The sequence below is a fragment of the Pseudomonas sp. NFACC41-3 genome (assembly GCF_900109505.1).
GTDB classification, from domain to species: Bacteria; Pseudomonadota; Gammaproteobacteria; order Pseudomonadales; family Pseudomonadaceae; genus Aquipseudomonas; species Aquipseudomonas chlororaphis.
This window is the reverse complement of the sequence record NZ_FOAE01000004.1, coordinates 619,922-735,264: the sequence shown is the minus strand read 5'-3', so window position 1 is coordinate 735,264 and position 115,343 is coordinate 619,922. Positions and strand designations below refer to the sequence as shown.

The following is a 115,343-nucleotide window of genomic DNA, read 5'->3' as shown; positions in this document are numbered from 1 at the left end:
TCTGCAGCTTCTGTTGCTGGGCCGAGAAGTCGTCCAGGGAGGCCTGCACATTCTGCGCGGCGGTTTCGTCGCCGTTGGTCAGCATGTATTGCAGGCGGGTCACGCGCAGCTTGGTCAGCCCGGCGTTCAGTTGGGTGATGTCGCTCATCCAGTTGCTGCGGTCGATCAGACCGCCCAGGCTGGTCCAGCCCGTGATGGCGAGGATGGTAGTCAGGGCCAGGACCAGGCCGAAGCCCAGGCCTAACTTGAGATTGACGCTGATGTTGCCGAACCAGCTATTCATGCAATTCCTCCAGGAACGTTGTGCTGCTTGATCGTGTATCGCTGGAAGATTGTTGTTATTGGTGGCCAGCAAGGATTTGTTCGCAGGTGTGTATCGGCGGCAAGGGCAATAGCTGAAACGATTTCGTCGCATTAGTTTTTTGCACCATTTTGGGGCTTTTCAAGGGCCTGATTTCGCTCCAGAAACCGCCTGGCCAATTGAGCTTTTTTTCACATCCGTTTCACTGGGCGGCCACGCCTTGCTGCCTAAAGTCCGACCATCGATCGGGTGCCTCGTACCCGATTTGTCATGAGCGGCGGTTAGCGTCTGCTGCGCTGCTCAACTCAATGTCTGGTGGTCATATAGGGGCGGCTCGCACGTGGCGTCAGGACTCAGTCTTCCGGTGGCAAAGCCCGCGCTCGTCGCGAGCCGTTTTGCCCGTTATCGCAATACCCTGGTGATTGCCCTGGTGGCCTTGCTGGTGCTGCCGCTGGTGTTCTTTGTGCTCAAGCCCGCGGCGGTGCCGGACCTGGCCCACGGCAACCTGGCCGGCGCCAGGGCCTTGAGCGCCGGCTGGGCCAAGGGCCAGATGATTGTGCTGATTCGTCACGTCGAGCGTTGCGACCATTCCAGGGCCGCCTGCCTGAACGTGCCCGACGGCATCACCGACCGTGCCCGTGACGTGGCGGTGGGTGTGGGCGCGCAGTTCGAACACCTGGGGCTGGACCAGGCCGACATCTACCACAGCCCGCTGACCCGCGCGGTACAGACCTCGGGTTATATGTTCAGCAAGGCCGGCAGTGGCGAAGACTGGCTGTTCGACTGCAAACGCAGCCTGTTGCGTGATGCCCTGGCGCACAAGGTGGCCGGGCGCAACCTGGTGCTGGTGACCCACAGCGAATGCATGGCCGCGCTGGAGAAGGCGCTGAAGCTGCCGTCTTCGACCCTGGGCTACGGCGCCTCGTTGTTCGTCTCCACCGATACCCTCGACGGGCGTCCGCAGATGCTCGGCTTCATCGAAGCCAGCGACTGGCGTTCCGTCGCCTTCAATCGTCCCTGATCCCCCTTGCCCGAGACCCTGAAGATGCCGGCGTTTTCCCGTTCCCGCTTTACGGCCTGGAGCTTTTATAAATGGAACCTTGGCCTGCCGCTGCTGTGCGCGGCGCTGGTGTTCCTGATGTTCGACATGACCCGGATCGACATCGCCTTCAGCGACCTGTTCTTCGATCCGCTGAGCCAGACCTTCCCGCTGGATCACTCCCATCTGTTCGAGAAGATCACCCACAAATGGGCGCGGATCATCCCCAACTGGACCGGCGAGCTGGCGCTGATCGGGCTGCTGCTGTCGTTTGTCTGGCCGTGGTTCAAGGGCGCAAGGTTCGGCCGCGGCAAGGCCTTGCTGGAGAGGCTCCGCGTGGCGCCGGTATTGCGTTTTACCGCGCGCCATCGCCGGGACTTTCTGTTCGTGGTGGTGGCCTTCGCCCTGTGCACCGGGGCGATTCACTATCTCAAGGGCCACACCAGCGTGTACTGCCCGGTGGAAACCACCCAGTACGCCGGCAAGATCGAGCACAAGGAGTGGTACCAGAACTTCGAGCTGCTGAAGACCGCCGGTGACGGCCGCTGCTGGCCGGGCGGCCATGCCTCGGGCGGTTTCACCCTGCTGGCGCTGTACTTCGTGGCCCGGCGTTATCGCTGGCGCCACGCCAAGGCGCTGCTGTACGGCTCGCTGCTGCTGGGTTTCGTCTATGGCACCACCCGGGTGCTGCAGGGCTGGCACTACATGTCCCATACCTTCTGGGCGGGGATCGTGGTGTGGCTCACCTGCTTGCTGACGGCGCTGCTGTTTTATGGCCGCGCCCGTCTGGAACAACCGGTGCTGGCGCACAGCGAACCGGGGGCCGAGCAGTCCGCGGCGCTGATTGATAACGGTGCTTCAGTAGCTGACTGAATCGTCAGTGCGAGGCGCCTGGCGGGAGAGGGCCCCGGCGCAATTTTTGGCGCTTGCCGATGTTTTTTGGGTGACCAGAACTGTTAGGGTGCGCGCCCCCGGAGAAAAGAGTTCCCGGGTTCCTGGTTTATGGAGTCATGCATGAAACACTTGAGCAAAGTTGCCGCCTCGGCGCTGGTTGTCCTGGCCCTGGCTGGCTGCACCGGCACTGCGATGAAAACTCAGCAACTGGATAGTAGCCAGTACACCGTGGTCGGTCACAGCGAAGCAACGGCTACCGGCATCATGCTGTTCGGGGTCATTCCAATCCGGCAGAACAACCGCTTCGTCCGCGCCCAGACCGCGGCCATCCAGGCCAAGGGCGGTGACGCGATGATCAACACCCAGATCCAGGAAAACTGGTTCTGGGCCTGGGTCCTGAGCGGTTACACCACCAAGGTCTCCGGCGATGTGGTCAAGCTGAAAACCGTTCAGTGAGCCATGTCGGCGCCGGTGCGAAAGCCTGGCGACGAGATAAAAAAAGGCACCCATGAGGGTGCCTTTTTTATGGGCGCTCACTGTGCCGGTCAGTGGCTGACAAAGTAGTAGGCCTGGCGACTGACCGTGACCTTCTTCAGTACCTTGAGCGGTGGCTTGGGGTCTTCCTGCAGGGCCATGACCGCAACGTTGTTCGGTGAGGCGCTGAGGTATTCCTGCAACTGGGCTTCGGTCTGCACATCCTTGAGCAGGCTCTGGGTATAGAACACGCTGGCGCCGGCCGCGCGTTCGTTGGCCTGATACAGCGCCACCTGTTTCCCGGCGGCCTGCAGTGTCTGGATCTCGCTGATCAGCGGCACGAAGGACAGCTGGCGATCGGCGCGTGGCGCGGCCCACTGCGCGGCCACCAGGTAACTGCACACCACCAGCGTCAGCACGCCAATGGCCAGGCCGCGGCGCTGACGCCCCACGACGCTCCAGAACCCATCGCCCGCGGCGCGCTGGCGCAGGCGTTCGTACAGCACTGTCGCGTATTCGGCCGCCAGCACCGCCGCGGCCGGGGTCAGCGACATCAGGTACACGGTGCGCTTGCTCGACGCCAGGCACAGCAGGGTGAATTGGGCTACGAGCCACAGGCTGAAAAACAGCAGGTAGCGGTTTTTCACCAGGCTTTTGCGAAAGTGCCACAGGCCCAGGTAGACCAGGATGTTCCACGGCAGGAAGGCTTGCGGCAGCTTGGCCAGGTAGTAATAGAAGGGCTCGTAATGCCCGGCCTCGACAAAGGAGCCATCGAAACGTCCGACGCTGTTGGTCCACAGCACTTCGCCCAGGGCTTGCAGGCCCCCGCGCTGGTACAGGAAGCACAGCCAGATCAGCAGCGGCACCAGGCCGAGCAGGGTCAGCAGGGCGGGCCTGAGCCAGTGGCCGAGGGCGAAGCGCTTTTCGATCAGGCTGTCGGCCAGCAGCCAGGCGAAGATCACCACCCCCGGTATCGCCAGGCCCAGTACGCCCTTGCTCAGGGTGGCGATGGCGATGCCGAGGGCGAACAGCAGCCAGCCCAGGGTGGCCGGCTGGCCTTCGGCCTGGCGCCGTTGGGTGTGGAAAAACGCCAGCAGCGCCAGGGTCACGCCGAGGCTGAGCAGGGCGTCTTCACCGACCCCGCGCACATTGCCCCAGTAACTGGCCATGGTCGCCAGCATGGCGCCGGCCACCCAGGCCACCGCTGGCGGGCGGCCGAAGCGGCGCAGCATGGCGTACAGCAGCATCACGCTGAACAGTCCGGCGAAGGCCGAGGCCAGGCGCACCGCCCACGGTGTGCCACCGAATACGCGGATGGCGCTGGCGTCGAGCCACAGGCTCAGCGGCGGTTTTTCCAGGAAGGGCTGGCCGAACAGGCGCGGCGTCACCCAGTCATCGTCCAGGTGCATCTGCATGGCGATCCCGGCGACCCGGGCTTCGGTGGAACCCTGCAACTGGTGGTTGCCCAGGGCGAAGAAGAACAGCAGGGCGGCAAGCAGAAGCAACAGCGGTGCGGGTCGCGACATGAGGGGACTGCCGAAGAGGTTGCGCCGGGGAGGATCAGGCGGTCCGAGTATACGGAGGCGATTCTTAACAAATCGTGAACGAGGGATGATTGGGGAGCAGCAGGCTCCTGCCTGTTTTCCCTGCTGAACGGGGTGCCCGCATGGGGGGAACGACCGCAAGCAGGTTGCGGCAATCGTCACTACGCTGGGAGGTGCGCCCGGCGGGTGATTGATCTTTGAAAACGCCCTGGGCGCCTTTCTTTCCTACGGCTGAACAGGTGCCTTGAACATGCGCAAACTGTGGCGAAAGTATCTGGACCTGCTGGACGGCGACCTGAACACGCGGGTCTTCGACAACGTCAAGAACCTGCTGGTCTGCGCCTTGCTGTTCGCCGCCGGGACCAATGCGCTGCACAGCGACCACCACCTGTTCCTGGGCCTGTTCGGCTCCAGCCTGACCGGCTGGGGGTTGATCGGGGTGTCGGCGCTGCTGATGCTGCTCAATGTCAGCGACGGCCTGCGCCGGCTGGCCAGGCTGCCTTATCACCGGCTGCTGCAGGTCGCGCTGTTCCTGGTGTACCTGGTATTGGCCGTGCGGGTGGTGGAGATCGTCTGGAACTTCCGGGCCGAGTAGCGCCAGTCACATCAGGGCGTCGTTGACCCGCGCGGTGAGCACATGATCCTGCCAGCGCCCGGCGATTTGCAGGTAGGCCCTGGCATAACCTTCACGCTCGAACCCCAGGCGTTCCAGCAATGCGGCACTGCGCTGGTTGTCGGGGATGTAGTTGGCCATGATCCGGTGCAGCTTCAGCTCCTCGAACATATGGCCGATGGCGGTCTGCAGCGCCTCGTGCATCAATCCTCGGCCCTGATGGGCCGCGGCAAGGGAATAACCCAGGTAACAGGCTTGGAACGCCCCGCGCATGATCCCGGTGAAATTGCACGTGCCGATCATCTGGCCGCTGGCCTTTTCCAGTAGGGCGAAATGCACGGCATTGCCAAAACCATAGGCGACCGCCTGCTGTTCCAGGCGCAGGCGTACCTGTTCGGCGCTGTAGTAGTCGGCGGGACGCAACGGCGACCAGGGCGCCAGGTGTTGCTGGTTGTCCAGGTGATAGGCGCTTTCGAGTTCGGCCTGGGCCGGGCTCAGCACGACCAGGTCGAGGCGGGCGCTGTGGAGTTCAAGGAGGGCCATGAAAGTATCTCGACATAAGGAGGACAAAGGCTTGCTGTCATCGCGACAACACACAAAAACTCTACAAAAAAACGCGTGTCGGCCGCCTCGGAAATACCCTATACAGCTAGCACCCCGCAATCGCCCATGGCGTTCGCGGGCGCCCGTACCACCCACCACGCAGGAGATGGACATGTTCAGGTTCCTTACGGTCACTGAATTAGAGCAAACCCCTCGGCATCGTCATGGCGGCTCCGTCAGCGGAGCCATTGCTGCCTGGGAGCTGAAAAATCTGGCTCTCAATACCAAGGGGTTTGTCATATGTCCAAAGAATTACTCGGAGTTTCTGCTGTAGGGCTGATGGTGCTGGGCGAGTTCTGCGCGATCTACAGCGAAGTGGTCGCCGCCCGCCTGGCGCATACGGGCAACACGTCATGGCCGGACCTGGCGTTGCCCGTACTGATCATGTGTTTCGCCGGTATCTGCCTGATTGGCGCCTATTGGCTGGGCTATTTGGCGGTCGGCGATATCTGGATGATCACGGTGGTGTCGGTGACCTCGCTGTTGCTGCTCGAACCGCTGGTGATCTGGTCGGTGTTCCGTGAGGTGCCGGGGCGCGGCACGCTGATCGGCTGTTGCCTGGGCGCGCTGGGCATGCTCTCGGCGGTCTTTCTGTAAATCGCGCAATGACTCGAATACGGCCTGGCGGTGATCCCGCCGGGCCGTTTTTTGTCCGCTGTCGAGGGTTCGATGAATCCTGATAAACGTTCAGCGATCGTTCAGCACTTGTTCCCGCAACATGCTTGCCGTCACGCCCACTGAGTGGCGATCAACCTGGCGGGTAGATGATGAGTCAGCAGCAACGTTTTGGCGTGGAGTCTTCGGCAATTTTCCTGCTGGCCCTGCTGCTGTTCACGTTCGGCATCTGGGACCAGCCGGCGCAAGGCTTCGATGGGCGCTGGATGTTGTTCTTGCAGGAGATGTTCCGCCACGGTGCGAGCCTGTTTCCCACCACCTATAGCGAGCCTTATCCGGACTATCCGGGCACCGCCACCTTGTTCAGCTATGGCTTTGCCCAGCTGTTCGGCGCACCTAACGAATTGGCCAATATCCTGCCCACGGCACTGGCCTCGGCCGGGGTGCTGGCGCTGCTGTACCGCCTGCTGGCGCCGTTCGACCGCACCTGGGCGCTGCTGGCGGTGCTGCTCACGGCGCTGACCACCCAGTGGCTGGAGAAGTCGCGCTCGGTATGCCTGGACCAGATGGTCTCGTTGCTGTGCCTGGGCTGTTTTTACCTGCTGCACAGCGGCGAGCAGCTGGGTTCCAAATGGCGCCAGTACGCGATTTTTCCGCTGTTCGTCATCGCCTTCGCCATCCGCGGTCCCCTGGGGTTGATCGAGGTCTGCGGCGTGGCCTGTACCTACTGGGCATTGAGTACTTGCCGGGCACCGGGCGACGGCTGGCGGCTGCTGAGCAAGGTGCTCGTCCATGGGTTGATCGGCCTGATCCTGCTGGCCGCCTGCTGGTGGGCGTTGATGCAACTGGCGCACTTCAGTGGTGGCGAAGCCTTCGCCCGGCAGGTCTACCAGATGCAGGTGGGCGGGCGCCTCGATGAAAGCGGCGAGCCGCTGTATTTCTACTTCCAGCTCAGCCTCTACCGGTACTTCCCGGTGGTGCCGCTGGCGCTGGCGACGCTGTTTGTCCTGCGTCGGCAATGGTCCACGCGGCACTCCGACGACAAGCTGCAGCTGCTGGCGCGCCTGGGCGCCTGTGGATTGATGATCCTGCTCGGCTTGTCGGTGCCGCACTTCAAGCGTGCCTATTACATCCTGCCCATGGTGCCGATGTTCGCGGCGGTCGCGGCTTACGGCCTGCTCCACCCGCAGCGTTGGCTGCTCAGGGTGCGCTGGTTTTATCTCGGCCTGGTCGGGTTACTGCCGGGCTTGTGCGCGGTGGTGTTGCTGGTCTGCCGGCACAGTTGGCAGAAGCATGGTTACTGGCCGGCGCTGTCATTGCCGCTGATGATGGCGGTGTTTTTCGGCCTGCAGGTGCTGGCGCTGCATGTCTGGCAAATCACTCGCAATATGCCCGGGCGGCGCCTGGTGCTGCTCAGCCTGTTGGCCCTGGCGGCGCAGTGGTGGCTGCTGGTGAAGGTGATCGAGCCGGCCAAGGACCTGCAATTCGCCACTCGGGGTTTTGTCGACCAGGTCGAGCAACTGCGTGGGGAGGACCGCGGCACCTTGGTCTTTCTCAACCTGGGCAAAGACACCTGGGCGGTGCGCTACATGATGAACCTGGACCACGACGAGCAGCCGCGGTTTATCGGCAAGGACGATCTGTCGCCGCTGGCGTCGCTGCCACGTCCGGCCTGGGTGATTCTGGCGCGCAAGGATCGGGCGTTGCTGGCGGGAACGGCCCTGGAGCAGGCGACCCCGGTGTTCGAGGGGCGCTTGAATGACAATCCCTGCCTGGTGTTCGAGCTGAAGTGAAGGTCAGGCAGCCCCAGGGCGGGGCTGCCGGAGGGCGGATTATTTATCCGACTTGATGCTGGTCCAGACCCGGGTCCGCACGCGTTCCAGCTTTTGCGGCAGCGGCTGCACCACATAGAGTTTTTTCAGGGCTTCGGGGGTTGGCGTCAGGTCGGTATTGCCGGTGATCTCCTTGTTGATCAACGCAATCGAATCCTTGTTGGCGTTGGGGTAACCGAGGAAATCACTGATGGGCGCGATGACTTTCGGGTCCAGCAGGGTATTGAGGAACTCATGGGCCTCGGCGACATTCTTCGCGCTCTTGGGAATGGCGAAGGTGTCGAACCAGATCGGCGCGCCTTCCTTGGGCAGGCGCCAGTCCACCACCACGCCGTTGCCGGCCTCTTTGGCGCGATTGCCGAACTGGTAGAAGCTGCCGGAGTAGCCGATGGCCACGCAGATGTCGCCGTTGGCGATATCGGTCATGTATTTGGCCGAGTTGAAGTAGGTGACGTAGGGGCGGATTTTCAGCATCAGCTCTTTGGCTTTTTCATAGTCCTGCGGGTTCTGGCTGTTGGGGTCCAGGCCCAGGTAGTGCAGGGCCAGCGGCAGGATTTCCGACGGCGAGTCGAGCATGGCCACGCCGCAGGATTTGAGCTTCTCCATGTTTTCTGGCTTGAACACCAGGTCCCAGCTGTCCACCGGCGCATTGTCGCCCAGCGCCGCCTTGACCTTGGCCGGGTTGAAGCCGATCAGCACCGTACCGTACATGTAGGGCACGCCGTACTGGTTGCCCGGGTCGTTGCGGTCCAGCAGCTTGAGCAGCTCGGGGTCTTGGTGCTTCCAGTTGGGCAGCTTGGACTTGTCGAGCTTCTGGAACACCCCGGCCTTGATCTGGGTGTCGAGGAACTGGTTCGACGGCACCACCAGGTCGTAGCCCGAGTTGCCGGTCAGCAGCTTGGCTTCGAGGGATTCGTTGGTGTCGAAGGTGTCCCAGGTCACCTTGATGCCGCTGTTCTTGGCGAAGTCCTTGGGCACCGACGGCAGGATGTAGTCGGCCCAGTTGTACACCCGCAGCTCGCGCTGCTCGGCCTGCGCCGCGACGGCCAGCAGCGACAGCCCACAAACGGTGGCACTCAGTATGGTTTTCATAGTGGCCATGAATTTTTTCCCCAGCGTGGCGATGGTTTTTATGTTCTGTACGCGGCAGGCGGTCCTTGAAAGGCAAAGGACAAAGAGGGTCAAGGTTCACAAGGGCGGTTCTGGTGACAGCCTGGGCCACCGAATCAGTAGTCCGGGTTCGATTCTTGCCGACGGCCCCTGGGATTCACAGCACGGGGTTGGCCAAAAGGGGATCGTAATGGCCATTGATCGTGGCCAGGGCAGGCAACGCGCTTGCCTTGGGTTCAGGGAGTGAAGCCCGGCAACCGCGCCACCCGCTCGGCCAGGTACTCCATGAGCAAACGCACGCGCAGGGGCCGGTAGCGGCGCTCGGGGTAGATCAGGAATGCCTCGTTGGCTGGCCCGCTCCAGTCGGGCAGGACCCGCATCAGCTGGCCGCTGTCCAGCAGGTCGCTGACCAGCCAGGCCGGGGTGACGCAGAGCCCCGCGCCCTGCAGCACGCCGTCGCGAATGGCCAATGAGCTGTTGCTCCGGTAGCGCCCTTGGGGGGTGACGCTGACCTTCTCGCCGCTCGGGCCGCTCAGCTCCAGGCGGTCGCCCGCCGCCAGCCAGGCGAAGCGCAGGAAGTTGTGCTCGCCCAGGTCGGCCGGGCTGTTCAAGGGCGCATGCTGGCGCAGGTACTCGGGTGCCGCCACCAGGTAGCGCGGCGACGTGGCGATGCGCCGGGCGATGGCGTTGGGCGGCAAGTCACCGCCCAGGCGCAGGGCCAGGTCGACGTTTTCCTCGGTGAGGTCGACGAAGCGATCGTTGAAGATCAGCTCCACCTCGATGTCCGGGTATTGCGCCATGAACGCCAGCAGCAAGGCATTGAGGTGCAGCACGCCCAGGCTCACTGGCACGTTAACCCGCAGCACGCCTTCGGGGCGCTCGGTCAGGCCGCGCACCTCGGCCACCGCTTCGCTGTATTCCTCCAGCACGGCTTTCGCCCGCTCGTAGAAACGCTTGCCCTGTTCGGTGGGCGTCAGCCCACTGGTGCCGCGGGTGAGCAGGCGGGTGCCCAACTGCTGTTCCAGGGCCGCCACCAGCTTGCTGACGGTGGGCTGCGTGCTGCCCAGCTCCCGGGCGGCCGACGACAGGCTGCCCAGCTCGACGGCGCGGACGAAGCAATGCATCGCTTTGAGACTGTCCATGGGTATTCGATATCGGAATGGGCTGTATGAAGTTATGCCTTCTATCACGGTTATTTCGAATGGAGCAATCTGGCTCGCCTCAGCCTTACGGCTTCAAGGAGCTACCCGGATGAAAGCCCTGTACTCAAGATTTTCCCTGCCGCTGATAGTCACGGCCCTGCTTACCGCAGGTCCTGCCCTGGCCCAGGACAACTGGCTCACCACCTGGATGGCCAGCCCGCAACCGACCTGGGGCAACGAGCTGCCGCTACCCACGCGGATTCCCGAAACCCTGGCCGACAGCACCGTCCAGCAGAAGCTGCGCGTCAGCGTCGGCGGCAGCCGGGTACGGGTAGTGGTTTCCAACGAATACGGCCAGCAGCCGCTGCTGATCGGCGCGGCACGGGTCGCGGCCGTGGAGAAGGGCGAGTCCGTTCGCGCCGGCTCCGGACAAGTCCTGAAGTTTGGCGGCGAGGAGCAGGTCAGCATCGCGCCGGGCGAAACCCGCACCAGCGACCCGGTCGCGCTGGCGGTGCAGGCCCTTGGTGAGCTGGTTGTCTCGCTGTACCTGCCGCAGCTCACGCCGCTGACCACCTTCCACTGGGACGGCAAGCAAACTGCGTTTATCGCTGCGGGCAACCACGTCGACACTCAGCAGTTAGCGGGTGAGCGGCAAGTGGAAGCGCGGCTGTTCCTCAGCGACATCCTGGTGGACGCCGCGCCCGACAGCCGGGCGCTGGTGGTGCTCGGCGACTCCATTACCGACGGCAATGGCTCGACCCTGGACAGCAACCGCCGCTGGCCCGACTTCCTCGCCCAGCGCCTGGCCGCCGAAAACATCGCCGTGCTCAACGGCGGCATATCCGGCGCGCGCCTGCTCGAAAATGGCAGGGGCGCCAGCGCACGGGCACGTTTTCAGCGCGACGTGCTGAGCAAACCCGGCGTGAAAAGCGTGGTGCTGATGCTGGGGATCAATGACATCAGCTGGCCCGGCACCGCCTTCGCACCGAACGCACCCTTGCCTGCACTGGACAAGCTAATCACCGGTTATCGACAACTGATCGACCAGGCGCACCGCCACAACCTGCGCATCATCGGCACCACACTGCTGCCCTTCGAAGGCGCGCTGGAAGGCAGCATCATCGAGCACTACCACAGCCCACAAAAGGAACAACTGCGCCAGGCGCTCAACCAGTGGATTCGCAGCAGTCGGGCATTTGATGCGGTGATTGATTTTGATCGGATGACTCGCGATCCGCGGCATCCGACTCGGCTGTTGCCGCGGGTGGATTCGGGCGATCACCTGCATCCGGGGGATGAGGGGAATAGGGCGATGGCGGAGGGGGTGGAGTTGGGGGTGCTGTTTTGAGTGTTTGGCAGGTGCGTTGAATTCGAATGCGCCCAGCATTCCAGGCCGGTTCAGGCCGTGTCTGTTTTCCACATGCGCAGGTGATGTCATTAAGGAACAGCGCGGCAGGTCATGCTGCCGCGCTGTGCGTTCTACTTCAGCGATGGCGTGTGGCGACTGCCATCGAGCAAGGCGTCTACCACGGCCCGCGCCATCTCCACCGAGTGCACCATAGACCAGATCAAACCGCGCTCGATGCCACTGCCGCGCTCAGTGATTTCATCGGAAACCTCCTCGGCGCTTTTCAGCAGCAGGGAGACATGGAGCAGGGCTTCTTCGGCGTTGATGCCTTCCCGGACCGAGAACAAGGAATCGCGGCTCACCGGGATACTGACGGTTTTTTTGAGCGACTGAATCAGAGACACATCAGCAGGCTGAACTGACAGCTTCTGCCGGATGTGCTGATTGGCCAGATCGTGTTCGAGGTTTCTGACGCGATGGGTAGCAGTGCGGGGCGGATCGGGGACGAGCTTTTTCATGGTGTAACTCCTAGTACAGAGATAGGAGCCATCACCGTCGCTGCTAAACGATAGGGTGGCGGCCGTTCGCAGGTTAGCAGACCGGTGACTAGGACCCCGGCGCACCCGAAGGTGCCCTGCGCACGGCCGCCATAAAGCGGAGCCAAAAAAAGCGCCACGTAATGGGGACGCCATGCGCCTAGTTACACGTCGAGCTGCTAAACCCGGTCACTGAATTTGCAGTGACGAATCGAGGCTAGCCAGTGTCGGGCGGTAGGCGCAAGCGGCTGGGAGTTTCTAGGAAAATTCGCACAATAGAAAGAGACTTAACGCTGCTTCGGGGGAAGGAAGGCTTGGTCTGCGATTGATCTGCTATTACGGGGAGGGAGCGTAGTAATGGCGATGGTGGAGTACTGGGGGTTAGAAACAACAAAGCCCGCATAAGACGGACCTTGTTGGTGCTTTGTTTAGTGGGGCAGGGGCATTTTAACTCGTTTCAGAATACCCAGCTTTTATTGGTTTAAATTAGGGGCGATTTTCTTGGGGATACAACAGGGGATACATGTTGCTTTGGGTTAGAGGTTATTTCGCTAACCGGGGCTCAGGAACTACTCATAAAAACATGGTTTCGATGATACTGAAGATAGGGAAGGGCTTTGGGGTTGAAAGGAACCTTACGAGGCTGTTCTAAACCGAAAACTGCTCGATCGTGTGCATTGATATTTTCTGACACCAGCAGAGTCCCATCATCAGTGAAGGAAATTAAGCCTGCGTCAAGTAACGCGTGCAGCGCTACGTTCAAAATTATGCTGTTGAACGGGTCTATCGCTTCGGCGATGAGGTCTGATTTACACGCGGCAACCCCTTTTATGTGAGCTGCCTCCAGCACGCATGTTGCGCCCGATAGAGCACACTTGGCTTCCCATACGTCTAGGGCTCGTGTTCTAAATTCGAGTTGAAATGTCCGGGCCTCTCGAACCGTCTGACGGAACATCGGGCCCTCAGGATCTTTCTGGATTCGTTTAGAAGAGACTAACCATTCTCTCGAGCTCTCGAGCTCTCGAGCTCAAATGCCAACTCCTCCTGGGATATATCCATCAGTTGCTTGACGGGAACTTCTACCCATCCAAGCGTAGGGCTTAGCAGGGGAGAGCTTGATTGACCATGTCGCCAAGCGTCCCGTCGCTGAGTCTCTATACCCACCTTTACTCTAAAGGTCTTTTTCTTCCTCCTGAGGTAGGCGTTCTGTATCGATGCGAGCGCCTTGAAGTACGGAGACGATTCAGAAGCAGCTTTAAAGCCGTGCTTGTAGAGGCCTTTCAATCCTGCAAACGGCAGAAGAGCTCTGGCTACCTTCTCAGGGGATCGACTACTGACCGGTATCCAGATAGTCGAGTCTCCTTCCTCGTAGACCTTTATTTTAAGCGGGCTCAAGTTTTTGCTCCTCGTCTACGCGGTATAGACTGATGCTGTATGGAAAAATGATAGCTGTGTCGAAACGGGCGGACGAAATCGTGCCGGGGGACCCTGAGGATATCTTGCGGACATGGGGCGGAAACCCGCGGGATCTTGTTAGCGGTAGTCGCCCCAGTTTACTGAAATTTCAACCTTGAAATTGAAAGGATCTTGTAGAAAAAAGGCCATCGTTACCGCATTGGTAACGGTGGCCTGGGATCACCTATTTGATAGGGCAGCAGTTCACTGGATTCGCCTGTTCACTAAGCTGGGAATCCTTTCTTTAACAAGCCCCTGCGGGTTTTACCCCGTACCCAACGGAAAAATCAGGGGCCCTTTGAGTCGCAGAGCAGCCTGAAGCCAGAAAGTCCCGTCACCGCTGGAGGCTAATCAGTAAAGGGGGGCTGATATCGATCAGCGCTTAAAAACGTGTAACAGGTGTAATGCGTGTAACGATCACTACCAAGCATTTGATTTTATTGAGAAAAGTTGTTGCGCGCTACGTCATCCCATTCCAGAGAAATGTAACACGCCAATACGGGTGTAACCCTCATATGACCCAAAAGCCCCGCGATTGGGTGAAATCATTACTAAGGTCTATTGTTTCATCATCCCGTTTAACTCGCCTGGATGGCACTGAGCAGAGTTCATTAGCTTAGATTTGCAGAGATGGCATTAAGCCACTCGTCTCGTTATGCTGAGGAGAGTGCTACAGCAGCTCGCTAAATGCGTGTACCGAGAAGGTGGAAATATGTCTCAACACCTTGAAAGTTTTTAGATTTCAGAGAGCAAGCAAGAAGGTGGCCGATCAAGGTTTTGTTGAACATGCAAAACAGGAAGAAGTTGAAGAGCTAAGATTGCGTAAATTTGAATTCGAGGCCGTATTAGGACAGGTCGATAAGGATTTGATGTATGTTGAAAGTTGTGTTGAGAATCGATATGTATTCCCCCGAGACGAAGGAGATTTAGGTTGAGGGTAGATGAGACTTATCAATGCAGTGTTTCCGCAAGTCTGTCCTTTGATGATGATTCATTAGAACTATCTGGCTTTTGCATGCTAGAAATGACAATTTAACGTGGTTTCATATATCTGGTGGTTTTTATGACTGTTGAATGGAGTCAAATTAAGTCTTTCAATAACTCTCAGAACTCTGCATTCGAAGAGTTGGTATGCCAGCTGGCGAGAGAGGAAGAGATCCCTGGGCGTGTGAGCTTTTATAGAGTGGCAGCTCCTGACGCAGGCGTAGAGGCTTATTGCGTACTAGATAGTGGTGATGAGTATGGTTGGCAAGCAAAGTATTTCGATAGTATGGGGGCATCCCAATGGTCACAAATAAAGAAATCATTTGAAACAGCATTAAAAACACATCCAAACTTAACTAAATATTATGTTTGTCTTCCAATGGATAGAGCCGATCCACGAAGAGATCAGCAAAAATGGTTTATGGATCAATGGAATAATAAAACTGATGAGTGGAAAGAAATAGCTCAACAGGTGGGGAGAACGATAGATATAGTTTATTGGGGAAGTTCTGAACTAATCCATAGGCTATCTATGGATGTGAATGCCGGCAGGAAGTTTTTTTGGTTTTCAAAAAATGAGTTTTCTGAAAAGTGGTTTTATCAGAAGGTAACATCAAGTATAAAAGATCTTGGGCGTCGATACTCTCCTGAGGTAAACGTTGAGCTTGGTGTGAATTTTCGTTTTGAAGCGATGGCGCGCTCCAATTTTTTTAAAGAGTATGCGCGCAACGTCTTCGATGAGCTTTACATTCAGGTTGATTGTTTGTTGAAGTCTTCTATAGTTCAACCAAAAATTCCGCTGGCGGCTCCTGCTGTGGAATGTATTAATAGCATAAAGGTAAAATGCGCCAGAGTTTTTGAACCTGGTATAGAGAATATTTTTTGGGACGATATTTTATATTCTAGTCAGAAACTGAAGGAACTCATAATTGTCGCAAAGAATGATGTCGAAAACTCTTTAAAGGATAAACAAAAGGAGCGTGAATTTGTTAGGAGGCTGTTTGGGAGTGCGGAGGATTCTATTCGAAATCTTTTAATTTTTATTGAGGAGAATCGGAAGCTAACAAACTCGCCTTACATGCTTTTGACCGGTGAAGCAGGAATAGGCAAGTCTCATCTGTTGGGGGATTTATCTGCTAGGAAGCTGAAGGAGGAGTGCCCAGGCTTGCTCGTTCTAGGCCAGCATCTAACTTCTGAAGATGCTCCATGGACACAGATTCTCAGGAATATACTTAGGCTTCAATGCTCCGAGGAGGAGTTACTGGGGGCATTAAATGCCCAAGCAGAGTCGAGAGGCGAACGGCTGCTTTTTATAGTTGATGCTATAAACGAAGGTCGTGGTAAGTTTTTCTGGGAAGCCCATATTCATAGTTTTGTGCAGAGTTTTAAAGCTTATCCATGGATAGGTTTGGTGCTCAGCGTTAGAACTTCATATGTGAGAATGCTAAGGCTTGACGATTCCGAAATAGAAGGATTGAGCAGGATTAGGCATTATGGTTTTGCCGGTTACGAAGATGAAGCATCAAATTTATTTTTTGCACAATATGGAATAGCTAAGCCATCAATTCCTCTGCTTAATCCAGAGTTCTCCAATCCTCTATTTCTAAAGTTGTTTTGTGAGGGGGTGAAAGGGCGGGGCAAGAACGCAATGTCCAAAGACATTGGTGGTATTAGTGATGTGGTTGATCATTATTTTGAAAGTATTAATGAGCGACTGTCCTCTCCGTCAAAATTTGATTATCCAGTAGAAAAAAATTTAGTGAAAATTGTCGCCACGAACGTTGTAAAAAATAAGCTAGAGTCTGGGGCTGCTTATATTACATACGATGTTGCACATGATCTGTCGGAAGGAATAGTAAATAGGTACAGCAACAAGCGCAGATTTCTCGATGCACTCATTTCAGAAGGTGTTTTATCAAAAAATGCATTTTGGAAGCAAGGAGGAGCGCAAGAGGGAGTCTATTTATCTTATGAAAAGTTTGAGGATTATTTGCTTGCGGATTATCTTGTTTCCGACGAGATAAATCCTAGTGAGGTTTCATCAGCATTTGGAGGTGACGGGCCATTGGCGAAATATGTCAACAACCCTCACTTGCACCAAGGTGTGCTTGAGTCGTTATCGATACAGTTGCCTAATAGATTTGGTTTGGAGTTGTATGAGGTTCTGGCTGATGACTATCCATATACGAAAAATATTGTAGAGGCGTTTATTAATAGCCTTGTATGGCGTACTCCACAGACTATCAAGAAAGAGAGTTGGGACTATATACGCCCTCTAGTGTTGTCGGATGATGATATATTTGATCAGTTTGTCCAAGCTTTATACTCTGTTGTTGGCGATCCAGCACATTATTATAACGCGGATAGTCTTCATTGTTATCTTTATAGTCTGTCTATGGCAGATCGGGATGTGGTATGGAGTTATTATATAAACGCACAGGAAGATGATTCTTCGAGTATTTGGAGGCTGATCAAATGGTCTCTAAATATTGAGGATAAAAACGTTTTTTCTTACGAATCTAAGCGTTTGTGTGCGATAGCATTGTCTTGGCTGTTCGTGACTACAAATATTAAGGTCAGGGATTCCGCTACCAGAGCGCTGACTAAACTTTTAATGAATGAGTTGGTGATTGCAAAAGAACTACTAAGCCTATTCAGAGAGGTAGATGACTTTTATATTCTTGAAAGGGTGTACGCTTCGGTATACGGGGCAGTGGTTAACTCCACAGTTTTGGACGGTTTAGGTAGTATTTGCGATTATATAAGTGCGCTAGTGAAAGGTATGATGGAGTTTTATCCTAATGTACTCGTCAGAGATTATGCTAGAGGCATAGTTGAATATGGTTTTTATAAGGGATTAGTTGGTAGGGATTTGCTGGATTCGGTTAGTCCGCCATATAAAAGTGAATTTCCGTATGACTTTCCTAGCAATGAAGAAGTGGATGCGTATGGCAAGAGTAACAAGTCTGAGGGCAGTTCGGGTGTTCAATCAATACTCAGTTCAATGGTGACTGAATATGGCAGAGGCGTGGGTGGGTATGGCGACTTTGGCAGGTATACATTCGAGAGTGCCCTCAGGAACTGGGAGTGTGACGCCAATTTATTAAGTAACTATGCCTGTAAACTAATCTTTGATAGGTATGGCTATTCTCCAGATAGGCATGGTGTGCTCGATAAATATGCTAGATCGACAGATCGTTATAGTAATGAAGTTGAGCGAATAGGTAAAAAGTATCAATGGCTTGCGTTATATGAAATCGTAGCTAGGCTAGCAGATAATAAAAAGATGATTGATGAAACTAGCGGCTGGAGTAGGGATAATGTTAGTTATGTGAAGTATGAGGGGCCGTGGAATCCAGCCTTGAGGAACATAGATCCTACTATGGTTTCTACAAAAGAGAGTCATGTTCCTGATGCTATTTTCTGGGATAAACCTGAATACGATGATTGGGGTATGAGTAACTCTGATTGGCTGAAGTCTACTCAAAATCTTCCAGAACCAAAAAAAATCATCTCCATGGTGGATGCTGAAGGGATCGAGTGGCTTGCTTTGGAACGTCATTTGAGTTGGAAGGAATCTGCATTTTCTAGTTCTTTTTATGATCCGGATAATCATAAAAATATATGGTATCAGTGTCGAAGCTATTTGGTGGCAAAGCGCGATTGCAATAAAGTTGTCACGGAACTAAAAAAAGAGAACTTCATGGGTAGATGGATGCCTGAGAGCAAAAGTCAGTATCAGATATTTAGTAGAGAGTATTATTGGTCGTCAGCTTATAGGTACTTTCAGAAGCCGTATTATGGCTGGAGTTCTTGGGAAGAAATATCTAGCGCTATCACGAAGGAGGTTATTGGGAAAGTTCAGGTGACCTCTGAGGGGCATCATTGGGAAACGGGGTCTGATGATGACAGCAAAAAAGACTACCTGTCTCCCACAATGGAGATATTTCATGGGCTTAATTTGAAATATTCTTCGCGAGTAGGTGAATGGGTGGACTCATCCGGTAAGTTGGCTGCATTTGACCCGGCTGCCAACGGAATAAGTCCTTCCTGTTTATTAATTAGGAAAGATTTGCTGGTTGAGTATTTGAGTGAAAATGATCTTGATATATTTTGGAGCGTATTAGGCGAGAAAACCCTGTATGGAGGAGTTGTCTCTAGGAGTAAGGATTTGAAGTGGCTGGAGTTTTCTGGTGTTTATACTCTAAGTGAGAGCGTTGAGGGAGATTTGCGGGTCCACCTAGAAACTAAATAGCACGATTGACTTTAAATCTAGTGCGCAATAAAAAGCCGACTACTGTCGGCTTTTTTGGGGTTATAAGTATTATTGCCAGTACTGATCGTGCGTTAAAATCGCGCGGACTGTAAGCTTTTCTCCTTCTATTGATTACATCGCCAGTTTTTTCAGATTCATGCCGAGAGCAGATCGGCTAAAGATATATCGCGGGCGGCTGCCAAGATCGCATCGCCCTCGAAGTTACCGGCGCCGCCGCGCTCGTTCAGCCAAGCGTTCAAACACAAGCGGGCGGGGGTGGTGGCGATCCCGTCCGGCCAGACAGTGATGCCCATGGCGGTGGCAAGCTCGCCAGCAGCAGGCGCGAGGTTGAAACGAGCGGCAGCACGGTGCGCCTGTCCGCTGGTGGATGCCGGGAGCGACCGGGCGATAAAACCTTCCAGCGTGCGGCGGAGAATGGCTGACCAGCAGTGGCGCTTGCCGGGCTCGCATAGCGCTTTCAGGAACGCGGTGAGCGGTTCGCCACCCGTGCCTTGAGCGTGTTGGAGAGTGTTGCCGCCGTGAGCGTGTCGAACATGCCAAGATCGGCCGGGACGGCGAGCATACGCTTCCATACCCGCTTTCGGCTCCTTGTTGGCTGCGGCCATGTGTTGCGTCAACGTTTTCTCGCCGGTTGAGAGAAACAGCACGCGCCACTCTTGTACCTGTCGGCCTGCTTGGCCTCGATCATTGGCGCACGCTTTGCCGACGCCGAGCATTTACACCGGCTCGCGGATGAGGCACGAATCACACATGCTGATTTCGTGTGGTACGAGGAGGTCGTCCGAAAACGTGTCGATGGACGTCAATGGGTTGAACGCTACGAGCGTATTAGATGTGACTGTAGGTAGCGATCTTGCCCCCCTTGAACTCGGGAGGGATATAGCGCACTTGAGATAGGGACAGCCAGAAACGACAAAGCCCGCACAAGGCGAGCTTTGTTTTTGCTTCGTTTGGTGGAGCCGGGGGGATTTGAACCCCCGTCCGCCAGTACTCCGCTGTCGGTACTACATGCGTAGCCGTGTCTATTGAGTTAACCCTCAGCGACCCGACGGGCAGGGTGCTTTGGGCGAGTTGTGTAAGTTTTAGCCGCTTCGTCCACAACGTACTGCACGGCGATTCTGTTCTGTATGACAATCATTTCGGGTTTACAGACATCCCCTGATGATTGCTGGACCCGAAGGTACCAGAAGGAAGGCTAGCGCCGCTTACGCAGCGAGAGCGTATTCCCCGTAGGTTTCGTCATTGGCAACTATAGGAAGTTGCAACAGTGGATTTACGAGTTCTGTTACCAACTCGGCATGCACCTAAAGTTTCGCAACCGGCGTCGAATCCTAAACGGCCCCGAACCTGCTGTGCATTACCAGCAGGTTTGTACAGTCTACGCCAAAATGGCCCGCAAGGCCATCCCGAAGGCGGGGCCTGTTAGCCGCCGCCTTCACCCTTGGTGCTGTTCTGGATGGTCTGGATCGCGCGGGTGGTCAGGGCGATGCATTCCTTGGTGCCTTCCTCGGTGTTTTTCGCCTGGGCCGCCTGGGCTTGTTGCACAGTGGCGTCGATGTTGGCCTGCAGGTCCGCGGCTTGGATGGTGGTCCGCGCATCACGGATGGTTTGCAGGTTCACCTGGCACAGGTCTTCCTGGTTCCCGGCGAAGCTGGGGGAAGCCAGGATCGAAGCGGTGACGAACAGGCCTAACAGTACAGAGCGTTTCATGGGCGTCTCCTTGAACTGAAGGGCCAGGCACTGCTGGCCATCAGTACGAACTGCCGGGTTTCAGGAAACTCCCGTTTTCGGGAGCTTGATCTGTGGACTGTACTGGTTCGCCAGGGTTCTATTTTTCTGCCCAGGGGCGCGACCACTGAACCTGCGGACGTAAAAAAGGGGCGAAACGCCCCTTTTTATCTTGTGCCGATCAGGCTTGCCGGGCCTGGGTCACCCGGTCCACCAGGTACACCAGCCCGTGATAATCGATCCCGCCATGCTGGCTCAGGCCGATTTCACAGGTGCGGCTGGTGGAGATGCCTTCGCTGCAGTGCTGTACCGCGTCCTTGAGGCTACGCAGGGAGTGAGCGTTGAGCTCTGGTGTGGTGAAACCTTTATCGCCGGCGAAGCCGCAGCAATGGATGCCTTCCGGGATCACCACATTGTTGCTGCAACGCCGCGCCAGGTCGATCAGCGCCTGGCTTTCGCCCAGGTGCTGGGTGCTGCAGGTGACATGCACGGCGACCGGCGCTTCCTGAGGGGTGAACTCGAGCTTGTCCATCAGGTGGGTGCGGATGAAGCGCACCGGGTCGTACAGGTCCAGGCGCACGTCACCCAGGTCTTGCACCAGACGCAGGGTGCAGGGGCTGGTGTCGCAGTAGATCGGGTCGAGGCCACCGCGGCTGGCGTGGAGCAGGGCGCCGATCAGTTCCTGGCGCTTGTGCTCGGCCTGTTCCGCGTAGCCCTTGGAGGCGAATGGCTGGCCGCAGCACAGGTTTTCGACGTTGTCCGGGATCACCACCTGGTAACCGGCTTTTTCCAGCAGGCCGCGGGTCTTGTCGTAGAGCGAGCTTTGCTCTTTGTCCCCGGCCGCCGGGCCCATGACCCGCGATACACAGGCCGCCAGGTAGATCACCCGTGGCCGCTGATCGCTGATGGCCGGGCTGAAGCGAATGGCCCGTTCCGGCTGCGGCATGGCGCTGGTCCATTGCGGCACCTGGCTCTTGGACAGCCTGGTCAGCGCCGCGGAAACCCTGGCCAGGCGTGGTGCCCCCAGCAGCATCCGCGCGCCGTTGGCCACGTGCAGGGTGAACCGCGCGCCCTGCAGGGTGGTGGCGAAGTGCGAGCCAAGCCAATCGGCCGCCTTGGTGTGCGTGGCGTGCTGGCTGCGCAGCTTTTTCACCAGCTCGCCGGTATTGATGCCCACCGGGCAACGCTGGGCACACAGGCCGGTGGCGGCGCAGGTGTCGATGCCCTGGTATTGATAGGCCGCTTCCAGTTCCGTGGTGTCGATGCCGGCGCGCTTGCGGGCCTGGATATCGCGCCAGATCACAATGCGCTGGCGCGGGCTCAGGGTCAGCCCCTTGGACGGGCACACCGGTTCGCAGAAGCCGCATTCGATGCACTTATCCACAATCTCGTCGGCCGCCGGCAGCGGCTTGAGGTGCTTGAGGTGGATCTGCGGGTCTTCGCTGAGCACCACGTCCGGGTTGAGGATGCCGTTGGGGTCAAGCAGGCGCTTGAGTTGCCACATCAACTGGTAGGCATCGCTGCCCCATTCCAATTCGACGAAGGGCGCCATGTTGCGCCCGGTGCCGTGTTCGGCCTTGAGCGAGCCGCCGAATTCCACCGCCACTAGCTGCGCCACGTCATCCATGAAGGCCTGGTAGCGCGCCACTTCCTCGGCGCTGTTGAAGCCCTGGGTGAAGACGAAATGCAGGTTGCCCTCCAGCGCATGGCCGAACAGGATCGCTTCGTCGTAGCGGTGTTTGTCGAACAGCGCGATCAGGCGATTGACGCCGATGGCCAGCTGTTCCACCGGGAAGGTCACGTCTTCGATGATCACCGTGGTGCCGGTCTTGCGCACCGCGCCGACGGCGGGAAAGGTGTCCTTGCGGATCGCCCAGAGCTTGGCGTTTTCCTTCGGGTCTTCGGTGAAGTCGACCTGCTTCTCCACCGGGAAGGAGGCAAGGGACGCCATGATCTGCGCCAGTTGTTCCTGCAGCAGCGCGGAAGATGCCGCTCGGGACTCGATCAGCAGCGCGCAGGCATTGGCGGACAGTTGCTGGACGAAGGCCGGCATCCCGGGTTTGTCCTGTACCGAACGCAGGCTGCGGCGGTCCAGCAGTTCCACGGCGGACACCGGCTGGTTTTTCAGCACGGTTACCGCGTTGCAGCAGGTTTCCACATCCGGGAAGACGACCAGCGCCGAGGCTTTGTGTGGGTGGTCGATCACCGTGTCGTAGGTCACCGCGCTGATAAAACCCAGGGTGCCTTCGGAGCCCACCAGCAGGTGGCTGAGGATGTCCAGTGGCTCATCGAAATCCACCATGGCGTTGAGGGACAGGCCGGTGGTGTTTTTCAGGCGATATTTGTGGCGGATCTTCGCCGCCAGTTCACTGTTGGCGCGGGTCTCGCGGCCGAGGCTGGCCAGGCATTCCAGCAGTTCGCCGTGGCTGCTGCGAAAGGCCGCGACGCTGGCGGCGTCTTCGGTGTCCAGGCGAGTGCCGTCGGCCAGCACCAGGCGCAGGCCGGCCAGAGTGTGATAGGTGTTTTGCGCGGTGCCGCAGCACATGCCGCTGGCATTGTTGGCGACGATGCCGCCGATCTTGCAGGCGTTGATCGAGGCTGGGTCGGGGCCGATCTTGCGCCCGAACGGCGCCAGCCAGGCGTTGGCCTGGGCGCCGATCACCCCCGGTTGCAGGCGGATCTGCTGGCCCTGGTCGCGGATCTCGCGGCCATTCCAGTTATCGCCGAGCACCAGCAGCACCGAATCGCTGATGGCCTGCCCCGACAGGCTGGTGCCGGCGGCACGGAAGGTCACCGGTACGCGGTCGCGCTGGGCCAGTTTGAGCAGGGCCACGACCTCGTCTTCGGACTCGACGCGGATCACCAGTTGCGGAATCAGCCGATAAAAACTCGCATCGGTGCCGAAGGCCAGGGTGGAGAGCGGATCGTCGAAACGCCGCTCCTGGGGGATCAGTTGTTGGGCATCACGTAGAAAAGCCGCCGGTAGACTCATTGGTCCTCCAGAATCAGCACCACCAGGTCTTTCGGGCCGTGGGCGCCGTAGGCCAGGACCTGCTCGATATCGGCGGTCTTCGACGGGCCGGACACCAGCAGCGCGTTGGTCGGCATGCCCTGGGCCCAGGCGTATTCCTGCTGGACCTGATAGAAGTTGTCGCGGATCTCGCTGGCCTTGAGCAGGGCGAAATGCACCGGCGGCACCAGGCTCATCAGCCGCGGTTCTTCGCGGGTCGGCCAGAGGATCAGGCTGCCGGTGGCGGCGATGGCGCCGAGGGTAGTGGTGAGGCTGGCCGGGGTGTCGTTGAACAGCTCGGCTTTCCATTCCTCGACGGGCCGATCGTAGGCCTTCAACGTCGGCAGCCCGGGATGCTCGGCCCAGTATTGGCTGACGCGCCGGCCGTGGGGCGTGGTCGGGGCGATCAGCAGGCTCGGTAATTGGCGTTCGCCCAGCAGGCGGGCGAGCAGCGCCGGCCAGTCCTGGGCGGTGGTCTGATGAATCTCGGTGTGCACCGCTTCCATCTGCTTGCGCAGCTGCGGGATGCGTTGTTCCGGTGTGTAGGTATAAGGCTCGGTGACCAATGCCTCATCGAAGTTATCCACAACCGGCGTGGTGCCAGTCAGGCTGCTGCGCAGCTTGCCGAGGATGTTCTGTTTGGCGCTCATCGACGTTCTCCCTGTTTGGCCAGATGCTCGCGGGCCAGGTCGTGCAAGGACCGGGCGGCGGGTTTCGGTGCGCTGTGGTTTTGCGTCCAGGGGCCGACGTTGCTCGGGGTCAGCGCGCGCAGGCGGGTGGCCGCCAGGCTGAACAGGCGATACAAGGTCGGCGAACTGTTGAGCCTGGCCCAGGCGTTCCAGATAAAACGTTCCTTGCGCGAGTACTTGCTGCCCTGGCCGCGCATCACCTGATGGGGGCTGTCCGGAGCCTTGACGTTCTCTTCGCGCAGGCGGCGCAGCAGGCTCGGGATCGGGATCTTCACCGGACACACTTCGCCGCAGGCGCCACACAACGAAGACGCGCTCGGGTGGTCCGGCACCTTGGCCAGGCCGACCATGTGCGGGGTGATGATCTTGCCGATGGGGCCGGGGTAGACCTCGCCGTAGGCGTGGCCGCCGATGCGGGTGTAGACCGGGCAATGGTTCATGCAGGCGCCGCAGCGGATGCAGTTCAGGGTCTGGCGCAATTCGCTGTCGGCGAAGGCCTGGCTGCGACCGTTGTCGAGCAGCACCAGGTGCACTTGCTGCGGGCCATCCAGCTCATGCTCCTTGCGCGGGCCGGAGATCATGTTGACGTAGGTGGTGATCGGCTGGCCCAGCGCCGAGCGGGTCAGCAGCGACAGCAGCGGCACTACGTCACGCAGGTTCTCGACGACCTTCTCGATGCCGGTGACGGCGATGTGCACGGGTGGCACCGTGGTCGACATGCGGCCGTTGCCTTCGTTTTCCACCAGCAGCAGGGTGCCGGTCTCGGCCACGGCGAAGTTGACGCCGGAGACGCCGATGTCCGCTTCGAAGAATTTCTGCCGCAGGACCCTGCGACCGATCTGAATGAGTTGGTCAACGTCCTTGGTGTACTCCACGCCGAGTTTGTCGTGGAACAAGGACGCGACCTGACCGGCGTTCTTGTGGATCGCCGGCATGATTATGTGTGAAGGCTTTTCAAAGTCGAGCTGGACGATGAACTCGCCCATGTCCGACTCAAGGCATTCAATGCCTTGTTCAGCGAGGACATGGTTCATCTCCATCTCTTCGCTGACCATCGATTTGCCCTTGATCACTTGCCGCGCCTCGTGAGCCCGGATGATCGAGAGGACGATGCCATTGGCCTCGTCCACCGTTTCCGCCCAGTGCACTGTCACACCGTTGCGGGTCAGGTTCTGTTCAAGCTGCTCGAGCAGGTCGGGCAGCTTGGATAACGCACGGGCCTTGATCGCATTGCCCAGGGCCCGCAGGTGTTCGCGCTCGTGGGCATCGCTGAACGACGCCGCACGTTTGGCCATGAGGGAATCCATGGCGCTGCGAAAGTTGTTTCGCAGTTGTCGATCACCCAGGGCCTGGTGGGCCCGGGTGCGAAAATCGTCCGACACGTTGGTCGTCGGAATCAGCTCCGGGGCGCTCATGCGGCACCTCCGGTACGTTGCCAGAGGAAGCTGGCCAGGTGTTGGCCGCGCAGCGCTTCCCGTTGTTTCTCCAACGAGCCGTTGATGTTCATCAAGCAGCCGCAGTCGGCGCTCAGCACCTGGTGGGCGCCGGATTCCTTCAGCGCGCGGGTCTTGTCCGCGACCATCGCGCCGGAGATGTCCGGCATTCGGACGCTGAAAGTCCCGCCAAAGCCACAGCATTCGCTTTCGTGGTCGTGTTCTACCCGCTCCACGTTGCCCAGTTGTGCCAGCAGCTCACGACCGTGCAGGTGGGTATTCATCTCGCGCCGTGCCGAGCAGGAGGTGTGCAGCGCCACCTTGATCGGCTCGCCACTGTCCTTGAGCTGCACCTTGCATACGTGCAACAGGAACTCCGCCAGCTCGTAGGTACGTTCGGCCAGGGCCTGCACCTGCTTCAAGGTCTGCGGCTCATCCTTGAACAAGTCCGCGTAGTGCTCGCGCAGCATGCCCGCGCAGGAACCCGACGGCACCACCACCGGATAGTCGCCGGCGAACAGCGCCAGTTGCGAGCGGGCCACGGTGCGCGCCTGCTCGGTGTAACCCGAGGTGTAGGCCGGTTGTCCGCAGCAGCTTTGCCCTTGCGGGTACTCCACGCGAATGCCTTCGCGTTCGAGCAGGTGAATCGCATCCATCCCGGCTTCGGGGTAGAACAGGTCGACCACACAGGTGCCGAACAGGTAGACCCGCGACGGTTTCTCGCTGGGGTACTGGCGCGGTTCGGCCAAGGGCGGTGCGACACGGGTCGCGTTAGGCACTGCGTTGTAGAAAAGCTCGCTCATCAGGCGTGTCTCCGGGTGGTCCCGGTTATCCGTCTGCGGCGGCTGCTGAATATAGAGAGACAAGCTTTCAGCAGCCTTGCAGACCGGGTTGTGAGTTGCAGGCGCCGGGTGGGTGCTCCGGCGCCGGTTCTTTCGGTGTCGCGATCAGTGCACCAGCATGCCGGTGAACCAGTAGGCCTGGGCCAGAGTGATCAGGCCGACGATGGTGGCAAAGAATAGGCTGTGCTTGAGGGTGAAGCGGAACAGGTCTGATTCCTTGCCTACCAGGCCGGTGGCGGCGCAGGCCACGGCGATCGATTGTGGCGAGATCATCTTGCCGGTCACACCGCCGCTGGTGTTGGCCGCCACCAGTAGGGTGTCGTTGACGCCGATCTGGTGCGCGGTGGTGGCTTGCAGCGAGCTGAACAGGGCGTTGGACGAAGTGTCCGAACCGGTCAGGAACACCCCCAGCCAGCCGAGGAACGGCGAGAAGAACGGGAACGCCGCGCCGGTGCCGGCCAGCACCAGGGCCATGGTCGAGGACATGCCGGAATAGTTGGTGACAAAGGCGAAGGCCAGCACCATACCGATGGACAGGATCGGCCAGCGCAGTTCGTAGAAGGTCTCTTTCAAAGTGGTCAGACCAGTTTTGAAATTGATCTTCAGCACCAGCATCGAGATCAGCGCGGAGAAGAAAATCGCTGTGCCGGTGGCGGAAATCGGGTCGAGCTTGAACACCGCCGGAATCGCGGTCGGGGTGGCGACGATCGGCGCGCTCTTGATCACCAGTTGGTCCAGGTGCGGAATCGCGAAGTTGAATACCCAGCTGTACATCGAGCCGCCGGCGGCGAACATCGCCTTGAACGGCTTGAGCGTCCAGATAGTGACCAGCACGGTGAGGATCAGGAATGGCGACCAGGCCTTGAAGATTTCACCGAAGCTGTAGGGCGAAGGCTGGGTGGTGCGCGGCTGGCCGAAACCGCCGTTGCGCACGGCCGCGGCGCCGACGCTGGCGGTGGCCGCGGCGAACGAACGCTTGGGTTGCCAGACCTTGAGGAACAGCGTCAGGGAAACCAGGCTGGCCAGGGCCGAGGTGATGTCCGGCAGCTCCGGGCCGATGAAGTTCGAGGTGAAGTACTGGGTCACGGCAAAGCTCAGGCCGGCCACCAGTGCGGCGGGCCAGGTCTCTTTGACGCCACGCAGGCCGTCCATCATGAACACCAGCCAGAACGGCACGAACAGCGACAGCAGCGGCAGCTGGCGGCCGGTCATGGCGCCGATCTTGAACGCGTCGATGCCGGTTACCTGGCCCGCCACGATGATCGGAATGCCCAGGGCGCCAAAGGCCACCGGGGCGGTGTTGGCGATCAGGCACAGGCCGGCGGCGTACAGCGGATTGAATCCCAGGCCCACCAGCAGCGCGGCGGTAATGGCGACCGGCGCGCCGAACCCGGCGGCACCTTCGAGAAAGGCCCCGAAGCAGAAACCGATCAGCAGCACCTGCAGGCGCTGGTCGTCGGTGATCGACAGCACGGAGCTGCGGATGACCTCGAACTGGCCGCTCTTGACCGTCAGTTTGTAGAGGAATACGGCGGCGACGATGATCCAGGCGATGGGCCACAGACCGTAGGCAAATCCATAGCCAGCGGCGGCAAGCGCCATGTCGGCGGGCATCTGGAAGGCGAAGATCGCCACCAGGATCGATAGCGCCAGGGTGATGCTGCCGGCGACGTGTCCTTTGAGACGGAACACGGCCAGAGCCAGGAAGAAGAAGACGATCGGGATGACGGCGGCGAGGGCGGACAGGCCGAGGCTGCCGAGCGGGCTGTAAAGCTGTTGCCAGGTTTGCATATGGGGTGGCCCCTAATTGTTGTTGGTCAGGCACTGGTCAGCGTATTTGGTTAATTGGTAAGACCAATTTACAATCGCTGTTGGCTAGGGTAAAAGTCTTGTGAGCGGTGTGTCAATTTGCCGCCCTAAAACTTTTGTCGAAGGTGCGGTGCAGATGGCATCTGATCCGCTCGCCGACATGCGTTCTGATAGGTGCTGGCACAGCCCCGATAGGCCAGAATAGAGAGCCCGGCGCGCGGTCGGGATCGTGGAGAGTGAGTTATGGGGTTTGATCAGATTCGTCAGCGCCGTTTGTCTGACGATATTGTCGAGCGGCTCGAGGGGATGATCCTTGAGGGCACGCTGAAGTCCGGTGAGCGCCTGCCGGCGGAGCGTGCGTTGGCGGAACAGTTCGGTGTCTCGCGACCATCGTTGCGCGAGGCGATCCAGAAACTCACGGCCAAGGGCTTGCTGGTCAGTCGCCAGGGTGGCGGCAACTATGTGGTGGAGTCGCTGGGCTCGACCTTCAGCGATCCGCTGCTGCAGTTGTTGGAAAGCAACCCTGAAGCCCAGCGCGACTTGCTGGAGTTTCGCCACACCCTGGAAGCCTCATGCGCCTATTACGCAGCATTGCGTGCCACCGAGGTGGATCGTGAACGGCTCACCGCGGCCTTCGAGGAGCTGCAGGATTGCTATTCCCGGGCCGGCGATGTGAGCCGGGCGGAAGAGGGCGCGGCAGACGCGCAATTTCACCTGGCGATTGCCGAGGCCAGTCACAACGCCGTGTTGCTGCACACCATTCGCGGGCTGTTCGATCTGCTCAAGCGCAACGTGGTGACCAACATTGGCGGCATGTACAAGCAGCGCACCGAAACCCGCGACATGCTGATCAGCCAGCACCGCGATCTGTACCAGGCGATTATCGAAGGGCGGGCCGAGCAGGCGCGCGAAGTCTCCAGCCGGCACATTCTGTATGTGCAGGAAGTGCTGGAAGAGGTGCGTCAGGAAGTGCAGCGCGTGGCCCGGGCGGAGCGGCGCAAGGGGATTTAGTTGGGAGATTAATCGCGAGCCAGCTCGCTCCTGGTAGGAGCGAGCTGGCTCGCGATCATGGCATCAAGGCAGAAGAGCGTTACTCTTCCTTGCCCTTGTTGCGCACCGCGCGATGCAGCTCACGATCGGAGTCGCGCTCGCGTTCGGTATGACGCTTGTCGTATTCCTTCTTGCCCTTGCCGAGTGCAATCTCGCACTTGACCATGTGCTTGCTCCAGTAGAGCGACAGGCACACGCAGGCATAGCCTTTCTGCTGCACGGCCGCGAACAGCTTCTCCAGCTCGCGCTTGTTGAGCAGCAGTTTGCGCGAGCGCACGGGGTCGGCGATCACATGGGTGCTGGCGGTGGTCAGTGGCGTGAAGTGGCTGCCCAGCAGCCAGGCTTCGCCGTCCTTGAGCAGCACGTAACTGTCGACCAGTTGTGCCTTGCCCGCACGCAGACTCTTTACTTCCCAGCCGGCCAGGACCATGCCAGCCTCGAACCGATGTTCGATGAAGTAATCGTGACGCGCCTTTTTATTTTGCGCGATGGTCCCTGTTGGGTGTTTCTTCTGTTTAGCCATAGGGGCGGCATTATAGGCAGTTGCACGCGTGTCGGCTACGGTGAAGCTGCGTGCTTGAGCAGGTTGAGTGAATCCCGGACAATGCGCCCTCTTTTTTCTCGGTTGGGCGCGTTTTTGATGTCGACGGACAAGGTTTCTGTCCACGGCGGCTGGGCCAGTCGCTGGGTTTTCATACTCGCTGCGACTGGTTCTGCCGTGGGCCTGGGAAGTATCTGGAAATTCCCATATATGGTCGGCGTCTACGGTGGCGGCGCCTTTGTCCTGGTATTTCTCGCCTGCATCGCGCTGATCGGTGTGCCGGTGATGCTGGCGGAAACCCTGATCGGCCGTCGCGCCCGGCAAAGCCCGGCCAATGCCTTGAAGGCGCTGGCCCTGGAGGCGGGGCATTCGGCCAAGTGGTCCTGGGGCGCGTTCGCCGGGATGATCACGGCCTTGTTGATTCTTTCCTTCTACAGCGTCGTTGGTGGTTGGTCGCTGGACTACATCATCGATATGGGGCGTGGTGATTTCCAGGGCGTGACGGCGGATCAGGTCGGCGCCTATTTCGGCACGGTGATTGCCGACCCTTGGCGGCTGACGCTGTGGCACACGCTGTTCATGCTGTTGTCGGCAGTGGTCATCGCCAAGGGCGTGGTGGCCGGGCTTGAGCGCAGCCTGCGGATCATGATGCCGCTGTTGTTCGTGATGCTGCTGATCCTGCTGGGTTATAGCCTGACCACCGGGCATTTCATGGAAGGCGTGCATTTCATGTTCGACTTCAGCACCGACAAGCTGCTCGACGGCCTGTTGCCGGCCATGGGACATGCATTCTTTTCCCTGAGCGTCGGTGTCGGTTCCATCATGATCTACGGCGCTTACATGCCGAAGCATTCGTCCATTTCCGGCACTATTGTCGGCGTGGCGCTGCTGGATACCTTCGTTTCGCTGCTGGCGGGGCTGGCGCTGTTCCCGATTGTGTTTGCCGCGGGGTTGAACCCGAGTGAAGGTCCAGGGCTGATGTTTGTCAGTTTGCCTTTTGCCTTTGGTAATGTGGCGTTCGGCCAGCTGATGGGCGTGGTGTTTTTTGTCCTGGTGGCCATTGCCGCCTGGAGTTCGGCGATCTCGCTGCTGGAGCCGATGGTGGCTTACCTGGTGGAGCGGACTCGAATCCGCCGTGGCTGGGTGACATTCTGGCTGGCGTTTACCTGCTGGTTCGTCGGATTGGGAACGGTGTTCTCCTTCAATATCTGGCAGCAGGCCAAGTTTTTCGTGAACGAAGGCGGGGCTTTCCACCTCTACCAATGGGGGGCGGCGGGTGGTCTGGATTTCTTTGGGGTGATCGATTTCTTCACCTCGCGGATCATGTTGCCCTTGGGTGGCCTCTGCTTTGTGGTGTTCGCGGGTTGGGTGATGGGGCGCGAGGCGGTTCGTGATGAGCTGTCGATTCGCAGCCCGCTGCTTTTTGCCCTGACCCTGTTTTTGATGCGCTATGTGGCGCCCATCGGCATTCTTATAGTGTTTGCCGCCCAGTTGTGGAAATGACGCTGACATGACGACACATATTCAACGCTCGGCCCTGTTGCCTTATCCGGCGCAGTTTTTGTACGACCTGGTCAACGACGTGGCGCGCTACCCGGAGTTTTTACCCTGGTGCTCGTCGGCCGAGGTGCTGGAGAGCAGCGAGGTGCAGATGCGCGCCAGCCTGGCCGTTGCCAAGGGCGGGCTCAGCCAGCATTTCGTGACGCGCAATGCCCTGGTGCCGGGCCAGTCGATCGAGATGAACCTGGAAGAAGGGCCGTTCAACCAGTTGCACGGCGTGTGGATTTTCAAGCCGCTGGGTGAGAAGGCCTGCAAGATCAGCCTGGATTTGTCGTTCGACTACGCCGGTCCACTGGTTCGCGCGACCTTGGGGCCTTTGTTTAACCAGGCGGCCAACACCCTGGTCGATGCGTTTTGTCAGCGGGCCAAGCAGTTGCATGCTTGAGCCAATGATCGAAGTCGAGGTGGTGTATGCCGCGGTCGACCGGCAGGTATTGCTCAGTGTTGCGGTGCCAACGGGGACCACTGTTCGTGCGGCAGTGAAAGGCTGTGGGATAGGCGCGCAATTTCCAGAATTGGATCTGGACAGTTGTCCGCTGGGGATCTTTGGCAAAGCGGTTGCGGACCCAGGGAAGCAGCCGGTTCGGGCGGGCGATCGCATCGAAATCTACCGCCCGCTGCTGGCTGACCCTAAAGAGGTCCGACGTCTGCGCGCGGCAAAGGCGGCGCAGGCCCGGGCTCGTACTTCGGAGTCCTGAGCAAATCGACAGGCAACAAAAAGCCCGGACTCGCCGGGCTTTTTTATTCCGCCACAAATTATTGCGGCGAGGTGTCCAGAGGTTCTGGCGTTGGCACCGGAACGGTCTCGACGTTGTCGACGTCCTTCTGGATCTGATCGAGCAGAGAGCCAGGCTTGGCCGGTTTTTCCGGTTTTGGCTGTTCGGCGTTTTCAGTAGGGGCGGTCACGGTGGTGCCACTGTCCTTGCCCAGAATGGCTTCGTCGCGGCTTACGCCAGGCATGAAGTCACCGGAAAGGCTGACCAGTTGGTCGTTACCGTTGAAGATAACGCTGACGCGCTCCTGCTGGCGTTCACCGCCACCGGGTTGCAGGCTATACAGATAATCCCAGCGATCGGCGTGGAACGTGTCGGTCAACAGAGGGTTGCCCATGATAAACCGTACTTGCCGGCGGGTCATTCCCGGGCGTAACTGGTCTATCATGTCCTGCGTGACGACATTGCCCTGCTGGATGTCGATTTTGTAAACCCCGGGGAATGAACAACCGGCGAGTGCGAGCAGTCCCACGAAGGTGAAACTGGTTAGCAAGAGCTTGGTGTTTTGCATCGGTGGGCGACTTCCACTATCTTGGCTGGGACAACGTAAACCCCGATCATACCCGCATTAAGAGGAGCTGCGAAGCAGCATCCGCGAGAAAGCTGACCATGGTTGAAAATAGCGAACTACGTAAAGCCGGCCTTAAAGTGACTCTGCCACGGGTCAAAATTCTACAAATGCTCGATTCCGCCGAGCAGCGACACATGAGTGCCGAGGATGTTTACAAGGCGCTGATGGAAGCTGGCGAGGATGTCGGTCTGGCCACGGTTTACCGTGTTCTGACCCAGTTTGAAGCAGCAGGCCTTGTGGTACGCCACAACTTTGATGGCGGTCATGCTGTATTCGAACTGGCTGACGGCGGTCACCACGACCACATGGTCAACGTGGATTCCGGTGAGGTGATCGAATTCTTCGACGAAGAAATCGAGAAGCTTCAGAAGGCGATTGTCGAGAAGCATGGCTTCGAGTTGGTGGATCACAACTTGGTGCTGTACGTACGCACGAAGAAATAAGCATGTCGCGCGGACATAGTCCGCGAAACGATCGAAGGCGACCCAAGGGTCGCCTTCGTGCTTTCCGCTCTTTATTAAAGTGGCAGGGACTCAAGCCTTGGCGGTAACCACCATTTTCTTCGCGTGGGCCAGCGACTCCTTGGTCAGGTCGATGCCGCCCAGCATCCGCGCTACCTCTTCGATTCGCTCGGTCTTGCCCAGTTTGGAAACCGCGGTGTGAGTCGCATCGCTGCCGCGCACCTTGTGCACAAAAAGATGTTGATGGCCCTGGGCTGCCACCTGCGGCAAGTGGGTGACCGTCAATACCTGGCCGCGCTCGCCGAGGCGACGTAGCAGTTGGCCGACGATCTCCGCGGTCGGGCCGCCGATGCCGACGTCCACTTCGTCGAATACCAGGGTCGGGACACGAGAGGTCTGTGCGGTAATCACCTGGATTGCCAGGCTGATCCGCGACAGTTCGCCCCCGGATGCCACTTTGGCCAGGGCCTTGAGCGGCTGGCCGGGGTTGGCGCTGACCAACAGCTCGACCTGCTCGAGGCCGTTGGGCTGCAGTTCATCGCCGCTGTTGGCGTGCAGTTCGATGGTGAAGCGGCCGCCAGGCATGCCCAGGCGCTGGATTTCCTGTTCGACGGCGCTGGCCAGGCTGGTTGCGGCCTGCTGGCGCAGCTCGCTCAACTCCCTGGCTTTTTCGTGATAGTGCCGGGCAAAGGATTTCAGCTCATCGCCCAGGCGCTCAATGGATTCGTCATTGGCATCCAGAGTTTCGATTTCCTCCAGCAGTTTCTGCTGCATGGCTGCCACCTCGGTGGGCTGGATCCGGTGTTTGCGGGCCAGGGTATAGATGGCGTCCAACCGCTCCTCCAGTTGTTGCAGGCGCGCCGGGTCCGCATCGAAATGGTCGACGAAGCGATTCAGTTCGCCGACGGCTTCTTCGACCTGGATTTGCGCGCTGGCCAGCAGGTTGGTGGCTTCCGCCAGGGCGCCGGAGGTGTTGCCGATGCTCGACAGGCGATTGAGGCTCGCTGTCAGGGCGCTGAGGACGTTGCCCGAATCACTTTCGCTGCAATGCTCGACGACCTGCCGGCAGATGCCCAGCAGGCTTTCGGCATTGGTCAGGTTCTTGTGTTCGAGTTCCAGTTGCTCGAGTTCGCTTTCGCCCAGGGCCAGGTTCTCCAGTTCCTCCAGCTGATAGCTGAGGAGCTGGTGGCGCGCCCGCTGCTCGTCCCCGGAGTTGGACAGGCGCTCCAGTTCCTGGCGGGTCTGGCGCCAGCGCTGGGCTGCCAGCGATACCTGGCGAGCCAGGTCGGTGGCACCGGCGTATTCGTCGAGCAGGCGGCGGTGGGTATCGGTTTTCAGCAGCGACTGGTGTTCATGCTGGCTGTGGATGTCGATCAGCAGTTCGCCGAGGGCCTTGAGGTCGCCTAGCGGGCACGGGGAGCCATTGATGTAGCCGCGGGAACGGCCTTCGGCGGTGATGACCCGGCGCAGGATGCATGGGCTGTCGTTGTCCAGGTCGCGTTCGGCGAGCCAGGTGCGGGCCTCGGGAATGTCTTCCAGGTCGAAGGTGGCGAGAATGTCGGCCTTGTCGGCACCTGGGCGTACTACGCCACTGTCGGCGCGATCACCCAGGGTCAGCCCCAGGGCGTCGAGCATGATCGATTTGCCGGCGCCGGTTTCACCCGTGATGACGCTCATCCCGCGATCCAGTTCCAGATCGAGATGTTCAACGATGGCGTAGTTGTGTACGGACAGGTGCACCAGCATAAAGGCCGCTCCCAAGCTTTAGGTCTGGTTATTTATACAGTGTTTTGTTTTCGGCTGACAATGCCTGCCCTTAGCTCGATTCGCTTGCTTGGCGGATTTTTTTATCGTGTGGGGGAATAGTTAGCGACCGGCGTTTGGGGGCGTCCAATGATTTTTGCCGAGGGCACGGCCCTTGAACCTGGAAAATGCGACCCCATATATCGGGGCAGAAGCGTGAGTTGAGCTCGCGGACGATATTGAAAGGAGAATTTTATGGCTGACGAACAGACGCTGGATACGCAAAATCTCGACGCCAATCAGGCCCCCGAGACTTCGGGCGAAGATCTGGCGGCTCGTGTGCAAGTGCTCGAAGAGCAGTTGGCTGGCGCTCAGGATCAGGCATTGCGTGTTGCGGCCGATCTGCAGAACGTCCGCCGCCGTGCCGAGCAGGATGTAGAAAAAGCTCACAAATTCGCCCTCGAGCGTTTTGCTGGCGACCTGCTGCCGGTGATCGACAGTCTCGAGCGCGGTCTTGAGTTGTCCAGCCCGGACGACGAAAGCATTCGCCCGATGCGTGAAGGTATCGAACTGACCCTGAAGATGTTCCAGGACACCCTGAAGCGTTATCAGTTGGAAGTGATCGATCCGCATGGCGAACCGTTCAACGCTGAACAGCACCAGGCGATGGCCATGCAGGAAAGTGCCGACGTCGAGCCGAACAGCGTTCTCAAGGTGTTCCAGAAGGGCTATCAGCTCAACGGTCGCCTGCTGCGCCCGGCCATGGTCGTGGTCAGCAAGGCACCCGCACCGGTTTCGCCTTCGATTGACGAGAAGGCTTGAAATCGCGCGCAGGGCCCCCATTTATAGGTCAAGCGTTTAAGTGCTACCGCAGTCGGCCACCACTGCTGCGGCAACAAAATCTAAAGTTTCGGGAGAGTTAACATGGGCAAAATTATCGGTATCGACCTGGGGACTACCAACTCCTGCGTCTCCATTCTTGAAAACGGCAACGTAAAAGTTATCGAAAACGCTGAAGGCGCGCGTACCACGCCGTCCATCATCGCTTACGCCAACGATGGCGAAATCCTGGTTGGCCAGTCGGCCAAGCGTCAGGCCGTGACCAACCCGCACAACACCCTGTACGCGGTGAAGCGTCTGATTGGTCGCCGTTTCGACGAAGAAGTCGTACAGAAAGACATCCAGATGGTCCCTTACAAGATCGTCAAGGCTGACAACAACGACGCCTGGGTTGAAGTGAACGGCCAGAAAATGGCTCCGCCACAGATCTCGGCTGAAATCCTCAAGAAAATGAAGAAGACCGCCGAAGACTATCTCGGCGAGGCTGTGACCGAAGCGGTGATCACCGTTCCGGCCTACTTCAACGACAGCCAGCGCCAGGCGACCAAAGACGCCGGCCGCATCGCGGGCCTGGACGTAAAACGTATCATCAACGAACCGACCGCGGCCGCTCTGGCTTACGGCATGGACAAGGCCAAGGGCGATCACACCGTGATCGTTTATGACCTGGGTGGCGGTACCTTCGACGTATCCGTGATCGAAATCGCTGAAGTCGATGGCGAGCACCAGTTCGAAGTACTGGCAACCAACGGTGACACCTTCCTCGGTGGTGAAGACTTCGACATTCGTCTGATCGACTACCTCGTGGACGAGTTCAAGAAAGAAAGCGGCATGAACCTCAAGGGTGACCCGCTGGCCATGCAGCGCCTGAAAGAAGCCGCTGAAAAAGCCAAGATCGAGCTGTCCTCGAGCCAACAGACCGACGTCAACCTGCCGTACATCACCGCAGACGCCACCGGTCCTAAGCACCTGAACGTGAAGATCTCCCGCGCCAAGCTGGAATCGCTGGTTGAAGACCTGGTTCAGCGCACCATCGAGCCTTGCCGCATCGCCATGAAGGACGCCGGTATCGACGTGAGCAAGATCGACGACGTGATCCTGGTCGGCGGTCAGACCCGCATGCCGCTGGTGCAGAAGCTGGTGACCGATTTCTTCGGTAAAGAAGCACGCAAGGACGTGAACCCGGACGAAGCTGTTGCCATGGGCGCTGCCATTCAGGGCGCGGTACTGGCTGGTGACGTGAAAGACGTATTGCTGCTGGACGTCAGCCCGCTGACCCTGGGTATCGAAACCATGGGCGGCGTGATGACCGCGCTGATCGAGAAAAACACCACGATTCCTACCAAGAAATCGCAAGTGTTCTCGACTGCCGACGACAACCAGGGCGCAGTGACCATTCATGTGCTGCAGGGCGAGCGTAAGCAAGCCGCGCAGAACAAATCCCTGGGCAAGTTCGACCTGGCCGAGATTCCACCAGCTCCGCGTGGCGTGCCGCAAATCGAAGTGACCTTCGACATCGACGCCAACGGCATCCTGCACGTAGGTGCGAAAGACAAGGCGACCGGCAAGACCCAGTCGATCGTGATCAAGGCCAACTCCGGTCTGTCCGAGGAAGAAATTCAGCAGATGGTTCGTGATGCTGAAGTCAACGCCGAAGAAGACCGCAAGTTCGAAGAGCTGGCCAGTGCGCGCAACCAAGGCGATGCCCTGGTTCACTCGACTCGCAAGATGATCGCTGATGCGGGCGACAAAGTGACTGCTGAAGAGAAGGCTGCGATCGAAGCTGCCGTGGTTGCCCTTGAAGCCGCTATCAAAGGCGACGACAAGGCTGCCATCGACGCCAAGGTCGAAGAGCTGTCGAAAGTGTCGGCTCCGGTCGCTCAGAAGATGTACGCCGAGCAGGCTCAGCCGGCAGAAGGCGCAGCTTCGCAGGCCGAGTCGGCCGAGAAAGCTGATGACGTCGTCGACGCCGAGTTCGAAGAAGTAAAAGACCACAAGTAAGACTGCTTGTTGGTCGGCCGGTTGACTGCCTTTGTGCGGTGACTGGTAGGATGTCGCCGCGCGGGAGCTTGCTCCCGCGTTGGCGTGTCTGGAGCAAGCGAATTTTTTACGGTGTGCGACTCTTTTCGCGCACTGGCGGTACGGTCGGAAATGCTCCTGCTTTCCGTTCGGGATTGCCGCAGTTGTCGGCCAGTCTGTTGGTCGTCTATCCAAGACCAGGATCGTTGAATTGACGTGAGTTGGGTCCGGGCCTGTATTGGGGCTCAACGAGTTTGGCGAGGCTCAGGAGAGCATTGTCGAACGTCCTCAAGAGTGTGAAGACTTATGGCAAAGCGTGACTATTACGAAGTATTGGGTGTGGAGCGAGGCTCGAGCGAAGCCGACCTGAAAAAGGCTTACCGCCGCCTGGCGATGAAGCACCACCCGGACCGTAATCCCGGCGACAAAGCGTCGGAAGATATGTTCAAGGAGGCCAACGAGGCCTACGAAGTATTGTCTGACTCGAGCAAGCGCGCGGCTTATGACCAGTACGGTCATGCTGGTGTCGATCCGAGCATGGGCGGTGGTGGTGCCGGCTTCGGTGGCCAGAACTTCTCCGACATCTTTGGCGATGTCTTCAGTGATTTCTTTGGCGGTGGTCGTGGCGGCTCCCGTGGCGGGGCTCAGCGTGGCAGCGACTTGCGCTACACCCTGGAGCTGAACCTGGAAGAGGCGGTGCGCGGCACCACCGTGAATATCCGTGTTCCGACGCTGGTCAACTGCAAGCCTTGCGACGGCTCGGGCGCCAAGAAAGGCTCCTCGCCTGTTACCTGTCCGACCTGTGGCGGTATTGGCCAGGTGCGCATGCAGCAGGGCTTCTTCTCGGTGCAGCAGACCTGCCCGCGTTGCCATGGCCAGGGCAAGATCATTTCCGACCCGTGCGACTCCTGCCACGGCGAAGGCCGCGTCGAAGAGTACAAGACGCTGTCGGTGAAAGTGCCGGCGGGTGTCGATACCGGCGACCGCATTCGTCTGTCTGGCGAAGGGGAGGCGGGTACCCAGGGCGGCCCTACGGGCGACCTGTATGTGGTGATCAATGTGCGTGAGCACGCGATCTTCCAGCGCGACGGCAAGCACCTGTTCTGTGAAGTGCCTATCAGCTTCGTTGATGCGGCGCTGGGCGGCGAACTGGAAATCCCGACGCTGGATGGCCGGGTCAAACTGAAGATTCCTGAGGGCACCCAGACCGGCAAGCAGTTCCGTGTGCGTGGCAAGGGTGTGGCTCCGGTGCGCGGCGGCGGTGCTGGCGACTTGATGTGCCGGGTTGCGGTGGAAACGCCGGTGAACTTGAGTCGTCGTCAGCGTGAATTGCTCGAAGAGTTGCGTGGTTCCCTGGCGGACGACAATACCCACTCGCCGAAAACCACTGGCTGGTTCGAAGGCGTGAAGCGCTTCTTCGGCGACCTGTAAGGAGCGAAGCATGCGACGTATAGCTGTGATGGGCGCCGCAGGGCGCATGGGTAAGAACCTGGTGGAGGCCGTGCAACAGCGCTCGCCGCTCTCCGGGCTTACCGCGGCGATCGTGCGGCCTGGCAGTTCGTTGGTTGGTGCCGATGCTGGCGAGCTGGCATCGCTGGGGCGCATTGGTGTGCCAATGTCCGACAGCCTGGAAAAGGTCGCTGACGAATTCGATGTGTTGATCGATTTCACGCTGCCGGAAGTGATGCTGAAGAACCTGGCATTCTGTCGCAAGGCGGGCAAGGCCGTGGTGATCGGTACCACGGGGCTGGGCGCCAAGGAAAAGCAGGTGCTGGCCGAGGCCGGCAAGGATATTCCGATCGTGTTCGCCGCCAACTTCAGCGTTGGCGTCAATCTGTCGCTGAAGCTGCTCGACATGGCCGCCCGTGTGTTGGGCGATGATGCGGACATCGAAATCATCGAGGCGCATCACCGGCACAAGATCGACGCGCCTTCGGGGACGGCCTTGCGCATGGGCGAGGTGATTGCCGATGCGCTGGGGCGTGATCTGCAGAAGGTCGCGGTGTATGGCCGTGAAGGCCATACCGGTGCTCGTGAGCGTGAGACCATTGGTTTCGCCACGGTCCGGGGTGGTGATGTGGTGGGCGATCACACGGTGTTGTTCGCTGCTGAGGGCGAGCGTCTGGAGATTACCCACAAGGCTTCCAGTCGCATGACTTTCGCCAAGGGTGCGGTACGTGCTGCGTTGTGGCTGGACGGTCGTCCGGCGGGTCTTTATGACATGCAGGATGTGCTGGATCTGCGTTGAGATGCATCCAAAACAGGGCTAGGCTTCGCGCTTGAGCCCTGTTTTAACCCGCTAAGCGATGTTCTGTCGCATTCCTCTGCCTTTAAGGCTCTTTAGCGGTGGACCAAAAAAGCCTTTTTCTGTAAGCTACAGCTTTAGTGTGTCCACTAAAAGCGCGCAGAATAATTCGGTGAAGAAGCGGGGTGACGTGTCCATACGTCACTCCGCTTTTTTACAACCTGCGATCGCCCTTTCAGGCTTTATTTACGGGAGGTCTTCTTGACTAAGCCAGCCATACTCGCCCTTGCTGATGGCAGCATTTTTCGCGGCGAAGCCATTGGAGCCGACGGTCAAACCGTTGGTGAGGTGGTGTTTAACACCGCAATGACCGGCTATCAGGAAATCCTTACCGATCCTTCCTACGCCCAACAGATCGTTACCCTGACTTACCCGCATATCGGCAATACCGGCACCACGCCGGAAGACGCCGAGTCCGATCGTGTCTGGTCGGCCGGTCTGGTGATTCGCGACCTGCCACTGGTTGCGAGCAACTGGCGTAACACCCTGTCCCTGTCCGATTACCTGAAAGCCAACAACGTTGTGGCGATCGCCGGTATCGACACCCGTCGCCTGACGCGCATCCTGCGCGAGAAAGGCGCGCAGAACGGCTGCATCATGGCCGGCGACAACATTTCCGACGAAGCGGCGATTGCCGCAGCGCGCGGCTTCCCTGGCCTGAAAGGCATGGATCTGGCGAAGGTCGTCAGCACCAAGAAAACCTACGAGTGGCGCTCCAGCGTCTGGAGCCTGAAGACCGACAGTCATCCGACCATCGAGGCTTCCGAGCTGCCATACCACGTGGTCGCCTACGACTACGGCGTCAAGCTGAACATCCTGCGCATGCTGGTCGAGCGCGGTTGCCGCGTGACCGTAGTGCCTGCGCAAACTCCGGCCAGCGACGTCCTGGCACTCAAGCCTGACGGTGTGTTCCTGTCCAACGGCCCTGGCGACCCCGAGCCTTGCGATTACGCCATCCAGGCGATCAAGGACGTGCTGGAAACCGAGATCCCGGTCTTCGGTATCTGCCTGGGCCACCAACTGCTGGCACTGGCCTCCGGCGCCAAGACGGTGAAGATGGGCCACGGCCACCATGGTGCCAACCACCCGGTCCAGGACCTGGACAGCGGTGTAGTGATGATCACCAGCCAGAACCACGGTTTTGCGGTGGACGAAGCCACCCTGCCAGGCAACGTGCGGGCGATCCACAAATCGCTGTTCGACGGCACCCTGCAAGGCATCGAGCGTACCGACAAGAGCGCATTCAGCTTCCAGGGCCACCCTGAAGCCAGCCCGGGCCCGAACGATGTAGCGCCGCTGTTCGATCGTTTCATCAACGAGATGGCCAAGCGACGCTGAGTGCTCGCCCCTGAAGGTGGCCCCGGCATCGGTGGCCCCTTCAGCGCTTCAGAGATTTGATCAAGACGGCTTGCCGACTGACCTGCGGATTTGAGTGACAACCCATGCCAAAACGTACAGACATTAAAAGCATCCTGATTCTCGGCGCTGGCCCGATCGTGATCGGCCAGGCTTGCGAATTCGACTACTCCGGCGCCCAGGCCTGCAAGGCCCTGCGCGAAGAGGGTTACCGGGTCATCCTGGTGAACTCCAACCCGGCGACCATCATGACCGACCCGGCCATGGCCGACGCCACCTACATCGAGCCGATCAAGTGGCAGACCGTTGCCAAGATCATCGAGAAAGAGCGTCCGGACGCTCTGCTGCCGACCATGGGTGGCCAGACTGCGTTGAACTGCGCCCTGGACCTGGAGCGTGAAGGCGTTCTGGAGAAGTTCGGCGTGGAAATGATCGGCGCCAATGCCGACACCATCGACAAGGCCGAAGACCGCTCGCGCTTCGACACCGCGATGAAGGCGATCGGCCTGGAGTGCCCGCGCTCCGGTATCGCCCACAGCATGGACGAGGCCAATGCGGTCCTCGAGAAGCTGGGCTTCCCGTGCATCATCCGCCCGTCCTTCACCATGGGCGGCACCGGTGGCGGTATCGCCTACAACCGTGAAGAGTTCGAAGAAATCTGCGCCCGTGGCCTGGACCTGTCGCCGACCAAGGAACTGCTGATCGACGAATCGCTGATCGGCTGGAAAGAATACGAGATGGAGGTGGTCCGCGATAAGAAGGACAACTGCATCATCGTTTGCTCGATCGAAAACTTCGACCCGATGGGCGTGCACACCGGTGACTCGATCACCGTGGCTCCTGCGCAAACCCTGACCGACAAGGAATACCAGATCCTGCGCAACGCCTCCCTGGCGGTACTGCGTGAGATCGGCGTGGAAACCGGTGGCTCCAACGTCCAGTTCGGCATCTGCCCGAACACTGGCCGTATGGTGGTGATCGAGATGAACCCGCGGGTATCCCGTTCTTCGGCCCTGGCTTCGAAAGCCACCGGCTTCCCGATTGCCAAGGTCGCCGCCAAGCTGGCCGTGGGTTACACCCTGGATGAGCTGTCGAACGACATCACCGGGGGCAAGACCCCGGCGTCCTTCGAGCCGTCCATCGACTACGTCGTGACCAAGCTGCCACGCTTCGCCTTCGAGAAATTCGCCAAGGCCGATGCCCGCCTGACCACTCAGATGAAGTCGGTGGGTGAAGTGATGGCCATCGGCCGGACCTTCCAGGAATCCCTGCAGAAAGCGCTGCGTGGCCTGGAAGTGGGTGTCTGCGGTCTGGATCCGAAGCTCGACCTGAGCAACCCGGAAAGCATGAACGTGCTCAAGCGCGAGCTGACCGTGCCGGGCGCCGAGCGTATCTGGTACGTGGCTGATGCCTTCCGTGCCGGCATGACCGTCGAGCAGATCTTCGGCATGAACATGATCGATCCTTGGTTCCTGGTGCAGATCGAAGACCTGATCAAGGAAGAAGAGAAGGTCAAGACACTGGGGCTGTCGGCCATCGACCGCGACCTGATGTTCCGCCTCAAGCGCAAAGGCTTCTCCGACCAGCGTCTGGCCAAGCTGCTGGGCGTGACCGAGAAGAACCTGCGTACCCACCGTCATAAGCTGGAAGTGTTCCCGGTCTACAAGCGCGTCGACACCTGCGCGGCCGAGTTCGCCACCGATACCGCCTACCTGTACTCGACCTACGAGGAGGAGTGCGAGGCTGCACCTTCGGGTCGCGACAAGATCATGATCCTGGGTGGCGGTCCGAACCGTATCGGCCAGGGTATCGAGTTCGACTACTGCTGCGTGCACGCCGCATTGGCGCTGCGTGACGATGGTTACGAAACCATCATGGTCAACTGCAACCCCGAAACCGTTTCCACTGACTACGACACCTCCGATCGCCTGTACTTCGAGCCAGTGACCCTGGAAGACGTACTGGAAATCGTCCGCGTCGAGAAGCCAAAAGGCGTGATCGTCCAGTACGGCGGCCAGACCCCGCTGAAGCTGGCGCGTGCCCTGGAAGCCGCCGGCGTGCCGATCATCGGTACCAGCCCTGACGCCATCGACCGTGCCGAAGACCGCGAACGCTTCCAGCAGATGGTCGAGCGCCTGAACCTGCGTCAGCCGCCAAACGCCACCGTGCGCAGCGAAGACGAAGCGATTCGTGCCGCGGCCAAGATCGGCTACCCGCTGGTGGTGCGTCCGTCTTATGTACTGGGCGGCCGGGCGATGGAAATCGTTTACGAAGAAGAAGAACTCAAGCGCTACCTGCGTGAAGCGGTGCAAGTGTCCAACGACAGCCCGGTGCTGCTGGACCACTTCCTCAACTGCGCCATCGAGATGGACGTGGACGCGGTCTGCGACGGCAAGGATGTGGTGATCGGCGCGATCATGCAGCACATCGAACAGGCTGGCGTGCACTCCGGTGACTCCGCTTGCTCGCTGCCGCCGTACTCGTTGCCTGCGCACATCCAGGACGAGATGCGCGAACAGGTCAAGAAGATGGCCCTGGAGCTGGGCGTGGTCGGCCTGATGAACGTGCAGCTGGCCCTGCAGGGCGAGCAGATCTATGTCATCGAAGTGAACCCGCGTGCTTCCCGTACCGTGCCGTTCGTTTCCAAGTGCATCGGTGTCTCCCTGGCGATGATCGCCGCGCGCGTCATGGCGGGTAAGACCCTGAAAGAGCTGGGCTTCACCAAGGAAATCATTCCTAACTTCTACAGTGTCAAGGAAGCGGTGTTCCCGTTCGCCAAATTCCCGGGTGTCGACCCGATCCTCGGCCCAGAGATGAAGTCGACCGGCGAAGTGATGGGTGTTGGTGACACCTTCGGCGAAGCCTTCGCCAAGGCCCAGATGGGCGCTAGCGAAGTGCTGCCGACTGGTGGTACCGCATTCATCAGCGTACGTGACGACGACAAGCCGCTGGTTGCGGGCGTGGCTCGTGATCTGATCAACTTGGGCTTCGAAGTGGTCGCCACTGCCGGTACTGCCAAGCTGATTGAGGCGGCAGGCCTGAAGGTGCGCCGCGTGAACAAGGTGACTGAAGGTCGTCCGCACGTGGTCGACATGATCAAGAATGACGAAGTCACGCTGATCATCAACACCACCGAAGGTCGTCAGTCGATCGCTGACTCTTATTCCATTCGTCGTAACGCCTTGCAGCACAAGATCTACTGCACCACCACCATTGCTGCGGGCGAGGCCATCTGTGAAGCGCTCAAGTTCGGTCCGGAAAAGACCGTGCGCCGCTTGCAGGATCTACATGCAGGATTGAAGGCATGAATAAATACCCAATGACCGTCCAGGGCTCCAAGGCCCTGGAAGAAGAGTTGACGTTCCTCAGCAAGGTCGAGCGGCCACGCTTGAGCCAGGCCATCGGTGAGGCCCGAGAACTCGGTGATCTCAAGGAAAACGCGGAATACCATGCTGCCCGCGAGGAGCAGGGAATGGTTGAAGCGCGCATCCGGGATATTGAAGGCCGCCTGCAAAACTCGGTTGTCATCGATGTGACGAGCATTCCTCATACAGGCAAGGTGATTTTCGGCACTACCGTCGAAATCGCCAACGTTGAAACCGATGAGAGCGTCACTTACCAGATCGTTGGTGAGGATGAGGCTGACATCAAGCTCGGAAAGATCTCTGTAGGCTCGCCCATTGCCCGTGCCTTGATCGCCAAGGAAGAGGGTGATGTGGTTGCCGTTAAAACGCCTAGCGGCGTGATCGAGTACGAGATTGTCGAAGTCCGCCACATCTGAACGAGGGCGCCTGCTGAATGCAGGCGCCATGCTTTGGCAACTGACTCAGATGTTGTGGGTCGGTGGTGTGTGGTTGTTGCATGTCGGCTTGTTGCCGGTGCTGGGCCAGATTGGCCTGGCGCCGCTGCTGATCGAAGAGATCGGTAATGTGCTGAGTGCGCTGCTGGTTGGTTTTTCAGCGGTATGCATCGTTCTTCAGATGCTGGTATTGGTACGTGCTGAAGGGCTGGCGAGCCTGTGGCGGGATATGCGAGGGCAGCTGTTGTTGGTGGCGTTATGTGCGTGCACGATGTATTTCGTGGTGCGCTTCGGGCTGTCGGATGTCGAGCGCTGGCAGTTGTTCAGCTATCTTGTCTTGGCTTTTTCCGGTCTGGTGCTGGTCTTGCAGCCGGTGCCTGGGTGGAGTGGCAGGGCGCGCGAAGCACGCCCTTGACCCCTGTCGACGTCAGTGGAAGCGATGGACGTTGGACAGTTGCTTGTTTACCTTGGCGTTCTTGCGATAAATCAACGCCATTTTGCCGATGACCTGCACCAGATCCGCTTTGCCGGCCTTGCACAGTTCTGCAATGGCTTCCAGGCGGGACTCGCGTTCGAGGATGTTGAGCTTGATCTTGATCAGCTCATGATCGCTCAAGGCGCGTTCAAGTTCGGCCAACACACCTTCGGTCAAACCGTTGTCAGCCACAGTCAATACTGGTTTCAGATGGTGGCCAATGGATTTGTACTGTTTCTTCTGCTCTTGAGTGAGCGGCATAATCTGACCCCTGCGTCTGATCTTGTAAAAAGCGGCGGCCAGTTTACCCGAGCGCGTCCGGGACCGCCCAGTTAATCACGACCCGTTTTATTTTTTGAGGTGGCCCGTGGCCCGTTCCAAGACAAGCCATAACTGGCTGAAAGAGCACTTCAACGACCCATTCGTCAAAATGGCGCAAAAAGATGGGTACCGTTCGCGTGCCAGCTACAAGCTGCTGGAAATCCAGGAAAAGGATCGCCTGATCCGTCCTGGAATGAGTGTTATCGATCTGGGCGCGGCACCAGGGGGCTGGTCGCAGGTGACCAGTCGTCTGATCGGCGGGCAGGGGCGACTGATCGCTTCCGACATTCTGGAAATGGATAGCATCCCTGATGTCACCTTCATTCAGGGCGACTTCACCGAAGATGCAGTGTTGGCTCAAATCCTCGAGGCAGTCGGAAATTCCCAGGTGGACCTTGTGATTTCCGATATGGCCCCCAATATGAGTGGTACGCCTGCCGTAGATATGCCGCGGGCGATGTTTCTGTGCGAGTTGGCACTTGATTTGGCGGGGCGGGTTCTGCGTCCCGGTGGCGACTTCCTGATAAAGATTTTCCAGGGAGAAGGTTTCGACGAATACCACAAGAACGTTCGCAAGATGTTCGACAAGGTGGTGATGCGCAAACCGAGTTCTTCCCGTGATCGTTCTCGCGAGCAGTATCTGCTGGGACGTGGCTTTCGCGGGCGTATCGAGTAAAGGTTGTTTTTGACCGGGTTGATAGTTTTTTCGTATTTCGCCCGGGGGGCTTAAGCGAATATTGTGTAATCTGGGTTTCACAAAGGGTTACAGACAGCGCCTGCCAGAGCTGTAGGTAATGTAGTAAGTTAGGTCGGTGAATATCATGCGAAGCGCGCGCCAGCAGCGGAGCTTGCTTCAGAGGGTAGTTAATTGAACGATATGGCAAAGAATCTGATCCTGTGGTTGATCATCGCGGCTGTCCTGGTGACGGTGATGAACAACTTCTCCAGCCCTAACGAGCCGCAGACCCTCAACTATTCCGACTTTATCCAGCAAGTTAAGGATGGCAAGGTCGAGCGCGTAGCCGTTGATGGTTATGTGATTACCGGCAAGCGCAACGATGGCGATAGCTTCAAGACCATTCGTCCTGCGATTCAGGACAACGGCCTGATCGGTGACCTGGTGGATAACCACGTGGTCGTCGAAGGCAAGCAGCCTGAGCAGCAAAGCATCTGGACCCAACTGCTGGTCGCCAGCTTCCCGATCCTGGTGATCATCGCCGTCTTCATGTTCTTCATGCGGCAGATGCAGGGTGGTGCTGGTGGCAAGGGCGGGCCGATGAGCTTTGGCAAGAGCAAGGCGCGCCTGTTGTCCGAAGATCAAGTGAAAACCACATTGGCGGATGTCGCGGGTTGCGACGAGGCCAAGGAAGAAGTGGGTGAACTGGTTGAGTTTCTCCGTGATCCGGGCAAATTCCAGCGCCTGGGCGGTCGTATTCCTCGCGGCGTGCTGATGGTTGGCCCTCCTGGTACCGGTAAGACCTTGTTGGCCAAGGCTATTGCTGGTGAAGCCAAGGTTCCATTCTTCACTATCTCCGGTTCCGACTTCGTCGAAATGTTCGTTGGTGTGGGTGCCAGCCGCGTCCGCGATATGTTCGAACAGGCCAAGAAACATGCCCCGTGCATCATCTTCATCGACGAGATCGATGCCGTTGGTCGCCATCGTGGTGCCGGCATGGGGGGTGGTCATGATGAGCGCGAGCAGACTCTCAACCAGCTGCTGGTAGAGATGGATGGCTTTGAAATGAACGACGGCATCATTGTTATTGCCGCCACCAACCGTCCTGATGTGCTGGACCCGGCGCTGCTGCGTCCAGGTCGTTTCGATCGCCAGGTCGTGGTCGGTCTGCCAGATATCCGTGGCCGTGAGCAGATTTTGAAAGTTCACATGCGTAAAGTGCCTATGGGGGAAGATGTCGCTCCGGCAGTGATTGCCCGCGGTACGCCCGGCTTCTCTGGTGCCGACTTGGCCAACTTGGTGAACGAGGCGTCACTCTTCGCTGCCCGTAGCGGCAAGCGCATTGTCGAGATGAAAGAGTTCGAGCTGGCAAAAGACAAGATCATGATGGGCGCGGAGCGCAAATCCATGGTCATGTCCGAGAAGGAAAAGCAGAACACGGCTTATCACGAAGCGGGTCACGCCATTGTCGGTCGCGTAGTGCCTGAACATGATCCGGTCTACAAGGTTTCGATCATCCCGCGTGGTCGGGCTCTGGGTGTAACCATGTTCCTGCCGGAAGAGGATCGCTATAGCTTGTCCAAGCGTGCGCTGATCAGTCAGATCTGCTCGCTGTACGGCGGTCGTATCGCGGAAGAAATGACGTTGGGCTTTGACGGTGTAACTACCGGAGCTTCCAACGACATCATGCGCGCCAGTCAGATTGCGCGGAACATGGTGACCAAGTGGGGGCTTTCCGAAAAACTGGGTCCGTTGATGTACGCCGAAGAAGAGGGCGAGGTCTTTCTGGGGCGCAGTGCTGGCAGCCAGCATGCAAGCCTGTCTGCGGAAACCGCCAAGCTGATTGACTCCGAAGTTCGTAGCATCATCGACCAGTGCTATGGCACCGCCAAGCAGATCCTCACGGATAACCGCGACAAGCTGGATGCGATGGCCGATGCCTTGATGAAGTATGAAACCATCGATGCCGAGCAGATCGACGACATCATGGCTGGTCGTACCCCTCGCGAGCCTCGCGATTGGGAGGGCGGCTCGGGTACCACACCTCCGGTGGTGCAGAACGAACGTCCAGAGACACCGATCGGCGGCCCGGCTGCTGACCACTAAGGTTTGAAATGACTTCTATGTCGTCCTCGACCCGGTTGCCTTGCGGCAACCGGGTTCTTGATTTGGCCCATACGCATGTCATGGGCATTCTTAATGTAACTCCCGACTCCTTCTCTGATGGTGGCCGTTTCAGTCAGCTTGATGCTGCCTTGCGCCATGCCGAAGGTATGGTGCTGGCGGGCGCGACGCTCATCGATGTGGGGGGCGAGTCCACTCGTCCTGGTGCGCGGGCGGTATCGCCGCTTGAAGAGCTTGAGCGGGTAGCACCTATCGTCGAACGCATCCATCGTGAACTGGATGTCATTATTTCGGTCGATACATCCACGCCTGCGGTCATGCGCGAAACTGCGCGCCTGGGCGCGGGATTGATCAATGATGTCCGCTCGTTGCGGCGGGATGGCGCGCTGGATGCTGCAGCGGCCACAGGTTTACCGGTCTGTCTTATGCATATGCTCGGTGAGCCTGGCGATATGCAAGACAATCCGCAGTATCGGGATGTAACCAAGGAAGTGGGGGTATTCCTGGCTGACCGTATGGCTCAGTGTGCTGCAGTGGGTATCGGGTCGGAACGGATCATTCTGGATCCGGGTTTTGGCTTCGCAAAGACCCTGCAGCACAACTTGAGCCTGTTCAAGCATATGGATGCCCTGCATGCCCTTGGTCGACCTCTGCTGGTCGGGGTTTCACGAAAGAGCATGATAGGTCAGGCATTGAGTCGCCCCGTTGGTGAGCGCCTGTATGGCGGGCTGGCTCTTGCCGCTCTGGCAATGTCCAAAGGGGCAAAGATCCTGCGGGTCCATGATGTGGCCGAGACGGTGGATGTCGTGCGGATGATTACAGCTGTGGAATCAGCCGAATAAGAATGATGGAGCACTTATGAGCAAGAAATACTTTGGCACTGACGGCATTCGCGGTCGTGTGGGTGTATACCCTATTACCCCTGATTTCATGCTCAGACTTGGTTGGGCTGCAGGAATGGCCTTCCGCAGTATGGGCGCCTGTCGTGTATTGGTGGGCAAAGACACGCGCATTTCCGGTTACATGTTCGAGTCTGCGCTTGAGGCGGGCCTGTCCGCTGCCGGTGCGGATGTAATGCTGCTGGGCCCGATGCCTACTCCTGCCATCGCCTACCTGACCCGCACTTTCCATGCAGAGGCGGGGATCGTGATCAGCGCGTCGCATAACCCTCACGATGACAACGGCATCAAGTTCTTCTCGGGGGAAGGCACCAAGCTCCCGGATGAGGTCGAGTTGATGATCGAAGAGTTGTTGGACACGCCGATGGCTGTGGTGGAGTCCAGCAAGCTGGGTAAGGTATCGCGCATCAATGACGCCTCGGGCCGTTATATTGAATTCTGTAAGAGCAGCGTTCCTTCCGGTACCAGCTTTGCGGGTCTGAAGATTGTTGTCGATTGTGCCCACGGTGCGACCTACAAGGTCGCACCAAGTGTTTTTCGTGAGTTGGGCGCTGAAGTGGTGGTGCTCTCCGCACAGCCTAACGGTCTGAACATCAACGACAATTGCGGCTCGACCCACATGGGGCAGTTACAGGCTGCGGTATTGGCCGAGCACGCCGATCTGGGTATTGCCTTCGATGGTGATGGCGACCGGGTGTTGATGGTCGACCATACAGGCGCCATCGTCGACGGCGACGAACTTCTGTTCATCATTGCTCGGGACCTGCACGCGCGTAACAAACTGCAGGGCGGTGTGGTCGGTACCTTGATGAGCAATCTGGGTCTCGAGCTGGCCTTGGCTGATCTGGGTATTCCATTCGTGCGCGCCAATGTCGGTGACCGTTATGTCATTGCCGAGCTGCTTGAGCGCCAATGGCTGGTAGGCGGTGAAAACTCCGGCCATATCGTGTGCTTCCAGCACACCACTACGGGTGATGCGATCATTGCCGCCCTGCAGGTGCTGATGGCACTGAAACGGCGTGATGAACGCTTGGCACAGTCGCGTCAGGCGCTGCGCAAATGTCCGCAGATTCTGGTCAATGTCCGTTTTGGCGGTGGTGCTAATCCTGTCGAGCATCCGGCTGTGAAAGAGGCCTGCGCACGCGTCACTACCGCGATGGCTGGGCGTGGGCGGGTGTTGCTGCGCAAGTCGGGCACCGAGCCTTTGGTTCGCGTCATGGTCGAGGGCGATGATGAAGCTCAGGTCCGTGGCTATGCTGACGAACTGGCAAAACTGGTTGCGGAAGTTTCTGCCTGATTTCGGCTTGCCAGTGTTGATGCGGTTGGGTAACATCTGCGCCCACTTTGACCGACGAGGTACAGCATGCGTCGCCCTATGGTAGCTGGTAACTGGAAAATGCACGGTACCCGCGCCAGCGTCGCTGAGCTGATCAATGGCCTGCGTCATCTGGCCTTGCCTAGCGGTGTTGATGTCGCGGTGTTCCCGCCTTGCTTGTATATCAATCAAGTGATTGATGGCTTGAAAGGCAAGTCGATTTCGGTCGGCGCGCAGAACTCTGCGGTGGAGCCCATGCAAGGTGCGCTGACAGGAGAGATAGCTCCGAGTCAGCTGGTGGATGCAGGTTGTTCCCTGGTGTTGGTCGGGCATTCCGAGCGTCGCCTGATGATGGGTGAGCGTGACGGTACGCTGAATCGCAAATTCGCAGCAGCACAGGCTTGTGGTTTGAAGCCGGTCTTGTGTGTAGGGGAAACCCTCGAGCAGCGCGAGGCCGGGAAGACTCTTGAAGTTGTCGGGCGTCAGCTGGGCAGCATTATCGAAGAGTTGGGTGTTGGTGCGTTTGCCAATGCCGTTATTGCTTACGAGCCGGTCTGGGCCATTGGTACCGGGCTGACTGCTTCGCCGCAACAGGCCCAGGATGTGCACGCAGCCATCCGGGCGCAGTTGGCGGCAGAGAATTCTGAAGTGGCACGAGGTGTGCGGCTTCTATACGGCGGCAGCGTGAAGGCGGCCAATGCGGTCGAACTGTTCGGCATGCCGGATATCGATGGGGGGCTCATTGGTGGAGCTTCCCTGAATGCAGATGAGTTCGGTGCGATTTGTCGCGCCGCGGGAAACTGAAAAAATGCTGGAAACAGTCGTAGTCGTTTTTCATCTGCTGGGTGCGCTGGGCGTAGTAGCTCTGGTATTGCTGCAGCAGGGTAAAGGTGCGGACGCTGGCGCGTCTTTCGGAGCAGGTGCTTCAAATACTGTGTTCGGAAGCCAAGGTTCCTCTACCTTTCTTAGTAAGTTTACTGCTATACTTGCCGCAGGTTTTTTCATAACCAGCTTAGGGTTAGGTTACTTTGCTAAAGAGAAAGCTCATGAGCTGACTCAAGTAGGTTTACCAGATCCAGCGGTGCTTGAAGCGCCAAAGCAAAAACCGGCTTCTGATGATGTCCCGGTGCTCCAAGAGCAAAAGTCGGCAACCAATGCGACTGACGTACCTCCAGCTCAAGAGCAGAAGTAAGAAGAGTTTCACGCAGTAACGTAGTCTATGCCGAGGTGGTGGAATTGGTAGACACGCAACCTTGAGGTGGTTGTGCCCATAGGGTGTAGGGGTTCGAGTCCCCTTCTCGGTACCAATTATCAGGAGAGCCCGCTGTTGCGGGCTTTCTTGTAGGTGGAAGGTTACATTGACCCAAAAAGGGATCGGTCGTATACTTCCGCCCCAGCTTTGTCGCGGGGTGGAGCAGTCTGGTAGCTCGTCGGGCTCATAACCCGAAGGTCGTCGGTTCAAATCCGGCCCCCGCAACCAGTTTTAGCGGAGCCCCTTTTTAGGGGCTTTTTGTTAGCTGGACACTTTATAACGCCGCTATTCAACGGCGTTTCCGGGATGGGCGCTTCGCCCATTTTTTATTTGCACAAGCATGCACGAGGGGGTTCAGGTGTCGAGCAAGCTAGAACAGTTGCAGGCCTTGTTGGCCCCGGTGGTCGTGGCCCTTGGCTATGAATGCTGGGGTATCGAGTTTTCGGCTCAAGGTCGCCACTCACTGTTGCGCGTTTATATCGATAAAGAAGGCGGTGTGCTGGTGGACGACTGCGCCATCGTCAGCCGTCAGATCAGCGGCGTTCTGGATGTCGAAGATCCGATCTCCGTTGAATACACCCTTGAAGTTTCCTCTCCTGGCATGGAACGCCCGCTGTTCACCCTTGAACAGTTTGCCAAGTATGTCGGTGAACAAGTGAAGATCAAGCTGCGCTCGCCTTTTGAAGGCCGGCGTAATTTTCAGGGCCTTCTCCGCGGGGTGGAGGAGCAGGACGTCGTGGTGCAGGTGGAAGACCACGAGTTCCTGTTGCCGATCGACATGATCGACAAGGCCCACATAATTCCCAGTTTTGACTGAGACGCGGATCCCGCGGATCCAATGGCTTGCGAAAGGCGAGGCGTACGATGAGCAAAGAAGTACTGCTGGTTGTTGAGTCGGTATCCAATGAAAAGGGTGTACCGGCAAGCGTAATTTTTGAAGCGCTGGAGCTGGCTCTGGCCACTGCTACCAAAAAGCGTTTCGAGGACGAAGTCGATCTGCGTGTGGAAATCAATCGCCACACCGGTGCTTACGAGACTTTCCGTCGCTGGACGGTAGTCGAGGAAGCCGATCTGGACGATCCGGCTGTGGAAACCTGGCCGAGCAAGGTCCAGGAAACCCATCCGGGCGCGAAAGTCGGTGATGTCGTCGAGGAAAAGATCGAGTCGATCGAATTCGGCCGCATTGCTGCGCAGACCGCCAAACAGGTCATCGTGCAGAAAGTCCGCGAAGCCGAGCGTGCTCAAGTCGTTGACGCTTACCGCGAGCGCTTGGGTGAAATCATCTCCGGCACCGTGAAAAAAGTGACCCGCGACAATGTGATCGTCGACCTGGGTAACAACGCTGAAGCGCTGTTGGCCCGCGAAGACATCATTTCCCGCGAGACTTTCCGTGTTGGCGTGCGTCTTCGTGCGCTGCTCAAGGAAATCCGCACCGAGAACCGCGGCCCACAGCTGATCCTGTCGCGCACCGCGCCGGAAATGCTGATCGAGCTGTTCCGTATCGAAGTGCCGGAAATCGCCGAAGGCCTGATCGAAGTCATGGCTGCCTCCCGTGATCCGGGTTCGCGCGCCAAGATTGCGGTCCGTTCCAAAGACAAGCGCATTGACCCTCAGGGTGCGTGCATTGGCATGCGCGGTTCGCGCGTCCAGGCCGTTTCCGGTGAGTTGGGCGGTGAGCGTGTGGATATCGTCCTGTGGGACGACAACCCGGCGCAGTTCGTGATCAACGCCATGTCGCCGGCTGAAGTCGCGGCAATTATCGTCGACGAAGATGCCCATGCCATGGACATCGCCGTTGGCGCAGACAATCTGGCTCAGGCCATCGGTCGCGGTGGTCAGAACGTGCGTCTGGCCAGCCAGTTGACTGGCTGGACCCTGAACGTGATGACCGAATCGGACATCCAGGCTAAGCAGCAAGCTGAAACCGGCGACATCCTGCGCAACTTCATCGACGAGCTGGAAGTCGACGAAGAGCTGGCACAGGTGCTGGTTGATGAAGGCTTCACCAGCCTGGAAGAGATTGCCTACGTACCGTTGGAAGAAATGCTCAACATCGACGGCTTTGACGAAGACATCGTCAACGAGCTTCGCGCTCGTGCCAAGGATCGCTTGTTGACTAAAGCCATCGCTACTGAGGAAAAGCTGGCAGACGCCCATCCGGCCGAAGACCTGCTCTCGCTTGAGGGTATGGACAAGGATTTGGCGATGGAACTGGCGGTGCGCGGCGTAATTACCCGCGAAGACCTGGCCGAGCAGTCTATTGACGACCTGCTCGACATCGACGGCATTGACGATGATCGTGCCGGCAAGTTGATCATGGCCGCCCGAGCCCATTGGTTCGAGTAATAGGCGCGGCCTGAGGAGAGAAGTGCATGACGCAAGTCACGGTGAAACAACTGGCCGATGAGGTCAAAACACCGGTAGAGCGCCTGTTGCAGCAGATGCGTGAGGCAGGTCTGCCGCACACCGCCGCCGAGGAACATGTGACCGACAGTGAGAAGCAATCGTTGCTGACTCACTTGAAGAGCAGCCACAAGGCGAAAGTGGAAGAACCGCGCAAGATCACGTTGCAGCGTAAAACCACCAGCACCCTGCGTGTGGCCGGCAGCAAAAGCATCAGCGTTGAAGTACGCAAGAAGAAAGTCTTCGTACAGCGCAGCCCGGAAGAAATCGAAGCCGAGCGCCAGCGTGAACTGGAAGAACGTCGCGCAGTAGAAAATGCTGCACGTCAGAAGGCTGAAGAAGAAGCCAAGCGTCGCGCCGAAGAAGAAGCGCGTCGCCAGCCTGCTGCTGCGCAACCTGCTGCCGTTGAAGCGGTTGCCGCGCCTGCGGTGGTTGCCGAGCCGATTGTTGAAGATGTCCCTGTTGTCGCTCCAGCGCCGGTCGCTGAAGTGCGCAAGAAGGACGAGCAGCGTCGCCCGGACAAGAGCCGTAACGACGACAACCGTCGTGGTGGCGATGGCGAGCGTAAAAACGCTCCGCATCGTGCTTCCGTCAAGGAAAAGGCTCCGGCTCCACGCGTTGCCCCACGTACCACCGACGAAGAAAGCGATGGCTTCCGTCGTGGTGGTCGCGGCAAGGCCAAGCTGAAGAAACGCAACGCTCACGGCTTCCAGAGCCCAACCGGCCCGGTCGTGCGTGAAGTGAAGATCGGCGAAACCATCACTGTTGGCGATCTCGCCCAGCAGATGTCGGTCAAGGCTGCCGAAATCATCAAGTTCATGTTCAAGCTGGGCACACCGGCCACCATCAACCAGGTACTGGACCAGGAAACTGCCCAGCTGGTTGCTGAAGAACTGGGCCACAAAGTGACCCTGATCAGCGACACCGCCCTGGAAGATTCCCTGGCCGAGTCCCTGAAGTTCGAAGGTGAAGCGGTTCCTCGTGCGCCAGTCGTGACCGTAATGGGTCACGTTGACCATGGTAAGACCTCGCTGCTCGACTATATCCGTCGTGCCAAGGTAGCGGCTGGCGAAGCCGGCGGCATCACCCAGCACATCGGTGCGTACCACGTTGAAACCGAACGCGGCATGGTCACCTTCCTCGATACCCCGGGTCACGCCGCGTTTACCGCCATGCGTGCTCGTGGTGCCAAGGCGACCGACATCGTGATCCTGGTGGTTGCAGCGGACGACGGCGTGATGCCGCAAACCGTTGAAGCCGTTCAGCACGCTCAGGCGGCTGGCGTACCTCTGGTGGTCGCGGTGAACAAGATCGACAAGCCGGGTGCCGACCTCGATCGCATCCGTAGCGAACTGTCGGTTCACGGCGTGACTTCCGAAGACTGGGGTGGCGATACTCCATTCGTTCCGGTTTCCGCGAAGATGGGTACCGGCGTCGACGAATTGCTCGAAGCCGTACTGCTGCAGGCCGAAGTGCTCGAACTGACCGCCACTCCTTCGGCTCCTGGCCGTGGTGTCGTGGTTGAATCGCGTCTCGACAAGGGCCGTGGCCCGGTGGCGACCGTACTGGTTCAGGACGGTACCCTGCGTCAAGGCGACATGGTGCTGGTCGGCTCGAACTATGGCCGCGTGCGCGCCATGCTCGACGAGAACGGCAAGCCGATCAAGGAAGCAGGTCCGGCCATTCCGGTCGAGATCCTCGGCCTGGACGGTACCCCGGACGCTGGCGACGAGATGAGCGTGGTTGCCGACGAGAAGAAAGCCCGTGAAGTGGCTCTGTTCCGTCAAGGCAAGTTCCGCGAAGTCAAACTGGCTCGCGCTCACGCCGGCAAGCTGGAAAACATCTTCGAAAGCATGGGCCAGGAAGAGAAGAAGACGCTCAACATCGTCCTCAAATCCGATGTCCGTGGTTCGCTGGAAGCCCTGCAAGGCGCTCTGAACGGCCTGGGCAACGACGAAGTGCAAGTGCGCGTAGTCGGCGGCGGCGTCGGTGGTATCACCGAAAGCGACGCCAACCTGGCCCTGGCTTCCAACGCTGTACTGTTCGGCTTCAACGTGCGTGCCGATGCCGGCGCTCGCAAGATCGTCGAGCAGGAAGGTCTGGATATGCGTTATTACAACGTGATCTACGACATCATCGAAGACGTCAAGAAAGCCCTGACCGGTATGCTGGGCAGCGACGTTCGGGAGAACATCCTGGGTGTTGCCGAGGTTCGTGACGTGTTCCGTTCGCCGAAGTTTGGCGCGATCGCCGGTTGCATGGTGATCGAGGGTGTCGTTCACCGTAACCGTCCAATCCGTGTACTGCGTGAAGACATCGTTATCTTCGAAGGCGAGCTGGAATCCCTGCGCCGCTTCAAGGATGACGCTTCCGAAGTGCGTGCCGGCATGGAATGCGGTATCGGCGTGAAGAGCTACAACGACGTCAAAGTCGGCGACAAGATCGAAGTCTTCGAGAAGGTTCAGGTTGCTCGCAGCCTCTAACTCGCGCACTTCAAGAGCCATGATGGCCAGTTGCATGCAAATGCACGGCGCATCGTCCGGACTCTAAACGCAACGCCCGGTCTGGCTTCTGTCAGGCCGGGCGTTTGCCGCTTTCAGACCTTGCGGGTTTCACCGTGAGGCAGCAACAGGTAACAAGACATGGCAAAAGAATACAGCCGCACCCAACGTATCGGCGACCAGATGCAGCGTGAGCTCGCTCAGCTGATCCGTCGTGAAGTCAAAGATCCGCGCGTCGGCCTGGTCACCATCACCGCCGTTGAAGTCAGCCGTGACGTCGGTCACGCCAAGATTTTCATCACCGTGATGGGCCAGGACAACGCTGACGATATCGCTCAGAGCATCAAGGTGCTCAATTCGGCCGCCGGCTTCCTACGCATGCAGCTGGCTCGCGAGATGAAGTTGCGCAGCGTTCCACAACTGCACTTCCACTACGACGAAAGCGTCGTGCGGGGTGCGCATCTGTCGGCCCTGATCGAGCGCGCCGTGGCCGAAGACAGCCAGCACGCCGCTACACCCGAAGACGCCAAGGAGTAAGCGGTGGCTCAGGTCAAGCGTATCCGTCGTAACGTCAGCGGTATCATCCTGCTCGACAAGCCGCTGGGGTTCACCTCCAACGCGGCGCTGCAGAAAGTCCGCTGGTTGCTCAACGCCGAGAAGGCCGGGCATACCGGCAGTCTCGATCCCCTGGCTACCGGCGTGTTGCCGTTGTGCTTTGGCGAGGCGACCAAGTTCTCGCAATACCTGCTCGATTCCGACAAGGGTTACGAAACCCTGATGCAGTTGGGCAAGACCACCACCACGGCTGATGCTGAGGGTGAAGTCCTGCAGACTCGCGAAGTGACCGTTGGTCGCGCCGATATTGAAGCGGTGCTGCCGGAATTTCGTGGGCAAATCAGCCAGATACCACCGATGTACTCGGCCCTCAAGCGTGATGGCCAGCCACTTTACAAGCTGGCTCGTGCAGGCGAAGTGGTGGAGCGCGAAGCGCGTTCTGTTACTATTGCGCGCTTGGAATTACTGGCCTTTGAAGGCGATACTGCGCGGCTAGCGGTGGACTGCAGCAAAGGCACCTATATCCGCACCCTGGTGGAGGATATCGGTGAGAAGCTGGGTTGTGGTGCATACGTCGCGGAACTGCGTCGCACCCAGGCCGGCCCTTTCAGTCTGGCCCAGACCGTCACGCTGGAAGAGCTTGAAGCGGTACATGCCGAAGGCGGTAACGAAGCGGTGGATCGCTTCCTGATGCCATCGGACAGCGGCCTGCTGGATTGGCCGCTGCTGCAGTTCTCCGAGCACAGCGCGTTCTACTGGCTCAACGGCCAGCCGGTACGGGCTCCCGATGCACCGAAGTTCGGCATGGTGCGGGTACAGGATCATAACGGTCGCTTTATCGGTATCGGTGAAGTGAGCGAAGACGGGCGCATCGCGCCGCGTCGACTGATTCGGTCGGAATGACCGGAAACCAGCCTGTGTAATAGCAGGCTGGAGAGGGTGGCTGTTAACAGGCACGGTCACAGCTCATTTATAGATACGGGGATTTGTCCCTGGCCTGTTGGTGGCGTTTCTCGGAACGTTGCCTTTTGAGAGGAAAGCCAAATGGCACTCAGCGTTGAAGAAAAAGCTCAAATCGTAACCGACTACCAGCAAGCTGTTGGTGACACTGGTTCGCCAGAAGTGCAAGTTGCACTGCTGACCGCCAACATCAACAAACTGCAAGGTCACTTCAAGGCCAACGGTAAAGACCACCACTCCCGTCGTGGTCTGATCCGCATGGTTAACCAGCGTCGTAAGCTGCTGGACTACCTGAAAGGCAAAGACCTGAGCCGTTACAGCGCTCTGATCGGTCGCCTGGGTCTGCGTCGCTAATCAGCGATTGCGCTAGAGGTTGGTTGTTTGCCGTGCGTCAGTGGGTTTCCCGCAGGCGCATGGCAGGCTCCCAGCCTCAAGTTTTATCTGGACCGTAGTTTTACCTGGACAATAAAGGCCGGGCCGATTCCCGGGATTGCCCAAGAATTTCGCAAGAAACCAGTTCCCCCAAGAGCCACAAAGAAGGTAGGACACCGTGAACCCGGTAATCAAAAAATTCCAGTTCGGTCAGTCGACCGTTACCCTCGAGACTGGCCGTATCGCCCGTCAGGCCTCCGGCGCAGTATTGGTCACCGTTGACGACGACGTCAGCGTATTGGTGACCGTGGTTGGCGCCAAGCAAGCCGATCCAGGCAAGGGTTTCTTCCCTCTGTCTGTTCACTACCAGGAAAAGACTTACGCTGCCGGTAAGATCCCTGGCGGTTTCTTCAAGCGTGAAGGCCGTCCTTCCGAGAAAGAAACCCTGACCTCGCGTCTGATCGACCGCCCGATCCGCCCTCTGTTCCCAGAAGGCTTCATGAACGAAGTGCAGGTTGTCTGCACCGTGGTTTCCACCAGCAAGAAGACCGATCCGGACATCGCTGCGATGATCGGTACCTCGGCTGCGCTGGCGATTTCCGGCATTCCTTTCGATGGTCCGATCGGTGCTGCCCGCGTTGCTTTCCATGAAAGCACGGGCTACCTGCTGAACCCGACTTACGAGCAGCTGGCTGCCTCGAGCCTGGACATGGTCGTAGCCGGTACCGAAGAAGCGGTACTGATGGTTGAATCGGAAGCCAAAGAGCTGACCGAAGACCAGATGCTGGGCGCCGTACTGTTCGCCCACGACGAATTCCAGGCCGTTATCCAGGCTGTCAAAGAGCTGGCTGCCGAAGCCGCCAAGCCGACCTGGGATTGGGCTCCAGCTCCAGAAGCCACCGACCTGCTGGGCGCTATCCGCTCCGAGTTCGGCGAAGCGATCTCCCAGGCTTACACCATCACCGTCAAGGCCGACCGTTATGCACGCCTGGGCGAGCTGAAAGACCAGGTCGTCGCCAAGCTGTCCGGCGAAGAAGGCCAGCCTTCCGCTGCCGATGTCAAAGCCGCTTTCGGTGAAATCGAATACCGCACCGTTCGCGAAAACATCGTCAACGGCAAGCCACGTATCGACGGCCGCGACACCCGCACCGTACGTCCGCTGAACATCGAAGTCGGCGTTCTGCCGAAGACCCACGGTTCGGCCCTGTTCACCCGTGGCGAGACTCAGGCCCTGGTCGTCGCGACCCTGGGTACCGCCCGTGACGCACAGCTGCTGGACACCCTGGAAGGCGAGAAGAAAGACCCCTTCATGCTGCACTACAACTTCCCTCCGTTCTCGGTGGGCGAGTGTGGTCGCATGGGTGGCGCTGGTCGTCGTGAAATCGGTCACGGCCGTCTGGCCCGTCGTTCGGTCCAGGCCATGCTGCCAGCCGCCGACGTGTTCCCCTACACCATCCGCGTGGTATCGGAAATCACCGAGTCCAACGGTTCCAGCTCCATGGCTTCCGTGTGCGGTGCCTCCCTGGCACTGATGGACGCTGGCGTGCCGATGAAGGCGCCGGTTGCCGGTATCGCCATGGGCCTGGTTAAAGAAGGCGAGAAATTCGCCGTCCTGACCGACATCCTGGGTGACGAAGACCACCTGGGCGACATGGACTTCAAGGTGGCCGGTACCGCCAAAGGCGTCACCGCGCTGCAGATGGACATCAAGATCAAGGGCATCACCGAAGAAATCATGGAGATCGCCCTGGGCCAGGCCCTGGAAGCTCGCCTGAACATCCTCGGCCAGATGAACCAGATCATTGGCCAGTCGCGTACCGAACTGTCGGCCAATGCTCCGACCATGATCGCGATGAAGATCGACACCGACAAAATCCGTGATGTCATCGGTAAAGGCGGCGCGACCATCCGTGCGATCTGCGAAGAGACCAAGGCTTCGATCGACATCGAAGACGACGGCTCGATCAAGATCTTCGGCGAAACCAAGGAAGCCGCAGAAGCTGCGCGTCAGCGCGTTCTGGGTATCACTGCGGAAGCCGAGATCGGTAAGATCTACGTTGGCAAGGTTGAGCGCATCGTCGACTTCGGCGCATTCGTCAACATCCTGCCTGGCAAGGACGGTCTGGTTCACATCTCCATGCTGAGCGATGCTCGCGTCGAGAAAGTGACCGACATCCTGAAAGAAGGTCAGGAAGTGGAAGTGCTGGTGCTGGACGTGGACAACCGCGGCCGTATCAAACTGTCCATCAAAGATGTGGCAGCAGCCAAGGCTTCGGGCGTTTAAGACCCCTGACGCTGTAAGCTGAACAAGCAAACGCCCCGACTGGTTCGGGGCGTTTTGCTATCTGCCGTTTGGGCTTTGCTCCCTGCCGGGCGGGTGACATGGCAAAACCCCGGTCCCGGTGCTAGGTTTAGCCCAGCGCCCGTGTAGCTCAGCCGGTAGAGCAGCGCACTCGTAACGCGAAGGTCGCAGGTTCGATTCCTGTCTCGGGCACCAGTTGGCAGTTCAAGACGTATAAACAACAAAGCCCGCATCGAGCGGGCTTTGTCGTGTTTACTGGCCTTGAATCACTTCACCTTGCTTCTCAGATCCTCGAGGCTGCGTTTGAGTTGGTCCAGATTCTGGCCCTGATTGCTGACCTCGCTCTTGAGGCTGGACAGCTCGCTGGAGCTCGAACTGGAGCTTGAACTGCTGCCGCGCTTGAGGTCATCGATCTGACTCGCCAGCTTATCCAGGGTGCTGGCTTGAGTGCTGACCGTGCCCTTGAGGCTGGACAGCTCGCTGGAGCTCGAACTGGAGCTTGAGCTGCTGCCGCGCTTGAGCTCCTCGATCTGCTTGCCGAGCTTGTCCAATTCACTGGCCTGGCTACTGACCGTGCTCTTGAGGCTGTTCAGCTCGCTGGAGCTCGAACTGGAGCTTGAGCTGTTGCCACGCTTGAGCTCCTCGATCTGTTTGCCGAGCTTGTCCAGTTCGCTGGCCTGATCGCTGGTAACGCGCTTGAGGTTGTTCACTTCACTGGTGCTCGAACTGGAGCTTGTGCCGCTGTTGCGCTTGAACTCTTCAAGCTGGGTTTCCAGTTTCTTCAGCTGATTGGCTTGCTCGCCGGTGGTTTTCTTGAGGTTGCTCACCTCGCTGGCAGTGGAGCTGGAGCTGCTGCCGGTGTTGCGTTTGAGCTCTTCGATCAGGCGCGCCTGGCTGTTGACGACGTCCTTGAGCTTTTCCAGCTCGACGCTGCTGCTCTTGAGGCCATCCTGCAGCTTTTGCAGGTCGTCCACGGTGAAGCCGCTGGGGCGCACGGTGTACTTGAGGTCTACTTCCTGGTGCAGGGCCGAGATCCTGTCCGAGTACGAGGCGCTGCTGGAGTTGAATTCGACGGCCTGGGCGGGGAGTGACAGGCTGCTGAGGATCAGGGTAGAGAGGCTGGTGGCGAGGAAGGCGGACGAACGCTGAGTGCGGCTGAACATCACTGGGTTTCCTTGTGAAGTGCCGATATGGCACATCGCTATGACTGCGTTCCTGCCTTCTTGTTCCAGGGGCAAGAAGGTTGCTCGGGGAGAGGAATGTAACAACGTATTTTTCGTGAAAGTGCCTTGAGCGAACGGACAGGTTTTTTGTCGGTGCGCTGTAAGGATTCGTATGCATCCGCAGACAAAGGCCCTATATTCGCAGCCTGTCTGAATGGTTTTCAGATGATCCCGAATGGTTCACGGCCAGATAAATCGGCTTTCACAGCGTTTTTTTGCGGCAAAGAGATCCCAACGATCCAGATCCATCTTCCATTCCCATGATCAGAGAGAACGAGATGATTCCTAAAGAAGCCAGAATTGACGTAGCCCTTGAAAAGTACCTGGCTGCCACGCCTTCCTTGCAGGAAGAAATCAGCGCCCTGAGCCCGCAGGAGCAGAAGCAGCAGGCCCAGTGGGCGTTCGAGGACGAAGCGGAGTCGCGCGGCATCGAGCCGTGGGAGCTTGTGCTGGAATTGATCGCCGAGTCGCCCGAGGAACTCAAGGCCATGCGGCTGGAGGTCCACCAGGAAGTCGCTGAGGCCCTGGGCATGGACCTTCAGGACTACCTGGAACTCAACGAAATCGACGACTGATGCAAAAACGCCAGCCTTTCAGGGGCTGGCGTTTTTCTTTGGGGTACTGCGCAAAGCTTTTGAAAATCAGAGGCTCAAGCGCATCGACAGGTCGACCGCCTTCACATCCTTGGTCATCGCCCCGATCGAAATGTAATCGACGCCGGTTTCGGCGATCGGGCGCAAGGTGCTTTCATTGATCCCGCCGCTGGCTTCCAGCTTGGCCTTGCCGGCATTCAGGCGAACCGCTTCACGCATGTCATCCAGGCTCAACTCGTCGAGCATGATGATGTCCGCGCCCGCCGCCAGGGCTTCCTTGAGTTCTTCCAGGCTTTCCACTTCGACTTCCACCGGCTTGCCCGGGGCGATCTTGTGGGCGGCGCTGATCGCCTGGGCGATACCGCCGCACGCGGCAATATGGTTTTCCTTGATCAGGAAGGCGTCGTACAGGCCGATGCGGTGGTTGTGGCAGCCACCGCAGGTCACCGCGTACTTCTGCGCCAGGCGCAGCCCTGGCAGGGTCTTGCGGGTATCCAGCAACTTGACCTGGGTATCGGCGACGAAGTCGGCGTAATACTGCGCGCGGGTGGCCACGCCGGATAGCAACTGCAGGAAGTTCAAGGCGCAACGTTCGCCGCTGAGCAGCGAACGGGCCGGACCTTCGAGGTGGAACAGCGCTTGGTTGGGGCTGACGCGCTCGCCGTCACGCACCTGCCAATGCACGGCGACCCGCGGGTCGAGCTGGCGGAACACCGCGTCGACCCAGGCCGTGCCACTGACGATCGCCGCTTCGCGGGTAATGATGGTGGCTTTGGCCAGGCGTTCGGCCGGGATCAGTTGCGCGGTGATATCGCCGCTGCCGATGTCTTCCAGCAACGCACGGCGCACGTTGGCTTCGATTTCGGCGGTCAGGTCGGCGAGGCGTAGATTCGGCATAGCGGGCTCCACAAACAAAGTGGCCCGATTATAGGGCCATGGCGCAAGCGAACCCAAGGCGGCGCCCCTCCAGTAACTGCATTTGGTCGCCTGGCATGAGCCGTTTGCGAGAAAGGGCGGTCGCTATATGAGCGCTATTTCAAAGCCCGCGCAGAGTCTGCTGGCACAAGAAGGGGCTTTTGCCAGATAATCCGACTTCTAATTGACGTCATAGCTTTGACGTTTGCCTGGCTCCCCACTATTTGAAATGCAGCGGTGCGTATCGATGCCCGCTGGGACTCGACTGTGAGCGTCGACCGACCTTTTCTTGCGTGGCAGAGAAAAACCTTTCAGGAGGCTTGGATGCACAACGACGGGAATGTAGTGCCTTTGCACAAGGCTGCTACGGATCAGGCGACCGCTTCGCCACTCGCCCGCCTGCCTGTGATTCTGCTTCAGGTCCGTGACAAGGCCGCCCAGCAACTGCGCCATGGCCTGCAGGAACTGTTCGATAACGCCGACGACACCTTGTTCGAGATGGCCGACCGGGCCCAGAACAATGTCGACCAGAACACCTTTTTCGAAGCCATGCGCGACCTGCGCCTGAAACGCAAAAGCATCGAGCGCGGCTTCCTGGAAAAACTCTTCGAGGCCTTTGTCGACCTGGTCCAGTACGACCCCGCGCCGGCGATCGCCCAGGCCGTCGCCTACGTCCCACCCGCTGACACCTGCCAGGATGACCTGGAGCGCACCGTGGCCCTCGAGGCGATGGTCGCCAAGGCGGGCAATCGTGACGGTTTTGCCCTTGGCCAGCTCACCGCGCGCCTGAGCGCGCTGCTGGGCAAGCACCTGGACGACCGCAGCAACCCCTTGGGCCCGGCCATGCTCTGCGAGTATTTCCTCGAGTCCGGGCGCAGCCTGGGGGTGGAGATCAAGGTCAAGCTGATCATTCTCAAACTGTTCGAACGTTATGTGCTCAGCGAAGCCGACCAGCTGTACGCCGAAGCCAATCAGCTGTTGGCCGCCACGGGCGTGTTGCCGGAGCTCAAGCCCGCGCCGGCGCGCCGGTCTATCGACCAGGCGGCCGCGAGTATCCAGGCCACGCCGGAGCCCGGCGTGGCGCAGATGGACGAAAGCGTTCAGCAAGTGTTCTCCGCCTTGCAGGAGCTGCTGTTGCATGTCCGCGGCAGCGTGGTACCGACCCTCGAGGCGAGCGCCGAAACCCAGCCCATTTCCACCCGTGACCTGCTGCGCCTGCTGTCTCACCTGCAGCACTACGTGCCGGCCAGCGCCCAGGACGATTTCGACCTGCGCAACCAGCTGGAACAGCTGTTGACCCGGGTCAGCGTAAAGAGCGGCAAGTCGCGGGTGGTCGGAGTGGCCGACGAGGATGTGATCAATCTGGTGGCCATGCTCTTCGAATTCATCCTGGCCGATCGCAACCTGCCGGAGTCCTTGAAGACCCTGATCGGCCGCTTGCAGATCCCCATGCTCAAGGTCGCGGTGCTGGACAAGAGTTTCTTCAGCCGCAGCAGCCATCCCGCGCGCCGCCTGCTCAATGAAATCGCCGCGGCGGCCATGGGCTGGGGCAGTTGCGACGATTATCAGCGCGACAGCCTGTACCTGCGTATCGAGCAGGTGGTGCAGCGGTTGTTGAGCGACTTCGTCGACGACCCGGCGATCTTTTCCGAGCTGCTCGCCGAGTTTCTCGCCTTCACCAGTGACGAGCGGCGTCGTAGCGAGCTGCTGGAACAGCGCACCCGTGACGCCGAAGAGGGCCGGGCCAAGGCTGAACTGGCGCGCCGTCGCGTCGAGCAGGCGTTGAACGAGGGGTTGCTGGGCAAGGTCCTGCCGCTGACGGTCGTCGAGCTCGTGCAACAGGCCTGGAGCAAGGTCTTGCTGCTGACCTGTCTCAAGCATGGCGAGCAGTCCAGCGAATGGCGCCAGGGGCTGCAGACCATGGAGCAACTGATCTGGAGCGTGCAGCGTCACACCGATCCGGATGCCGCCATGCAACTGCTGGCGCTGGTGCCCGACCTGCTCAAGGCGCTGCGCGACGGCTTGAACAGCGCGGCGTTCGATCCATTCGCCACCAGCGAGTTCTTCAGCCAGTTGGAAGCCTTGCACCTGCAAGCGTTCGAGCACTTTGCTCAGAACGCCGGGCAGCATCGGCCGGGCGTGGCGGACGAGCAGCCGGCGATGGTCGCGGTCGAGGAACACATCGTCCTGCCCAGCGCTGAAGAGGGCCCGCTGGAGGCCGCGCCCCTGGCGCTGGCGGCCAACGATCCCGGCTTGCTGCGGGTCGAACAGCTGCGGCTGGGGGCCTGGGTTGAATTTCTCGAGGACGAGGACAACAGCGTGCGCTGCAAGCTGGCGGCCATCGTGCAACCCGGCGACAAGTACATCTTCGTCAACCGCACCGGCATGAAGGTCCTGGAGCGCACCCGGGTCGGCCTGGCCCTGGAGTTTCAGCGCGGGGCCGTGCGTGAGCTGGACGACACCTTGCTGTTCGATCGGGCGCTGGAATCGGTGATCGGCAGTTTGCAGCGACTCAATCGCGGCAAGTGATCGCAACCTGGGCGTGGAACGCGGCATACTGAGCCGTCACAGGCTTCGTTGAAGGAATCGGTATGCAGTTGGACCCCGCAAGCGGCTGGTGTCACGGCGTTCGCCATTGCCCGTCACCCAATTTCAACGCACGCCCCGCGGATGAAATTTCCCTGCTGGTGATCCACAACATCAGCTTGCCGCCGGCCCAGTTCGCGACGGGCAAAGTGCAGGAATTCTTCCAGAACCGTCTCGATGTCACAGAGCACCCCTATTTTGCCGGGATCGCCGACCTGCGCGTGTCCGCGCATTTTTTGATCGAACGTGACGGAACCGTGACTCAGTTTGTCTCCTGTCTGGACCGCGCCTGGCACGCTGGCGTGTCGTGGTTCGACGGGCGCGAAAGCTGCAATGATTTTTCCCTGGGGATCGAACTGGAAGGCACCGACGAGCTGCCATTCACCGATGCCCAGTACGACGCGCTGATTGCCTTGACCCGGCAGTTGCAGCAGGCCTTCAAGGCCATCACCCCACAGCGGATTTGTGGGCACAGCGATATCGCTCCGGGGCGCAAGACCGATCCGGGGCCCGGATTCGACTGGGTACGCTATCGCGCGGCCCTGAACGAAGGGGAAGGACAATGAGTTTTCTGGTGTTGTTGCTGGCGGTCTGGATCGAGAAGTTCTCGGCCTTGCGCCAGCGCGTTCAGCATGACGAGCCGTGGCTGCGCCAATTGCTTGGGCAGGAGGCCAGCCCGCGTCTGGCCAAGCATCCCTGGTGGGTGCTGGCGCTGCTGGTGCTGTTGCCGGCAATGCTGCTGGGGTTGCTGTTGCTGGTCCTGGAGCCGCTGGCCTACGGCCTGCTGGCGTTGCCGGTGCATCTGCTGGTGGTGATCTACAGCCTGGGGCGGGGCGACCTGCTGGGCGAACTCGGACCTTTCCGCGATGCCTGGCGCCGTGAAGACCTGCAAGCCGCGGCGCATGTCGCCAAGCGCGACCTGGATATCTGCGCCGACAGTGGCGAACAGTTGCTCGAGCGGGTTCAGGGGCATCTGCTGTGGCAGGCCTACCAGAGCTTTTTCGCGGTGATCTTCTGGTACTTCCTGCTGGGCCCGGTGGCCGCATTGAGCTATCGCCTGCTGGCGCTGGCCGCCGAGCACAGCAAGAACCCGGCGGTCGCCGAGCGCGCCGGGCAGCTGCGGCATGCCTTCGACTGGTTGCCGGTACGCCTGCTGGCGGCCAGCTTCGCCCTGGTGGGCAACTTCGTCGCGGTCAGCCGCGTAATGCTCCACGAGCTGCTGAACTGGAACATCAGCGCCGCGCAGCTGGTGGAAAAGGTCGGCCTGGTCGCCGCGGAAATCCCCACGCCGATCACCGGGCCGGACGGCATTGTCAGCCTGGACCGGATCTGGGAGCTGTTGCTGCGGGCCGCGGTGCTCTGGTACGCCGGTTTCGCCCTGTGGACTGTGCTGCCCTGACGACGAGCAGCGACTGAGCGCTGGCGAGTCCCGGTCTCGCCAGCGCAACTGAAGCCTTCCATCCGTCCGCTGTCCCCGCGGTTAACCTTAAGTTACAAACCCTTTTGCCGATTTGAGCTATACAGAAGCAGCGCCAAATAGTGGCTATCTGCCGTCTTCGCGTACCTGCCAATAAAAATAAAAGCAAAAAGGGAGACCTCTTGTGAAGAGCTTGCTCTATCCCGCCATTGCCCTGATGAACCGCCTGAGCTTCGGCATGAAGTTCAGCCTGATCAGCGTGCTGTTTTTCCTGCCAATGCTGGTCACCAACTTTTATCTGGTGCGCGATTCCTACCGTGAATTCCAGGCCACCCAGGTCGAGCTGCAAAGCCTGGACCTGTTGGGCAGCAGCCTGACCCTGCGCCGCGACCTGGAAACCCTGAACAACATGGTGCAGATCAACGCGACCCTGGGGCAGTCCGGCAAGGCTGGGGATATCGAGAGCAAGATAGGTACCCTGGAAAAGTCCGTGCTCGAACGCTTGCAGGGCCTGGCCGCAGTCACCGTGGACCCCGAGCAGATCGGCGTATTCGACGGCAAGCGCGATGAAATGATCGCCGCCTTCAAGGCGCAGCAGGCGGAAAGCTCGCTGCAAAGCAAAAGCGCGCTGATCGGCAAGCTCCTGGGCAGTGCGCAGATTTTCAGCCAGATCATCGCCAGCCAGTCCGGCCTGAGCCGCGACACCCAGAGCGATGTGCGGCAGTTGAGCGAACTGCTGACCAGCGTCACGCCGCAGGTCACGCAGGTCCTTGGCGAAGGGCGGGCGATGGGCGCGTATTCCCTGGGCCAGGGCTTTCTCAACTCATCCGCCAGCACCCGCTTTGATGAACTGCTGGTGCAGATCGAAAAGCTCCAGGCCGAATACGGCCTGAAACTGCAGGATGCGCTGGGCTCGAGCAAGGCCGCCCAGGGCGCGCTGGACGCCCAGGCCAGCGCCAGCAAGGGCAGCCTCAAGCAAGCCAGCGAGCTGTTCGAAGAGCAGGTGGTGATGGCTGACACCCTGGATGCACCCTGGCAGGGCTTTTATGACCAGGTCAGCGGGCTGATGGCGCAGACCTACCAGCTCAACGAGGCGACCCTGAAGTTCCTTGGCGAAGAGCTGCAGCAGCGGCTGGGGCAGAACCGCGCGCACATGGTGCTGCTGGTGGTGGCGCTGGCGGCGGTGTTCCTGCTGATCTTCTATCTCTACGGCGCGTTCTACGTCTCGACCCGTACCACCCTCAAACGCCTGGGCGCGATGATGGACAAGGTGGCGGCCGGCGACATGACCGTCACCTTCGATGCCCAGAGCCGCGATGAGCTGGGGGAACTGGGCACTGTGTTCAACGGCACCGTGGCGAAGATCCACGACCTGATCGAGCGGGTGGGCAAGACCGTCGGCGAAGTCGAGCACCAGGCCGGGCAGGTGGAAGCCGTGTCGGCCCAGAGCAACCAGGCGGTGGCCGGGCAGCGCAGCCAGATCGAGCAGGTGGCGACGGCGATGAACCAGATGTCCGCCACGTCCCAGGAAGTCGCGCGCAGCGCCGCGGCCGCGGTCAGCAGCGCCCACAGCGTCAACGACGAGACCATCAGCGGGCGCGGGCTGGTGGAATCCCAGCAAGGCAGCATTGCCCAGTTGGCCAGCGAGATCGACCAGTCGGTGCTGGTGATCAACCAGCTGGCCAGCGACAGCCAGGCCATCAGCCGGGTGCTGGAAGTCATCAAGAGCATCGCCGAGCAGACCAACCTGCTGGCCCTCAACGCCGCCATCGAAGCGGCCCGCGCTGGCGAGCAGGGCCGGGGCTTTGCGGTGGTGGCCGACGAAGTGCGGACCCTGGCCAAGCGCACCCAGCAATCGACCGAGGAAATCGAGCAGATGATCGTCAAGCTCCACGGCGGCGTGGGGGCGGCGGTCAAGGCCATGGGCATCAGCCACCAGATGGCCAATGGCACGGTCGGGCAGTCGGAAAAGGTCCAGCAGGCGCTGGAGAACATCCTCGGCGCGGTGGGCATGATCGTCGACCAGAACCAGCAGATCGCCGCGGCGGTGGAGCAGCAGACCGCGGTGGCCCACGACATCGATCAGAACATCGTCGAGATCAACCGCGCGGGCGAGCGCACCGCCGAAGGTGCGTACCAGACTGAAAACGCCAGCCGCCAGCTGTCCGCGCAGGTGGTGCAGTTGAAGCAGTTGATCAGCGCCTTCCGGGTCTGATTCAGGCGCTGTGGGGCCAGCCGAACAGCGCGCAAGCGTTGGCGGTACTGGCCGCCGCCAACTGTTCGGGGCTGATGGCCATGAGCTCGGCCAGGGCCGCGCAGATGTCGGGCAGGTGCTTTGGGCTATTGCGCTGGCCGGGGTACATGGCCGGCGCCATGTCCGGCGAGTCGGTTTCCAGCACCACCGCGTCCAGCGGTAAGTCGGCGATGACCTTGCGCAGGCGCAGGGCCTGCGGCCAGGTTGCGGCGCCCCCCAGGCCCAGTTTGAACCCCAGCTTGAGGTACTCGCGGGCTTCCTCGCGGCTGCCGGCGAAGGCGTGGATGATGCCGGCGCGCTTGAGCTTGAAGCGCTTGAGAGTGGCAATCACCGCGGCATGGCTGCGTCGTACGTGGAGCAGCGCCGGCAGCTGGAAGTCCGCGGCCAGTTGCAGTTGCGCTTCGAACAGTTGCTGCTGGCGCTGGCGATCCAGCTGCTCGAGAAAATAATCCAGGCCGAACTCACCCACCGCGCACAGCTGCGGATGGCCCGCCAGGCGGCTCAGCCAGTCGCCCAGCTCAACCAGGTCGGCCGGTTGGTGCTCGTCGAGATAGATCGGGTGCAGGCCGAAGGCGGCGTGCAGGTCGGCATCGCTCTGCACCAGCTCCCAGAGCCGCTGCCAATTGCGCTGATAAACCCCCAGCACCACCATCCGCCGCACGCCGAGGGCGCGGCTGGCCGCCAGCAGCGCCTGACGATCCGCGTCGAAATCCGGAAAATCCAGATGGGTGTGGCTGTCGATCAGTTCCACGTTCAAGCCTCGTGAATGCGCTGCTTGAAGGTCCGGGCGATGGCGTTCACGCCGGGTTGGTAATGGGCTTCTTCAATGGCGGCCAGCGCCAGTTGCAGGGCCTTGTCGGCGATCAACTGGTGCTGCTGGGCCATGGCATTCACCGGCAGCGGCAAAAAGTCCAGCAACTGGGTATCGCCGAAGGTGCCCAGGCGCAGCGGCCGCGATTTGAGTGGGAAGTCGTGCAGCGCGTCGAACACCCCTTGCAGCAACACATAGGAGGTGGTCACCAGGGCATCCGGCAGATGGCCCAGGCGCTCCAGCAGCGCTACCATCAACTGGCGCCCGCAGTCACGGCTGAAGGCTTCGCCCTGTTCGATCAGCACCTGGCCGTCGAAACCTTCCAGCGCCTGTTTGAAGCCGGCGGTGCGTTCGCGGCTGATGCCCAGCTCGGGGCGGGCGCCGATCAGGGCGATCTGCCGCGGCTGGGGCTGCAGCAGGCTGCGGGTCAATTGCAGGCTGGCTTGCTGGTCGTCGCTGATCACCGAGCAGAAAAACTCCGGTTCCATCACCCGGTCGATGGCGATGATCGGCAGGCCCTGGGCCTGCAACAGACGATAGGTGTCATCCTCCGGCGGCAGGCAACTGGCGACGAACAGCGCATCGCAGCGGCGCGCGCGGAACAGTTGCAGCAACTGCCGCTCGCTGTCCGGGGCATCGTCGGAGCTGGCGATCAGCAGCTGGTAGCCACGGGCGCGGGCGCCTTGCTCGAGCAACTTGGCAATACGCGCGTAACTGGGGTTTTCCAGGTCCGGCAGGATGAAACCCAGGGTCCGGGTCCGCCGACTGCGTAGCCCGGCGGCTTGAGGGTTGGGCGTGAAGCCATGTTCCTCGACCACCGCCCGGACCCGTTCGACGGTCGCGTTGCTGATGCGTTGCTGTTCGGCCTTGCCGTTGATGACGTAGCTGGCGGTGGTGACGGACACACCGGCCAGTCTGGCGATATCGCTGAGTTTCAACCCGGGTTTTCCTTGTTTTCTGGAGCTTGCCCCGACATTTTCGCCAATCCTAACCGATATGGGCAGGCGACCAATGTCGGAACGTGCAACCGACAGGTAGGACTTCAAGGATGATTGATTATCGAGTAACGTGCCCGTCATTGTAGATTAAACGTTTCAGCACGCGTATTTTCTAGGAATATGAGCAAACGGAAACAGGGCCTTGCCAAGCCGACGGTCCCGTTTGTGGCATTAACGCCGCCTGGCTGATTCACTCAAAACAATACCTAGCGCCCCAGCGCTAAATAGGAGAAAGCATGCTCGAGCTCACTATTGAGCAGATATCCATGGGCCAGTCGGCTGTGGATAAGTCCGCCGCACTGCACCTGCTCGCCGACAAACTGGTGGCCGACGGCCTGGTCGCCGAAGGTTACCTGGCGGGCCTGCAGGCCCGCGAAGCCCAGGGCTCGACCTTTCTCGGTCAAGGTATTGCCATTCCCCACGGCACTCCGGAAACCCGCGACCAGGTGTTCGCCACTGGCGTGCGCCTGCTGCAATTTCCCGAGGGCGTGGACTGGGGCGATGGCCAGATCGTCTACCTGGCGATCGGCATCGCCGCCAAATCCGACGAACACCTGCGCCTGCTGCAACTCTTGACCCGCGCCCTCGGCGAAACCGATCTGGGCCAGGCCCTGCGTCGCGCCAGCTCGCCCGAAGCCCTGCTGAAACTGCTGCAAGGCGCGCCGCAGGAGCTGGCGCTGGATGCGCAGATGATCGGCCTGGGCGTGGCCGCCGAAGATTTCGAAGAACTGGTATGGCGCGGCGCCCGTCTGTTGCGCCAGGCCGACTGCGTCAGCAACGGTTTTGCCGCCGTGCTGCAACAGGTCGAGGCGCTGCCCCTGGGCGATGGCCTGTGGTGGCTGCACAGCGAGCAGACCGTCAAGCGCCCGGGCCTGGCCTTCGTCACCCCGGACAAACCGATTCGTTACCTCGGCCAACCCCTGGCCGGGCTGTTCTGCCTGGCCAGCCTGGGCGAGGCCCACCAGGCCCTGCTCGAGCGTCTGTGCGCGCTGCTGATCGAAGGCCGTGGCCATGAACTGGGCCGGGCCACCAGCAGCCGTGCGGTGCTTGAAGTGCTGGGCGGCGAATTGCCGGCCGACTGGCCGAGCGCGCGCATCGTGCTGGCCAACGCCCACGGCTTGCATGCGCGCCCGGCGAAGATCCTGGCGCAGTTGGCGAAAAGCTTCGAGGGCGAGATCCGCGTGCGCATCCTCGACACACCGGGCTCCGCCGTCTCGGTGAAGAGCCTGAGCAAGCTGCTGAGCCTCGGCGCCCGCCGTGGCCAGACCCTGGAGCTGATCGCCGAACCGAACATCGCCGCCGACGCCCTGCCAGCCTTGCTGGCGGCCATCGCCGAAGGGTTGGGGGAAGAAGTCGAGCCAGTGGCGCAAGCCAGCGCGCCCCAGGACGTGCCGGAAGAAATCGAGGTGCCCATCAGCGCGCCGGCTTCCGGCAGCCTGGTCCAGGCCATCCCGGCGGCGCCCGGCATCGCCATCGGCCCGGCGCATATCCAGGTGATCCAGCCGTTCGATTATCCGTTGCGCGGCGAATCCACCGCCAGCGAGCGCGAACGCCTGCAACAGGCCCTGGCCGAGGTGCGCCAGGATATCGACGGCCTGATCCAGCGCAGCAAGGCCAAGGCGATTCGCGAGATTTTCGTGACCCACCAGGAAATGCTCGACGACCCGGAACTGACCGACGAAGTCGACACCCGCCTCAAGCAGGGCGAAAGCGCCGCAGCGGCCTGGATGACGGTGATCGAAGCCGCCGCCCGGCAACAGGAAGCCTTGCACGATGCGCTGCTGGCCGAACGCGCCGCTGACCTGCGGGACATTGGCCGCCGGGTGCTGGCCCAGTTGTGCGGCGTGCAGACCCCGGTCGAGCCGGATGAAGCCTACATCCTAGTGATGGATGAGGTCGGTCCGTCGGACGTGGCGCGCCTCGATCCGGCGCGGGTGGCCGGCATTCTTACCGCCCGTGGCGGCGCCACCGCCCACAGCGCGATCGTCGCCCGCGCCCTGGGGATTCCGGCGCTGGTCGGCGCCGGGGCTGGCGTGCTGCTGCTCAAACCGGGCACGCCGCTGCTGCTCGATGGCCAGCGCGGTCGCCTGCATGTGGACGCCGATGCCAGCACCCTGCAACGGGCCACCGAAGAGCGTGATACCCGCGAGCAACGGCTCAAGGCCGCCGCCGAACAGCGCCATCAACTGGCGCACACCACCGACGGCCATCACGTCGAGGTCTTCGCCAATATCGGTGAAAGCGCCGGGGTGACCAGCGCCGTGGACAACGGCGCCGAAGGCATTGGCCTGCTGCGCACCGAACTGATTTTCATGGCCCACCCGCAAGCGCCGGACGAAGCCACCCAGGAAGCCGAATACCGCCGCGTGCTCGATGGCCTGGCCGGGCGGCCGCTGGTGGTGCGCACCCTGGATGTCGGCGGCGACAAACCGCTGCCGTACTGGCCGATCGCCAAGGAAGAAAACCCCTTCCTCGGCGTGCGCGGCATCCGCCTGACCCTGCAACGCCCGCAGATCATGGAAGCCCAGCTGCGCGCGCTACTGCGCTCGGCGGACAACCGCCCGCTGCGGATCATGTTCCCCATGGTCGGCAGCGTCGACGAATGGCGCGCCGCCCGCGACATGACCGAGCGCTTGCGCCTGGAGATCCCGGTGGCCGACCTGCAACTGGGGATCATGATCGAAGTGCCGTCCGCCGCCTTGCTGGCGCCGGTGCTGGCCAAGGAAGTGGACTTCTTCAGCGTCGGCACCAACGACCTGACCCAATACACCCTGGCCATCGACCGTGGCCACCCGACCTTGTCGGCCCAGGCCGACGGCCTGCACCCGGCGGTGCTGCAACTGATCGACATCACCGTGCGCGCGGCCCATGCCCACGGCAAGTGGGTCGGTGTGTGCGGCGAGCTGGCGGCCGATCCGCTGGCGGTGCCGGTGCTGGTCGGCCTGGGTGTGGACGAACTGAGCGTCTCCGGACGCAGCATCGCCGAGGTCAAGGCACGCATTCGCGAACTCAGCCTGACCCAGGCGCAAACCCTTGCTGAACAGGCCCTGGCCGTCGGCAGCGCGAACGATGTGCGCGCCCTTGTGGAGGCCATGTAATGGCAAAGATTCTTACCCTGACCCTGAACCCGGCGCTGGACCTCACCGTCCAGCTAACGCGCCTGGAACCGGGGCAGGTCAACCGCAGCGAAGCCATGCACACTCACGCCGCTGGCAAGGGCGTGAACGTGGCCCAGGTGCTGGCCGACCTTGGCCATCAGCTGACCGTCAGCGGCTTTCTGGGTGCAGACAATCCCCAGGCGTTCGAGGCGTTGTTCGCCCGGCGCGGTTTTGTCGACGCCTTTATTCGCGTGCCCGGGGAAACCCGCAGCAACATCAAGCTGGCCGAACAGGATGGGCGCATCACCGATCTCAATGGCCCCGGCCCGGAGGTCGACGCGGCGGCGCAACAGGCGCTGCTCGAACGCCTGGAACAGATCGCCCCGGGGCATGACGCGGTGGTGGTGGCCGGCAGCCTGCCGCGCGGCGTCAGCCCGCAATGGCTGCACGCCTTGCTGACCCGTCTCAAGGCACTGGGGCTGAAAGTGGCGCTGGACACCAGCGGCGAAGCCCTGCGCGCCGGCCTGGCCGCCGGACCCTGGCTGGTCAAGCCGAACACCGAGGAACTGGCCGAGGCCCTGGGCAGCCCGCTGCTGTCGCTGGCGACCCAGGCCGCAGCCGCCAGGCGCCTGCACGCCCAGGGCGTCGAGCATGTGGTGATTTCCCATGGCGCCGAAGGCGTGAACTGGTTCAGTGCCGCGCCGGCCCTGCAGGCGTTACCGCCGAAGGTCAGCGTGGCCAGCACCGTCGGCGCTGGCGACTCGTTGCTGGCCGGCATGCTCCACGGCCTGCTCAGCGCCCACGCTTTTGAACAGACCCTGCGCACCGCCACGGCCATCGCCGCCATGGCCGTGACCCAGATCGGTTTCGGCATCACCGATGCCGCGCAGTTGGCACAGCTTGAACAGGGGGTGCGCGTTCATCCCCTCATAGAACAATAAGAGGGTTGGTCATGAAGTTAGCCATTGTTACCGCCTGCCCGAACGGCATGGTCACCAGTGTGCTGTGCGCCCGGTTGCTGGACGCCGCGGCCCAGCGCCAGGGCTGGAGCACCAGCGTCGAAGTGCATGACGAGGCGCACCCGGAACGGCAGTTGTCGGCCGCCACCCTCGAAGCGGCCGAGTGGGTGCTGGTGGTCAGCACCGGGCCTTTGGACATGTCGCGTTTCGTTGGCAAGCGGGTGTTCCAGAGCTCGCCCTCCGTGGCCCTGCAGGACGTCGACGGCGTGCTGCGCCGTGGCGCCGAGGAGGCCCAGGTGTATGTCGCGGCCGAAGCCGTGGCCGAGCCGGCGCCGGCCAGCAAGAACGCCCCCCGGCTGGTGGCGGTCACCGCCTGCCCGACCGGCGTGGCCCACACCTTTATGGCGGCCGAGGCCTTGCAGCAGACCGCCAAGCGCCTGGGTTACGAGCTGCAAGTGGAAACCCAGGGCTCGGTGGGCGCGCGCAACCCGTTGAGCGCCGAGGCCATCGCCGCGGCGGACGTGGTGCTGCTGGCCGCGGACATCGAAGTGCCCACCGAGCGCTTCGCCGGCAAGAAGATCTACCGCTGCGGCACTGGCATCGCCCTCAAGCAATCGGAGGCGACCCTGAACAAGGCCCTGGCCGAAGGCCAGGTGGAATCGGCCGCGGCGGGCGCTGGCGCGGCGCCGGCCAAGCAAGAGAAAACCGGGGTCTACAAGCACCTGCTGACCGGTGTGTCGTTCATGCTGCCGATGGTGGTGGCGGGGGGCTTGATGATCGCCTTGTCCTTCGTCTTCGGCATTACCGCGTTCAAGGAGGAGGGGACCCTGGCCGCGGCGCTGATGCAGATCGGCGGCGACACCGCGTTCAAGCTGATGGTGCCGCTGCTGGCCGGTTACATCGCCTATTCCATCGCCGACCGCCCGGGCCTGGCGCCGGGGATGATCGGCGGCATGCTCGCCAGCACCCTGGGCGCGGGCTTTATCGGCGGGATCATTGCCGGTTTCATCGCCGGCTATGCGGCCAAGGCCATCAGTAAATACGCGCGCTTGCCCCAGAGCCTGGAGGCCTTGAAGCCGATCCTGATCATCCCGTTGCTGGCCAGCCTGTTCACCGGCCTGGTGATGATCTACGTGGTCGGCAAGCCGGTGGCGGGGATGCTCGCCGGCCTGACCCACTTCCTCGACAGCATGGGTACCACCAACGCGATCCTGCTGGGGGTGTTGCTCGGCGGCATGATGTGCGTCGACCTGGGCGGGCCGATCAACAAGGCGGCCTATGCCTTCTCCGTGGGGCTGCTGGCGTCGCAGAGTTATGCACCGATGGCGGCGACCATGGCCGCCGGCATGGTGCCGCCAATTGGCCTGGGCATCGCCACCTTTATCGCCCGGCGCAAGTTTGCCCAGAGCGAGCGGGAAGCCGGCAAGGCGGCGCTGGTGCTGGGGCTGTGCTTTATCTCCGAAGGGGCGATTCCGTTCGCCGCCAAGGACCCGTTGCGGGTGATCCCGGCGAGCATCGCCGGCGGCGCGCTGACCGGGGCGCTGTCGATGTATTTCGGCTGCAAACTGATGGCGCCCCATGGTGGGTTGTTTGTGATGCTGATTCCGAATGCGATCAATCATGCGTTGTTGTATTTGCTGGCGATTGTCGCGGGGAGTTTGTTGACGGCGGTGGTGTATGCGCTGGTGAAGCGGCCGGAGGCGACTGAGCTGGCGTTGGAGCCGGTCAAGGCCTGATGGCTGTTCTGCGTTGACTTCGATGGCGCCCGGGTGGCGCCATTGTTGTTTCTGGTGTTCGCTGACTCTGTAGGAGCGAGGCTTGCCCGCGATGGCGCCCGCTCCGGCGCTGCATTTTTTGGACGGGGTACATATCCGTTTCTGCGGTAACGGCTGCTGGCGGTTTTGCCCTTACGGCGAGTCACTTTTTTTCAAACGCCAAAAAAAGTAACCAAAAAACGCTTGCCCCTGCGTACGGCCTTCGCTGCGCTCAGGTTCCCTCGCTCCGGCGTCCATCAGGGGGCATCGACTCCGGTCGGCTTCGCTTCGACCTCCATACGATGTCCTCGACTGCGTCGAGGGGCGCTGCGCGCCATCCCCCTGATGAACACCTCCACTCGGCCTTCCGATGGGGCGGGTGGATCAAGAGCAGAATCAAAAGCCAAAGCCAAAGCCAAAGCCAAAGCCAAAGCCGGAGCAAAAGCGATGTTGCGGTTTGATGGTGGCCGGGTGGCCGACGTTAAACCCTGTAGCCGCTGCCGAGCCTGCGAGGCTGCGATCGACTGCGCAGCAGGCGCAGGATCTTGAGCCCGCTGGAGGACCTTCGGTCCTATCGCAGCCTGCGGCAGCGGCTACAGGGATCGCGGTTATATCGGAGCCTTTTGTAGGAGCAAGCTTGCTCGCGATCAGGCCCCGCGGCTGACAGGTTTGTCGTGTAAGACGCTGTCTGAAAGTGAGGCGCTTCGCTTTCCTTTGTAAGGCTTTTCCGAGAAACTCCGGGCCGCTTGCGTCTGGTAACGGCGTTATCTAGCCTCGGGTTCGTCACTGACTTTTCGGTGATCGGGTCTAGCAGCCCGGGTCAAGACGCAAGTCGCACCATCAGCACTGCATTTTCCATTTGCAGTGTTCTGTTATGGCGGCTGTGCGTGGGAGCGCCTTCGGGCGCGCCGGTTTCCTTGACCCGGTCTGCTAGCCCGCGTACAGCCGCCACCTTTCTATGCCGTCTAGCAGCGGTGGGTGGTGGCTTCATGTCGAGGAGCCACACCATGAAAAAACTCGTCCCCGATCCACCCGTTTCCCTGCCGTTCTCACGCCGCAATCCAGACCACGACCAGGCCAATGAGCAGGTCCGTCAGGCGTTGGCCAACCATCCGGTGGAAGGTTCGTTGCTCGCTGCCTTGAAACCCACCGCGGCGGGGCCTGCGGGTAACGATTCGCTCTTCACCGTCCGTCCCGGCATCAGCGCCGAAGAGGCGTTGCTTCACGTGTCCATGCTGCTTAAATCCGCCGAGGAGGTTTCCGACGAAATCACCGAACACGCCAGCGGTATCGAGCGTGGCCTGATCTGGTCGCTGGTGCATTCCGTGGAAATGGCACGCGGAGTGGTGGACGCCTTGCTCGATGGCAGCCGCCCGCCAACGCAGCCCTGAACCCTGAACCCTGAACCTTGTAGCCGCTGCCGAGCCCGCGAGGCTGCGATCGACTGCGCAGCAGGCGCAAAATATTGAAATCGCTGGAGGACCTTCGGTCCTATCGCAGCCTGCGGCAGCGGCTACAGGGCGTGCTGTCTTTGGGGCAGTGTCATACGGAGTTCATCGCCGCTGACTAAAGTTGCCTTTTCACTTTGGGTCGGAGGGATCCACGATGGGCGATTTCACTCTCGGTCGGCGGCGTTTGATTCAGGTGGCGGGGGCGGGGTTGTTGCTGCCGGGGTTGGCGCCGGCGGTGATCGCTTCGCCCAAGGACCGGCCGAAGATGGTCGATGGCGTGCAGTCTGGGGACTTGCTGGGCGACCGGGCGATGGTCTGGAGCCGTACCGACCGGCCGGCGCGGATGGTGGTGGAGTGGGATACCCGCAGCCGGTTCAGCAATCCGCGGCGCTTCGTCTCGCCGCTGGTTGATGCCCGCACCGACTTCACCGCGCGGGTCGAGTTGGGCGGGCTGCCCACCGATCAGGCGATTTTTTATCGGGTGTATTTCGAGGACGCGCAGACCGGCGTGCGCAGCAAGCCCTGGTTCGGCCATTTGCGCAGCGTGCCGCAGACTCGCCGCGATATCCGTTTTGTCTGGAGCGGCGACACCGTCGGCCAGGGTTTTGGCATCAACCCGGACATTGGCGGCATGCGTATCTACGAGGCCATGCGCCGGCGTTTGCCGGACTTTTTTATCCACAGCGGCGACACCATTTACGCCGACGGCCCGGTGCCGGCGCAGTTGACCACCGAGAACGGCCGGGTGTGGCGCAATATCACCACCGAGGCCAAGAGCAAGGTCGCCGAAACCCTCGACGAATACCGCGGCAACTACCGCTATAACCTGCTGGACGAGAACGTGCGGCGCTTCAACGCCGAGGTGCCGCAGATCTGGCAGTGGGACGACCATGAGGTGGTCAACAACTGGTCGCCGAGCAAGGTGCTGGATGAGCGCTACACCAACAAAGATATCCACACCCTGGTGGGCCGCGCGCGGCAGGCCTGGCTGGAATACGCGCCGATGCGCTTGCAGAGCGCCGACCAGGGCGGGCGCATCTATCGCAAACTGAGCTACGGGCCGCTGCTGGATGTGTTCGTGCTGGACATGCGCAGCTATCGCGGTGGCAACGACGACAACCTTGGCGCGGCCAAGCCGTTTCTTGGCCGTGAGCAGCTGGACTGGCTCAAGCAGGGGCTCAAGCACTCCAAGGCGCAGTGGAAGGTGGTGGCGGCCGACATGCCCATCGGCCTTGGCGTGCCGGACGGCGAGGTCAGCCCCGGCGTGCCGCGCTGGGAGGCGATCGCCAACGGCGACCCGGGCCCGGCCCAGGGCCGCGAGCTGGAGATCGCCGAGTTGCTGGCGTTCCTGCGCAAGCACAAGGTGCGCAACCATGTGTGGCTGACGGCGGATGTGCATTACTGCGCGGCGCACCATTACCACCCGGACCGCGCGGCGTTCCAAGACTTCGAACCGTTCTGGGAATTCGTCGCCGGGCCTTTGAATGCCGGCAGTTTCGGGCCCAACGCGCTGGACCAGACCTTCGGCCCGGAGGTGGTGTTCCAGAAGGCGCCGCCGGCGCAGAACACCTCGCCGTTCGCCGGGTTCCAGTTCTTCGGCGAGGTGCAGATCGAAGGGCAGAGCGGGGAGTTGAAGGTGATCCTGCGGGACCTGGATGGGGTGGCGGTGTTCGAGCGCAAGTTGCAGCCGGTTTAGCCACGTGCCCGCTTCTGTAGGAGCGGCCGGTCGACCTCGATTGCTCGCGATGGCGGTATCAAGGCCGCTACCGGCCTTCGGCTTATCGCGAGCAAGCTTCGCTCCTACAGAAGCATCAGTGGGTCAGTAGACGTCGCGGCGATAGCGGCCTTGCTCGATCAGCCGTTCGACCACCTCAGCCCCCAGCACTTCGTTGAGCACCTGATCCACGCCCGAGGCCATGCCTTGCAGGCTGCCGCAGATGTAGATCGAGGCGCCGTCGGCCAGCCATTGCTTGAGGCGTTCGGCCTGTTGGCGCAGGCGATCCTGGACGTAGATTTTCTCGGCCTGGTCGCGGGAGAAGGCCAGGTCCAGGCGGCGCAGGTCGCCGGCGGTCAGCCATTCCTGCAGTTCGTCCTTGCAGTAGAAGTCATGCTCGGCGTTGCGCTCGCCGAAGATCAGCCAGTTGTCTTGCTGGCCGTCGGCGATGCGCGCCTTGAGCAGGCTGCGCAAGCCGGCCAGGCCCGTGCCGTTGCCCAGCAGGATCAGCGGGCAAGGCTCGGCCGGCAGATGGAAGCCGCTGTTGCGCCGCACCCGCAGGCTGATGGCCGAACCCACCGGCGCATGCTCGGTGAGCCAGCCGGAGCCGATGCCCAGGCTGCCGTCGGGGTGACGTTCCTGGCGCACCAGCAACTCCAGCTGGCCATCGCTGGCAATCGAGGCAATGGAGTATTCGCGCATGGCCAGCGGCACCAGGGCATCCACCAGCGCCTGGGCATGCAGGCCCACCAGATGGGCACGGTTTTCCGGGAGCTGGCGGCTGGCCAGGGCCTGGGTCAGGGTTTCCGTCAGGCCGTCGAGCTGCACCGTGGCGCTGCCGTCCAGGCCGAGGCCGTCGAGGAAGAACTCGATGGCCCACGCGCAATTGCGCGGCAGCACTTCTACCAGGTCGCCGGCCAGCCAGCTGTTTGGCTGCGGTGGGGTGAGGCTCAGCAGGTAGACGCCCGAACCGCTGCTGTCCGGGTTCAACAGCTCGCGTTGGTTCAGGGTCCAGTTGTCGTAGGCGGGCGCTTGCCACAGGTCTACCGGCGCCTGGCCGATCAACTGGCCCAGTTGCTGCTGCCAGTGGCGCAGGGCGTAGCTGTCGCCGCTGTCGACTTCCACCGGGGCGAACAGGGTGTTGCCGCCATGTTCTGCCAGCCAGCCATGCAGGCGCTTGGCAAAACCGCAGAAGTGCGGGTATTGCCGGTCGCCCAGGCCCAGTACGGCGTACTTGAGGTTGTCCAGGGACAAGGCGCGGCCCAACACTTTGCGCTCGAAGCCCCGGGCGCTGTCCGGCGCTTCGCCGTCGCCGAAGGTGCTGACCACGAACAATGCGTTCTGGGTATTGAGCAGGTCCTGCTCGCTGACGCTGGCCAGCGGCTGGACCTTGGTCGGTACGCCGGCGGCCTGCAGTTGCCCGGCGGTCTGCCAGGCCAGTTGTTCGGCGAAACCGCTCTGGCTGGCGAAGCCGATCAGCCAGGCCGAGGCATCGCCGGTGTCGGCGCTCAGGCCCTGGCGCGCGTCCTTGATCTGGCGTTTCTTGCGCCGGCGATCCAGGTACAGCAGCCAGCCGGTGATAAAGAACAGCGGCATGGTCAGCGAAGCAATGGTCACCAGGATGCGCCCGACAATGCCGAAGTAGCTGCCCACGTGCAGGGCATAGAGGCTGGTCAGCAGCTGGGCTTTGAGGCTCTTGTCGCTGTAGCGGTCGTGGCGGCTGACCACGCCGCTGTTGGGGTCGATAGTGATCTGGTTCAACGCCCGGTCATGGGGCGAGTTCTTCAGCAGGTAGAACACGGTCGCCGGCTGGCCGGCCACCGCTGGCATGCGGATGTTGTAGGAACTCAGGTCCTTGCCGGCGGTGCTGTAGATACCCAGCCACATGGCGTTGTAGTCGGCGGTCGGCGCCGGGCCCTTGGGCGGCGCGCCCCGGTTCTTCATGCGCTGGCTTTGTGGCGAGTCGGCCAGCAGTTTGTTCAGGCCCTTGTTGTACCACTCGTAGGACCAGGACAAGCCAGTCAGCGCCGCCAATAGATAGAACAGCAGGCACCAGGTCCCGGCCACGGCGTGCAGGTCCCAGTTGAAGCCGCGGCCTTTTTTCGCCCAGTCTAGGGTCAGCCAGGCGCGCCAGCTCGCCACCTGGCGCGGCCAGCGCAGGTAGAGGCCGGACAGGCAGAAGAAAATCAGGATCAGGGTGCAGGCACCGGTGATCTGCCGGCCGCTGTCGCCCATGGCCAGGAAACGGTGCAGTTGCAGCATCAGGCCGAAGAAGTCCTGGCCCAGGGCGCTGCCCATGAATTCGCCGGTATAGGGGTTGAAATAGCGCATCTCGCCACGGCGCTGGCCCGGTGGCGGGGTGAACCACACGCGGGCGGCGTTGTCGCTGTCGGCTTCCACCGTGAGCATCGACACGGTCTTGCCCGAGGCGGCCTGGATCTTTTCCACCAGCTCGGCGGGCGGCAGGACCCCGGCCGGCTGCTTTTCCACCTGCAGTGTGGAGGGGTTGAGGGCACGCAGGATTTCATCCTGGAACGACACCGTCGCTCCGGTAATGCCCATCAAGGCCAGGACCAGGCCGGCGCTGATGCCGAAAAACCAGTGCAACTGGAACAGGGTTTTCTTCAACACGTCGACCGCCTCGCTGGTTCTTAAGTCTGTGCCACGGCGCGCATTATGCCGTGAGTTGTCGAGAAACATTCTTTCTTACGCACAAAAGCCCCACTCACCGAAGTGGATGGGGCTTGTAGCCGCTGCCGAAGGCTGCGATAGGACCGCAGGTCCTCCAGCGATTTCACGATCTTGCGCCCCCTGCGGGGTCGATCGCAGCCTTCGGCAGCGGCTACATGACGCCCGGATGCGCCAGGCGTCGCGTTCCACCTCGTCAGAAGTGGAAGTTGGTGGTGAACAAGGCGGTACGGCCGGCTGCCTGGTTGGCAAAGTGCGCCGAGTAGGCTTTGTCGTAGTAGGTCTTGTCGGTCAGGTTCTGCACGTTCAGCTGCAGGTCGACGTTCTTGCTCAGCTTGTAGCTGGCCATGGCGTCGTAGCGGGTGTAGGACGGCACATACACGGTGTTGCCGGCATCGCCATACACCTCGTCGACATAGAACGCACCGCCGCCGACGGTCAGCTTCGGCAGCACTTCATAAGTGGTCCACAGGCTGAAGCTGTTTTTCGGCGTGTTCGGCATTTCATTGCCTTTGTTCGAACCAGCGCTGACGACCCCGTTACGCCCGTTGAGGCCGGCGTCCACCAGCTCGCTTTTCAGGTAGCTGTAGCCGGCGAAGACTTGCCACTTGTCGGTGATCTTGCCGCTGGCCGACAGCTCCAGGCCGTCGACGCGGGACTCACCGGCGTTCTGGTAGGTCAGGGCGTCCACCAGGATGCGGGTGTTTTTCTTCTCGGTACGGAACACCGCGGCGGTCAGGGACAGGCGGTCGTTGAACACGTCCCACTTGGTGCCCAGCTCGTAGTTGACGGTTTCTTCCGGTTGCAGATCGCTGACGCTGGCGCCGGCGGACAGCGGGTTGCCGTCCGCGCCCTCGCCGACCAGGCCGCCCGCTGGCGAGGCCGAGGTGGCGTAGGAGGCGTAGACGCTGCCGTTGTCCGTCGGTTTCCACACCAGGCCGGCCTGCCAGTTCCAGAACTGGCTGTCGTCCTTGATCTTGGTGCGTCCGGTGGCGGCGTTGGTATTGGCCTCGGTGTCGAAGGTGTCGTAGCGCAGGCCGACGTTGAGCAGCCATTGCGGATCGAGTTCGATGGTGTCGAATACATAGGCCGCGCGGCTGGTGGCTTTGGTGTTGGTGCCGTTGTAGTTGCGGCTGATGGCGCCGGTCCAGGCGTCGTCCGGGTTCGGGTTGCTCAGCGAGGTACAGCTGGGGATGCTGCCCGGATTACAGACTTTCGCGGTGTTGCCGGCGATGTTGTAGCTGCTGACGCGTGTCTCTTCGCCAGTGAACTCCAGGCCCGTGGAGTAGGTGTGCTTGAAGCCCAGGGCCTGGAATTCGCCGAACAGGTCGGTCTGGTTGGTGGTGGTTTCGGTGGTGGACACCCGCGAGTTGGCGCGACGCCACACGGTGCCGTACTTGTTGACGTTGAACTTGCTGTCGTCCGGCTGGGTGAGGATGTAGTCCTGGCCGGTGTTGCCATGACGCAGGGTGTTTTTCAGCGTCATGTTGTCGTTCAGGTCGTGCTCGATGGAGACGGTGCTGATATCCGCGCGGGTCTTGCGGAAGTCCCGATCCTTCAAGCCATAGAAGTTGTCGCTGTCGCCGCCGTCGGTGGGTTTGTCGTGCTTGTGGGCGGTGGCGCTGGCCGAGCTGTAGCCGTAGGGAATGCCCGAATCCGGCAGGTCGTCGCTTTCCATGTGGTAGTAGCTGAAGTTGACCCGGGTCGGGGTGCCCAGGCCGAAGGTCAGGGACGGTGCCACGCCCCAGCGGTCGTAGTTGACGGCGTCGCGACCGGCCACGTTCTGCTCGTGGCTCATCAGGTTCAGGCGGAAGGCGGCGCTGTCGAGGAACTGGCGGTTGACGTCCAGCACATAACGGCGGGTCTGGTCGGAACCGTAGGTGAAGCCGCCGTTGAGGAAGTCTTGCTGCTTGGGCGTCTTACTCACCAGGTTGAGGCTGCCGCCGGCCGAGCCGCGACCGCCGAAGGAGGAGTTGGGCCCCTTGCTGACTTCGATCGATTCGATGTCGAAGATCTCGCGGCTCTGGCCGCCGGTATCGCGCACGCCGTCGAGGTAGGTGTCGCCCTGGGCATCGAAGCCACGGATGAACGGACGGTCGCCTTGCGGGTTGCCGCCTTCGCCGGCGCCGAAAGTAATGCCCGGCACGGTGCGCAGCGCATCCTGCAGCGAGGTGGCGGCGGTGTCCTTGAGCACTTGTTGAGGCACCACGGTGACCGAGCGCGGGGTGTTGACCAGCGGTGCGGTGTACTTCTGCGACGAGGCTTTTTCGACCTGGTAGGACGTCTGGTCCTGGGCTTCGCCGGTGATGCTGGTGGCGTCCAGGGAAATGGCATTGCCGGCGGCTTTCTTCTCGGTGTTTTCCGCGGCAAAAGCCATATGGGCTGCTGAGCCGGCGGTGATTGCCACGCCAATCGCAGACGCCAGCAGGCGTGGTGAACCGAGCGGTAATTGTGGTGGTTGGCGCGACATGGTGATTCCCCTCCCCAAGGATTTGAGGCGGCGGAATATAAGGCGAACAAGTCTATGTATCAATTGCGAAATATTGCTATTCGCGTGGAATTTACATTCTTTACAATTTCGCTTTACGGTTTTTACGCTTTCATTCGTCTACGCATTTTACATTTGCAATAAGAATCAATATCATTTGCACCCCCCTTTGCTTACAGGTATTGCCTCATGCTCCTGCATATTCCCGGCCTGTTCTCCCGTGAAGAAGTGCTGCGTATCCGTGAGGCCCTGGAGCAGGCGGACTGGGCCGACGGCAAGATCACCGCCGGTTACCAGTCGGCCAAGGCCAAGCACAACCTGCAGCTGCCCGAAGGTCACCCGCTGGCCCAGGAGATTGGCGCGGCGATGCTCGAGCGCCTGTGGCAGCACCCGCGCTTCATGTCGGCGGCGCTGCCGCACAAGGTTTTCCCGCCGCTGCTCAACTGCTACACCGCCGGTGGCAGTTTCGACTTTCATATCGACAACGCCGTGCGCCAGCCCAAGGGCAGCGTCGAGCGGGTGCGGACCGACCTGTCGTCGACCCTGTTTTTCAGCGACCCGGAGGACTACGACGGCGGCGAGCTGGAAATCCAGGACACCTTCGGCACCCAGCGGGTGAAGCTGCCGGCCGGCGACATGGTGCTGTACCCGGGCACCAGCCTGCACAAGGTCAACGCGGTCACCCGCGGCACCCGTTATGCGTCGTTCTTCTGGACCCAGAGCCTGGTGCGCGAAGATAGCCAGCGCGCCCTGCTGTTCGAGATGGACGAGGCGATCCAGCAACTGACCCGCGACATGCCGGAGCATCCGTCGCTGGTCCGCCTGACCGGCACCTACCACAACCTGTTGCGTCGCTGGGTCGAGGTGTAAGCCGTGAGTTTCCAGTTACGCCGCGAGGAAGTCCTCGACGGCGAGCAACTGCGCGCCATGCTCGAACAGAGCCCGGCCCGGGCCGCCCAGGCGATTCTGCTGGCAGCTGGGGAGGGCGTGCCGGATGCCCAGGCGCTGCTCGGGCAGATCCTGCTCGATGGCCTGGGCATCGAGCGCGACCAGGCGCTGGCGCTGCGCTGGTTCGCGATCGCCGCCAAGGGCGGGCAGCTGATGGCGCGCAACATGCTGGGGCGTTGCCACGAGCATGGATGGGGCTGCGAGGCCGATGCCCGGGCCGCCGCCGGGCATTATCGCCAGGCCGCCGAAGCCGGGCTGGACTGGGCGCTGTACAACTACGCCAACCTGCTGGCCACCGGTCGCGGGGTCGCTGAAAACCAGGCCCTGGCCTTGAGCTGCTACCAGCGGGCGGCGGCGATGGGCCACGCCAAATCCATGAACCTGTTGGGCCGTTATCTGGAGGAGGGGCGTCACTGCCCCAGGGATGTCGCGGCGGCCTGCGACTGGTATCGCCGTTCCGCCGAGGGTGGGGATTTTCGTGGGCAGTTCAGCCATGCCGCGGTGCTCGCCGATGCCGGGCGTATCGACGAGGCGCTGGCTTGGCTGACCAAGGCCCTGGAAGGCGGCAACCTGAATTTCCTGCGGGTCGCCCGCAGCGCCTTGTTGCAGGCGGCCCATCCGCAGATCCGCGGCTTGGCCCTGGCCTATCACCAGCGTGCGGCAGAGCTGGGTGACGAGCGGGACTTGGCGCTGCTTGCCGCTCAGGTGTAAATCACTATGATTGAAAGTTAATCACTCTTCATCATTTTGATACGGCGGAGATAGAACCATCATGACCGCAACTAAAGTGCTGACCGCACATGTGCCGTTGGAGTTGGCCGACAAGGTCGATCAGATGGCCTCCCGGCTGGAGCGCTCGCGCGGCTGGATCGTCAAGCAGGCTCTGGTGGCGTGGGTCGATCAGGAAGAGGAGCGCAGTCGCCTGACCCATGAGGCTTTGGCCGATGTGGATGTTGGGCGGGTCATCGATCACCAGGCGGTCCAGGCATGGGCTGAAAGCCTGATGAGTGACAAGCCTTTGCCGGTGCCCAAGTGAGGGAATTGAAATGGACGAGCAAGGCTCTGTCGGACCTGGCCCGACTGTTTGAGTTTCTTGCTCCGGTGAACCGTTCGGTGGCAGCTCGAACGGTGCAATCGCTCACGCAGGCCCCGGATACCCTGCTGACCAATCCGCGTATCGGCGAACAGTTGGAGGAGTTTCAGCCTCGCGATGTTCGGCGTTTATTGGTCAGGCCTTACGAGATGCGTTACGAGATCCAGGATGCGACGCTCTACATCCTGCGGGTGTGGCATGTACGAGAAGACCGAGCCGCTCGATGCCCTGAATGAAAAAGCCCATGACGCGTCATGGGCTTTTTCGTTACGGCGTGGCGCTTACAGGTAGAAGGATTTCAGTGGCGGGAACCCGTTGAATTCTACAGCGCTGTAGCTGGTGGTGTAGGCACCGGTGGACAGCCAGTACAGGCGGTCGCCGATGGCCAGGTTCAGCGGCAGGCCGTACTTGTAGTTCTCGTACATGATGTCGGCGCTGTCGCAGGTCGGACCGGCGATCACCACTTCTTCCGTCTCGCCTTTCTTCTCGGTCCAGATCGGGAACTTGATGGCTTCGTCCATGGTTTCGATCAGGCCGGAGAACTTGCCCACGTCGGTGTAGATCCAGCGTTCCACGGCGGTACGGGATTTACGCGCCACCAGCACCACTTCGCTGACCAGGATGCCGGCGTTGGCGATCAGCGAGCGGCCTGGCTCGAGGATGATTTCCGGCAGCTCGTCGCCGAAGTCTTCCTTGAGGAAACGGATGATTTCCTCGGCATAGGTTTCCAGGCTGTTGGTACGGGTGATGTAGTTGGCCGGGAAGCCGCCACCCATGTTGATCAGCTTGAGGTGGATGCCGTCTTCTTCCTTCAGGCGTTCGAAGATCACCTTGACCTTGGCGATCGCCGCGTCCCAGACGCTGATATCGCGCTGTTGCGAACCCACGTGGAACGACACGCCGTAAGGCACCAGGCCCAGGTCGCGAGCCAGGATCAGCAGGTCCATGGCCATGTCGGTCTGGCAGCCGAACTTGCGCGACAGCGGCCAGTCAGCGGTGGTCGAGCCTTCGGTGAGGATGCGCACATAGACTTTCGAGCCCGGCGCGGCCTTGGCGATGTTGCGCAGGTCGGCTTCGGAGTCGGTGGCATACAGACGCACGCCCTTCTCGTAGAAGTAGCGGATGTCCTTGGATTTCTTGATGGTGTTGCCGTAGCTGATCTGGTCCGGGCTGACACCGCGGCCCAGCACCTTGTCCAGCTCGTAGATCGAGGCGATGTCGAAGTTCGAACCTTTTTCCCGCAGCAGGTCGATGATTTCGACGGCCGGGTTGGCCTTTACCGCGTAGTAGACCTTGGCGAACTCGAAACCGGCACGCAGGTCATCGTAGGCCTGGGCGATCATCTGGGTGTCGATGACCACGAACGGGGTTTCTTGCTTGTCGGCGAATGCCTTCATTTTCTGAAAGGTTTCGCGCGCGAAATAGTCTTCGACCTGAATCGACATACCTGGGAGCTCCTAATGGCAAACGGGTAAAAACAATGGGTGCAAATGAACGTCCTCCGTATCCCCACTTTGGTTCGCCTACTTCCCAAGGCATTGCCGCCGAAAGCAAAAAGGCCACCCAGATCGTTTGAGAGCTACTGCGTGCTGTGCGCCTTTGGCGCTACGCGAGCAATACTGCGTTGGGAAGAGGCTCGGAATGCTCATTTACAACCAGTAAATTCCGCTTCCTCGCCTCTTCCCGCCTTGTCTTGCCTGCGCTCGCTACGCTCTCAAACGATCTGCAAAAGGTTTCCCTATGGCCTTGCTGTCTCGTCGTCAGTACTTGAGCCGGATGGATCGTTTCCAGCATGGACGTTCGGCGCGAACTTTAGGGCGTGAGGGGCCTGAGATCAACAAAAAATGTCGCGTTTTTGCACGCGTTCGTCGCGTGGCCCGAGCCAGTCATTTATGTAACCGACCCAGATGACAGGCTGATGTTCCCCAGGGTGGGGAATCCGTGGCGTGAGGGGCCCAGTGCGGGCTGGTGTCGCGAGGCACTGTAGCCGCTGCCGAGGCACGAGGCTGCGATCGACTGCGAAGCAGGCGCAGACCCGGCACCTCGGTATATCAGGGCACCGAGGGCAGGGGGCACGGCCGCTTCGCGGCCGATCGCAGCCTCATTCTTCGGCAGCGGCTACAAGATCGGGCCGATGCGGGCAGGTCAGGCCAGTGCAGTCTCGGCCGGCGAGACGATGTTGGTTTTCATCCCCCGCGAGCGCCCGGAGCTGAGGTAGGCGGCAATCGATTCCTGGGTCACTTCGCCGAGGAACACCCGCTCGGCATCCAGCACCGGCAGCCACGAACGGTTGAACTCGTACATCCGCGACAGCAGGATGCGCAGGTGTTCGTCGTAGGCCGCAGTGGCGTTGAACTCGCGCAGGTACTGGGCGCAGGTGCCGGCCTGGCGGTGCAGGTCGCGGCGGCGCACATACCCCAGGGCCTTGTTGTCGGCGCAGGTCACCACCAGGTAGCGGCGGTCGTGTTCGTCCATCAGTTCCAGGGCGTCGGCCACCGGCGTTTCCGGGCTCACCGACGGCGCGTTGTCGGCGGCGTCCTCGGCCTTCACCAGCAGCAGGCGCTTGAGAGTGCTGTCCTGGCCGACGAAGTTGCTGACGAACTCGTCCGCCGGATGGGCCAGCAGGGTGTCCGGGTGGTCGATCTGCAGCAGCTTGCCGGCGCGGAAGATGGCGATCTTGTCGCCGAGCTTTATCGCTTCGTCGATGTCATGGCTGACCATGATCACGGTCTTGTTCAGCGCCCGCTGCATTTCGAAGAACTCGTTCTGGATCATCTCGCGGTTGATCGGGTCGACCGCGCCGAAAGGTTCGTCCATCAGCAGCAACGGCGCATCGGCCGCCAGCGCGCGGATCACGCCGATCCGCTGTTGCTGGCCGCCGGACAGTTCCCGTGGGTAGCGATGCAGATATTGCTTGGGCTCGAGCTTGATCATGCTCATCAGCTCGCGGGCGCGGTCATGGCATTTCTGCTTGTCCCAACCCAGCAGCTTGGGCACCACCACAATGTTTTCCTCGATGGTCATGTTGGGGAACAGGCCGATCTGCTGGATCACGTAGCCGATGTTGCGGCGCAGGGTCACTTCGTCCAGATCGGTGGTGTCTTCGCCATTGATCAGGATCTTGCCTGAGGTCGGTTTGATCAGGCGGTTGATCATTTTCAGCGTGGTGCTTTTGCCGCAACCCGATGGCCCGAGGAACACGCAGATTTCGCCTTCATTGACGGTCAGGCTTACGGAGTCAACGGCGGTGATGGTCTTGCCGTTGCTTTGGAAGGTCTTGGTCAGGTTTTGAAGTTCGATCATTTGAGCAGTCCTTTTGGAGTCAGCGAACGTTGCAGCCATTGCAGAAGCAGGTCGGCGAAGATGGCCAGGAGGCTGACCAGCACCGCGCCGACGATCAGCATCGACATGTCGCTGCGGCTGATGGAAGCAAGAATGAGCACACCCAGGCCGCCGGCACCGATGGTGGCGGCGATGGTCATGACACCGATGTTCATCACCACCGCGGTACGCACGCCGGCGAGGATCACCGGCACGGCGATCGGCAACTCGACCATGCGCAGGCGCTGGCCGAAGGTCATGCCGATGCCGCGGGCCGCTTCGCGAATCCCCGGCTCGACGCCGGTCAGTGCCAGGTAGGTGTTACGCATGATCGGCAGCAGGGAGTAGAGAAACACCGCGGTGATCGCCGGCAGCGGCCCCAGGCCCTGACCGAATTTGGAGTAGAACGGCAGCAGCAGGCCGAACAGGGCGATCGACGGAATGGTCAGCAGCACGGTGGCGCTGGCTTGCAGCGGCCCGGCCAGGCTCGGGAAGCGGGTCATCAGGATGCCCAGGGGCACGCCGAAGAGGATCGCCAGGGTCACGGCGATGCCCACCAGGGTGATGTGCTGCCAGGTCAGCTGGATGACTTGCTGCCAGTCGAGATGGGAAAAGGCGTTGAGAAATTCCATGGCTCTTTCCTCCCTCAATTCAGTGGATGCTGGCGCAGGAAATCTGCGGCAACGGCGGATGGGCTTTCATGGTCGACGTCGACCCGGGCGTTGAGCTGGCGCATGGTTTCGTCGTCGAACAGTTCGGCCAGCGGCTTGAGGTCGGCGGCCAGTTGCGGGTGGGCGTCGAGGTAGGCCTGGCGCACCACGGGGGCCGCGGTGTAGTCCGGGAAGTAATGCAGGTCGTCGTTGAGCAATTTCAGGTTGAAGGCGTTGAGCCGGCCGTCGGTGGTGTAGACCAGGCCGGCGAACACCTGGCCGTTGCGCAGGGCGGTGTAGACCAGCCCAGCGTCCATCTGCCGGATGTTCTTGCGGGTCAGGTCCATGCCGTACAGCTTGACCATGCCTTGCAGGCCGTCGGAGCGGTTGGCGAACTCGGTGTCCAGGGCGATCAGATGGTGGTCCTGGCGTTCGGCGTCGAGGACGTGTTTCAGGTCGCTGACGCTGTTGATCTGCGGGTATGCGTCCGCGACGTTTTTCGGCAAGGCCAGGGCGTAGGTATTGCTGAACTTCGACGGGGTCAGCCAGACCAGGCCTTTTTTCCCGTCGAGTTCCTTGACCCGCTCATAGGACTGTTGGCTGTCGAGTTTTTCCGTCACGTGGTTGTAGGCCACCAGGGACACCCCGGTGTATTCCCAGAGCATGTCCAGTTGCCCGCTTTCGTGGGCGCTGCGCGCCAGGTTGCTGCCCAGGCCGCCGGTGACCCGGGTGTCGTAGCCCTTGCTGCGCAGGTACTGCGAGGTGATTTCCGCCAGCAGCGTCTGCTCGGTGAAGACCCGGGCGCCGATGCGGATCACCGGCTTTTGCGCGGCCTGGGCAATTCCCGCGCACAGCAGGACGCAGCCTATGATCAAAGCTATTTTTTTCATGTGAATTCCTTCGCGCAGGCTTAAGACGGGCGCAGGCCGCGTTCCAGCCAGAGGCGGCTGGCCAGTGTCACCAGGCCGTCGAGCAGCAGCGCCAGCAAGGCGGTGCAGGCCGCGCCGAGCAGCAGTTGCGGCTGATTGTTCAGGGCGATGCCGGGGAAGATCAGGCTGCCAAGGCTGTTGGCACCGATCAGGAAGGCCAGCGGCGCGGTACCGACGTTGATCGCCAGGGCCACGCGCACGCCACCGATGATGATCGGCACGGCGTTGGGCAGCTCGACTTTCCACAGCACCTGGCGCGGCGTCATGCCGATGCCGACGGCGGCTTCCTTGAGGGAACCCTGGACGTTTTTCAGGCCTTCGTAGGTGTTGCGCACGATGGGCAGCAAGGAGGCGAGGAACAAGGCGAAGATGGCCGGCCCGCTGCCGATGCCGAGGATCCCCAGAGCGATGGCCAGGACGGCCAGGGGAGGGACGGTGTTACCGATGTTGAACACCTGCATGAAACGCTCGGCACGCCCGACCATCTGCGGTCGGCTGAGGAAGATGCCGGCGGGTATCCCCACCACGAGGGCGGCGAACATTGAAGCGAGTACCAGGTACAGATGGGCTTGCAGGTAAAACAACAGATCGTCGCGGTAGTGTTCGATCGTACTGATGCCGATCCAGTGGACCAGCAGGGCCAGGAGAGCGATGACCGCCGCGCCTCCTATCAGCCCTTTGCCATAGCGAATAGCCACAGGCGGACTCCTTTTTCATGTCGGCGAGCATTCTTTCGTGTGGCAAGGCCATACCTGGCTGCCAAAAGAACGGTCGCGAGAAGCAGCTCGTCGCTGCGCTGGAAACAGCGCGGGATCGAGCCATACGCATAGCCTCGTCAGGCTAACTTGCTGATTTTTCTACCCCTGACGAAAGCTTGTAACAGGGGAGTGGACGCCTCCACCTTTTAAAAGGTTCCATATTTGGCAGCGTTTGGCCACCCTCAATCCCATAACTCCGATATCTCTGATACCTGGCATCTGTAGCCGCTGCCGAGCGCAGCGAGGCTGCGATCGAGCGCGCAGCGCTCGCAAACACGGAGTACGGGATGGGACTGAAACACCGCGTTTCCTGGTTTTGCGACTGCTGCGCAGTCGATCGCAGCCTCGCGCAGCTCGGCAGCGGCTACAGGCTGGAATTCCAGCGGCCCCGGGCCGAACGGTGGTCCGTGGAGCTTGCTTTGCGCTATACTCGCCGCCCTTTTTTTGAATCACCTGCCAGGCGATTTCCCATGACCAAACAGGCCGCCGAAGTCGCGAAACGCCGCACTTTCGCCATTATTTCCCACCCGGATGCGGGTAAAACCACCATCACCGAGAAGCTCTTGCTGATGGGCAAGGCGATTGCCGTTGCCGGTACGGTGAAGTCCCGCAAGTCCGACCGCCACGCCACTTCCGACTGGATGGAGATGGAGAAGCAGCGCGGTATTTCCATTACCACGTCGGTCATGCAGTTCCCTTATCGCGAACACATGATCAACCTGCTCGACACCCCGGGCCACGAAGACTTCTCGGAAGACACCTACCGCACCCTGACCGCGGTGGACTCGGCGCTGATGGTGCTCGACGGCGGTAAGGGCGTAGAGCCACGGACCATTGCCCTGATGGACGTCTGCCGTCTGCGCGACACGCCGATCGTCAGCTTCATCAACAAACTCGACCGTGACATCCGCGACCCGATCGAACTGCTCGACGAAATCGAAGCGGTCCTGAAGATCAAGGCGGCGCCCATCACCTGGCCGATCGGTTGCTACCGCGACTTCAAGGGTGTGTACCACCTGGCGGGCGACTACATCATCGTCTACACCCCCGGCCACGGTCACGAGCGCACCGAAACCAAGATCATCGAGAAGCTCGATTCCGATGAAGCCCGCGCCCACCTGGGCGATGAGTACGAGCGCTTCATCGAGCAGTTGGAGTTGGTGCAGGGCGCCTGCCATGAGTTCGACCAGCAGGCGTTCATGGACGGCCAGCTGACCCCGGTGTTTTTCGGTACCGCCCTGGGCAACTTCGGGGTCGACCACGTGCTCGACGCGGTTGTCGACTGGGCACCGCTGCCGCTGGCGCGCGTGGCCAACGAGCGCACCGTGGAGCCGCAGGAAGAGAAATTCACAGGCTTCGTGTTCAAGATCCAGGCGAACATGGACCCGAAACACCGCGACCGGATCGCCTTCATGCGCATCTGCTCGGGCAAGTACGAGAAAGGCATGAAAATGCGCCACGTGCGCACCGGCAAGGCCGTGCGCATCGGCGATGCGCTGACCTTCTTCTCCTCCGAGCGTGAACAGCTCGAAGAAGCCTACGCCGGCGACATCATCGGCTTGCACAACCACGGCACCATCCAGATCGGCGACACCTTCACCGAAGGCGAGGCCCTGGGCTTCACCGGTATCCCGCACTTCGCCCCGGAGCTGTTCCGCCGCGTGCGCCTGAAGGACCCGCTGAAGTCCAAGCAACTGCGCCAGGGCCTGCAACAGCTGGCCGAAGAAGGTGCGACCCAGGTGTTCTTCCCCGAGCGCAGCAACGACATCATCCTCGGCGCCGTCGGTGTGCTGCAGTTCGATGTGGTCGCCAGCCGCCTGAAAGAGGAATACAAGGTCGAGTGCTCCTACGAGCCGATCACCGTGTGGTCCGCGCGCTGGATCGATTGCAGCGACAAGAAGAAACTCGAGGAATTCTCCAACAAGGCCGTGGAAAACCTGGCACTGGACGGTGGCGGTCACCTGACCTACCTGGCCCCGACCCGGGTCAACCTGGCGCTGATGGAGGAGCGCTGGCCCGATGTGAAATTCCGCGCGACCCGCGAGCATCACTAAGGTCTGAGCGACGCCCCAACCAAAAAAGCCCCGCTGCCAGACAGCGGGGCTTTTTTATGCGCTGTAAAGGGCAGGATCAGGCTCAGTTGTACACCAGCACATAACTGACCACTGCATCGGCTTTACCGGCTTTCACCTCGCCACCGCTCGGGACGTAACGGGCCTGGCCAGCAAAATGGTAGACCTCGGCGTCGGGTTGGCTGTGCTGCCAGTCGAGGTTGAGGGCCTTGCTCGGGGTGAAGGGAAGCCGGGTGCCCTTGCCGTTGGTGAGTTCGATGGCCGTGCCGCTGGCGACATGGCTTTGCCCGGCATCGTTGAGTTTGAGCAGGCCATCGCTGGTGGTGGCGCCTTGGAAATAGATTTTGACCGGTGCCGGCTGGGTGGGGCGCAGGCCCTTGCAATACACGTTCAAATTGAAGTTCTGTGCCTGGGTGTTGCCGTTGCGGATATTGGCGGAGGCGACTTTCCCCATGGGGACGATGAGGCTCTTGACTTGTGCTTCGCAGGCGCTGAAGTAGATGTTATTGGCCACTTCGGTCGTCAGGTTCGTACCGACAATATTGATCGGGGTTAAACCGGTTGCCTGGAATTGGGCGCTGAAATTGAATGAGATCGGCCCCTTGCCCACCGCGGTGCCGGTGCGGATATAGTCAATGGTCACTTGTTCAGGAAAGGGATATAACCAATTCGGATAGGTTTGATACTCAAACGGGGGGTATTCGACGCCTCTCCAGTTCCCAGTGAGTGGTTTATCAAAGCCGATTCTGATTCCGACGCCTTCAACAGTGGTCTTGTACACATTGGGCAACCCGGCAGATTCCAGGCCAGAGACATTCAGGTTCATGCCCCATTTATCGCCGGTTGCACAGTACACGATCTCGGCATTGCCAGAGTAAAAACTGATTTTCTGCGATGCCATGGCCTGGCCGATCGGTGCCGGGGACAAGCTAGTGGTGCCTGCCAGGGAAGGGATCGTGATCTTTGCTGGCGGCCGATTCCACCAGCTACATGCGGCAAAAGCCGAATGGGTTCCGGCTAGCGTGGTAACCAGAATCAATGTCGACAGCATTTTCTTGAAGAGCATGGGGGACCTGTCTGGGAGCGAAAGTGAGCGGAGGAGGGCTTTCCCTGCCTCTCGTTGAGAAGCAGATTCGCGTCATCCACTGCGCTGCATGTTCTGCCCGACGATAGGGTTCGATGGTGTTGTGGATAAGTTTCAGTCGGGGGGAAGGAATGCTATCGATTCCGGGCATCTCGATGAATAAGATGAATCTGATATGCCTGCGTACAGGGGGCTCTGCGCGCAGGCCCTGGCTTGCGCTATTCCCCGTAGGAGCGAGGCTTGCCCGCGATGATGTCCGTTCGGGCAATGAATTTTCCCCGGCGGAGCGGCGGTGGCAGGTTTTGGGGCTGCTGTGCAGCCCATCGCGAGCAATCGAGCCTCGACCGGCAGTTTCTACGGACGCGGGGCATAACCGCAGGTTTTAAGGCCTAGTCGAAAGCCGTCTATCCAGTAGGCGGATAGCTAGCTTGCTATCTGGAAAAGCGCCGGCTTCGGGGCTAGGTTTCAGGGGGCTAGGTTTCATACGAAGCCGCGCCTTGCAGGTCAGGGCCTGTGGGCCCATTGATTCACCTACATAAAGGGATGGAATCAACATGAATGTTTTCCAACGAGTTGTGCTGTTGCTCAAGGTGCTGGTGCTGTTGTCGCTGGGCATGTCCGCGGCCTGGGCCGGCGACCAGGCGGCGCGAGTGCCGGGTTTCTGGGGGCCGGGGCATTTGCAGAGCGGGGTGCAGATGATCGCCAAGTCGGAATCCGAGCCGGGCGATCAGGGACAGGGTGGTAGCGAGGGCGATGACGATTCGACCACCGACGAGCCGGATCCCGACAGCGACGACGAGGCTAGCCAGGGCTGAGCCAGGCCGGCGGAAAAAAGAAACCCCTTCTGTCGGACTGATGCGCAATCCGGCAGAAGGGGTTTGGTCAACACGAGTGAGGCGCCGCGGGTCACCGCGGCGTTTTTTTTTGCCGGCTCAGCCGAGGAACTGTTCGGCGTAGTGGCAGGCCACTTGGCGGGTGTCGAGCAGGCGCAGGGCCGGCTCTTCGCTGCTGCAACGCTCGGTGGCGTATGGGCAGCGCTTGTGGAACGCACAGCCGGATGGCGGGTTCAGCGGGTTGGGCAATTCGCCGACGATCTTGATCTTCGGCTTGTCCGGGTCCGGGTGAATGGTCGGCGTGGCCGACAACAACGCCTGGGTGTAGGGGTGCAGCGGACGGGTGTAGATGTCCTCTTTCGGGCCCATTTCCACCGGCCGGCCGAGGTACATCACCATCACGTGGTCGGCGACGTGACGGACCACCGCCAGGTTGTGGGAGATGAACACATAGGCGGTGTTGAACTCCTGCTGCAGGTCCATGAACAGGTTCAGCACCTGGGCCTGGATCGACACGTCGAGGGCCGAGGTCGGTTCGTCCGCCACCAGCACTTTCGGTTGCAGCATCATCGCCCGCGCCAGGGCGATACGCTGGCGCTGGCCGCCGGAGAACATGTGCGGGTAGCGCTGATAATGCTCGGGGCGCAGGCCCACCTGCTTCATCATCGCCTGGACCTTTTCCCGTCGCTCGCTGGCCGACAGCTGGGTGTTGATCAGCAGCGGCTCGGCCAGTTGATCGCCGATCTTCTGCCGTGGGTTGAGCGAGGCGTAGGGGCTCTGGAACACCATCTGCACGTCTTTGCGCAGTTGCTTGCGCTGGGCCTTGTCGGCGCCGGCGACTTCCTGGCCGGCGATTTTCAAGGAGCCGGAGGACGGTTCTTCGATCAGGGTCAGGGCCCGGGCCAGGGTGGATTTGCCGCAGCCGGACTCGCCGACCACGGCGAGGGTCTTGCCGGCTTCCAGCTCGAACGACACGCCGTTGAGGGCGCGCACGGTCGCATGGCCCTTGAACAGGCCGCGGGACACTTCGTAGTGGCGGGTCAGGTTGCGGGCGGTAAGAACGACGGCCATTACGCCACCTCCTGATTCAGCGGGTAGAAGCAGCGGGCGAGGCTGGCGGCTTTCGGATCGAGGCCTGGACGCTGCTGGCGGCAGTTTTCCTGCACGTACGGGCAGCGCGGCGAGAGCAGGCAGCCTTGCGGACGGTCGTAGCGCCCGGGAACGATGCCCGGCAACGTCGACAGGCGCGCGGCGCCCATGCTGTGCTCGGGAATCGCTGCCAGCAGCGCTTCGGTATAGGGATGGGCGGGGATGTCGAACAACTCCGGCACCTGGCCCACTTCCACCGCTTGCCCGGCGTACATCACGCACACGCGCTGGGCGGTCTCGGCGACCACGGCCAGGTCGTGGGTGATCAGCACCAGGCCCATGTTCTGCTCGCGTTGCAGGTTGAGCAGCAGCTCCATGATCTGCGCCTGGATGGTCACGTCCAGGGCGGTGGTCGGTTCGTCGGCGATCAGCAGTTTCGGCTCGCCGGCAATCGCCATGGCAATCGCCACGCGCTGGCTCATGCCGCCGGACAGTTGGTGCGGGTAGGCGTCCATGCGGCTGGCGGCGCCCGGGATCTCGACTTTTTCCAGCAGTTCGATGGCGCGCTTGCGGGCCGCCTTGCCGGACATCTTCAGGTGCAGGCGCAGCACTTCCTCGATCTGGAAGCCCACGGTGTAGCTCGGGTTCAGCGCGGTCATTGGGTCCTGGAACACCATGGCCAGATCCTTGCCGACGATCTGCCGGCGTTGCCGGGCGCTGAGCTTGAGCATGTCCTTGCCGTCGAAGCTGAGGGCGTCGGCGGTGACGATGCCGGGATGCTCGATCAGCCCCATCAGGGCCATCATGGTCACGGACTTGCCGGAGCCGGATTCGCCGACGATGGCCAGGACTTCGCCCTTGTCCACGTTCAGGTCCAGGCCATCCACCACGGGAACGGCCTGGGCGTCGCCGAAGCGCACGTTGAGATTCTTGATTTCTAGCAGTGACATGGGAATCTCCTCAGGCGGCGTTCTTGAGTTTCGGGTCCAGCGCATCGCGCAGGCCGTCGCCCATCAGGTTGATTGCCAGCACGCTGAGCAAAATGGTCAGGCCGGGCAGGCTCACCACCCACCAGGCGCGTTCGATGTAGTCGCGGGCCGAGGCCAGCATGGTGCCCCACTCAGGGGTGGGCGGCTGGACGCCAAGGCCGAGGAAGCCCAGGGCCGCGGCATCGAGAATCGCCGAGGAGAAGCTCAGGGTCGCCTGGACGATCAGCGGCGCCATGCAGTTGGGCAGCACGGTGATGAACATCAGGCGCGGCAGGCCGGCACCGGCCAGGCGCGCGGCGGTCACGTAGTCGCGGTTGAGCTCGCCCATCACCGCGGCGCGGGTCAGGCGCACGTAGGACGGCAGGGACACCACGGCGATGGCGATCACGGTGTTGATCAGGCCTGGGCCGAGGATGGCGACGATCGCCACGGCCAGCAGCAGGGACGGCAGGGCCAGCATGATGTCCATCAGACGCATGATGGTCGGGCCGAGCAGGCGTGGGAAGAAGCCGGCGAACAGGCCCAGGAGGATGCCTGGGATCAGCGACATGACCACCGACGACAGGCCGATCAGCAGCGACAGGCGCGAACCGGTGATCAAGCGCGACAGCAGGTCGCGGCCCAGTTCGTCGGTGCCGAGAATGAACTGCCATTGGCCGCCTTCGAGCCAGACCGGCGGGGTCAGCAGGAAGTCACGGTATTGCTCGCTCGGGTTATGCGGGGCGACCCAGGGCGCGAAGATCGCGCAGAAGATTACCAGCAGCATGAACAACAGGCCGGCCACCGCGCCCTTGTTGCGCGAGAAGGCCTGCCAGAATTCCTTGTACGGCGACGGGTACAGCAGGCTTTGATCCACGGCCACGGCGGATACGGCTACTGAGGAGGTTGGAGTGCTCATGAGTATTGTCCTCAGCGCTGGTGGCGAATGCGTGGGTTGGCAAAGCCGTAGAGGATGTCCACCACGAAGTTGACCAGGATCACCAGGCAGGCGATCAACAGGATGCCGTTCTGCACCACGGGGTAGTCCCGGGCGCCGATGGCTTCGATCAGCCATTTGCCGATGCCGGGCCAGGAGAAGATGGTTTCGGTCAGGACCGCGCCGGCCAGCAGGGTGCCGACTTGCAGGCCGACCACGGTCAGCACCGGGATCAGCGCGTTGCGCAGGCCGTGCACGAACACCACGCGGGCGGGCGACAGGCCCTTGGCCTTGGCGGTGCGGATGTAGTCTTCGCGCAGCACTTCGAGCATCGAGGAACGGGTCATCCGCGCGATCACCGCCAGCGGAATGGTGCCGAGCACGATGGCCGGCAGGATCAGGTGGTGCAGGGCGTCGAAGAAGGCGCCGGTGTCATCGGCCAGCAGGGTGTCGATAAGCATGAAGCCGGTTTTCGGCTCGATGTCGTAGAGCAGGTCGAGCCGCCCGGAAACCGGGGTCCAGCCCAGGCTTACGGAGAAGAACATGATCAGGATCAGGCCCCACCAGAAGATCGGCATCGAATAGCCGGCAAGGGAGATGCCCATCACCCCGTGGTCGAACAGGGATCCTCGTTTCAGCGCGGCGATCACCCCGGCCAGCAGGCCGATCACGGCAGCGAACAGCATCGCGGCCGAGGCCAGTTCCAGGGTTGCCGGGAACAGGGAGGTGAACTCGCTCCACACACTCTCGCGAGTACGCAGGGATTCACCCAGGTCGCCCTGGGCGAGTTTGCCGATGTAGTCCAGGTACTGGGCATACAGCGGTTTGTTCAGACCAAGGCGTTCCATTGCCTGGGCATGCATCTCAGGGTCGACCCGGCGCTCGCCCATCATGACTTCCACGGGATCGCCGGGAATCATGCGAATCAATGCGAACGTCAGCAAGGTGATGCCGAAGAATGTGGGAATCAACAACCCCACACGGCGGGCAATAAAACTAAACATCTTGTGGTGTACCTCATCAGCCGGTTAGGCGTGTCCGGCACCCCTGGGGTCAGGGATGCCGGGCGTTTCTTATCTACTTCACCTGGGTGGTAGCGAAGTTGTTGGTGGTCAGGGGGCTCTGGTGGTAGCCCTCGACGTTCTTGCGCATTGCCGTGAACATTTTCGGATAGGCCATGGGGATCCAGGGTTGTTCCTTGTCGAAAATGTCCTGGGCCTGTTCATAGAGTGCGGTCCGTTTGGCCGGCTCGGACTCGGCGCGGGCCTGATCGATCAGGCTCTGGAACGCTTTATTGCACCAGCGAGCGTAGTTTTCGCCGTTTTTGGCGGCCTCGCAACTGAGGTTGGGGGTCAGGAAGTTGTCCGGGTCCCCGTTATCCCCCGCCCAGCCGGCGGAAACCATGTCGTGCTCGCCGTTCTTGGCGCGCTTGAGCATCTCGCCCCATTCCATGACGCGGATGTCGATCTTGAGGCCGATCTTCGCCAGGTCGGACTGCATCATCTGCGCGCCGAGCAGCGGGTTGGGGTTGGTCGGGCCACCGCCGTTGCGGGTGAACAGGGTGAAGACCGTGCCTTCCGGCACGCCGGCTTCCTTGATCAGGGCGCGGGCCTTGTCCAGGTCGCGGGCCGGGTTGCCCAGGCTGGTGTTGAAGCCCAGCAGGGTCGGCGGGTAGGGGCCGGTGCCGACCACCGCGTTGCCCTTGCCGTACAGGCTGTTGACGTAGGCTTCCTTGTCGAAGGCGATGTTGATGGCCTGACGGACACGCGGGTCGCTCATGTACTTCTTGGTGGTGTTCAGGGCCACGTAGCCCACGGTCATGGCGGCCAGGTCGTCGACCTTCAGGTTGGTGTCGGCCTTGATGCTCGGGATGTCGTCGGGTTTTGGATACAGGGCGACCTGGCACTCATTGGCCTTGAGCTTCTGCAGGCGCACATTGTTATCGGTGGTGATCGCCAGGATCAGTGCGTCGGCCGGCGGCTTGCCACGGAAGTAGTCCGGGTTGGCCTTGAACCGCACCTGGGCGTCCTTGGCGTAGCGCTGGAAGATGAACGGGCCGGTGCCGATCGGCTTGCTGTTGAGGTCGCCGGGCTTGCCGGCCTTGAGCAGCTGGTCGGCGTATTCGGCCGGGAAGATCGAGGCGAAGGCCATGGCCACGTCGGCCAGGAACGGTGCTTCGCGCCGGGTCAGGGTGAAGACCACGGTGTGGTCGTCGGTTTTCTCGACGCTTTTGAGCAGTTCCTTGAAGCCCATGCTCTCGAAATAGGGGAAGCCCACGCTGGACTTGTCATGCCACGGGTGTTTCGGGTCCAGCTGACGCTGGAAACTCCAGAGCACGTCGTCGGCGTTCATCTCGCGGGTCGGCTTGAAGTAATCGGTGCTGTGGAACTTGACGCCTTTGCGCAGGTGGAAGGTGTAGGTCAGGCCGTCCGGGCTGATCTCCCAGGACTCGGCCAGGGCCGGCTCGATGTCCGTGGTGCCGGGCTTGAAGTCCACCAGGCGGTTGAAGATGGTTTCCGCCACCGCGTCGGCAGTGACTGCAGTCGTGTACTGGACCATATCGAAGCCTTCCGGGCTGGCTTCGGTACAGACCACCAAGGGCTTGGCCGAGACGCCTGCGGCGACGCTCAGCAGTGCGGCAGCGATGGCCGCTCTCAGGGATAGCATTTTCATCTAGAACCCTCTGCAATCGGTTGAACCAGAGTAGCTGGAATGGCGAATTCGTCATGAATTCGCCAACCAGCCGATGTGTTTTTAGAGAATCTTGAACGGGATGGTGGTGACCAGACGGAACTCGTTGATGTTGCCGTCGGCCTGGTGTTCGCTGGCCCGGTGCGTGGTGTAGGTCGCACGAATGGCGGTGGCCTTGAGCGGACCACTCTGGACTGCATAAGACGCGCCAATGCCGTATTCGTAGTGGGTTTCGCCATCCATCAGGCTCAGGTCGCCGCGCTTGGCGCCTGGGTCGGTGTAGGCGGTGCCACGGTAGTGGGTACCGTCGATGCCCCAGCCACGTGCCTGGTAGATGTTGAACTTCAGGCCTGGTACGCCGTATTCGGCCATGTTGAGGCCGTAGGCGATCTGGAAGGATTTCTCGTTCGGGCTGTTGAAGTCCGAAAGCAGGGAGTTGGCCAGGTAGATACCGTTGGTTTCGTGCAGGTAGTCGAAGTACTCGTTACCGTTCACTTCCTGGTAGGAGAAGGTCAGGCTGTGGGCCTGGTGAGCCAGGCCGAGCGACAGCGAGTAGGTGTCGTTGTCGATCTCGCCCATCAACTTTTTGCCTTCGTCGACGGTCTTGTAGTAGTTCAGGCCGGTGGTCAGGCTCAGTACCTGGCTGTCACCCAGTTCGTGGGTGGCGCCGAAGTAGTACTGGTTCCAGAAGTCTTCGACCTTGGCGCCATACAGGCTGGTCTTCAGGCTCTTGAACGGCTGGTAGTTCACACCTGCGGTGTAGACCTTATCGGTTTCCACGCCGGTGGCGGAGTACTCGGTACGGAATTTCGACAGGCTCTGTTCGGTACGCGGCGAAACGCGGTCGAAGCCGGCCAGATCGAACGACAGGTTGTTGAACTCTTCGCTGTGCAGGCTCACACCTTCGAAACTCGAAGGCAGGGCACGGTTGCCGATGACGTCGACGATCGGCGTGCTGAAGTTCTGGCGACCGGCGGTCAGGGTGGTGTTGGAGACGCGGAACTTGACGTTGGCCAGGCCCAGTTTGCTCCACTGGCCGACAGCGTCGCCGTCGGAGTGGGTCAGGGTACGGTTGTTCTTGCCGGCGATGTCCTTGCGGTCACGATCCAGCGCGATGGCGTTGTAGGCGGCCACCTCGGTGCTGACCCCGACAGTACCTTCGGTGAAGCCCGAGCTGTAGTTGAGGATGGTGCCCTGGACCCAGTTGATCCGGCGTGGGGTCGAAGTCGGCTGGCCGTTGTGGTTGTAGGAGAAGCGGTCGTCACGACGCTTCAGCTCGTTGGCGTACCAGTTGCGGGTCGTGCCCGACAGGCTCTGGCCTTCGACGAAGCCCTTGGCCTCCGCCTGGGCGCTGGTGCCGTTCAGTTCGGTCGGAATGAATTCCTGACTCACGCTTTCCGCATGGGCCATGGCCGTGATGCTGCTGATGGCCAGGGCCAGTAACGCGGTGTTGCTCGGTTTCATGGATGAAGCTCCTTTGCTTTCTTTATTTTTATGCCGGTCTTTTTGGGTTGACCGGCTTTTGCTTTACAACTCATTCAGGCATCGCAAACGTTTGCATGAGGTGGGATCACCGAATTCAGGCAACAGATTTGCGTGGGGGCGAATATCGCCCCCAGCGGCCTGGCTAATCATTTATTGGTCGATGCTGACGCCCGAGAACACGTTGCGGCCGAAGGGGCTGACCTTGAATCCTTCGACTTTGGCGCTTAACGGCTGGTTGACCGTCGAGTGGGCGACCGGGGTGATCGGTACCTGCTGCTTGAGCAACTGCTGGGCCTGTTGGTAGAGCGCCGTGCGCTGTTCGCGATCGGTGACGATCTTGGCCTGCTTGATCAGCTTGTCGTACTGCGGGTCGCACCACATGGAGTAGTTGTTGCCGCCAATGGCGTCGCAGCTGTACAGGGTGCCGAGCCAGTTGTCCGGGTCACCGTTGTCGCCGGTCCAGCCGATCAGGCTGATGTCGTGCTCGCCGTTCTTGGTGCGCTTGATGTACTCGCCCCATTCGTAGCTGACGATCTTCACTTTCAGGCCGATCTTGCCCCAGTCGGACTGGAGCATTTCGGCCATCAGCTTGGCGTTGGGGTTGTAGGGACGTTGCACGGGCATGGCCCAGAGGGTGATTTCCGTGCCTTCCTTGACCCCGGCGGCCTTGAGCAGCTCACGGGCCTTTTGCGGGTTGTAGGCGGCGTCCTTGATGCTGCTGTCGTAGGACCACTGGGTCGGCGGCATGGCGTTGACCGCCAGCTGGCCGGCGCCCTGGTACACGGCGTTGAGGATGCCCTGCTTGTTCACCGCCATGTCCAGCGCCTGGCGCACTTCGAGCTGGTCGAAGGGCTTGTGGCGAACGTTGTAGGCGATGTAGCCGAGGTTGAAGCCAGGCTTTTCGATCAGTTGCAGTTTCGGGTCTTTTTTCAGCGCTTCGACATCGGCCGGCCGCGGGTGCAGGGTGACCTGGCATTCGCCGGCCTTGAGCTTCTGCACGCGCACCGAGGCATCGGTGTTGATGGCGAAAATCAGCTGGTCGAGCTTGACCCGGCTCGGGTCCCAGTACTGCTTGTTGGCGGTGTAGCGAATGTTCGAGTCTTTCTGGTAGCTCTTGAACACGAACGGCCCGGTGCCGACCGGCTTCTGGTTGATCTCGCTGGGCTTGCCGGCCTTGAGCAACTGGTCGGCGTATTCGGCCGAGAGAATCGCGGCGAAGCTCATGGCGATGTTCTGGATGAACGCGGCGTCCACCGAGTTGAGGGTCATCACCACGGTCAGCGGCCCGGTCTTCTCGACCTTGGCGATGTTCTTGTTCAGGCTCATCCCGTTGAAGTAGGGAAACTCGGTCGGATAGGCCTTACGGAAAGGATGCTCGGGGTCGAGCATACGGGTGAAGGTGAAGACCACGTCGTCGGCGTTGAAATCACGCGTCGGCTTGAAGTACGGCGTGGTATGGAACTTCACCCCTTCGCGCAGATGGAAGGTGTACTGCAGGCCGTCCGCGGAAATATCCCAGCGGGTGGCCAGGCCCGGCACCACATTGGTTGCGCCTTTTTCGAACTCCGCCAGGCGGTTGTACAGCGGCTCTGCCGCGTCGTTGTCGGTGGCGGTGGTGTATTGCGCGGTGTCGAAACCGGCCGGGCTGCCTTCGGAGCAGAACACCAGGCTGTTGCCGGCCGCCAGGCTGGCGGAGGTTGCGGTCAACAGACCCGTGCCCAACAGGGCGGATAAAACCAGAGAATGACGCATGACGATCCCTCTCCCTTTTATTGTTTTGATCGATGAGCAATCGCCCCATCCGGAGGCGGTCATGTCATCGATCCCAAGTCTCGCTTGCAGCAAGTGCCGGGCAATGGATGCACCACTCCATGCTTTGACGGTAGGGGTCGCCGCATGGGTAGTAAATGCCAAAGAGCCTGAAAGACATGTAAGGAACTTCCGAAATGCCCGTACTCACCATGATGGGGCGCAGCAAGAGGAAGAGCGTTCGAGTTCCGGCAGTCCTGGCAGGTAAGGCAACGGCGACGTCAGCTGAGGTCGCCGTTGCAGACCCTTATTTGCTGATGCTGACGCCGTAGAACGAGTTCAGGCCAAAGGGGCTGATCTTGAAGTCCTGCACGTTGGCGCGCATGGGTTGGAACACCGTCGAGTGGGCGATAGGTGTCATCGGGACCTGGTCTTTGAGGAGGTGTTGCGCCTGCTTGTACAGCTCGGTGCGTTTGGCCACGTCCGGGGTGGCCTTGGCTTGCTTGATCAGTGCGTCGTACGGCTTGTCGCACCATTTGGAGAAGTTGTTGCCGTTCATGGCGTCGCAGCCGAACAGGGTGCCGAGCCAGTTGTCCGGGTCACCATTGTCGCCGCTCCAGCCGATGATCATCGCCTGGTTCTCGCCGCCCTTGGAACGCTTGATGTACTCGCCCCATTCGTAGCTGACGATGTTGACCTTCAGGCCGATCTTCGCCCAGTCGGACTGCAGCATTTCAGCCATCAGCTTGGCGTTCGGGTTGTACGGACGCTGCACCGGCATGGCCCACAGGGTAATCTGGGTGCCTTCCTTGATGCCGGCTTCCTTGAGCAGCGCCTTGGCTTTCTCGGGGTCGTACTTGGCATCCTTGATGGTATCGTCATAGGACCACTGGGTCGGTGGCATGGCGTTGACCGCCAGCTGGCCCGCGCCCTGGTAGACCGAGTCGATGATCTGCTGCTTGTTCACCGCCATGTCCAGCGCCTGGCGGACCTTGAGGTCGGCCAGCGGGTTGGCGTCGGTGCGGCCCTTGAGCACAGGCATCACGTTGTAGGCGATGTAGCCGAGGTTGAAGCCGGCCTGCTGCGGCAGCTTGAGAGTCTTGTCCTCGCCCAGGGCCTTGAGGTCGGCCGGGCGCGGGAACAGGGTGACCTGGCATTCGTTCTTTTTCAGCTTCTGGATGCGTACCGACGGGTCGGTGGTGATGGCGAAGATCAGGTTGTCGATCTTCACGTCCTCAGGCTTCCAGTACTCCTTGTTGCCGGTGTAACGGATGTTGGAGTCTTTCTGGTAGCTCTTGAACACGAACGGGCCAGTGCCGATCGGCTTCTGGTTGATGTCGCCCGGCTTGCCTTCCTTGAGCAGCTGGTCGGCGTACTCGGCGGACTGGATGGAGGCGAAGCTCATCGCCAGGTTCTGGATGAACGCGGCGTCTACGGTTTTCAGGGTGAACTTGACGGTCTTGTCGTCGACTTTCTCGACCTTGGTGATGTTGGTGTCCATCCCCATGTCGGTGAAGTAAGGGAATTCGGTGGGGTACGCCTTGCGGAACGGCATGTCCTTGTCGAGCATGCGGTTGAACGTGAAGAGCACGTCGTCGGCGTTGAAATCACGGGTCGGCTTGAAATACGGCGTGGTGTGGAACTTCACCCCATCGCGCAGATGGAAGGTGTAGGTCAGGCCATCGTCGGAAATGTCCCAACTGGTCGCCAGGCCAGGAACGACGGCGGTGCCGCCACGCTCGAACTGGCTGAGGCGGTTGAAGATGGTTTCTGCTGAGGCGTCGAAGTCGGTTCCGGTGGTGTACTGGCCTGGGTCGAAACCGGCCGGGCTCCCTTCGGAGCAGAACACCAGGTTAGTCGCTGCCTGGGCGAAGGGTGCGCTGGCGAGCAAGCCGGCGCTGACTAAAAGCGGAATGACTGCTTGTTTGAACATGGTGGCCTCATGATTTGTTGTCATTTTTGGTGTAGAGGGCGACCTTATGAGTCGACCCGCCGATACTTATGCAGGCCCCATACCCAATGCAAGATGCGGGGCCGTCACAAGTATCAAGGAGTGGAACGAACGTACAGGAATGACGCATTTGTATAAATATTGACGAATTTGACCGTATGCGCTGGTTTTTTCTGGTGCATGGGTTGCCTTCTTACGGGGCATCCAGGGCGAGTCGTGCCTCCGCTTGGTGCGTCGCTGGAGCGGGTGTCGACCGGCTTCCGGTTGAGCCGCCTGACCTGGCCTGCCTGGCGCAAGTGTTTGGCGCATTGGGTTGACCGGATGAAGTAGGGCGACTTGCTGAGGGAGGCCGTGGGAGAACGGATGCCCGGGGCCTTGCAGACGATGACGGGTGCACAGCACATCGGCGGCGTTGATGTTGTGGCTCGCAGTGAAGTTGTCACTGTGGAGGTTGCGGGTGGCGTGTGATGGCGGGGTGCCGAGGATCAGCCCCGCTGTCTGCCAAACCTGGAGCGGAAAGGTCTTACGCATGCAAACCTCATTTTTTCTTTTTCTAGGGCGTATCTGAGGAGTGGCCTTGTGGGCCGGGGCAACTCGCCTTCTATGGGGAGTGGATGCACCCCCATGGACCCTGTGCGGCGCCGGCGATCGCTTTGTTGTGGGTTGATTGACGATTCGCCGATGCCGAAATTAAGTCATGCTGAAATCGTGGTCAACGAAAATTAAGCGTGACTAACATTTCTCTTGCGCACGGGGTGTCTGTGAGGTTGCGCAGGCGGCCACGGGGCGGGTTCAGGCCGCTGAATGGTCGTCGAACAGGCCCATGGTCGTGACGGTCAATACTTCTGCCGGGCCGTTGCCGGCGTTGGCCAGGTAGTGCGGTTTGGTCGAGTCGAAGTGCACCGAGTCGCCGGCCCCGAGGGGATACTGCTGCCCCTCGATGGTGTAGACAATCTGCCCCGACAGAACGTAGGAGAACTCGGCGCCATCATGGGAGATCAGTTCCGACTGGTAGCCCACTGGTATGTTCATCTTCACCGCGTTGATCAGGTTGCCGGGAAAGGAACTGGACAGCCGCTCGTAGGACAGGGGCTGGCCTTCGATGGTGTAGCGCACGCGCTTGCCGTCGTGGGAGTCGGGTTGTGCCTGGGTCGGCTGGTCGAAGAGGGCGTTCAGCGGAACGTTCAGAGACTTGGCAATGTTGACCAGGGAGGAGATCGAGACTCCGGTGAGATTGCGTTCCGCCTGGGAGAGGAAACTGGCGGTCAGACCGGATTCGCTGGCGATCTGACGCAGGGTTTTCTTGGCGGCGCGGCGATAGCGACGCAGGCGTTCGCCGATGCGGTCTGCGGTCATTGGAGAGACTCTTATAGGAAAGGCGCAGTATACCCGGTGGATGCCAGTGACGTCTGATAGGCGCAATACCGGGGGCCGCAACTTTAACATCACCGATGTTGCCGAGCTCACCCCTCCACCCCAAAAAAAGGCGAGTCCCTCAGGCTCGGGTTGAAACAGTGGGTAGCAAAAAAGCGCGGTAACCTCATTTGTGCTGCAGGTTACCGCCGTTGGGGAGCAGGGAAAACGTTACGGCATCAGGACTTCGATCGAGCCATCGGCGGTCATGCTGACCTGGCTGGTGCCGGCCTCGACTTCCGGAGTGACCGGCGCCGCATCCATGCCCGCGGCTTTCATCATCACCGGTCCGCGCAGATACGGTTGTGGATAACCGTTGCTGTTGAGGTTCAGGTTGACGATCTTGTAGCCCTTGCCGCCCAGCGCTTCGGTGGTCAGCTGCGCACGAGCCTTGAAGGCATCGACGGCTTCCTTGAGCAGCTTGTCTTCGCTGGCCTTGCGGGTCGGGTCGGCGATGGCGAAATCCATCCCACCCATCTTCAGGTCGGTCAGCAACTCGCCAGTGAGCTTGGACAGCGCGGCGAAGTCCGAGCTTTCCAGGCGCAGTTCGGCGCGCTCGCGCCAGCCAGTGATCTTCTGGCCCTTGGTGTCGTAGATCGGGTAGCTGTTGCGGCTACCCTGGCGCAAGGTGATGTCCTTGACCTGGCGTGCCTGGCCCAGGGCCTTGTTCATGGTGGTGGTGATTTCCGCGGCGAGCTTGGCCGGGTCGGCGTTCTGCGATTCGCTGTAGAGGGTGACGATCATCAGGTCGCGGGCCACTTCCTGACTGACTTCGGCGCGCAGGGAGATCTGGTTGTAATGAAGCTCATCGGCGGCCAGGGCCGGCAGGCTGGCGAGGGTGCCGGCGCTGAGGGCGAGAAGGGCGGCGCTGCGACTGAATGTATGCATGAAAACTCCTTGAGTGCGGTCCGCAGGTAATGGGTCCCAGCCTGCGTGAAACCATCAGACTCTAGCTTTTATTGTCTGGTTCGGCCCGTTAACAACTTCTATACATACTGGGGCTGCGGCAAGTTTCAAGCCCCGACCCCCAAGTTGAGAGCAAATACGCTTGTAGCTTAAAGCTTGCGGCTTGCAACTGTTTTTCTGTGACGGTTTGCCGCAGTTTTGCCTGTCTGGGCCGCTGCTTGGTTATACTCGTCGCGATCCGCCTGGAGCGCTCATCAGGAGAGCTCATGCTCGCCCCCGTACAATTGCTTTCCGCCACTCGCCAGAACCTCTGGCGTCTGACTTTCATCCGCATCCTGGTTCTGGCCGCTCAGGCCGGTTCGGTGGGGCTCGCCTACTGGTTCGACCTGCTACCGCTGCCCTGGCTGCAACTGGCCATCACCCTGGGCCTGTCGCTGATTCTCTGCGTCTTCACCGCCATTCGCCTGCGCACCTCGTGGCCGGTCACCGAGCTGGAATATGCCGTGCAACTGGCTTGTGATTTGTTCATCCACAGTGCCCTGCTGTACTTCTCCGGCGGTTCGACCAACCCCTTCGTCTCCTATTACCTGGTGCCGCTGACCATCGCCGCCGTAACCTTGCCATGGCGCTACTCGGTGGTTCTTTCCGGTATCGCGCTGACCATGTACACCTTGCTGCTGGCGCAGTTCTACCCGCTGCAGACTTTCCCCATCGCCCGAGAGAACCTGCAGATCTACGGGATGTGGTTGAGCTTCGCCCTGGCCGCGGCGGTGATCACCTTCTTTGCCGCGAGAATGGCCGAGGAGCTGCGGCGGCAGGAGGAGCTACGGGCGATCCGCCGCGAAGAGGGCCTGCGCGACCAGCAGTTGCTGGCTGTCGCGACCCAGGCCGCTGGCGCCGCCCACGAGCTGGGAACGCCCCTGGCGACCATGAGCGTGCTGCTCAAGGAAATGCGCCAGGACCACCTCGACCCAATGCTGCAAGATGACCTGGGCGTGCTCCAGGACCAGGTCAAACTGTGCAAGGAAACCCTGCAACAGTTGGTGCGCGCCGCCGAGGCCAACCGCCGGCTGGCGGTGGAGATGCAGGATGCCACCGTCTGGCTCGACGAAGCGCTGAACCGCTGGCACCTGATGCGCCCCGAAGCCAGCTACCGCTTCCAGCTGCTGGGCAAGGGCACGATGCCGCGGCTGGCGCCGCCGCCGGACCTGACCCAGGCGTTGCTCAATCTGCTGAACAATGCAGCCGATGCTTGTCCGGAAGGGCTGGAAGTCCAGCTGGATTGGGACGCCGAGAACCTGACCATCAGTATTCGTGACCACGGCGCCGGTGTGCCGCTGGCCATCGCCGAGCAAATCGGCAAACCGTTTTTTACCACCAAGGGCAAAGGTTTCGGCCTGGGCCTGTTTTTGAGCAAAGCCAGCGTGACACGCGCCGGCGGCTCAGTGAAACTCTACAGTCATGAGGAAGGCGGCACGCTCACCGAGCTGCGCCTGCCCCACGGCGCCCGAGGAGACCAACATGAGTGAAGAAATCCAAGTCGAAGGCGAAGAACTGCCGCATCTGTTGCTGGTGGATGACGACGCCACCTTCACCCGGGTGATGGCGCGCGCCATGAGCCGTCGCGGCTTTCGCGTCAGCACCGCGGGTTCCGCCGAGGAAGGCCTGGCCCTCGCCCAGCAGGACCTGCCGGACTTCGCCGCGCTGGACCTGAAGATGGACGGCGACTCCGGCCTGGTGCTGCTGCCCAAGCTGCTCGAGCTCGATCCGGAAATGCGCGTGGTGATCCTCACCGGTTATTCGAGCATCGCCACCGCGGTCGAAGCGATCAAGCGCGGCGCCTGCAACTACCTGTGCAAACCGGCCGATGCCGACGATGTACTGGCCGCGCTGCTCTCCGAGCACGCCGACCTCGACACCCTGGTGCCGGAAAACCCGATGTCGGTGGACCGCCTGCAATGGGAGCACATCCAGCGGGTGCTGACGGAACACGAAGGCAACATCTCCGCCACTGCCCGCGCCCTGGGCATGCACCGCCGAACGCTGCAACGCAAGTTGCAGAAGCGCCCGGTTCGCCGCTGAACCGCGACTGAACGAATGTCTTCAGGACAAGTGAAAAAGCGAGCCGATCCTCTATGATCGGCTCGATGCTAGTCCCTATCCCAATCGAGCCTTGATGATGAATCAGAACGCTGAGTATTCCGCGGTCAACGATGCTGTGCGCGGGCAGTTTTTCCGTCGTGTCTGGGAAATGACTACGCCTTACTGGCGCAGTGAAGAGAAGGGCAAGGCCTGGTTGCTGCTGTTCGCGGTGATCGCCCTGACCCTGTTCAGCGTGGCGATCTCGGTGTGGATCAACAGCTGGTACAAGGATTTCTACAACGCCCTGCAAAAGAAGGACGAGGCGGCGTTCTGGCAACTGATCCTGTATTTCTGCGGAATTGCCGCGGTGGCCATCCTGGCCGCGGTCTACCGGCTCTACCTGACCCAGATGCTGACCATCCGCTGGCGCGCCTGGCTCACGGAAAAACACTTCGCTCGCTGGCTGGGCCACAAGAACTACTACCAGCTGGAGCAGGGCGGCTACACCGATAACCCGGACCAGCGGATTTCCGAAGACCTCAACAGTTTCACCAGCAATACCCTGGGGCTCGCCCTGGGCCTGCTGCGTACCGTGGTCAGCCTGGTGTCGTTCTCGATCATCCTGTGGGGCGTGTCGGGCAGTATCGAAGTCTTCGGCTACACCATTCCCGGCTACATGTTCTGGTGCGCCCTGGTGTACGCCGCCGTCGGCAGCTGGCTGACGCACCTGATCGGTCGACGCCTGATCGGCTTGAACAACAACCAGCAACGTTTCGAGGCAGACCTGCGTTTTTCCATGGTGCGGGTGCGGGAGAATGCCGAGAGCATTGCCCTGTACGACGGCGAGCCGAATGAGAACAAACGCCTTAGCGCTCGCTTCGGCATGGTCTGGCACAACTTCTGGGACATCATGAAAGTGTCCAAGCGCCTGACCTTCTTCACCTCGGGCTACGGCCAGATCGCGATCATTTTCCCCTTCATCGTCGCGGCCCCGCGTTACCTGACGGGCAAGATCGAACTGGGCGAGCTGATGCAGATCAACTCGGCATTCGGCAACGTCCAGGAGAACTTCAGCTGGTTCATCACCGCCTATTCCGAGCTCGCGGCATGGCGCGCCACCTGCGACCGGCTGCTGAGCTTCCGCCAGGCCATGAGCGAAAACGAAGAGCGCGCGCCAGCCATCGACGTGCAGAGCCAGGGTGAAACCCTGCAGGTGCATAACCTTGGCCTGGACCTGGCGGACGGCCGGCACCTGCTGGCCGGTGCCGAGATGACCGTGACTCCCGGTGAGCGCCTGATGCTCAGCGGCCGTTCCGGCAGTGGCAAAAGTACCCTGCTGCGGGCGATGGGGCGGCTCTGGCCGGCCGGTCACGGCAGCATTCGCATGCCCGCCGAGCGTTATCTGTTCCTGCCGCAAAAGCCTTACCTGCCGATTGGCAGCCTGCGTGAAGCCTTGAGTTATCCACAGTCGGGCGACACTTACCCGCAGGAGCGTTATGCGCAGGTGCTGGAAACCTGCCGACTGCCGCACCTGATTTCTCGCCTGGACGAGAGCAATCACTGGCAGCGCATGTTGTCCCCGGGCGAGCAGCAGCGCCTGGCCTTTGCCCGTGCGTTGCTCTATGCGCCGCAGTGGCTGTACATGGATGAGGCCACCTCGGCCATGGACGAAGAAGACGAGGCGACCCTGTACCAGGCGCTGATCGACCAGCTACCGGGGCTGAGCATTGTCAGCGTCGGGCATCGCAGCAGCCTCAAGCGTTTCCACCCGCGGCACATCCGCATCGAGCGCGGGCATCTGGTCGACCAGGCGGTGACGGTGTAGTCAACAGTGATCGTACAACCCGGCTGAGCTATGATGCGTCATCAGTTTTCGGAGAAAGAACTTCACCATGGACAACCAGAACACGGCGCCCCGCCTTCCACGCAAGCGCCGTAGCCTCGCCCAGGAGCTGGTGACCGTGCTGTCGGAGCAGATTCGCGAC

At 60.6% G+C, this 115,343-nt stretch carries 96 protein-coding genes, 3 tRNA genes, 1 other RNA gene and 1 pseudogene (2 of these 101 running past the window's edge); 58 read left to right on the top strand and 43 right to left on the bottom strand.

Translation table 11 applies throughout. The annotated features are described in order from the left end of the window. Positions 1-283, bottom strand: the 5' end (the start) of a protein-coding gene (locus BMY68_RS21480; protein WP_085529788.1) for a methyl-accepting chemotaxis protein. 1,637 nt of this gene lie to the left of the window's left edge; only the first 283 of its 1,920 coding nucleotides appear in the window; its start codon is at positions 281-283; its stop codon lies off the left edge, out of view. Positions 284-665: 382 nt separating this feature from the next. Between BMY68_RS21480 and BMY68_RS21475 the strand changes: the two genes are divergently transcribed. The 3 genes from BMY68_RS21475 (at position 666) to BMY68_RS21465 (ending at position 2,690) form a co-directional block, all read left to right on the top strand. After that, positions 666-1,322 carry a lipopolysaccharide core heptose(II)-phosphate phosphatase PmrG gene (locus BMY68_RS21475; RefSeq protein ID WP_085529789.1) on the top strand — a complete coding sequence of 219 codons (657 nt, stop codon included), beginning with the start codon at positions 666-668 and terminating at the stop codon, positions 1,320-1,322. 24 nt (positions 1,323-1,346) lie between these two features. Continuing rightward, entirely contained in the window at positions 1,347-2,213 is an 867-nt protein-coding gene (locus tag BMY68_RS21470) for a phosphatase PAP2 family protein (RefSeq protein ID WP_085530491.1), read from the top strand. Between the two features lie 141 nt (positions 2,214-2,354). Continuing rightward, positions 2,355-2,690 (top strand): hypothetical protein, encoded by a 336-nt coding sequence (locus BMY68_RS21465; RefSeq protein ID WP_009042083.1) that lies wholly within the window; start codon positions 2,355-2,357, stop codon positions 2,688-2,690. A gap of 89 nt (positions 2,691-2,779) precedes the next feature. On the opposite strand, the gene BMY68_RS21460 is transcribed toward BMY68_RS21465, so the two are convergent. Beyond that, complete coding sequence (locus BMY68_RS21460; protein ID WP_085529790.1) at positions 2,780-4,234, bottom strand: ArnT family glycosyltransferase; 1,455 nt, start codon at positions 4,232-4,234, stop codon at positions 2,780-2,782. A gap of 268 nt (positions 4,235-4,502) precedes the next feature. On the opposite strand from BMY68_RS21460, the gene BMY68_RS21455 reads away from it, so the two are divergent. Further along, positions 4,503-4,847 carry a hypothetical protein gene (locus tag BMY68_RS21455; RefSeq protein WP_009042086.1) on the top strand — a complete coding sequence of 115 codons (345 nt, stop codon included), beginning with the start codon at positions 4,503-4,505 and terminating at the stop codon, positions 4,845-4,847. 6 nt (positions 4,848-4,853) lie between these two features. On the opposite strand, the gene BMY68_RS21450 is transcribed toward BMY68_RS21455, so the two are convergent. Continuing rightward, entirely contained in the window at positions 4,854-5,408 is a 555-nt protein-coding gene (locus BMY68_RS21450) for a GNAT family N-acetyltransferase (RefSeq protein WP_085529791.1), read from the bottom strand. A gap of 339 nt (positions 5,409-5,747) precedes the next feature. Here BMY68_RS21450 and BMY68_RS21445 point away from each other — a divergent pair, with 339 nt between their 5' ends. Both BMY68_RS21445 and BMY68_RS21440 read left to right on the top strand, forming a co-directional pair. Beyond that, on the top strand, positions 5,748-6,065 hold the full coding sequence (locus BMY68_RS21445) for a hypothetical protein (protein ID WP_053259584.1): 318 nt from the start codon (positions 5,748-5,750) through the stop codon (positions 6,063-6,065). A gap of 170 nt (positions 6,066-6,235) precedes the next feature. Beyond that, the gene (locus BMY68_RS21440) at positions 6,236-7,876 is read left to right on the top strand and encodes an ArnT family glycosyltransferase (RefSeq protein WP_085529792.1); all 1,641 of its coding nucleotides are present in this window, start codon (positions 6,236-6,238) and stop codon (positions 7,874-7,876) included. A gap of 39 nt (positions 7,877-7,915) precedes the next feature. On the opposite strand, the gene BMY68_RS21435 is transcribed toward BMY68_RS21440, so the two are convergent. Both BMY68_RS21435 and BMY68_RS21425 read right to left on the bottom strand, forming a co-directional pair. Then, positions 7,916-9,016, bottom strand: a complete 1,101-nt coding sequence (locus BMY68_RS21435; protein ID WP_085529793.1) for a polyamine ABC transporter substrate-binding protein — start codon at positions 9,014-9,016, stop codon at positions 7,916-7,918. A 245-nt stretch (positions 9,017-9,261) separates the two neighbouring features. Continuing rightward, positions 9,262-10,167 carry a LysR family transcriptional regulator gene (locus tag BMY68_RS21425; protein ID WP_085529795.1) on the bottom strand — a complete coding sequence of 302 codons (906 nt, stop codon included), beginning with the start codon at positions 10,165-10,167 and terminating at the stop codon, positions 9,262-9,264. 109 nt (positions 10,168-10,276) lie between these two features. Here BMY68_RS21425 and BMY68_RS21420 point away from each other — a divergent pair, with 109 nt between their 5' ends. Beyond that, positions 10,277-11,515, top strand: coding sequence for an SGNH/GDSL hydrolase family protein (locus BMY68_RS21420; RefSeq protein ID WP_085529796.1), 1,239 nt, complete (start codon positions 10,277-10,279; stop codon positions 11,513-11,515). Positions 11,516-11,646: 131 nt separating this feature from the next. On the opposite strand, the gene BMY68_RS21415 is transcribed toward BMY68_RS21420, so the two are convergent. The 3 genes from BMY68_RS21415 to BMY68_RS29675 form a co-directional block, all read right to left on the bottom strand. Then, positions 11,647-12,033 (bottom strand): DUF6124 family protein, encoded by a 387-nt coding sequence (locus BMY68_RS21415; RefSeq protein WP_085529797.1) that lies wholly within the window; start codon positions 12,031-12,033, stop codon positions 11,647-11,649. Between the two features lie 580 nt (positions 12,034-12,613). Continuing rightward, positions 12,614-13,006 carry an HNH endonuclease gene (locus tag BMY68_RS29680; RefSeq protein WP_139214898.1) on the bottom strand — a complete coding sequence of 131 codons (393 nt, stop codon included), beginning with the start codon at positions 13,004-13,006 and terminating at the stop codon, positions 12,614-12,616. Positions 13,007-13,044: 38 nt separating this feature from the next. After that, complete coding sequence (locus BMY68_RS29675; RefSeq protein WP_139214897.1) at positions 13,045-13,446, bottom strand: hypothetical protein; 402 nt, start codon at positions 13,444-13,446, stop codon at positions 13,045-13,047. 821 nt (positions 13,447-14,267) lie between these two features. Between BMY68_RS29675 and BMY68_RS29925 the strand changes: the two genes are divergently transcribed. Both BMY68_RS29925 and BMY68_RS29670 read left to right on the top strand, forming a co-directional pair. Then, positions 14,268-14,441, top strand: coding sequence for a hypothetical protein (locus BMY68_RS29925; protein ID WP_175534859.1), 174 nt, complete (start codon positions 14,268-14,270; stop codon positions 14,439-14,441). Between the two features lie 128 nt (positions 14,442-14,569). Beyond that, on the top strand, positions 14,570-18,745 hold the full coding sequence (locus BMY68_RS29670) for an NACHT domain-containing protein (RefSeq protein WP_139214896.1): 4,176 nt from the start codon (positions 14,570-14,572) through the stop codon (positions 18,743-18,745). A gap of 197 nt (positions 18,746-18,942) precedes the next feature. Here the strand turns inward: BMY68_RS29670 and BMY68_RS21410 are convergent. From BMY68_RS21410 to BMY68_RS21375, 8 genes and pseudogenes are all read right to left on the bottom strand, one after another. Beyond that, positions 18,943-19,551 (bottom strand): annotated as a pseudogene (locus tag BMY68_RS21410) (DNA/RNA helicase, superfamily II protein); the annotation flags it as partial. 166 nt (positions 19,552-19,717) lie between these two features. Continuing rightward, positions 19,718-20,109, bottom strand: a transfer-messenger RNA (tmRNA) gene (ssrA, locus tag BMY68_RS21405). Between the two features lie 79 nt (positions 20,110-20,188). Next, positions 20,189-20,476, bottom strand: coding sequence for a hypothetical protein (locus tag BMY68_RS21400; protein ID WP_085529798.1), 288 nt, complete (start codon positions 20,474-20,476; stop codon positions 20,189-20,191). A 199-nt stretch (positions 20,477-20,675) separates the two neighbouring features. After that, positions 20,676-23,486: an FAD-binding and (Fe-S)-binding domain-containing protein gene (locus BMY68_RS21395; protein WP_085529799.1), complete on the bottom strand. Its 2,811-nt coding sequence runs from the start codon at positions 23,484-23,486 to the stop codon at positions 20,676-20,678. After that, positions 23,483-24,154, bottom strand: a complete 672-nt coding sequence (locus BMY68_RS21390; RefSeq protein WP_062823710.1) for a LutC/YkgG family protein — start codon at positions 24,152-24,154, stop codon at positions 23,483-23,485. The genes BMY68_RS21395 and BMY68_RS21390 overlap by 4 nt, the downstream gene beginning before the upstream one ends. Beyond that, on the bottom strand, positions 24,151-25,608 hold the full coding sequence (locus BMY68_RS21385; RefSeq protein ID WP_038630579.1) for a LutB/LldF family L-lactate oxidation iron-sulfur protein: 1,458 nt from the start codon (positions 25,606-25,608) through the stop codon (positions 24,151-24,153). The genes BMY68_RS21390 and BMY68_RS21385 overlap by 4 nt, the downstream gene beginning before the upstream one ends. Then, a complete protein-coding gene (locus BMY68_RS21380) occupies positions 25,605-26,429 on the bottom strand; it encodes a (Fe-S)-binding protein (protein WP_053259597.1) in 825 nt (274 codons plus the stop codon). Before BMY68_RS21380 ends, BMY68_RS21385 begins: the two co-directional genes overlap by 4 nt. Before the next feature lie 144 nt (positions 26,430-26,573). Next, positions 26,574-28,259 (bottom strand): lactate permease LctP family transporter, encoded by a 1,686-nt coding sequence (locus BMY68_RS21375; RefSeq protein ID WP_007920833.1) that lies wholly within the window; start codon positions 28,257-28,259, stop codon positions 26,574-26,576. A 261-nt stretch (positions 28,260-28,520) separates the two neighbouring features. Here BMY68_RS21375 and BMY68_RS21370 point away from each other — a divergent pair, with 261 nt between their 5' ends. Further along, positions 28,521-29,288: an FCD domain-containing protein gene (locus BMY68_RS21370; RefSeq protein ID WP_007920835.1), complete on the top strand. Its 768-nt coding sequence runs from the start codon at positions 28,521-28,523 to the stop codon at positions 29,286-29,288. 79 nt (positions 29,289-29,367) lie between these two features. Here the strand turns inward: BMY68_RS21370 and smpB are convergent, their stop codons facing one another. Further along, a complete protein-coding gene (smpB, locus tag BMY68_RS21365; RefSeq protein WP_009042112.1) occupies positions 29,368-29,850 on the bottom strand; it encodes an SsrA-binding protein SmpB in 483 nt (160 codons plus the stop codon). Positions 29,851-29,967: 117 nt separating this feature from the next. Between smpB and BMY68_RS21360 the strand changes: the two genes are divergently transcribed. From BMY68_RS21360 to BMY68_RS21350, 3 genes are read left to right on the top strand one after another with little or no spacing between them, the layout of a single operon-like run. Continuing rightward, positions 29,968-31,371, top strand: a complete 1,404-nt coding sequence (locus BMY68_RS21360; protein ID WP_053259600.1) for a sodium-dependent transporter — start codon at positions 29,968-29,970, stop codon at positions 31,369-31,371. Positions 31,372-31,378: 7 nt separating this feature from the next. Next, positions 31,379-31,813 (top strand): type II toxin-antitoxin system RatA family toxin, encoded by a 435-nt coding sequence (locus BMY68_RS21355; protein WP_085529800.1) that lies wholly within the window; start codon positions 31,379-31,381, stop codon positions 31,811-31,813. Next, entirely contained in the window at positions 31,806-32,126 is a 321-nt protein-coding gene (locus tag BMY68_RS21350; RefSeq protein ID WP_175534858.1) for an RnfH family protein, read from the top strand. The genes BMY68_RS21355 and BMY68_RS21350 overlap by 8 nt, the downstream gene beginning before the upstream one ends. Positions 32,127-32,184: 58 nt before the next feature. Here BMY68_RS21350 and BMY68_RS21345 read toward each other — a convergent pair whose 3' ends face one another. Further along, positions 32,185-32,712, bottom strand: a complete 528-nt coding sequence (locus BMY68_RS21345) for an outer membrane protein assembly factor BamE (protein ID WP_007920839.1) — start codon at positions 32,710-32,712, stop codon at positions 32,185-32,187. Between the two features lie 98 nt (positions 32,713-32,810). Here BMY68_RS21345 and fur point away from each other — a divergent pair, with 98 nt between their 5' ends. Continuing rightward, positions 32,811-33,215 (top strand): ferric iron uptake transcriptional regulator, encoded by a 405-nt coding sequence (fur, locus tag BMY68_RS21340; RefSeq protein WP_007920840.1) that lies wholly within the window; start codon positions 32,811-32,813, stop codon positions 33,213-33,215. A gap of 90 nt (positions 33,216-33,305) precedes the next feature. On the opposite strand, the gene recN is transcribed toward fur, so the two are convergent. Continuing rightward, positions 33,306-34,979 carry a DNA repair protein RecN gene (gene recN / locus BMY68_RS21335; protein WP_062823704.1) on the bottom strand — a complete coding sequence of 558 codons (1,674 nt, stop codon included), beginning with the start codon at positions 34,977-34,979 and terminating at the stop codon, positions 33,306-33,308. Between the two features lie 252 nt (positions 34,980-35,231). Between recN and grpE the strand changes: the two genes are divergently transcribed. From grpE to BMY68_RS21295, 8 genes are all read left to right on the top strand, one after another. Beyond that, positions 35,232-35,798 carry a nucleotide exchange factor GrpE gene (gene grpE / locus BMY68_RS21330; RefSeq protein WP_085529802.1) on the top strand — a complete coding sequence of 189 codons (567 nt, stop codon included), beginning with the start codon at positions 35,232-35,234 and terminating at the stop codon, positions 35,796-35,798. Positions 35,799-35,900: 102 nt separating this feature from the next. After that, positions 35,901-37,817 (top strand): molecular chaperone DnaK, encoded by a 1,917-nt coding sequence (gene dnaK / locus BMY68_RS21325; RefSeq protein WP_009042117.1) that lies wholly within the window; start codon positions 35,901-35,903, stop codon positions 37,815-37,817. 324 nt (positions 37,818-38,141) lie between these two features. Then, entirely contained in the window at positions 38,142-39,266 is a 1,125-nt protein-coding gene (gene dnaJ, locus BMY68_RS21320; RefSeq protein WP_009042118.1) for a molecular chaperone DnaJ, read from the top strand. Between the two features lie 10 nt (positions 39,267-39,276). Beyond that, entirely contained in the window at positions 39,277-40,083 is an 807-nt protein-coding gene (gene dapB, locus BMY68_RS21315) for a 4-hydroxy-tetrahydrodipicolinate reductase (RefSeq protein ID WP_085529803.1), read from the top strand. A 258-nt stretch (positions 40,084-40,341) separates the two neighbouring features. Continuing rightward, positions 40,342-41,478, top strand: coding sequence for a glutamine-hydrolyzing carbamoyl-phosphate synthase small subunit (gene carA, locus BMY68_RS21310; protein WP_085529804.1), 1,137 nt, complete (start codon positions 40,342-40,344; stop codon positions 41,476-41,478). Between the two features lie 104 nt (positions 41,479-41,582). Beyond that, the gene (carB, locus tag BMY68_RS21305) at positions 41,583-44,804 is read left to right on the top strand and encodes a carbamoyl-phosphate synthase large subunit (protein WP_007920860.1); all 3,222 of its coding nucleotides are present in this window, start codon (positions 41,583-41,585) and stop codon (positions 44,802-44,804) included. Further along, positions 44,801-45,277 (top strand): transcription elongation factor GreA, encoded by a 477-nt coding sequence (gene greA / locus BMY68_RS21300; RefSeq protein ID WP_009042122.1) that lies wholly within the window; start codon positions 44,801-44,803, stop codon positions 45,275-45,277. The genes carB and greA overlap by 4 nt, the downstream gene beginning before the upstream one ends. A 28-nt stretch (positions 45,278-45,305) precedes the next feature. Further along, positions 45,306-45,710 carry a hypothetical protein gene (locus BMY68_RS21295; RefSeq protein WP_062823700.1) on the top strand — a complete coding sequence of 135 codons (405 nt, stop codon included), beginning with the start codon at positions 45,306-45,308 and terminating at the stop codon, positions 45,708-45,710. 12 nt (positions 45,711-45,722) lie between these two features. On the opposite strand, the gene BMY68_RS21290 is transcribed toward BMY68_RS21295, so the two are convergent. Then, the gene (locus BMY68_RS21290; RefSeq protein WP_007920867.1) at positions 45,723-46,031 is read right to left on the bottom strand and encodes a YhbY family RNA-binding protein; all 309 of its coding nucleotides are present in this window, start codon (positions 46,029-46,031) and stop codon (positions 45,723-45,725) included. Positions 46,032-46,137: 106 nt separating this feature from the next. On the opposite strand from BMY68_RS21290, the gene rlmE reads away from it, so the two are divergent. The 16 genes from rlmE (at position 46,138) to BMY68_RS21210 (ending at position 61,645) form a co-directional block, all read left to right on the top strand. Then, positions 46,138-46,767 (top strand): 23S rRNA (uridine(2552)-2'-O)-methyltransferase RlmE, encoded by a 630-nt coding sequence (rlmE, locus tag BMY68_RS21285; protein ID WP_007920869.1) that lies wholly within the window; start codon positions 46,138-46,140, stop codon positions 46,765-46,767. A 201-nt stretch (positions 46,768-46,968) separates the two neighbouring features. Beyond that, complete coding sequence (gene ftsH, locus BMY68_RS21280) at positions 46,969-48,873, top strand: ATP-dependent zinc metalloprotease FtsH (RefSeq protein WP_009046930.1); 1,905 nt, start codon at positions 46,969-46,971, stop codon at positions 48,871-48,873. A gap of 8 nt (positions 48,874-48,881) precedes the next feature. After that, positions 48,882-49,733, top strand: a complete 852-nt coding sequence (gene folP, locus BMY68_RS21275) for a dihydropteroate synthase (RefSeq protein ID WP_085529805.1) — start codon at positions 48,882-48,884, stop codon at positions 49,731-49,733. A gap of 16 nt (positions 49,734-49,749) precedes the next feature. Further along, positions 49,750-51,087: a phosphoglucosamine mutase gene (gene glmM, locus BMY68_RS21270; protein WP_085529806.1), complete on the top strand. Its 1,338-nt coding sequence runs from the start codon at positions 49,750-49,752 to the stop codon at positions 51,085-51,087. Positions 51,088-51,153: 66 nt separating this feature from the next. Continuing rightward, a complete protein-coding gene (tpiA, locus tag BMY68_RS21265; RefSeq protein ID WP_007920876.1) occupies positions 51,154-51,909 on the top strand; it encodes a triose-phosphate isomerase in 756 nt (251 codons plus the stop codon). Between the two features lie 4 nt (positions 51,910-51,913). Continuing rightward, positions 51,914-52,297, top strand: coding sequence for a preprotein translocase subunit SecG (secG, locus tag BMY68_RS21260; RefSeq protein ID WP_009042126.1), 384 nt, complete (start codon positions 51,914-51,916; stop codon positions 52,295-52,297). Between the two features lie 29 nt (positions 52,298-52,326). Continuing rightward, positions 52,327-52,412, top strand: a tRNA-Leu gene (locus BMY68_RS21255). A gap of 96 nt (positions 52,413-52,508) precedes the next feature. Next, a tRNA-Met gene (locus tag BMY68_RS21250) sits at positions 52,509-52,585 on the top strand. Positions 52,586-52,715: 130 nt separating this feature from the next. Next, a complete protein-coding gene (gene rimP / locus BMY68_RS21245) occupies positions 52,716-53,174 on the top strand; it encodes a ribosome maturation factor RimP (RefSeq protein ID WP_007920877.1) in 459 nt (152 codons plus the stop codon). Between the two features lie 47 nt (positions 53,175-53,221). Further along, the gene (gene nusA, locus BMY68_RS21240; RefSeq protein WP_007920878.1) at positions 53,222-54,703 is read left to right on the top strand and encodes a transcription termination factor NusA; all 1,482 of its coding nucleotides are present in this window, start codon (positions 53,222-53,224) and stop codon (positions 54,701-54,703) included. Positions 54,704-54,729: 26 nt separating this feature from the next. Then, complete coding sequence (infB, locus tag BMY68_RS21235) at positions 54,730-57,243, top strand: translation initiation factor IF-2 (RefSeq protein ID WP_007920879.1); 2,514 nt, start codon at positions 54,730-54,732, stop codon at positions 57,241-57,243. Between the two features lie 159 nt (positions 57,244-57,402). After that, positions 57,403-57,798: a 30S ribosome-binding factor RbfA gene (gene rbfA / locus BMY68_RS21230; RefSeq protein WP_007920881.1), complete on the top strand. Its 396-nt coding sequence runs from the start codon at positions 57,403-57,405 to the stop codon at positions 57,796-57,798. Between the two features lie 3 nt (positions 57,799-57,801). Continuing rightward, on the top strand, positions 57,802-58,719 hold the full coding sequence (truB, locus tag BMY68_RS21225) for a tRNA pseudouridine(55) synthase TruB (RefSeq protein ID WP_007920884.1): 918 nt from the start codon (positions 57,802-57,804) through the stop codon (positions 58,717-58,719). Positions 58,720-58,860: 141 nt separating this feature from the next. Beyond that, positions 58,861-59,130 carry a 30S ribosomal protein S15 gene (gene rpsO, locus BMY68_RS21220; protein ID WP_009042128.1) on the top strand — a complete coding sequence of 90 codons (270 nt, stop codon included), beginning with the start codon at positions 58,861-58,863 and terminating at the stop codon, positions 59,128-59,130. A gap of 196 nt (positions 59,131-59,326) precedes the next feature. Beyond that, entirely contained in the window at positions 59,327-61,432 is a 2,106-nt protein-coding gene (gene pnp, locus BMY68_RS21215; protein WP_009042129.1) for a polyribonucleotide nucleotidyltransferase, read from the top strand. Positions 61,433-61,569: 137 nt separating this feature from the next. Then, a tRNA-Thr gene (locus tag BMY68_RS21210) sits at positions 61,570-61,645 on the top strand. A gap of 71 nt (positions 61,646-61,716) precedes the next feature. Here the strand turns inward: BMY68_RS21210 and BMY68_RS21205 are convergent. After that, entirely contained in the window at positions 61,717-62,613 is an 897-nt protein-coding gene (locus tag BMY68_RS21205) for a hypothetical protein (protein WP_085529807.1), read from the bottom strand. 338 nt (positions 62,614-62,951) lie between these two features. Here BMY68_RS21205 and BMY68_RS21200 point away from each other — a divergent pair, with 338 nt between their 5' ends. Next, positions 62,952-63,248: a DUF6388 family protein gene (locus tag BMY68_RS21200; protein ID WP_037005092.1), complete on the top strand. Its 297-nt coding sequence runs from the start codon at positions 62,952-62,954 to the stop codon at positions 63,246-63,248. Between the two features lie 66 nt (positions 63,249-63,314). Here the strand turns inward: BMY68_RS21200 and nadC are convergent, their stop codons facing one another. After that, the gene (gene nadC, locus BMY68_RS21195; RefSeq protein ID WP_009042132.1) at positions 63,315-64,163 is read right to left on the bottom strand and encodes a carboxylating nicotinate-nucleotide diphosphorylase; all 849 of its coding nucleotides are present in this window, start codon (positions 64,161-64,163) and stop codon (positions 63,315-63,317) included. 342 nt (positions 64,164-64,505) lie between these two features. On the opposite strand from nadC, the gene BMY68_RS21190 reads away from it, so the two are divergent. From BMY68_RS21190 to BMY68_RS21175, 4 genes are all read left to right on the top strand, one after another. Continuing rightward, positions 64,506-66,710 carry a DUF1631 domain-containing protein gene (locus tag BMY68_RS21190; protein ID WP_085529808.1) on the top strand — a complete coding sequence of 735 codons (2,205 nt, stop codon included), beginning with the start codon at positions 64,506-64,508 and terminating at the stop codon, positions 66,708-66,710. A gap of 62 nt (positions 66,711-66,772) precedes the next feature. Next, on the top strand, positions 66,773-67,333 hold the full coding sequence (gene ampD / locus BMY68_RS21185) for a 1,6-anhydro-N-acetylmuramyl-L-alanine amidase AmpD (protein WP_007922273.1): 561 nt from the start codon (positions 66,773-66,775) through the stop codon (positions 67,331-67,333). Next, the gene (gene ampE, locus BMY68_RS21180; RefSeq protein WP_085529809.1) at positions 67,330-68,166 is read left to right on the top strand and encodes a regulatory signaling modulator protein AmpE; all 837 of its coding nucleotides are present in this window, start codon (positions 67,330-67,332) and stop codon (positions 68,164-68,166) included. The genes ampD and ampE overlap by 4 nt, the downstream gene beginning before the upstream one ends. Before the next feature lie 202 nt (positions 68,167-68,368). Next, positions 68,369-70,399: a methyl-accepting chemotaxis protein gene (locus tag BMY68_RS21175; RefSeq protein WP_085529810.1), complete on the top strand. Its 2,031-nt coding sequence runs from the start codon at positions 68,369-68,371 to the stop codon at positions 70,397-70,399. Position 70,400: 1 nt separating this feature from the next. On the opposite strand, the gene BMY68_RS21170 is transcribed toward BMY68_RS21175, so the two are convergent. Together BMY68_RS21170 and cra are read right to left on the bottom strand one after the other, a co-directional pair. Further along, positions 70,401-71,189 (bottom strand): TatD family hydrolase, encoded by a 789-nt coding sequence (locus BMY68_RS21170; protein ID WP_085529811.1) that lies wholly within the window; start codon positions 71,187-71,189, stop codon positions 70,401-70,403. Positions 71,190-71,191: 2 nt separating this feature from the next. Then, positions 71,192-72,187, bottom strand: a complete 996-nt coding sequence (gene cra, locus BMY68_RS21165) for a catabolite repressor/activator (protein WP_085529812.1) — start codon at positions 72,185-72,187, stop codon at positions 71,192-71,194. A gap of 296 nt (positions 72,188-72,483) precedes the next feature. Here cra and ptsP point away from each other — a divergent pair, with 296 nt between their 5' ends. The 5 genes from ptsP (at position 72,484) to BMY68_RS21140 (ending at position 81,205) form a co-directional block, all read left to right on the top strand. After that, complete coding sequence (ptsP, locus tag BMY68_RS21160) at positions 72,484-75,345, top strand: phosphoenolpyruvate--protein phosphotransferase (RefSeq protein WP_085529813.1); 2,862 nt, start codon at positions 72,484-72,486, stop codon at positions 75,343-75,345. Further along, positions 75,345-76,286 carry a 1-phosphofructokinase gene (gene pfkB / locus BMY68_RS21155; protein WP_053259616.1) on the top strand — a complete coding sequence of 314 codons (942 nt, stop codon included), beginning with the start codon at positions 75,345-75,347 and terminating at the stop codon, positions 76,284-76,286. Before ptsP ends, pfkB begins: the two co-directional genes overlap by 1 nt. A gap of 11 nt (positions 76,287-76,297) precedes the next feature. Next, positions 76,298-78,040 (top strand): PTS fructose-like transporter subunit IIB, encoded by a 1,743-nt coding sequence (locus tag BMY68_RS21150; RefSeq protein ID WP_085529814.1) that lies wholly within the window; start codon positions 76,298-76,300, stop codon positions 78,038-78,040. A 1,025-nt stretch (positions 78,041-79,065) separates the two neighbouring features. After that, positions 79,066-79,449 carry a DUF6124 family protein gene (locus BMY68_RS21145; protein WP_085529815.1) on the top strand — a complete coding sequence of 128 codons (384 nt, stop codon included), beginning with the start codon at positions 79,066-79,068 and terminating at the stop codon, positions 79,447-79,449. Positions 79,450-79,663: 214 nt separating this feature from the next. Then, positions 79,664-81,205 carry an alkaline phosphatase D family protein gene (locus BMY68_RS21140; RefSeq protein WP_085529816.1) on the top strand — a complete coding sequence of 514 codons (1,542 nt, stop codon included), beginning with the start codon at positions 79,664-79,666 and terminating at the stop codon, positions 81,203-81,205. Between the two features lie 123 nt (positions 81,206-81,328). Here the strand turns inward: BMY68_RS21140 and BMY68_RS21135 are convergent, their stop codons facing one another. Beyond that, the gene (locus tag BMY68_RS21135; RefSeq protein ID WP_085529817.1) at positions 81,329-83,854 is read right to left on the bottom strand and encodes a PepSY domain-containing protein; all 2,526 of its coding nucleotides are present in this window, start codon (positions 83,852-83,854) and stop codon (positions 81,329-81,331) included. Positions 83,855-84,107: 253 nt separating this feature from the next. Next, positions 84,108-86,381, bottom strand: coding sequence for a TonB-dependent receptor (locus tag BMY68_RS21130; RefSeq protein ID WP_085529818.1), 2,274 nt, complete (start codon positions 86,379-86,381; stop codon positions 84,108-84,110). Positions 86,382-86,588: 207 nt separating this feature from the next. On the opposite strand from BMY68_RS21130, the gene BMY68_RS21125 reads away from it, so the two are divergent. From BMY68_RS21125 to BMY68_RS21110, 4 genes are all read left to right on the top strand, one after another. Continuing rightward, the gene (locus BMY68_RS21125; protein WP_085529819.1) at positions 86,589-87,269 is read left to right on the top strand and encodes a Fe2+-dependent dioxygenase; all 681 of its coding nucleotides are present in this window, start codon (positions 86,589-86,591) and stop codon (positions 87,267-87,269) included. A gap of 3 nt (positions 87,270-87,272) precedes the next feature. Continuing rightward, positions 87,273-88,058, top strand: a complete 786-nt coding sequence (locus BMY68_RS21120; RefSeq protein ID WP_085529820.1) for a tetratricopeptide repeat protein — start codon at positions 87,273-87,275, stop codon at positions 88,056-88,058. A gap of 61 nt (positions 88,059-88,119) precedes the next feature. Next, on the top strand, positions 88,120-88,383 hold the full coding sequence (locus BMY68_RS21115) for a CopG family ribbon-helix-helix protein (protein ID WP_053259626.1): 264 nt from the start codon (positions 88,120-88,122) through the stop codon (positions 88,381-88,383). Next, the gene (locus BMY68_RS21110) at positions 88,380-88,676 is read left to right on the top strand and encodes a type II toxin-antitoxin system RelE/ParE family toxin (protein WP_085529821.1); all 297 of its coding nucleotides are present in this window, start codon (positions 88,380-88,382) and stop codon (positions 88,674-88,676) included. Before BMY68_RS21115 ends, BMY68_RS21110 begins: the two co-directional genes overlap by 4 nt. 45 nt (positions 88,677-88,721) lie before the next feature. Here the strand turns inward: BMY68_RS21110 and BMY68_RS21105 are convergent, their stop codons facing one another. The 5 genes from BMY68_RS21105 to BMY68_RS21085 form a co-directional block, all read right to left on the bottom strand. Then, a complete protein-coding gene (locus BMY68_RS21105; protein ID WP_009042150.1) occupies positions 88,722-89,885 on the bottom strand; it encodes a type III PLP-dependent enzyme in 1,164 nt (387 codons plus the stop codon). A gap of 700 nt (positions 89,886-90,585) precedes the next feature. After that, positions 90,586-91,743, bottom strand: a complete 1,158-nt coding sequence (locus BMY68_RS21100; RefSeq protein WP_062823682.1) for an osmoprotectant ABC transporter ATP-binding protein OsmV — start codon at positions 91,741-91,743, stop codon at positions 90,586-90,588. Next, positions 91,740-92,393, bottom strand: a complete 654-nt coding sequence (locus tag BMY68_RS21095) for an ABC transporter permease (RefSeq protein WP_007923833.1) — start codon at positions 92,391-92,393, stop codon at positions 91,740-91,742. The genes BMY68_RS21100 and BMY68_RS21095 overlap by 4 nt, the downstream gene beginning before the upstream one ends. Before the next feature lie 14 nt (positions 92,394-92,407). Beyond that, entirely contained in the window at positions 92,408-93,301 is an 894-nt protein-coding gene (locus BMY68_RS21090; RefSeq protein ID WP_085529822.1) for a glycine betaine ABC transporter substrate-binding protein, read from the bottom strand. Positions 93,302-93,321: 20 nt separating this feature from the next. Then, the gene (locus tag BMY68_RS21085) at positions 93,322-94,038 is read right to left on the bottom strand and encodes an ABC transporter permease (protein ID WP_009042154.1); all 717 of its coding nucleotides are present in this window, start codon (positions 94,036-94,038) and stop codon (positions 93,322-93,324) included. A gap of 530 nt (positions 94,039-94,568) precedes the next feature. Here BMY68_RS21085 and BMY68_RS21080 point away from each other — a divergent pair. Next, entirely contained in the window at positions 94,569-96,152 is a 1,584-nt protein-coding gene (locus tag BMY68_RS21080; RefSeq protein WP_085529823.1) for a peptide chain release factor 3, read from the top strand. 82 nt (positions 96,153-96,234) lie between these two features. Here the strand turns inward: BMY68_RS21080 and BMY68_RS29920 are convergent, their stop codons facing one another. Continuing rightward, positions 96,235-97,236, bottom strand: coding sequence for a fimbrial protein (locus BMY68_RS29920; RefSeq protein WP_175534857.1), 1,002 nt, complete (start codon positions 97,234-97,236; stop codon positions 96,235-96,237). Between the two features lie 572 nt (positions 97,237-97,808). On the opposite strand from BMY68_RS29920, the gene BMY68_RS21065 reads away from it, so the two are divergent. Next, positions 97,809-98,069, top strand: coding sequence for a hypothetical protein (locus tag BMY68_RS21065; RefSeq protein WP_009042156.1), 261 nt, complete (start codon positions 97,809-97,811; stop codon positions 98,067-98,069). A gap of 117 nt (positions 98,070-98,186) precedes the next feature. On the opposite strand, the gene BMY68_RS21060 is transcribed toward BMY68_RS21065, so the two are convergent. From BMY68_RS21060 to BMY68_RS21010, 11 genes are all read right to left on the bottom strand, one after another. Continuing rightward, positions 98,187-99,158, bottom strand: coding sequence for a peptide ABC transporter ATP-binding protein (locus tag BMY68_RS21060; protein WP_009042157.1), 972 nt, complete (start codon positions 99,156-99,158; stop codon positions 98,187-98,189). Further along, on the bottom strand, positions 99,158-100,126 hold the full coding sequence (locus BMY68_RS21055; RefSeq protein ID WP_009042158.1) for an ABC transporter ATP-binding protein: 969 nt from the start codon (positions 100,124-100,126) through the stop codon (positions 99,158-99,160). The genes BMY68_RS21060 and BMY68_RS21055 overlap by 1 nt, the downstream gene beginning before the upstream one ends. Positions 100,127-100,136: 10 nt before the next feature. Further along, positions 100,137-101,063, bottom strand: coding sequence for an ABC transporter permease subunit (locus BMY68_RS21050; protein ID WP_007927027.1), 927 nt, complete (start codon positions 101,061-101,063; stop codon positions 100,137-100,139). A gap of 11 nt (positions 101,064-101,074) precedes the next feature. After that, the gene (locus tag BMY68_RS21045; RefSeq protein WP_007927028.1) at positions 101,075-102,085 is read right to left on the bottom strand and encodes an ABC transporter permease subunit; all 1,011 of its coding nucleotides are present in this window, start codon (positions 102,083-102,085) and stop codon (positions 101,075-101,077) included. 73 nt (positions 102,086-102,158) lie between these two features. Then, positions 102,159-103,754, bottom strand: coding sequence for an ABC transporter substrate-binding protein (locus tag BMY68_RS21040; protein ID WP_085529825.1), 1,596 nt, complete (start codon positions 103,752-103,754; stop codon positions 102,159-102,161). Between the two features lie 81 nt (positions 103,755-103,835). Further along, positions 103,836-105,236 (bottom strand): OprD family porin, encoded by a 1,401-nt coding sequence (locus BMY68_RS21035; protein WP_085529826.1) that lies wholly within the window; start codon positions 105,234-105,236, stop codon positions 103,836-103,838. A 171-nt stretch (positions 105,237-105,407) separates the two neighbouring features. Further along, the gene (locus tag BMY68_RS21030; protein ID WP_085529827.1) at positions 105,408-107,009 is read right to left on the bottom strand and encodes an ABC transporter substrate-binding protein; all 1,602 of its coding nucleotides are present in this window, start codon (positions 107,007-107,009) and stop codon (positions 105,408-105,410) included. A gap of 304 nt (positions 107,010-107,313) precedes the next feature. Then, positions 107,314-108,939, bottom strand: coding sequence for an ABC transporter substrate-binding protein (locus BMY68_RS21025; RefSeq protein WP_009046971.1), 1,626 nt, complete (start codon positions 108,937-108,939; stop codon positions 107,314-107,316). Between the two features lie 66 nt (positions 108,940-109,005). Then, a complete protein-coding gene (locus tag BMY68_RS21020) occupies positions 109,006-109,488 on the bottom strand; it encodes a hypothetical protein (protein WP_175534856.1) in 483 nt (160 codons plus the stop codon). A gap of 261 nt (positions 109,489-109,749) precedes the next feature. After that, positions 109,750-110,313 carry a cupin domain-containing protein gene (locus BMY68_RS21015; RefSeq protein WP_009042163.1) on the bottom strand — a complete coding sequence of 188 codons (564 nt, stop codon included), beginning with the start codon at positions 110,311-110,313 and terminating at the stop codon, positions 109,750-109,752. Between the two features lie 228 nt (positions 110,314-110,541). Next, complete coding sequence (locus BMY68_RS21010) at positions 110,542-111,258, bottom strand: SIMPL domain-containing protein (protein WP_007927039.1); 717 nt, start codon at positions 111,256-111,258, stop codon at positions 110,542-110,544. A 284-nt stretch (positions 111,259-111,542) separates the two neighbouring features. Here BMY68_RS21010 and BMY68_RS21005 point away from each other — a divergent pair, with 284 nt between their 5' ends. The 4 genes from BMY68_RS21005 to BMY68_RS20990 all read left to right on the top strand — a co-directional run. Beyond that, on the top strand, positions 111,543-112,805 hold the full coding sequence (locus tag BMY68_RS21005; RefSeq protein ID WP_062823674.1) for an ATP-binding protein: 1,263 nt from the start codon (positions 111,543-111,545) through the stop codon (positions 112,803-112,805). Further along, entirely contained in the window at positions 112,798-113,358 is a 561-nt protein-coding gene (locus BMY68_RS21000; RefSeq protein WP_009042166.1) for a response regulator transcription factor, read from the top strand. The genes BMY68_RS21005 and BMY68_RS21000 overlap by 8 nt, the downstream gene beginning before the upstream one ends. A 97-nt stretch (positions 113,359-113,455) precedes the next feature. Continuing rightward, positions 113,456-115,183: an ABC transporter ATP-binding protein/permease gene (locus BMY68_RS20995; protein ID WP_085529828.1), complete on the top strand. Its 1,728-nt coding sequence runs from the start codon at positions 113,456-113,458 to the stop codon at positions 115,181-115,183. 67 nt (positions 115,184-115,250) lie between these two features. Next, positions 115,251-115,343: the 5' end (the start) of a FadR/GntR family transcriptional regulator gene (locus tag BMY68_RS20990; protein ID WP_085529829.1), read on the top strand. It continues 657 nt past the right edge of the window; the window shows 93 of its 750 coding nt (coding positions 1-93); its start codon is at positions 115,251-115,253; the stop codon falls past the right edge of the window.

Coding starts and splice junctions, on each gene's coding strand:
- BMY68_RS21470 (WP_085530491.1), top strand. CDS start 1,347: ATGCCGGCGTTTTCCCGTTCCCGCTTTACGGCCTGGAGCTTTTATAAA.
- BMY68_RS21465 (WP_009042083.1), top strand. CDS start 2,355: ATGAAACACTTGAGCAAAGTTGCCGCCTCGGCGCTGGTTGTCCTGGCC.
- BMY68_RS21460 (WP_085529790.1), bottom strand. CDS start 4,234: ATGTCGCGACCCGCACCGCTGTTGCTTCTGCTTGCCGCCCTGCTGTTC.
- BMY68_RS21455 (WP_009042086.1), top strand. CDS start 4,503: ATGCGCAAACTGTGGCGAAAGTATCTGGACCTGCTGGACGGCGACCTG.
- BMY68_RS21450 (WP_085529791.1), bottom strand. CDS start 5,408: ATGGCCCTCCTTGAACTCCACAGCGCCCGCCTCGACCTGGTCGTGCTG.
- BMY68_RS21445 (WP_053259584.1), top strand. CDS start 5,748: ATGGTGCTGGGCGAGTTCTGCGCGATCTACAGCGAAGTGGTCGCCGCC.
- BMY68_RS21440 (WP_085529792.1), top strand. CDS start 6,236: ATGAGTCAGCAGCAACGTTTTGGCGTGGAGTCTTCGGCAATTTTCCTG.
- BMY68_RS21435 (WP_085529793.1), bottom strand. CDS start 9,016: ATGGCCACTATGAAAACCATACTGAGTGCCACCGTTTGTGGGCTGTCG.
- BMY68_RS21425 (WP_085529795.1), bottom strand. CDS start 10,167: ATGGACAGTCTCAAAGCGATGCATTGCTTCGTCCGCGCCGTCGAGCTG.
- BMY68_RS21420 (WP_085529796.1), top strand. CDS start 10,277: ATGAAAGCCCTGTACTCAAGATTTTCCCTGCCGCTGATAGTCACGGCC.
- BMY68_RS21415 (WP_085529797.1), bottom strand. CDS start 12,033: ATGAAAAAGCTCGTCCCCGATCCGCCCCGCACTGCTACCCATCGCGTC.
- BMY68_RS29680 (WP_139214898.1), bottom strand. CDS start 13,006: ATGTTCCGTCAGACGGTTCGAGAGGCCCGGACATTTCAACTCGAATTT.
- BMY68_RS29670 (WP_139214896.1), top strand. CDS start 14,570: ATGACTGTTGAATGGAGTCAAATTAAGTCTTTCAATAACTCTCAGAAC.
- BMY68_RS21400 (WP_085529798.1), bottom strand. CDS start 20,476: ATGAAACGCTCTGTACTGTTAGGCCTGTTCGTCACCGCTTCGATCCTG.
- BMY68_RS21395 (WP_085529799.1), bottom strand. CDS start 23,486: ATGAGTCTACCGGCGGCTTTTCTACGTGATGCCCAACAACTGATCCCC.
- BMY68_RS21390 (WP_062823710.1), bottom strand. CDS start 24,154: ATGAGCGCCAAACAGAACATCCTCGGCAAGCTGCGCAGCAGCCTGACT.
- BMY68_RS21385 (WP_038630579.1), bottom strand. CDS start 25,608: ATGAGCGCCCCGGAGCTGATTCCGACGACCAACGTGTCGGACGATTTT.
- BMY68_RS21380 (WP_053259597.1), bottom strand. CDS start 26,429: ATGAGCGAGCTTTTCTACAACGCAGTGCCTAACGCGACCCGTGTCGCA.
- BMY68_RS21375 (WP_007920833.1), bottom strand. CDS start 28,259: ATGCAAACCTGGCAACAGCTTTACAGCCCGCTCGGCAGCCTCGGCCTG.
- BMY68_RS21370 (WP_007920835.1), top strand. CDS start 28,521: ATGGGGTTTGATCAGATTCGTCAGCGCCGTTTGTCTGACGATATTGTC.
- smpB (WP_009042112.1), bottom strand. CDS start 29,850: ATGGCTAAACAGAAGAAACACCCAACAGGGACCATCGCGCAAAATAAA.
- BMY68_RS21360 (WP_053259600.1), top strand. CDS start 29,968: ATGTCGACGGACAAGGTTTCTGTCCACGGCGGCTGGGCCAGTCGCTGG.
- BMY68_RS21355 (WP_085529800.1), top strand. CDS start 31,379: ATGACGACACATATTCAACGCTCGGCCCTGTTGCCTTATCCGGCGCAG.
- BMY68_RS21350 (WP_175534858.1), top strand. CDS start 31,806: ATGCTTGAGCCAATGATCGAAGTCGAGGTGGTGTATGCCGCGGTCGAC.
- BMY68_RS21345 (WP_007920839.1), bottom strand. CDS start 32,712: ATGCAAAACACCAAGCTCTTGCTAACCAGTTTCACCTTCGTGGGACTG.
- fur (WP_007920840.1), top strand. CDS start 32,811: ATGGTTGAAAATAGCGAACTACGTAAAGCCGGCCTTAAAGTGACTCTG.
- recN (WP_062823704.1), bottom strand. CDS start 34,979: ATGCTGGTGCACCTGTCCGTACACAACTACGCCATCGTTGAACATCTC.
- grpE (WP_085529802.1), top strand. CDS start 35,232: ATGGCTGACGAACAGACGCTGGATACGCAAAATCTCGACGCCAATCAG.
- dnaK (WP_009042117.1), top strand. CDS start 35,901: ATGGGCAAAATTATCGGTATCGACCTGGGGACTACCAACTCCTGCGTC.
- dnaJ (WP_009042118.1), top strand. CDS start 38,142: ATGGCAAAGCGTGACTATTACGAAGTATTGGGTGTGGAGCGAGGCTCG.
- dapB (WP_085529803.1), top strand. CDS start 39,277: ATGCGACGTATAGCTGTGATGGGCGCCGCAGGGCGCATGGGTAAGAAC.
- carB (WP_007920860.1), top strand. CDS start 41,583: ATGCCAAAACGTACAGACATTAAAAGCATCCTGATTCTCGGCGCTGGC.
- greA (WP_009042122.1), top strand. CDS start 44,801: ATGAATAAATACCCAATGACCGTCCAGGGCTCCAAGGCCCTGGAAGAA.
- BMY68_RS21295 (WP_062823700.1), top strand. CDS start 45,306: ATGCTTTGGCAACTGACTCAGATGTTGTGGGTCGGTGGTGTGTGGTTG.
- BMY68_RS21290 (WP_007920867.1), bottom strand. CDS start 46,031: ATGCCGCTCACTCAAGAGCAGAAGAAACAGTACAAATCCATTGGCCAC.
- ftsH (WP_009046930.1), top strand. CDS start 46,969: ATGGCAAAGAATCTGATCCTGTGGTTGATCATCGCGGCTGTCCTGGTG.
- folP (WP_085529805.1), top strand. CDS start 48,882: ATGACTTCTATGTCGTCCTCGACCCGGTTGCCTTGCGGCAACCGGGTT.
- glmM (WP_085529806.1), top strand. CDS start 49,750: ATGAGCAAGAAATACTTTGGCACTGACGGCATTCGCGGTCGTGTGGGT.
- tpiA (WP_007920876.1), top strand. CDS start 51,154: ATGCGTCGCCCTATGGTAGCTGGTAACTGGAAAATGCACGGTACCCGC.
- secG (WP_009042126.1), top strand. CDS start 51,914: ATGCTGGAAACAGTCGTAGTCGTTTTTCATCTGCTGGGTGCGCTGGGC.
- nusA (WP_007920878.1), top strand. CDS start 53,222: ATGAGCAAAGAAGTACTGCTGGTTGTTGAGTCGGTATCCAATGAAAAG.
- infB (WP_007920879.1), top strand. CDS start 54,730: ATGACGCAAGTCACGGTGAAACAACTGGCCGATGAGGTCAAAACACCG.
- rbfA (WP_007920881.1), top strand. CDS start 57,403: ATGGCAAAAGAATACAGCCGCACCCAACGTATCGGCGACCAGATGCAG.
- rpsO (WP_009042128.1), top strand. CDS start 58,861: ATGGCACTCAGCGTTGAAGAAAAAGCTCAAATCGTAACCGACTACCAG.
- BMY68_RS21205 (WP_085529807.1), bottom strand. CDS start 62,613: ATGTTCAGCCGCACTCAGCGTTCGTCCGCCTTCCTCGCCACCAGCCTC.
- BMY68_RS21200 (WP_037005092.1), top strand. CDS start 62,952: ATGATTCCTAAAGAAGCCAGAATTGACGTAGCCCTTGAAAAGTACCTG.
- nadC (WP_009042132.1), bottom strand. CDS start 64,163: ATGCCGAATCTACGCCTCGCCGACCTGACCGCCGAAATCGAAGCCAAC.
- BMY68_RS21190 (WP_085529808.1), top strand. CDS start 64,506: ATGCACAACGACGGGAATGTAGTGCCTTTGCACAAGGCTGCTACGGAT.
- ampD (WP_007922273.1), top strand. CDS start 66,773: ATGCAGTTGGACCCCGCAAGCGGCTGGTGTCACGGCGTTCGCCATTGC.
- ampE (WP_085529809.1), top strand. CDS start 67,330: ATGAGTTTTCTGGTGTTGTTGCTGGCGGTCTGGATCGAGAAGTTCTCG.
- ptsP (WP_085529813.1), top strand. CDS start 72,484: ATGCTCGAGCTCACTATTGAGCAGATATCCATGGGCCAGTCGGCTGTG.
- pfkB (WP_053259616.1), top strand. CDS start 75,345: ATGGCAAAGATTCTTACCCTGACCCTGAACCCGGCGCTGGACCTCACC.
- BMY68_RS21150 (WP_085529814.1), top strand. CDS start 76,298: ATGAAGTTAGCCATTGTTACCGCCTGCCCGAACGGCATGGTCACCAGT.
- BMY68_RS21145 (WP_085529815.1), top strand. CDS start 79,066: ATGAAAAAACTCGTCCCCGATCCACCCGTTTCCCTGCCGTTCTCACGC.
- BMY68_RS21140 (WP_085529816.1), top strand. CDS start 79,664: ATGGGCGATTTCACTCTCGGTCGGCGGCGTTTGATTCAGGTGGCGGGG.
- BMY68_RS21130 (WP_085529818.1), bottom strand. CDS start 86,381: ATGTCGCGCCAACCACCACAATTACCGCTCGGTTCACCACGCCTGCTG.
- BMY68_RS21125 (WP_085529819.1), top strand. CDS start 86,589: ATGCTCCTGCATATTCCCGGCCTGTTCTCCCGTGAAGAAGTGCTGCGT.
- BMY68_RS21115 (WP_053259626.1), top strand. CDS start 88,120: ATGACCGCAACTAAAGTGCTGACCGCACATGTGCCGTTGGAGTTGGCC.
- BMY68_RS21105 (WP_009042150.1), bottom strand. CDS start 89,885: ATGTCGATTCAGGTCGAAGACTATTTCGCGCGCGAAACCTTTCAGAAA.
- BMY68_RS21100 (WP_062823682.1), bottom strand. CDS start 91,743: ATGATCGAACTTCAAAACCTGACCAAGACCTTCCAAAGCAACGGCAAG.
- BMY68_RS21095 (WP_007923833.1), bottom strand. CDS start 92,393: ATGGAATTTCTCAACGCCTTTTCCCATCTCGACTGGCAGCAAGTCATC.
- BMY68_RS21090 (WP_085529822.1), bottom strand. CDS start 93,301: ATGAAAAAAATAGCTTTGATCATAGGCTGCGTCCTGCTGTGCGCGGGA.
- BMY68_RS21080 (WP_085529823.1), top strand. CDS start 94,569: ATGACCAAACAGGCCGCCGAAGTCGCGAAACGCCGCACTTTCGCCATT.
- BMY68_RS29920 (WP_175534857.1), bottom strand. CDS start 97,236: ATGCTCTTCAAGAAAATGCTGTCGACATTGATTCTGGTTACCACGCTA.
- BMY68_RS21065 (WP_009042156.1), top strand. CDS start 97,809: ATGAATGTTTTCCAACGAGTTGTGCTGTTGCTCAAGGTGCTGGTGCTG.
- BMY68_RS21060 (WP_009042157.1), bottom strand. CDS start 99,158: ATGGCCGTCGTTCTTACCGCCCGCAACCTGACCCGCCACTACGAAGTG.
- BMY68_RS21055 (WP_009042158.1), bottom strand. CDS start 100,126: ATGTCACTGCTAGAAATCAAGAATCTCAACGTGCGCTTCGGCGACGCC.
- BMY68_RS21050 (WP_007927027.1), bottom strand. CDS start 101,063: ATGAGCACTCCAACCTCCTCAGTAGCCGTATCCGCCGTGGCCGTGGAT.
- BMY68_RS21045 (WP_007927028.1), bottom strand. CDS start 102,085: ATGTTTAGTTTTATTGCCCGCCGTGTGGGGTTGTTGATTCCCACATTC.
- BMY68_RS21040 (WP_085529825.1), bottom strand. CDS start 103,754: ATGAAAATGCTATCCCTGAGAGCGGCCATCGCTGCCGCACTGCTGAGC.
- BMY68_RS21035 (WP_085529826.1), bottom strand. CDS start 105,236: ATGAAACCGAGCAACACCGCGTTACTGGCCCTGGCCATCAGCAGCATC.
- BMY68_RS21030 (WP_085529827.1), bottom strand. CDS start 107,009: ATGCGTCATTCTCTGGTTTTATCCGCCCTGTTGGGCACGGGTCTGTTG.
- BMY68_RS21025 (WP_009046971.1), bottom strand. CDS start 108,939: ATGTTCAAACAAGCAGTCATTCCGCTTTTAGTCAGCGCCGGCTTGCTC.
- BMY68_RS21020 (WP_175534856.1), bottom strand. CDS start 109,488: ATGCGTAAGACCTTTCCGCTCCAGGTTTGGCAGACAGCGGGGCTGATC.
- BMY68_RS21015 (WP_009042163.1), bottom strand. CDS start 110,313: ATGACCGCAGACCGCATCGGCGAACGCCTGCGTCGCTATCGCCGCGCC.
- BMY68_RS21010 (WP_007927039.1), bottom strand. CDS start 111,258: ATGCATACATTCAGTCGCAGCGCCGCCCTTCTCGCCCTCAGCGCCGGC.
- BMY68_RS21005 (WP_062823674.1), top strand. CDS start 111,543: ATGCTCGCCCCCGTACAATTGCTTTCCGCCACTCGCCAGAACCTCTGG.
- BMY68_RS21000 (WP_009042166.1), top strand. CDS start 112,798: ATGAGTGAAGAAATCCAAGTCGAAGGCGAAGAACTGCCGCATCTGTTG.
- BMY68_RS20995 (WP_085529828.1), top strand. CDS start 113,456: ATGAATCAGAACGCTGAGTATTCCGCGGTCAACGATGCTGTGCGCGGG.